99 protein-coding genes (1 of these 99 running past the window's edge) are annotated in these 115,343 nt (G+C 63.1%); 61 read left to right on the top strand and 38 right to left on the bottom strand.

Features of this window, described 5'->3' with window-relative positions; translation table 11 throughout:
* A protein-coding gene (gene rffA / locus UP10_RS35380; protein WP_044591811.1) for a dTDP-4-amino-4,6-dideoxygalactose transaminase crosses the window boundary here: on the bottom strand, positions 1–27 show its 5' end (the start). It extends 1,116 nt beyond the left edge of the window; only the first 27 of its 1,143 coding nucleotides appear in the window; it begins with the start codon at positions 25–27; its stop codon lies off the left edge, out of view.
* Between the two features lie 114 nt (positions 28–141).
* On the opposite strand from rffA, the gene UP10_RS42370 reads away from it, so the two are divergent.
* From UP10_RS42370 to UP10_RS35315, 11 genes are all read left to right on the top strand, one after another.
* Positions 142–2,064, top strand: a complete 1,923-nt coding sequence (locus UP10_RS42370; protein ID WP_050043959.1) for a hypothetical protein — start codon at positions 142–144, stop codon at positions 2,062–2,064.
* Positions 2,065–2,813: 749 nt separating this feature from the next.
* Positions 2,814–4,367, top strand: coding sequence for a lipopolysaccharide biosynthesis protein (locus UP10_RS35360; protein ID WP_044591807.1), 1,554 nt, complete (start codon positions 2,814–2,816; stop codon positions 4,365–4,367).
* A gap of 2 nt (positions 4,368–4,369) precedes the next feature.
* Positions 4,370–6,214: an asparagine synthase (glutamine-hydrolyzing) gene (gene asnB, locus UP10_RS35355; protein WP_044591806.1), complete on the top strand. Its 1,845-nt coding sequence runs from the start codon at positions 4,370–4,372 to the stop codon at positions 6,212–6,214.
* Between the two features lie 70 nt (positions 6,215–6,284).
* Positions 6,285–7,016 carry a class I SAM-dependent methyltransferase gene (locus UP10_RS35350; RefSeq protein ID WP_044591805.1) on the top strand — a complete coding sequence of 244 codons (732 nt, stop codon included), beginning with the start codon at positions 6,285–6,287 and terminating at the stop codon, positions 7,014–7,016.
* Positions 7,017–7,029: 13 nt separating this feature from the next.
* Positions 7,030–7,689, top strand: coding sequence for an SGNH/GDSL hydrolase family protein (locus tag UP10_RS35345; RefSeq protein WP_044591804.1), 660 nt, complete (start codon positions 7,030–7,032; stop codon positions 7,687–7,689).
* A gap of 127 nt (positions 7,690–7,816) precedes the next feature.
* Positions 7,817–8,914: a glycosyltransferase family protein gene (locus UP10_RS35340; RefSeq protein WP_044591803.1), complete on the top strand. Its 1,098-nt coding sequence runs from the start codon at positions 7,817–7,819 to the stop codon at positions 8,912–8,914.
* 46 nt (positions 8,915–8,960) lie between these two features.
* Complete coding sequence (locus UP10_RS35335) at positions 8,961–9,800, top strand: methyltransferase domain-containing protein (protein WP_050043958.1); 840 nt, start codon at positions 8,961–8,963, stop codon at positions 9,798–9,800.
* Positions 9,797–10,366: an acyltransferase gene (locus UP10_RS35330; RefSeq protein ID WP_044591802.1), complete on the top strand. Its 570-nt coding sequence runs from the start codon at positions 9,797–9,799 to the stop codon at positions 10,364–10,366. Before UP10_RS35335 ends, UP10_RS35330 begins: the two co-directional genes overlap by 4 nt.
* Complete coding sequence (locus UP10_RS35325) at positions 10,356–11,207, top strand: class I SAM-dependent methyltransferase (RefSeq protein ID WP_044591801.1); 852 nt, start codon at positions 10,356–10,358, stop codon at positions 11,205–11,207. The genes UP10_RS35330 and UP10_RS35325 overlap by 11 nt, the downstream gene beginning before the upstream one ends.
* A gap of 3 nt (positions 11,208–11,210) precedes the next feature.
* Positions 11,211–12,140: an NAD-dependent epimerase/dehydratase family protein gene (locus UP10_RS35320; protein WP_044591800.1), complete on the top strand. Its 930-nt coding sequence runs from the start codon at positions 11,211–11,213 to the stop codon at positions 12,138–12,140.
* Positions 12,137–13,324 carry a glycosyltransferase family 4 protein gene (locus UP10_RS35315; protein ID WP_044591799.1) on the top strand — a complete coding sequence of 396 codons (1,188 nt, stop codon included), beginning with the start codon at positions 12,137–12,139 and terminating at the stop codon, positions 13,322–13,324. The genes UP10_RS35320 and UP10_RS35315 overlap by 4 nt, the downstream gene beginning before the upstream one ends.
* Here UP10_RS35315 and UP10_RS35310 read toward each other — a convergent pair.
* A complete protein-coding gene (locus UP10_RS35310; RefSeq protein ID WP_245322095.1) occupies positions 13,291–14,631 on the bottom strand; it encodes a hypothetical protein in 1,341 nt (446 codons plus the stop codon). The genes UP10_RS35315 and UP10_RS35310 overlap by 34 nt on opposite strands.
* Before the next feature lie 510 nt (positions 14,632–15,141).
* Between UP10_RS35310 and UP10_RS35305 the strand changes: the two genes are divergently transcribed.
* The 3 genes from UP10_RS35305 (at position 15,142) to UP10_RS35295 (ending at position 18,748) form a co-directional block, all read left to right on the top strand.
* On the top strand, positions 15,142–16,140 hold the full coding sequence (locus UP10_RS35305) for an NAD-dependent 4,6-dehydratase LegB (RefSeq protein ID WP_044591797.1): 999 nt from the start codon (positions 15,142–15,144) through the stop codon (positions 16,138–16,140).
* A gap of 5 nt (positions 16,141–16,145) precedes the next feature.
* Positions 16,146–17,375 (top strand): LegC family aminotransferase, encoded by a 1,230-nt coding sequence (locus tag UP10_RS35300; RefSeq protein WP_044591872.1) that lies wholly within the window; start codon positions 16,146–16,148, stop codon positions 17,373–17,375.
* Between the two features lie 86 nt (positions 17,376–17,461).
* Complete coding sequence (locus UP10_RS35295; protein ID WP_156180576.1) at positions 17,462–18,748, top strand: hypothetical protein; 1,287 nt, start codon at positions 17,462–17,464, stop codon at positions 18,746–18,748.
* Positions 18,749–18,761: 13 nt separating this feature from the next.
* Here the strand turns inward: UP10_RS35295 and UP10_RS35290 are convergent, their stop codons facing one another.
* The 5 genes from UP10_RS35290 to UP10_RS44855 are packed head-to-tail and all read right to left on the bottom strand — an operon-like array spanning position 18,762 to position 24,256.
* Positions 18,762–19,751 (bottom strand): polysaccharide deacetylase family protein, encoded by a 990-nt coding sequence (locus tag UP10_RS35290; protein WP_044591795.1) that lies wholly within the window; start codon positions 19,749–19,751, stop codon positions 18,762–18,764.
* Between the two features lie 12 nt (positions 19,752–19,763).
* Positions 19,764–21,161 (bottom strand): SDR family NAD(P)-dependent oxidoreductase, encoded by a 1,398-nt coding sequence (locus UP10_RS35285; RefSeq protein ID WP_044591794.1) that lies wholly within the window; start codon positions 21,159–21,161, stop codon positions 19,764–19,766.
* A gap of 9 nt (positions 21,162–21,170) precedes the next feature.
* A complete protein-coding gene (locus tag UP10_RS35280) occupies positions 21,171–22,202 on the bottom strand; it encodes a hypothetical protein (RefSeq protein ID WP_156180574.1) in 1,032 nt (343 codons plus the stop codon).
* A gap of 3 nt (positions 22,203–22,205) precedes the next feature.
* Entirely contained in the window at positions 22,206–23,903 is a 1,698-nt protein-coding gene (locus UP10_RS35275) for an HAD-IIIC family phosphatase (protein ID WP_050043957.1), read from the bottom strand.
* Positions 23,900–24,256 (bottom strand): hypothetical protein, encoded by a 357-nt coding sequence (locus UP10_RS44855; protein ID WP_156180572.1) that lies wholly within the window; start codon positions 24,254–24,256, stop codon positions 23,900–23,902. The genes UP10_RS35275 and UP10_RS44855 overlap by 4 nt, the downstream gene beginning before the upstream one ends.
* 159 nt (positions 24,257–24,415) lie before the next feature.
* Between UP10_RS44855 and UP10_RS35265 the strand changes: the two genes are divergently transcribed.
* Positions 24,416–25,744 (top strand): lipopolysaccharide biosynthesis protein, encoded by a 1,329-nt coding sequence (locus UP10_RS35265; RefSeq protein ID WP_044591791.1) that lies wholly within the window; start codon positions 24,416–24,418, stop codon positions 25,742–25,744.
* An 83-nt stretch (positions 25,745–25,827) separates the two neighbouring features.
* Complete coding sequence (locus UP10_RS35260) at positions 25,828–27,807, top strand: hypothetical protein (RefSeq protein ID WP_156180570.1); 1,980 nt, start codon at positions 25,828–25,830, stop codon at positions 27,805–27,807.
* A gap of 85 nt (positions 27,808–27,892) precedes the next feature.
* Here UP10_RS35260 and UP10_RS35255 read toward each other — a convergent pair whose 3' ends face one another.
* On the bottom strand, positions 27,893–28,912 hold the full coding sequence (locus UP10_RS35255) for an NAD-dependent epimerase/dehydratase family protein (RefSeq protein WP_156180568.1): 1,020 nt from the start codon (positions 28,910–28,912) through the stop codon (positions 27,893–27,895).
* Between the two features lie 102 nt (positions 28,913–29,014).
* Between UP10_RS35255 and UP10_RS35250 the strand changes: the two genes are divergently transcribed.
* The gene (locus tag UP10_RS35250; RefSeq protein ID WP_082077434.1) at positions 29,015–29,815 is read left to right on the top strand and encodes an FkbM family methyltransferase; all 801 of its coding nucleotides are present in this window, start codon (positions 29,015–29,017) and stop codon (positions 29,813–29,815) included.
* 129 nt (positions 29,816–29,944) lie between these two features.
* Positions 29,945–30,616, top strand: coding sequence for a TylF/MycF/NovP-related O-methyltransferase (locus UP10_RS42365; RefSeq protein ID WP_156180566.1), 672 nt, complete (start codon positions 29,945–29,947; stop codon positions 30,614–30,616).
* On the opposite strand, the gene UP10_RS35240 is transcribed toward UP10_RS42365, so the two are convergent.
* The 4 genes from UP10_RS35240 to UP10_RS35225 all read right to left on the bottom strand — a co-directional run bounded on the left by UP10_RS35240 (position 30,609) and on the right by UP10_RS35225 (position 35,245).
* Entirely contained in the window at positions 30,609–31,964 is a 1,356-nt protein-coding gene (locus UP10_RS35240; RefSeq protein ID WP_044591787.1) for an MBL fold metallo-hydrolase, read from the bottom strand. The two genes, UP10_RS42365 and UP10_RS35240, sit on opposite strands and share 8 nt — an antisense overlap.
* A 100-nt stretch (positions 31,965–32,064) precedes the next feature.
* Complete coding sequence (locus tag UP10_RS44850; RefSeq protein WP_197086978.1) at positions 32,065–33,219, bottom strand: phytanoyl-CoA dioxygenase family protein; 1,155 nt, start codon at positions 33,217–33,219, stop codon at positions 32,065–32,067.
* A gap of 86 nt (positions 33,220–33,305) precedes the next feature.
* A complete protein-coding gene (gene neuC / locus UP10_RS35230) occupies positions 33,306–34,517 on the bottom strand; it encodes a UDP-N-acetylglucosamine 2-epimerase (protein WP_197086977.1) in 1,212 nt (403 codons plus the stop codon).
* Positions 34,499–35,245 carry an acylneuraminate cytidylyltransferase family protein gene (locus UP10_RS35225; RefSeq protein WP_044591785.1) on the bottom strand — a complete coding sequence of 249 codons (747 nt, stop codon included), beginning with the start codon at positions 35,243–35,245 and terminating at the stop codon, positions 34,499–34,501. Before UP10_RS35225 ends, neuC begins: the two co-directional genes overlap by 19 nt.
* A 183-nt stretch (positions 35,246–35,428) precedes the next feature.
* Here UP10_RS35225 and neuB point away from each other — a divergent pair, with 183 nt between their 5' ends.
* The 8 genes from neuB (at position 35,429) to UP10_RS35185 (ending at position 42,366) form a co-directional block, all read left to right on the top strand.
* Complete coding sequence (gene neuB / locus UP10_RS35220; protein ID WP_044591784.1) at positions 35,429–36,511, top strand: N-acetylneuraminate synthase; 1,083 nt, start codon at positions 35,429–35,431, stop codon at positions 36,509–36,511.
* The gene (locus tag UP10_RS35215) at positions 36,508–37,140 is read left to right on the top strand and encodes an acetyltransferase (RefSeq protein WP_044591783.1); all 633 of its coding nucleotides are present in this window, start codon (positions 36,508–36,510) and stop codon (positions 37,138–37,140) included. The genes neuB and UP10_RS35215 overlap by 4 nt, the downstream gene beginning before the upstream one ends.
* A 3-nt stretch (positions 37,141–37,143) precedes the next feature.
* Positions 37,144–38,184, top strand: coding sequence for a nucleotidyltransferase family protein (locus UP10_RS35210; RefSeq protein ID WP_044591782.1), 1,041 nt, complete (start codon positions 37,144–37,146; stop codon positions 38,182–38,184).
* Positions 38,181–38,993, top strand: a complete 813-nt coding sequence (locus UP10_RS35205) for an SDR family oxidoreductase (RefSeq protein ID WP_044591781.1) — start codon at positions 38,181–38,183, stop codon at positions 38,991–38,993. Before UP10_RS35210 ends, UP10_RS35205 begins: the two co-directional genes overlap by 4 nt.
* Positions 38,994–39,030: 37 nt before the next feature.
* Positions 39,031–40,209: an N-acetyl sugar amidotransferase gene (locus UP10_RS35200; protein WP_050043955.1), complete on the top strand. Its 1,179-nt coding sequence runs from the start codon at positions 39,031–39,033 to the stop codon at positions 40,207–40,209.
* A gap of 61 nt (positions 40,210–40,270) precedes the next feature.
* Positions 40,271–40,909, top strand: a complete 639-nt coding sequence (gene hisH / locus UP10_RS35195) for an imidazole glycerol phosphate synthase subunit HisH (protein WP_044591780.1) — start codon at positions 40,271–40,273, stop codon at positions 40,907–40,909.
* Between the two features lie 10 nt (positions 40,910–40,919).
* The gene (locus tag UP10_RS35190; RefSeq protein ID WP_044591779.1) at positions 40,920–41,696 is read left to right on the top strand and encodes an imidazole glycerol phosphate synthase cyclase subunit; all 777 of its coding nucleotides are present in this window, start codon (positions 40,920–40,922) and stop codon (positions 41,694–41,696) included.
* Positions 41,697–41,700: 4 nt separating this feature from the next.
* The gene (locus UP10_RS35185) at positions 41,701–42,366 is read left to right on the top strand and encodes an LbetaH domain-containing protein (protein WP_044591778.1); all 666 of its coding nucleotides are present in this window, start codon (positions 41,701–41,703) and stop codon (positions 42,364–42,366) included.
* 18 nt (positions 42,367–42,384) lie between these two features.
* Here the strand turns inward: UP10_RS35185 and UP10_RS35180 are convergent, their stop codons facing one another.
* Complete coding sequence (locus tag UP10_RS35180) at positions 42,385–43,698, bottom strand: aminotransferase class III-fold pyridoxal phosphate-dependent enzyme (RefSeq protein ID WP_044591777.1); 1,314 nt, start codon at positions 43,696–43,698, stop codon at positions 42,385–42,387.
* A gap of 49 nt (positions 43,699–43,747) precedes the next feature.
* Here UP10_RS35180 and UP10_RS35175 point away from each other — a divergent pair, with 49 nt between their 5' ends.
* The 4 genes from UP10_RS35175 (at position 43,748) to UP10_RS35160 (ending at position 48,437) form a co-directional block, all read left to right on the top strand.
* Positions 43,748–45,580 (top strand): hypothetical protein, encoded by a 1,833-nt coding sequence (locus tag UP10_RS35175; RefSeq protein ID WP_156180564.1) that lies wholly within the window; start codon positions 43,748–43,750, stop codon positions 45,578–45,580.
* A 222-nt stretch (positions 45,581–45,802) separates the two neighbouring features.
* Entirely contained in the window at positions 45,803–46,864 is a 1,062-nt protein-coding gene (locus tag UP10_RS35170; RefSeq protein ID WP_044591775.1) for a Gfo/Idh/MocA family protein, read from the top strand.
* Positions 46,861–47,328, top strand: a complete 468-nt coding sequence (locus UP10_RS35165) for an acyltransferase (protein WP_044591774.1) — start codon at positions 46,861–46,863, stop codon at positions 47,326–47,328. Before UP10_RS35170 ends, UP10_RS35165 begins: the two co-directional genes overlap by 4 nt.
* An 11-nt stretch (positions 47,329–47,339) precedes the next feature.
* Positions 47,340–48,437, top strand: coding sequence for a DegT/DnrJ/EryC1/StrS family aminotransferase (locus UP10_RS35160; protein ID WP_044591773.1), 1,098 nt, complete (start codon positions 47,340–47,342; stop codon positions 48,435–48,437).
* Here the strand turns inward: UP10_RS35160 and UP10_RS35155 are convergent.
* From UP10_RS35155 to UP10_RS35140, 4 genes are all read right to left on the bottom strand, one after another.
* The gene (locus UP10_RS35155) at positions 48,434–49,774 is read right to left on the bottom strand and encodes a glycosyltransferase family 4 protein (protein WP_197086976.1); all 1,341 of its coding nucleotides are present in this window, start codon (positions 49,772–49,774) and stop codon (positions 48,434–48,436) included. The two genes, UP10_RS35160 and UP10_RS35155, sit on opposite strands and share 4 nt — an antisense overlap.
* A gap of 63 nt (positions 49,775–49,837) precedes the next feature.
* A complete protein-coding gene (locus UP10_RS35150) occupies positions 49,838–50,368 on the bottom strand; it encodes a D-glycero-alpha-D-manno-heptose-1,7-bisphosphate 7-phosphatase (protein ID WP_044591771.1) in 531 nt (176 codons plus the stop codon).
* A 148-nt stretch (positions 50,369–50,516) separates the two neighbouring features.
* Positions 50,517–51,383: a tetratricopeptide repeat protein gene (locus UP10_RS35145; RefSeq protein ID WP_197086975.1), complete on the bottom strand. Its 867-nt coding sequence runs from the start codon at positions 51,381–51,383 to the stop codon at positions 50,517–50,519.
* A gap of 28 nt (positions 51,384–51,411) precedes the next feature.
* On the bottom strand, positions 51,412–51,669 hold the full coding sequence (locus tag UP10_RS35140) for a hypothetical protein (protein ID WP_044591769.1): 258 nt from the start codon (positions 51,667–51,669) through the stop codon (positions 51,412–51,414).
* A 143-nt stretch (positions 51,670–51,812) separates the two neighbouring features.
* On the opposite strand from UP10_RS35140, the gene UP10_RS35135 reads away from it, so the two are divergent.
* On the top strand, positions 51,813–52,262 hold the full coding sequence (locus UP10_RS35135) for a hypothetical protein (protein ID WP_156180562.1): 450 nt from the start codon (positions 51,813–51,815) through the stop codon (positions 52,260–52,262).
* Positions 52,263–52,835: 573 nt separating this feature from the next.
* On the opposite strand, the gene UP10_RS43545 is transcribed toward UP10_RS35135, so the two are convergent.
* Both UP10_RS43545 and UP10_RS35120 read right to left on the bottom strand, forming a co-directional pair.
* Complete coding sequence (locus tag UP10_RS43545) at positions 52,836–53,483, bottom strand: acyltransferase family protein (protein WP_082077423.1); 648 nt, start codon at positions 53,481–53,483, stop codon at positions 52,836–52,838.
* 88 nt (positions 53,484–53,571) lie between these two features.
* Positions 53,572–54,795 (bottom strand): phenylacetate--CoA ligase family protein, encoded by a 1,224-nt coding sequence (locus UP10_RS35120; protein WP_044591765.1) that lies wholly within the window; start codon positions 54,793–54,795, stop codon positions 53,572–53,574.
* Between the two features lie 95 nt (positions 54,796–54,890).
* On the opposite strand from UP10_RS35120, the gene UP10_RS35115 reads away from it, so the two are divergent.
* Positions 54,891–56,042, top strand: coding sequence for an AGE family epimerase/isomerase (locus UP10_RS35115; RefSeq protein ID WP_044591764.1), 1,152 nt, complete (start codon positions 54,891–54,893; stop codon positions 56,040–56,042).
* Positions 56,043–56,115: 73 nt separating this feature from the next.
* On the opposite strand, the gene UP10_RS35110 is transcribed toward UP10_RS35115, so the two are convergent.
* From UP10_RS35110 to UP10_RS35085, 6 genes are all read right to left on the bottom strand, one after another.
* Positions 56,116–56,955, bottom strand: a complete 840-nt coding sequence (locus UP10_RS35110; protein WP_044541702.1) for an ABC transporter ATP-binding protein — start codon at positions 56,953–56,955, stop codon at positions 56,116–56,118.
* 160 nt (positions 56,956–57,115) lie between these two features.
* Positions 57,116–58,399, bottom strand: a complete 1,284-nt coding sequence (locus UP10_RS35105) for an ABC transporter substrate-binding protein (RefSeq protein WP_044591763.1) — start codon at positions 58,397–58,399, stop codon at positions 57,116–57,118.
* A 58-nt stretch (positions 58,400–58,457) separates the two neighbouring features.
* Positions 58,458–59,531, bottom strand: coding sequence for a branched-chain amino acid ABC transporter permease (locus tag UP10_RS35100; RefSeq protein WP_044591762.1), 1,074 nt, complete (start codon positions 59,529–59,531; stop codon positions 58,458–58,460).
* 3 nt (positions 59,532–59,534) lie between these two features.
* Positions 59,535–60,428: a branched-chain amino acid ABC transporter permease gene (locus tag UP10_RS35095; RefSeq protein WP_044591761.1), complete on the bottom strand. Its 894-nt coding sequence runs from the start codon at positions 60,426–60,428 to the stop codon at positions 59,535–59,537.
* The gene (locus UP10_RS35090; RefSeq protein WP_044591760.1) at positions 60,425–62,353 is read right to left on the bottom strand and encodes a long-chain fatty acid--CoA ligase; all 1,929 of its coding nucleotides are present in this window, start codon (positions 62,351–62,353) and stop codon (positions 60,425–60,427) included. The genes UP10_RS35095 and UP10_RS35090 overlap by 4 nt, the downstream gene beginning before the upstream one ends.
* Positions 62,350–63,171: an ABC transporter ATP-binding protein gene (locus tag UP10_RS35085; RefSeq protein ID WP_044591759.1), complete on the bottom strand. Its 822-nt coding sequence runs from the start codon at positions 63,169–63,171 to the stop codon at positions 62,350–62,352. Before UP10_RS35085 ends, UP10_RS35090 begins: the two co-directional genes overlap by 4 nt.
* A gap of 387 nt (positions 63,172–63,558) precedes the next feature.
* Here UP10_RS35085 and UP10_RS35080 point away from each other — a divergent pair, with 387 nt between their 5' ends.
* From UP10_RS35080 to fcl, 3 genes are all read left to right on the top strand, one after another.
* Positions 63,559–64,233 (top strand): Crp/Fnr family transcriptional regulator, encoded by a 675-nt coding sequence (locus UP10_RS35080; RefSeq protein ID WP_044591758.1) that lies wholly within the window; start codon positions 63,559–63,561, stop codon positions 64,231–64,233.
* 142 nt (positions 64,234–64,375) lie between these two features.
* Entirely contained in the window at positions 64,376–65,461 is a 1,086-nt protein-coding gene (gene gmd / locus UP10_RS35075; RefSeq protein ID WP_044591757.1) for a GDP-mannose 4,6-dehydratase, read from the top strand.
* The gene (gene fcl, locus UP10_RS35070; protein ID WP_044591756.1) at positions 65,442–66,398 is read left to right on the top strand and encodes a GDP-L-fucose synthase; all 957 of its coding nucleotides are present in this window, start codon (positions 65,442–65,444) and stop codon (positions 66,396–66,398) included. The genes gmd and fcl overlap by 20 nt, the downstream gene beginning before the upstream one ends.
* A 64-nt stretch (positions 66,399–66,462) precedes the next feature.
* On the opposite strand, the gene UP10_RS35065 is transcribed toward fcl, so the two are convergent.
* Positions 66,463–67,305: a uroporphyrinogen-III synthase gene (locus tag UP10_RS35065; RefSeq protein WP_044591755.1), complete on the bottom strand. Its 843-nt coding sequence runs from the start codon at positions 67,303–67,305 to the stop codon at positions 66,463–66,465.
* 136 nt (positions 67,306–67,441) lie between these two features.
* On the opposite strand from UP10_RS35065, the gene purU reads away from it, so the two are divergent.
* Positions 67,442–68,305, top strand: coding sequence for a formyltetrahydrofolate deformylase (gene purU, locus UP10_RS35060; RefSeq protein WP_044591754.1), 864 nt, complete (start codon positions 67,442–67,444; stop codon positions 68,303–68,305).
* Between the two features lie 2 nt (positions 68,306–68,307).
* On the opposite strand, the gene UP10_RS35055 is transcribed toward purU, so the two are convergent.
* Positions 68,308–68,961, bottom strand: coding sequence for a TetR/AcrR family transcriptional regulator (locus tag UP10_RS35055; protein WP_044591753.1), 654 nt, complete (start codon positions 68,959–68,961; stop codon positions 68,308–68,310).
* 198 nt (positions 68,962–69,159) lie between these two features.
* On the opposite strand from UP10_RS35055, the gene UP10_RS35050 reads away from it, so the two are divergent.
* From UP10_RS35050 to UP10_RS35040, 3 genes are read left to right on the top strand one after another with little or no spacing between them, the layout of a single operon-like run.
* On the top strand, positions 69,160–70,722 hold the full coding sequence (locus UP10_RS35050; protein ID WP_044591752.1) for an efflux transporter outer membrane subunit: 1,563 nt from the start codon (positions 69,160–69,162) through the stop codon (positions 70,720–70,722).
* Positions 70,723–70,739: 17 nt separating this feature from the next.
* Positions 70,740–71,864 (top strand): efflux RND transporter periplasmic adaptor subunit, encoded by a 1,125-nt coding sequence (locus UP10_RS35045; RefSeq protein ID WP_044591751.1) that lies wholly within the window; start codon positions 70,740–70,742, stop codon positions 71,862–71,864.
* An 11-nt stretch (positions 71,865–71,875) separates the two neighbouring features.
* Positions 71,876–74,989 (top strand): efflux RND transporter permease subunit, encoded by a 3,114-nt coding sequence (locus UP10_RS35040; protein ID WP_044591750.1) that lies wholly within the window; start codon positions 71,876–71,878, stop codon positions 74,987–74,989.
* Between the two features lie 173 nt (positions 74,990–75,162).
* Here UP10_RS35040 and UP10_RS35035 read toward each other — a convergent pair whose 3' ends face one another.
* Positions 75,163–75,471, bottom strand: a complete 309-nt coding sequence (locus tag UP10_RS35035; RefSeq protein WP_044591749.1) for a hypothetical protein — start codon at positions 75,469–75,471, stop codon at positions 75,163–75,165.
* Between the two features lie 379 nt (positions 75,472–75,850).
* Here UP10_RS35035 and UP10_RS35030 point away from each other — a divergent pair, with 379 nt between their 5' ends.
* The 7 genes from UP10_RS35030 (at position 75,851) to UP10_RS35000 (ending at position 83,697) form a co-directional block, all read left to right on the top strand.
* A complete protein-coding gene (locus UP10_RS35030; protein ID WP_044591748.1) occupies positions 75,851–77,020 on the top strand; it encodes an ABC transporter substrate-binding protein in 1,170 nt (389 codons plus the stop codon).
* 162 nt (positions 77,021–77,182) lie between these two features.
* The gene (locus tag UP10_RS35025; protein WP_044591747.1) at positions 77,183–78,052 is read left to right on the top strand and encodes a branched-chain amino acid ABC transporter permease; all 870 of its coding nucleotides are present in this window, start codon (positions 77,183–77,185) and stop codon (positions 78,050–78,052) included.
* 7 nt (positions 78,053–78,059) lie between these two features.
* On the top strand, positions 78,060–79,091 hold the full coding sequence (locus tag UP10_RS35020) for a branched-chain amino acid ABC transporter permease (protein ID WP_044591746.1): 1,032 nt from the start codon (positions 78,060–78,062) through the stop codon (positions 79,089–79,091).
* Positions 79,088–79,840: an ABC transporter ATP-binding protein gene (locus tag UP10_RS35015; RefSeq protein WP_044591745.1), complete on the top strand. Its 753-nt coding sequence runs from the start codon at positions 79,088–79,090 to the stop codon at positions 79,838–79,840. The genes UP10_RS35020 and UP10_RS35015 overlap by 4 nt, the downstream gene beginning before the upstream one ends.
* Positions 79,833–80,549 carry an ABC transporter ATP-binding protein gene (locus UP10_RS35010; protein WP_044591744.1) on the top strand — a complete coding sequence of 239 codons (717 nt, stop codon included), beginning with the start codon at positions 79,833–79,835 and terminating at the stop codon, positions 80,547–80,549. Before UP10_RS35015 ends, UP10_RS35010 begins: the two co-directional genes overlap by 8 nt.
* A 30-nt stretch (positions 80,550–80,579) precedes the next feature.
* Positions 80,580–81,698, top strand: a complete 1,119-nt coding sequence (locus UP10_RS35005) for a cobalamin-independent methionine synthase II family protein (RefSeq protein WP_044591743.1) — start codon at positions 80,580–80,582, stop codon at positions 81,696–81,698.
* 262 nt (positions 81,699–81,960) lie between these two features.
* Positions 81,961–83,697 carry a serine hydrolase gene (locus tag UP10_RS35000; protein ID WP_044591742.1) on the top strand — a complete coding sequence of 579 codons (1,737 nt, stop codon included), beginning with the start codon at positions 81,961–81,963 and terminating at the stop codon, positions 83,695–83,697.
* 50 nt (positions 83,698–83,747) lie between these two features.
* Here the strand turns inward: UP10_RS35000 and UP10_RS34995 are convergent, their stop codons facing one another.
* Positions 83,748–85,478 carry a caspase family protein gene (locus UP10_RS34995; protein ID WP_044591741.1) on the bottom strand — a complete coding sequence of 577 codons (1,731 nt, stop codon included), beginning with the start codon at positions 85,476–85,478 and terminating at the stop codon, positions 83,748–83,750.
* Between the two features lie 144 nt (positions 85,479–85,622).
* Between UP10_RS34995 and UP10_RS34990 the strand changes: the two genes are divergently transcribed.
* From UP10_RS34990 to UP10_RS45545, 4 genes are all read left to right on the top strand, one after another.
* On the top strand, positions 85,623–86,978 hold the full coding sequence (locus UP10_RS34990; protein ID WP_044591740.1) for a hypothetical protein: 1,356 nt from the start codon (positions 85,623–85,625) through the stop codon (positions 86,976–86,978).
* Between the two features lie 63 nt (positions 86,979–87,041).
* Positions 87,042–88,238, top strand: a complete 1,197-nt coding sequence (gene metK / locus UP10_RS34985; RefSeq protein WP_044591739.1) for a methionine adenosyltransferase — start codon at positions 87,042–87,044, stop codon at positions 88,236–88,238.
* A gap of 75 nt (positions 88,239–88,313) precedes the next feature.
* Positions 88,314–89,741, top strand: a complete 1,428-nt coding sequence (gene ahcY / locus UP10_RS34980) for an adenosylhomocysteinase (RefSeq protein WP_044591738.1) — start codon at positions 88,314–88,316, stop codon at positions 89,739–89,741.
* A gap of 231 nt (positions 89,742–89,972) precedes the next feature.
* Positions 89,973–90,125: a hypothetical protein gene (locus UP10_RS45545; protein WP_197082603.1), complete on the top strand. Its 153-nt coding sequence runs from the start codon at positions 89,973–89,975 to the stop codon at positions 90,123–90,125.
* A 697-nt stretch (positions 90,126–90,822) separates the two neighbouring features.
* On the opposite strand, the gene UP10_RS34975 is transcribed toward UP10_RS45545, so the two are convergent.
* Together UP10_RS34975 and UP10_RS34970 are read right to left on the bottom strand one after the other, a co-directional pair.
* Positions 90,823–91,122 (bottom strand): HigA family addiction module antitoxin, encoded by a 300-nt coding sequence (locus UP10_RS34975; RefSeq protein WP_044591737.1) that lies wholly within the window; start codon positions 91,120–91,122, stop codon positions 90,823–90,825.
* Between the two features lie 44 nt (positions 91,123–91,166).
* Entirely contained in the window at positions 91,167–91,451 is a 285-nt protein-coding gene (locus UP10_RS34970; protein WP_044591736.1) for a type II toxin-antitoxin system RelE/ParE family toxin, read from the bottom strand.
* 279 nt (positions 91,452–91,730) lie between these two features.
* On the opposite strand from UP10_RS34970, the gene UP10_RS34965 reads away from it, so the two are divergent.
* Positions 91,731–93,434, top strand: coding sequence for an NAD-dependent malic enzyme (locus UP10_RS34965; protein ID WP_044591735.1), 1,704 nt, complete (start codon positions 91,731–91,733; stop codon positions 93,432–93,434).
* A gap of 150 nt (positions 93,435–93,584) precedes the next feature.
* Positions 93,585–96,860 carry an autotransporter family protein gene (locus UP10_RS42360; RefSeq protein WP_050043953.1) on the top strand — a complete coding sequence of 1,092 codons (3,276 nt, stop codon included), beginning with the start codon at positions 93,585–93,587 and terminating at the stop codon, positions 96,858–96,860.
* Between the two features lie 6 nt (positions 96,861–96,866).
* Here UP10_RS42360 and UP10_RS34955 read toward each other — a convergent pair whose 3' ends face one another.
* A complete protein-coding gene (locus UP10_RS34955) occupies positions 96,867–97,139 on the bottom strand; it encodes a hypothetical protein (protein WP_245322093.1) in 273 nt (90 codons plus the stop codon).
* Positions 97,140–97,352: 213 nt separating this feature from the next.
* Between UP10_RS34955 and UP10_RS34950 the strand changes: the two genes are divergently transcribed.
* On the top strand, positions 97,353–97,562 hold the full coding sequence (locus UP10_RS34950; protein ID WP_044591734.1) for a hypothetical protein: 210 nt from the start codon (positions 97,353–97,355) through the stop codon (positions 97,560–97,562).
* A 94-nt stretch (positions 97,563–97,656) separates the two neighbouring features.
* Here the strand turns inward: UP10_RS34950 and UP10_RS34945 are convergent, their stop codons facing one another.
* From UP10_RS34945 to galE, 3 genes are all read right to left on the bottom strand, one after another.
* Positions 97,657–98,358: a fumarylacetoacetate hydrolase family protein gene (locus UP10_RS34945; RefSeq protein WP_044591733.1), complete on the bottom strand. Its 702-nt coding sequence runs from the start codon at positions 98,356–98,358 to the stop codon at positions 97,657–97,659.
* A 37-nt stretch (positions 98,359–98,395) separates the two neighbouring features.
* Positions 98,396–100,207 (bottom strand): ABC transporter ATP-binding protein, encoded by a 1,812-nt coding sequence (locus UP10_RS34940; RefSeq protein WP_044591732.1) that lies wholly within the window; start codon positions 100,205–100,207, stop codon positions 98,396–98,398.
* Positions 100,208–100,303: 96 nt separating this feature from the next.
* A complete protein-coding gene (gene galE / locus UP10_RS34935) occupies positions 100,304–101,317 on the bottom strand; it encodes a UDP-glucose 4-epimerase GalE (protein WP_044536903.1) in 1,014 nt (337 codons plus the stop codon).
* Positions 101,318–101,403: 86 nt separating this feature from the next.
* On the opposite strand from galE, the gene UP10_RS34930 reads away from it, so the two are divergent.
* Positions 101,404–102,495, top strand: a complete 1,092-nt coding sequence (locus UP10_RS34930) for a glycosyltransferase family 4 protein (RefSeq protein WP_156180592.1) — start codon at positions 101,404–101,406, stop codon at positions 102,493–102,495.
* On the opposite strand, the gene waaF is transcribed toward UP10_RS34930, so the two are convergent.
* The gene (gene waaF, locus UP10_RS34925) at positions 102,477–103,541 is read right to left on the bottom strand and encodes a lipopolysaccharide heptosyltransferase II (RefSeq protein WP_044591731.1); all 1,065 of its coding nucleotides are present in this window, start codon (positions 103,539–103,541) and stop codon (positions 102,477–102,479) included. The genes UP10_RS34930 and waaF overlap by 19 nt on opposite strands.
* Before the next feature lie 136 nt (positions 103,542–103,677).
* Between waaF and rfaD the strand changes: the two genes are divergently transcribed.
* From rfaD to UP10_RS34895, 6 genes are all read left to right on the top strand, one after another.
* Positions 103,678–104,658, top strand: coding sequence for an ADP-glyceromanno-heptose 6-epimerase (gene rfaD / locus UP10_RS34920; protein WP_044591730.1), 981 nt, complete (start codon positions 103,678–103,680; stop codon positions 104,656–104,658).
* Positions 104,659–104,665: 7 nt separating this feature from the next.
* Positions 104,666–106,138 (top strand): D-glycero-beta-D-manno-heptose-7-phosphate kinase, encoded by a 1,473-nt coding sequence (gene rfaE1, locus UP10_RS34915; RefSeq protein ID WP_044591729.1) that lies wholly within the window; start codon positions 104,666–104,668, stop codon positions 106,136–106,138.
* An 8-nt stretch (positions 106,139–106,146) separates the two neighbouring features.
* A complete protein-coding gene (locus tag UP10_RS34910) occupies positions 106,147–107,427 on the top strand; it encodes an O-antigen ligase family protein (RefSeq protein ID WP_044591728.1) in 1,281 nt (426 codons plus the stop codon).
* A gap of 94 nt (positions 107,428–107,521) precedes the next feature.
* Positions 107,522–109,435, top strand: coding sequence for a nucleoside-diphosphate sugar epimerase/dehydratase (locus tag UP10_RS34905; RefSeq protein WP_044591727.1), 1,914 nt, complete (start codon positions 107,522–107,524; stop codon positions 109,433–109,435).
* 46 nt (positions 109,436–109,481) lie between these two features.
* On the top strand, positions 109,482–110,696 hold the full coding sequence (locus UP10_RS34900; RefSeq protein WP_044591726.1) for a glycosyltransferase family 4 protein: 1,215 nt from the start codon (positions 109,482–109,484) through the stop codon (positions 110,694–110,696).
* Positions 110,693–111,634, top strand: coding sequence for an NAD-dependent epimerase/dehydratase family protein (locus UP10_RS34895; protein ID WP_044591725.1), 942 nt, complete (start codon positions 110,693–110,695; stop codon positions 111,632–111,634). Before UP10_RS34900 ends, UP10_RS34895 begins: the two co-directional genes overlap by 4 nt.
* A 19-nt stretch (positions 111,635–111,653) precedes the next feature.
* Here the strand turns inward: UP10_RS34895 and UP10_RS34890 are convergent, their stop codons facing one another.
* Positions 111,654–112,670 (bottom strand): MraY family glycosyltransferase, encoded by a 1,017-nt coding sequence (locus UP10_RS34890; protein ID WP_044591724.1) that lies wholly within the window; start codon positions 112,668–112,670, stop codon positions 111,654–111,656.
* A 13-nt stretch (positions 112,671–112,683) separates the two neighbouring features.
* Complete coding sequence (locus tag UP10_RS34885) at positions 112,684–113,661, bottom strand: lysylphosphatidylglycerol synthase transmembrane domain-containing protein (RefSeq protein ID WP_044591723.1); 978 nt, start codon at positions 113,659–113,661, stop codon at positions 112,684–112,686.
* 275 nt (positions 113,662–113,936) lie between these two features.
* On the opposite strand from UP10_RS34885, the gene UP10_RS34880 reads away from it, so the two are divergent.
* A partial coding sequence (locus UP10_RS34880; RefSeq protein WP_044585597.1) for a mannose-1-phosphate guanylyltransferase/mannose-6-phosphate isomerase occupies positions 113,937–115,343 on the top strand: 1,407 nt, incomplete at its 3' end.

Raw genomic sequence — 115,343 nt, 5'->3', positions numbered from 1 at the left:
GTTGAAGGGAATGAAATCCGATGTCATGATGTCGCTATCGCTCCGTTCCGCGAAGGCCGGTGCGGCCGGTCTGGGCTCTGCCAAATTCGCAGTTTGGATTGCCGGAATCAATGGCGCGTTGCCGCTCGCCTGTTGGCATAAATGACGGTCCTTGCGGGCCAGGATTCGAGTCTTGATTTGAGCAACGCCACGCCTGTTCCATCCCTGGTTGCCGCCGAGGCGAAGGGCTTCGTTATCCGAATTGAGCAGTTAGCGCTCGGCGCGTGCGTTTTGGCGGCGCTTTCGCTTCTCCTATGGGTCCTCTCGCGTTGCGAATCCGGCCTCGATGTCACCGATGAGGGGTTCTATTTGAACTGGATCTCGTCTCCACGCGATTATCATGTCTCCGTAAGCCAATTTGGATTTGTTTATCATCCTCTCTACGAACTGGTGCGCGGCGATCTCGTCCGGCTCAGGCAGGCCAATGTCCTGATCATCTTCGGCGCCGCATTCATGCTTTGCGTGGCCATTCTGCATGGGAGCACCGCGGAAGGCGGCTATGCAGGTTTGACTCCCCGCCTAACCAGGATGGCACTGGCGTTCGTTACGGCTGCAGCCTCGACCGCATTTTTCGATCTGTGGTTGCCGACCCCAAGCTACAATTCTCTCACCTTCACGTCCCTCTTGCTCGTGGCGACCGGAGTTACGTTGATCATCGACGAACGCGCCAACCTCGACATGGCAGGATGGATATTGATCGGGGCCGGCGGAGTTCTTGCTTTTTTGGGCAAGCCGACATCTGCCGCGCTACTCGGATGCGCCTTTGTTGTCTATCTCTGGGCTGCTGGCAAGCTCACTGGACGAAACCTGCTGGGTCCTCTTGCCGCGGCCGCGCTATCGTTACTGATCGCAGCGTTCGTCATCGATGGGTCGCCTTTAGCTCTCGTCGATCGGCTTCGTGGTGGGCTTCAATACGCCGGCCGCCTCGTTCCCGAGCACGTGGGTTCCGAGATATTCCGTCTCGATGGGTACACTCTCAGCGTCAAGCAGGAGCGGAAATTCGAGTGGCTCGCGGGAATCACGCTCGTGGCCGCCGCACTCGGCTCGTTGGCGATTCCCGCGGCAAGACTTGGTGTGGCCGCTCTTGTGATCGTCATCTCCGGGGTCAGCGTTGCAATCAGCACCGAGACCATGGTGCCTCGAATCCCGTATGAGCCGTTTCAGCCAATGCTTTTTTGGGCAATTTCGATAGCGGTCATCGTGGTCGCCGTGTCGATGTCGGCAAGACGTGGTTTCGCCTATGCGTCCCGGCACCGGCTTGCGCTTGCGGGACTCTTTTTCACGCTGCCTCACATCTATGCATTTGGAACGAGCAACAATTACTGGGAGCAAGCCGCCCGGGCCGGAATTTTCTGGCTGTTGGGTTCGTTTGTCATTGCTGTCGATCTTGCCGGGCGAAGGGCAGCGGTGTGGGTCGAACTCGTCCCTGTTGCCGCGGTGGCCTTGCTCGTTCCGACCGTGGTCCTCTCGGCGGCGATGGACCATCCATACCGGCAAGAGCAGGCTCTTCGTCTCCAGACGACAAAAGTTCCAGTCGGAGGCGAAACTTCCGAGATTCGCCTTGATGAGGACGCCGCAACCTATGTTCGCGGCCTGCGGAGCATCGCGGCAAGCAACGGCTTTCAGGCAAACGCTCCGATCATTGACATGAGCGGAGTCAGTCCGGCGGCGGTTTTCATCATCGGCGGCCGCGCGCCCGGTGCTGCCTGGCTGAATGCCGGATATTCGGGAAGCGACGAGTATTTCAAGTCGATGCTTGACTTGGTCGACTGCAATACAATCGCCTCATCCTGGCTGCTCGTGGAGCCCGGGTCGCCTTATGCGCATTCCACCGACTTGTTGAAAAGGTATGGAGTTGACGTATCGAGTGACTACCGGGAGGTCGGGCGGGTTCGCTCTGTTCGTTCCGCCTTCCCTCAAAACGCGGAGCAGGTCTTGCTCAAGCCGGTCCGGGCCCAGGCCGACGCCCGCCGCGATTGCGAGCGTGCCAAGGAGCTTTTGCTCGGTCGGCACCTGGAAGACTAGACCCTGGCGGGCCAGATAGGCGGTTTCGGTGCGCGGAATCAACGGCCAATTCGCACAAGCGGCGCCGGGTCTACCCGGGGAGGTCAGTTTGAAGTTCTGCGATCAACGGCAATGAACGCCGCGACCGCGAGCAATATAAGCGGGACAATAATGCCAAGCGGCCGACCCGCAATTCCGTATCGCGTGTAGAGACCCCACTGATGGGCAACGCCACTAGCCTCTCTCTCTACGAAAAAAATGTGGATTGGCGTTCCCTCCTGCCATCCGTCGTGCCAGTCCAGCATGAGGACTGAGAGGCCTGCTGCGGCGATGACCAGTGTGACGACGATGAGCAGTCTTTGCCTTCCTCTCAAAGTCGCGTCCCTTGCACTCTACCCGCCTGTGGCGTTTGCCCAAAAGTACCGGAAATCACAGGTTTGCGGCGGTTTTGGCGCGCAGAATCGCCGGCCGATTTGCAGACCGGACAGGGTCTGAGCCGGCTGGATCGACCCTCGACAATCACCGCGCCGGCTGCTAGCTCGATGCCGATGCCGAAGGGGTTTTGCCTTGATCAAAGAGGCACTTGAGGCGCATCGAGGCGATGGCCCTGGAGCCGTTTGCGTTCCGATGGAATCGGAACGGGCTCCAGATTCCTGTTTTGACGCGTCTTCCCAGCGCGAACCGGTATCCACGGAGCCTGTCATCGGGCGCGCATTCGCGCGACCCGTTGGCTCGAAGCGCTCTAAAGCTGGCATGGTATTGAGAACAGGATGGCGTTGAGAAAAGGTCCATCGGATCTGCTCGGTAACTCGGCATGGAATGCGATTGCCTTCGCGGTCGCGGTGCTGCTCAATTTGGCGATCCTGCCGTTCGTGATCTTCCGTCTCGGTCTTGCCGCGTTCGGCGTCGCGGGCCTGGTGACCGCCTGCGTCGCCCCGGCCCTGATGTTCAGCAATGCGCTTGGCCTGTCGACGGCGCGCGAGCTTGCGCAAAGGTTGGCGCCGTCCGACCGAGGCGAGGCGAGGCGTTACTTCGCGACCGCGCTTGCGCTCGCCCTCGTCGGGGGCAGCCTGATCGCGGCGCTGCTTTGCCTCGCCGGAGCGCCGCTCGCGCGACTGGGATTTCACTTGGGCGGGGCAGCCGCCGCCGATTTGGGGCTTGCGTTCGCGCTGGCCGGTGTCGGCTGGCTGTTCCAGTGCGTGTTCGCGGTCTTCCTGTCGTTGTTCACGGCGCGCCAGGATTACCGGCGGATCGCCTCGATCAGCGTTGTTGGTACAGTGGTGACGACGATGTCGATGCTGCTGCTGATCCCGCATGCGCCGCGTGCCTCGACGTTCCTCGGCTGCCAGGCGCTGGGTTTTGCAACGAATCTTTTGGTAGCCGTCGGCTGGTCACGACGCATGATCGGTGAGTGGGTGGCTCGGCCTGCGTTCGATCGCAACGCGCTCGCCGCGCTGGTCAAGCTTGGCGGCTGGCAACTGGCGGCGCAAAGTGGCGGATTGTTTGCCGGGCAGGCGGACCGCTATCTGCTCGGCGCGCTGCTGCAGCCGCAATTCGTCGGATTCTACAGTGTCGCGCAGCGGCTGGAGGAGGCGGTCTATATCGGCGTGCTGAAGATCGGCGAGATCTTGTTCCCGTTCTTCAGCACGCTGCAGAAAGAGGCCGACGATCGCAAGGTCGACCTTCTGCTTCGCTCCTCCTGGATCCTCAACGTGCTCGCCGCAAGCGCCCTGGGCGGCCTGATCCCGGTCGCCGGAGCGCTGCTGTACCGATGGACCGGTGCCGAGGTCGCCGCCGAGGCGCAACTGGTGCTGGTGGTGCTCTCGCTCAGCGGAATACTGGGGTCCAGCGCCAATGTGTTCGCATTCTATTTGCTGTCGCAGGGACGGTCCCGTTTCAACGCGCTGATCTCGCTGCTTACGGGCATCTTCACGCTGGCGACCAGCGCCGTCGCGTTGCCATATTTCGGCTGGCCGGCGGCCGGTTGGAGCACCTGTGCCGGCATGATCGCGCAGCTGGTCACCACGGTGGTCCTGTTGCGGCGGACCTTCAAGGTGCCTGGCATATGGTCGCGCGTCGTCCATTTCGTCCTGACACCGCTCGGTGTCGGGATCGCCACCGCGCTGGTGCTGTATTCCCGGCTCGGTCACGCGTCATTCGACCACGCGCCGTCATGGTGGTATGTGGTGTCGCTGTACATGGTGTCGGCGGCGGCGATCTTTGTCGCCACCGTCACCGCGTCGCAACTCGGCCCCTATCGCGCGGTTTGCTGGCGGGACCTCCGCGCCATCGCTAATCGCTTTTTGCCCTTCAAGGTCGCTTAGTCATGTGCGGTATCGCAGGCATCGTCAATCTTCGCGGCAACCCCGTGGAGCCGGCCGAGATCTCACGGCTGACCTCCCTAGTGGCGCATCGCGGTCCGTTTGGTGAAGGCACCTGGTTCAACGCCAAGCGAAACCTGGCCTTCGGCCATCGCCGGCTCGCGATCATTGATCCCACCGATGGCGGCTATCAGCCGATGGCATCAGGCGATGGCCGCCATGTGATTCTTTATAACGGCGAGATCTACAACTTCCTCGAATTGCGCCGCGAGCTCGAGGCGAAGGGTGCGGTGTTCCGCAGCCAGTCCGATACCGAAGTGATTCTTGCCGCCTGGCAGGCCTGGGGCGAAGACATGCTGCCGCGCTTCAACGGCATGTGGGCGCTGGCGATCTATGACACGGTCACCGACGACCTGTTCCTCGCGCGCGATCGTTTTGGCATCAAGCCGATGCTGTATGCGCTGTCGTCCGAGCGCTTCGTGTTTGCATCCGAACAGCGGGCGCTGGCGCGCAGCGGTCTCATCGAGGCGACGGTCGATACCGACGTGGCGCGGCGGTTGCTGCTCGACCCGTTCGGGATCGAAGGCAGCGAGCGGACCTTGTTCCGGCAGGTGCGGCGCCTGCAGGGCGGTCACTCCATGTGGCTCCGGCAGGGCCGCGTCGAGGTGCGGCGCTGGTGGCGGACGGTGGATCACCTGCCTGACATCCCGAACACCGAAGCCGGCCGCGTGGCGCGCTTTCGCGAGCTGTTCGAGGATTCCGTGGCCTTGCGCATGCGCAGCGACGTTCCGATCGGCACCTGCCTGTCCGGTGGCTTCGATTCGTCTGCGGTGATCTGCGCCATGTCGGCGCACGAGAAGGCGGGGATGGGGCCGCGTGACAGCACCGCCTGGCGCCATGCCTTTGTCGCGACGTTTCCGGGCGTATGGTTTGATGAGCGTCCAATGGCGGAGGAAGCGGTTGCTTGGGCGAACGTGACTCCGACTTTTGTGACAATTGACCAGGACGACGCGCTGTCGAACATTGACCAGGTCCTCGACGATAATGATGACGTCTATATCGGCCTGGAAAGCGCGGTGTGGCAGACCTATCGAGAGCTGAGGCGGCAAAACGTGACCGTGTCGCTCGACGGCCACGGCGCCGACGAGTTGATGGGAGCCTACCGTCAGGAAGGTCAGTCGGCAATGTTCCTGGTGCGCAATGTGCTCGCGGGAATTTCGTCGAGGTCTGCGGCGGGCGGACGTGGCGTCGATATGTTGCGGACATTGATCATCAAGCGTCAGGGCCAGTATTTCTTGCACGGCGGACTGCGACACGTGCCGGCTCCCTTGTCGCTGGTCGGCGATCAAGACGAGTTGCCACGCGAGTGGGGCTCGTTGAACCGGCGCCTCTATGGCATGTTTCACGGCACTATCTTGCCGACTATCTTGCGAAACTTCGATCGTCTCTCTATGGCTCACGGCATCGAGGTACGGATGCCCTTCATGGATTGGCGCCTGGTTACCTACACAATGGCGCTTCCGGACGCGAGCAAGTCCTCGGACGGCTACAGCAAGATGATCGCGCGGCGTGCAATGGCCAATCACATGCCCGAGTCAATCCGCATGGGCCGCCGCAAGATCGGTTTCGGTTCGCCGATGCCGCAATGGTTGAACGGACCGCTCTCCAGCTGGACCGCCGCGTTGCTCGACAAGAAAGTCCCGGCCTTTACCGAATTGGTGAACGAAGTTGCCTTGCGAGAGGCGGTCAACCGGCTGACCGCCTCAAAGGCTTGGGATTGGGGTTCTGCTCAGCGAATCTGGCCCTATCTCAGCATGAAATTGTTGTTGAGCCGGCTTGCCTCAGCTTGATTGGACGGAGAAAACGACCCGGTCGGGCCGCTAGGATTGGCGCTACAGCGTAGGAAGGTCGGAGATTTCAATGCCGCTTCTCAATGAGGGGTACCAGCAGCTGTATTCTGACTACTATCGTCCGAACAGCTCGCTTGAACACAAACGCAATCTGTCGGCCGATTCGACCGTTGAGCATATCAAATCGGTAACACGGGGCCGTAAATGGAAGAGCCTGTTGGATGTCGGCGCAGGAAACGGCTCGGTGCTCGCCAAGATCGATAGCCTTGGCCTGGCCGATGAACTGTATGCCGTCGAGATATCGGAAAGCGGCGTCAGCTCGATTCGTGATCTGGGCTTGTCCGGGCTCAAGGAAGCGCGAGTGTTCGATGGCTATGCCATACCCTACCCCGACAAGTTTTTCGAGTTAGCCATTTCCATCCACGTGTTGGAGCATGTCGAGCATGAGCGTATTTTTCTCCGGGAACTCGCCAGAGTTGCGAAGGAAATTGTGATCGAGGTTCCTCTCGAAGGCGGCCTGACGCTTTCGAAAAGCATCAAGCAAACTGCCAGGTTCGGTCATTTGAACCACTATACCGTGCCAGGATTTCTCTATTTGCTGCGCACCGTGGGAATCGAGCCTGTTGAGCACATGGTTACCACGTCTTCAGCGGCATATGAGCGACATCTCTATGGCGGCCTGAAGGGCACAATCAAGAGCGCTGTGAGACGTGGCGCGTTGAAGATCGCTCCCAACATTGCACCTTGGGTCTTGTCCTATTTGCTGACAGTTCGCTGCGTGCCATCGCATCCAACGGAATGAATCGGGCGGCGAAATGATCCGGAAGCTCGTCAGAAAGCTGACGTCGATCGGATGGCGAGGCCACCTGCACCTTGACATCCGGCGGCAAATGATCGGTTTTCACCTTGACCAAGCGGGAGATCAATCGATCCTCCTCTGTGGAGACAGTCGGGTTGAGGCGGCGTTCCTGCCATCAAGTATCGCAGGTTTGCCGGTCGTGAACGCTGGAATTGGAGGCGCGACCATTTCTCTGGTCGGTGATGAACTGGCCGGGATCATCGGAGCTCGGAGGGTTCGCCTCCTGGTCGTGTCTGCCGGTGTAAACGATGCGAAGATGAAAAACCGCGCAACAAGCAGCGCTTCCGATTTTCGGACCAACCTGCAAGCCACTGTCGAGAAGCTTGCCCGGAGTGCCGAGCGGATTTTGCTGACAACCATCCCACCGGTTGAGAATGGAAAGCCACTCGGACCTCGATTCTATGACGGAGCCCTCATTTGCGAGTTCAATGGCGAAATCGCATCTTGTGCCGAAGAGAGTGGGGTGGATTTCCTCGATCTGGCGGCGCCTATGTCCAATGAAAATCGAGAACTAATAGCGGGCATGTCGACTGATGGGGTTCATCTTAGTCGGATCGGATACGAGACTTGGCGACCAGTTCTCGTAGCGGCAATTGAGCGATTGCTGGACAAATAGGTTGTTGCCGGACTCCCGCTGTCGGGCTTTTCCTGCCGGCGTGCTTCAGCCCTGCTGGCTGAGCCGTCCGACGAGAGCCCGGTTTTGCACCGGCACTGGAAGTGGTTCCTTCACCGCAAGGTTAGCAATGCGTCTGTTCCAGAATAGCGGCCTCTATCCATCCTATCTGCCGCGGCTGAACCAGCTCGCCGCGAACGCGTCGCGGTTCGAGGCGCGGCGCGACGTGTTCCTGCACGATCGGTTTGGTGCGGCTCATTTTCTGCAGCCTGTGCTCGACGGCGCGCAGGAGGCTTTCTTCACCAATGGCGATGATGAGGTGCTGCAGGGGCAATGGGCGCGCGCGCAGGGCATGCCGGGGACGCAGACATCAGAAGCCATCCTGCTGGCGCAGATCGAGCACCACGCAACCGAGGTGTTCTACAATCTCGATCCTGTGCGCTATCCGAGCACGTTCGTCGCCAAGCTTCCGGGCTGCGTGAAGACAACGCTGTGCTGGCGCGCCGCGCCTTCGGGCAATGCCGACCTGACCGCCTATGGCGCGGTGCTAGGGAATTTTCCTTCGATCCTGGAGTCCTGGCGCAACAAGGGCTGCCGGGCCGAGTTGTTCTTTCCCGCGATCGACCCGGTGATGGAGGAGTACGGCCATGGCGAGCGGCCGATCGACGTGGCGTTCGTCGGCGGCTATTCGCGGCATCACAGCGCGCGGGGCAGGACGCTCGAACAGGTGGCGGCGCTCGCCTCCGGTCATCAGATCGTGTTCTGTCTCGACGCATCGCGGCTGACGCGGCTGGCCGAAAGCGCGATCGGCCGGTTGCTGCCGCTCGCCAGGCACCGGCGCCCCGACGCTATCGCCAGCATCGCGCGGCCGCCGGTGTTCGGTCGGGACCTCTATGAGCTGTTTGGGTCGGCGAAGATCGTGCTGAACGGCGCAATCGACATGGCGGGGAACGATCGCGGCAACATGCGCTGCTTCGAGGCGATGGGCTGCGGGGCGCTGCTCGTATCCGACACCGGCAGCTATCCGGAGGGGATGGTCGACGGCGTCACCATGCGCACCTACGAAACCCCCGAGCAGGCCACCGAGGCGATCTTTCGCAGCCTGCAGGACTGGCCGCAATCGGCCGGCATTGCCGCGTCCGGCAGAAAGCGTCTCCTAGAGACCTACAGCAAGGCCTCGCAATGGGCGCATTTCATCGATCTCGTCGCACGGATTAAGCCGTGCTAGAGGGGGCCCATGGCCGGCCAATGGGGCGGGCAAACGGGAATTGATGATGTCTGCGGGTGACTTGATCCATCAGCTGAAATGGGCGGCCGACGGGCTGGCCGTGCCGCTGTTCAGGCTGCGACCGCGGCCGTTCGGCCCGGGCTACCAGACCGTCAAGCGCGACACCATCACCGCGGCGATCGATGCGGGCCTGCTTAAGGCGGGACGCGAGCTGCCGCACGGCTACGGCATCGCGATGGACGAACGGGTCGTGGAGTATCCGTGGGTGTATGCCCGACTGAACAAGGTCGGCAAGATGCTCGACGCGGGATCGACCTTCAACCACGACTTCCTGCTACAGCGCGCGCCGTTGCGCGGCGCGGACCTCACCATCATGACCCTGGCACCCGAGCGAAGGTGCTACTGGCGCGATGGCTATTCCTATGTGTTCGGCGATCTCAGGAAGACGATGTTCGGCGATCACGTCTTCGACACGATCGCCAGCATGTCGACGATCGAGCACATCGGCCTCGACAATCAGATGCTCTACACCGGCGATCCCCAGGACGCGGAGACTGACCGCGAGGGCTTTGTTCCGGCGGTGAAGGAGTTCAGGCGCATTCTCAAGCCCGGGGGCGTTTGCTTCATCTCGGTGCCATTCGGCAAGCGTGACAATCTCGGCTGGTATCAGGTGTTCGATCTTGCCTTGGTCGAACGGATCATCGAGGCGTTCGGGCCGACATCGTCGCATGTCGACTATTTCGGCTATACGCGGAACGGCTGGTCGCGCCAGAGCGCAGCCGCACTTGCCGATGCCAGCGTCCACGACATCCATAGCGGGAAGGGACGGGGCGATGACCTCGCGGCGTCCTCACGCGCCGTGGCCTGCCTGCAGTTGACGGCATGAATCTCGATTACCTGATCCAGCGCCTGATCGGCCGCGCGACCTGCCGCCTGGAGGCAGACGCGGCGCTCGGCCGCCATGCCCGGATCAGGAATATCCGTGGCGATGCGGACAAGATCGTCGTCGGCCGCAACAGCCGCATCCTGGGTGAGCTGCTGACATTTGCGCATGGCGGCGAGATCAGGATCGGCGAATGGTGCTATGTCGGCGAGGGGACCCGGATCTGGTCGGCGGCCTCGATCGAGATCGGAAACCGCGTCCTGATCTCGCATTCGGCGAATGTGTTCGACAATCTGACGCATCCGCTGCGCGCCGCGGAACGGCACCGGCAAGTCCGGGAGATCTTCGCGCGCGGTCATCCGTCCGACATCTCGCTTGACGAGAGCCCGGTCCGAATCTGTGATGATGCCTGGATCGGCGCAGGCGCGATGGTGCTGCGCGGCGTGACGGTCGGGCAGGGCGCCATCGTTGCGGCCGGCGCGGTGGTGACCAAGGACGTCCCGGCCTTTTCGATCGTGGCGGGCAATCCGGCCGTGCTGGTGAGGGAGCTCGCGCCCGATGAACGATGAGCGCAAGTTCACGAGCTGGGAGGATGCCGTGGTTTGGCTGCGCCATCAGCCGGACCAGCATCAGCTCGTGCTCGACGCGTTCTACGACGATCCGCTGATCGGGGCCGCTGAGCGCTATTTTCAGAGCACCGAATGGCAGGCGGTCACGTCGCTGCTCGCCGGGCGGTCCGGCACGGCGCTCGACGTCGGCGCCGGGCGCGGCATTGCCAGCTACGCGCTCGCCCGGAGCGGCTTTGCTGTGACCGCGCTCGAGCCGGACGCAAGCGCAATCGTGGGAGCGGCGGCGATCCGCGAGCTGGCGGCGCAGGTGCAGCTGCCGATCCAGGTGGTCGAGGAATTTTCCGAGCGGTTGCCATTTGCCGACGCTGCGTTCGATGTCGTCTTTGCCCGCGCCGTGCTGCATCACACGCGCGACCTCGAAAGCGCGTGCCTTGAGATGTTCCGCGTGCTGCGACCCGGCGGCGTGCTGATCGCGGCGCGCGAGCACGTCATCAGCAAGGAAGCCGATCTGCCGCAATTCCTCGCGCAGCATCCACTGCATCACCTTTACGGCGGCGAACACGCCTTCCTGCTCGATCGCTACACCGGCGCGCTGACGGCCGCCGGGTTTTCCGCGATCGACACACTGGCGCCGCTGCAAAGTCCGATCAATTTGTTCCCCTATACGCCGGAGACGCTGCGCACCGCTTTGGTGGCGAAGCTGTCACGGCGGATTCCGGCCGGTCCGCTGTGGCGGGTCGCATTCGCGTCGCGCGCGTTGTTTGCCTCACTGCTGTCGATTGCCGAACGGTACGACCATCGGCCGGGCCGGCTCTATTCGTTCGTCTGTCACAAGGCTTGAGCCATGGCGATCTGGGTCACCGGTGCGAACGGGTTCATTGGCCGACATCTCGTCCGTGAATTGGCCGGTGCGGGCCACGCGGTCCATGGCGTCGGCCACGGGGCGCTCGATGACGCCGAAGCGCGTCGTCTCGGGTTGCAGAGCTGGATCAACGGCGAGATCGACGCAGCCAATCTGAATGCGCTTGCGGCCGCGCATGGGCTGCCGTCGCTGGTGTTCCATCTGGCCGGCGGGTCGTCGGTGGGCCTGTCGATCGAGCGGCCGTTCGAGGATTTCTCCCGCACCGTCGCGAGCACCGCCCGGCTGCTCGAATGGTTGCGCGGGTTCGCGCCGAACTGCTCGCTCGTCGCAGCGTCTAGCGCGGCGGTCTACGGGGCCGACCATTCCGGTTCGATCCCGGAGAGTGCGGTGCCGGCTCCGATGTCGCCCTATGGCCAGCACAAGCTCATGATGGAGCAATTGTGCCTGAGCTACGCCCACTCGTTCGGCATCCGGTGCACTGTCGTGCGGCTGTTCTCGGTCTACGGACCCAACCTTCGCAAACAGCTGCTGTGGGACATCTGCTCGCGGCTGAAGGCGCAGGTGCCGTCGCTGAATCTCGGCGGAACAGGGCGGGAGATCCGGGATTGGACCGATGTTCGTGATGTCGCAAGATTGCTTGCCGGCGTCGCGGAACCAGCGTCGCAGGACGCATTCCGTGTCATCAATGGTGGTTCAGGTCGAGGAACGAGCGTCGCCGACGTCGCGGACGGTCTGATCAGGCAGTGGGGCGGCGACACTGTCGTGCGATACTCCGGGATCGGCAGGGCTGGAGATCCGGTGAGCCTGTTGGCCGACGACGAGAGCCTGCGCCGCATCGGGTTCGATTGGAGGATTCCCCTCGACAGTGGCCTTGTCGACTATGTGGCGTGGTTCAAGCAGCAGGCCTTATGACACCACAAGCTCCGATGCGCATCGCGTTCAACTACATCTCGCGCACCCTTTGGGCCGGCGGGTACAATTATCAGAGCAATCTGTTCGCGGCGCTGGCCCGGTTCCGGCCCGGCGAGTTCGCTCCTGTCGTGTTTGCCGGCAACGGCGGCGACGCGCGTGAACTCGCCGAGCTTGCCGCGATTCCCGGCGTTGAGATCGTTCGATCGGATGCCTTCGAAGGCCAGCCCGAACTAGCTAAGGCACTCACCCTCGGCCTGGCGCGCGAAGCCAACGCGACGTTTCGGGCCGCGCGGATCGATGCGGTCGTCGAGTCGGCGCGTTTCTTCGGCTGGCGGCTGCCGATCCCGGCGATCGCCTGGATCCCCGATCTACAACATCGATCTTTGCCTCATCTGTTTCCAAGAGCGGCGCGCTGGCGGCGCGAGTTCGGCTTCCGCATGCAGATCGCAGGACGCCGGACCATCATGCTGAGCAGCGAAAGCGCACTCGACGATTTCAGGACCTATTATCCACGGGTCAAAAACGACGTCAGCGTGGTCCGCTTCGCAACCCAGCCGCAACTCGCCTTCCTGAACGCGGATCCGGCGCAAGTCATTGCTGGCTATGGCCTGCCGCAAAACTATTTTTATCTGCCCAATCAGTTCTATCGCCACAAGAACCACCAGTTGGTCGTCGACGCCCTGGCGATCCTAAAAGACCGCGGCGTCGACGTTGTGGTCTGCGCATCCGGCAGCACGGAGGATCGGCGCGAGCCAGGCTATTACGATCAGATCAATGCCGATATATGCAAGCGCGGTCTCGAGACGCATTTCCGCCATGTAGGCATCATTCCCTTTCCCCATGTCTACGCGCTGTTGCGGGCCGCAACCGCAATGGTCAACCCGTCGCGCTTCGAGGGATGGAGCTCGACCGTGGAGGAGGCAAAATCGTTCGGTGTTCCGATGATCCTGTCTGATATCGGCGTGCACCGTGAGCAGACCGCGGGAGCTGCGCGGTATTTCGGCGTTGATGATCCGGTCGCGCTGGCGGACCATCTTGTGCAGATGTCACAGCAGACCGGCACGCCTGTCGTTCGCAATATTGTCCCGCATCAGGACGACAATGTCAGCGCATTCGCGGCCAGCTTTGCGGCCACCATGCAGCGGGCCGTTCAGCGGGATGTTGGCAGGCCCGGGGCGGGATAGCCCTCGTCGGACGAACGCTCCGCTGTGGTGAGCGGCGTTATGTACCAGAGCAGGAACAAGAGGATCGCGCCGTGGGTCAGCAGCACGGTCGTGAAGGGGACGTTGAGCAGCAGCTGGACCAGCACGGCTCCGGAGACCATGACAAAGCGGGGCGGGAGGTTTGCCGATGCCCGGTTCGCCAAACCGATGACTAGTCCGCAGGCGAGCGCCGCGACGGGAGCGAACAGCGCCCCGATCGACGCAACGCCCTCGGTCGCGAACAGCGATGCATTGAAGTAGCCGCCGATTCCAAATGCCTTGTAGATGACGACCGAGAGCGGCTCGTCATACGGGCAGGACATCAGCGGCTTGAACAGCCCGATCTGACAGTAATAAGTCAGGTCATGCTTGAAGAAAAAGTCGTTGTAGTAGTCCATAGCCAGCGACGGGATCGCAATCATCCTGAAATTGACCAATCCGAAATAGGGGATCGCTATCTGGTACGAGGCCCACCCGAACTCGAACAGTGCGAACAGCAACAGCCCAACCGTGAGCGGCGCGAGCAGCGAGACGACGACGGCAATCCTGAGTTCGAAGACCCTTGAAAGGATGGTCATCACGACTAGCCACGCGGACGTCAGGAGTGCCAACTTGCTCACCGTGACCGGATAGAAAGCGAGAAGGAGCAGGAGCGCGACCATCGCTCGCCTATTCTTCTTGAGCTCGACGCAGCATGCAAAGGCGAAGGGCAGCAGGGCCCCGCTCATGATCCCCATAAGATAGTTCAGGGCCCTGGGGGAGCGGAGCGACTCGCGGTAGTCGTAGATGTGCTCGACGGAAACCAGCTGGAAGTCATACGTTGCACCGACGGATACCACCACCGCGCCGAGCACAAGAATGACGTCAACGAGGCGGTCGAGCGCCTTTGGCGAGAGGGTCCAGTATTGCGGCAGACGCGATCGAATGAACAGCGCAGGCAGGAGAAATGCGACGGCCGACGCCGCCGCGGAGAGTCCGCTCAATGCATGATTGTAGATGGACTCCGAGAACTGATTGAGCCAGAGATAGCCAGCAATCATCGTAAAGAGATAAAATCCTGCGAAGTAACCGAAGCTGAATTCGGCATAGACGAAGAGACTCGCAACCGTCGAGAAGGCCGCGGCGACGACGATCGCGGATAACAGGCCATCGCGCCGGAAGAAGATATGATAATCCGAGTAAAGATACGCGACGCAGGCAAGCGACAGGCAGATCGTCGCGACATGAAGGTAAATCAGGACCGGTAGTCTGTAACGTTCCGGCATCCGGTCGAGACCGATCCAACCCACTTAACGTCTCCAGCAAGGCTTGGCAGTAACGCGTCGTCCGATACCCCATTCAAATGGCCCGTACAACTTCTGTTGCTGTTGCTCGTGAATGCGCGCCACTGGGGTGCGTGCCAGGATCCGTTGTTCCATCAGGCTTTAAGCCCCCGAGGCTGTTCCATATGCCCCGAACAGGCGCTCCCGCAAACCGGTCGTCGCTCCGTTATGGCGCTCCGGAGAGAACGGGCGAGCACGGGGTATGTACGAAGCCAATTGCCTCGACAAATTAGACTGGCCGGAACGGCAGCTTGATCCGGGATTCTGCTGCCATCAAGATTACTAAAGTAATTCAATGCCTTATTCGAATTTCGTGCAACCATAAAGCGAGGCCAAACAGCCTGTCGCAGGGTTCGGTCGCCCTTCGGCACTTTCCATCTAGTCTCGCGGCACCGGAGTGTTTAGAAGCGGCGGGAGTGCCGGTGGGTGTCGGCGTTCTAGGAGACGGCTCTAGGAGACGGCTCAAGGAGATTCGGCTTGCAAAAGGTATTGCTGACGGGCGCGGGTGGCTTCATCGGTTCTCATCTTGCTGAAGAATTGGTCCGCAGACAGTTCAGCGTGCGCGCCTTCGTGCACTACAATAGCATGGGATCGTACGGTTGGCTGGATTCCGTGTCCAGCGACGTGCTCGACAAGATTGAGGTATTTGCGGGCAACATTTGTGACCCAAATGGGTTACGAACCGCAATGAAGGGGTGCGATGCCGTCCTTCACCTCGCGGCGCTCATTGCCATACCCTACTCATACCACTCGCCGGATACGTATCTCGATACGAATATTCGCGGTACGCTGAATGTGCTGCAGGCGGCGCGCGATCTCGATGTCGGCCATGTCGTGCACACCTCGACCAGCGAAGTCTATGGCACCGCGCAGTTCGTTCCGATCACCGAGGAGCATCCACTGCAAGGGCAATCGCCTTATTCGGCGACCAAGATCGGCGCGGACCAGCTGGCGCTGTCATTCGAGCGGTCTTTCGGCACGCCGGTGACGGTCATACGGCCGTTTAACACCTATGGTCCTCGGCAGTCCGCCCGTGCGGTGATTCCGACCATTATCACCCAGATCGCGGCCGGCCAGCGCCGCATCAAGCTTGGTAGCGTCCACCCGACCCGCGATTTCAACTATGTCGCCGACACGGCCGGCGGCTTCCTGGCTGCGCTGGAGACCAGGGCCGGTATCGGCGAGGTCATCAATATCGGCAGCGGCTTCGAGATATCGATCGGCGACACTGCGCGCCTGATCGCCGAGCTGATGGGGGCCGAGATCGAGATCGAGCAGGACGACGTCCGCGTCCGCCCCGACCGAAGCGAGGTGGAACGGCTGTGGGCCGATAACGCCAAGGCGGCGAGGTTGCTCGGCTGGTCGCCGCGCTTTGGCGGCCTTGAAGGGCTGCGCAAGGGCCTCGAACAGACCATCGCCTGGTTCACCAGGCAGGAGAACCTGTCGCGCTATCGCGCCAACGCTTACACGTTGTGACCCTGATGAGTATTTTGTCCGCGCAAGCCAGCCATGTCGGCGCAGCACTCGACCTGCAGTCGGTTCTCGATGCCGTCGATGCCGTTCTCGGCGCGCAGCCGCGCCCGGTAGAGCTGCATGAGCCGAGGTTCGGCGAGCGCGAGCGTCAGTTTGTGCTCGATTGTATCGATACCAACTGGGTGTCCTCCGCCGGCCAGTATGTGACCCGCTTCGAGCAAATGGTCGCGGAGGCGACGGGCGCCCGACATGCGGTGGCGATCGTCAACGGCACCGCCGCTCTTCACGCCGCGCTGGTGCTCGAGGGCGTGCAGCCCAACGATGAGGTGCTGCTGCCTGCGATCACCTTCGTCGCGACGGCGAATGCCGTCAGCCACACCGGTGCCATCCCGCATTTCGTCGATTCGACCTGGGATACGCTTGGAATCGATCCCGCGGCCCTCGACAGGCACCTTGCGGAGATCACGGAGCACCGAAATGGCGGCTGGATCAACAAGCAGACCGGCCGCCGGCTTCGCGCGGTGGTTCCCGTCCATATCTTCGGCCACCCGGTCGACATGGCGGCGCTGGGAGCGGTGGCCGCGAAATACGATTTGGTGGTCGTCGAGGACGCCACCGAATCGCTCGGCTCAACCTTGAACGGGCAGGGCTGTGGCACCTTCGGTCACTCCGCCGTGCTCAGCTTCAACGGCAACAAGATCGTCACCACCGGCGGTGGCGGCATGATCCTGACCAACGACGACAATCATGCCCGTCACGCGCGACACTTCACCTCGACTGCGAAGAAGACGCATGCCTGGGCGTTCGATCATGACGAGGTGGCCTATAACTACCGCCTGCCCAATATCAACGCGGCGCTGGGCTGCGGGCAGATGGAGCGGCTGCCCGCGATGGTCGCTGCCAAGCGGGAGCTTGCCGAGCGTTACCTGCAGGCCTTCAGCCAGTTTCCTGGCGCGCGCGCCTATCGCGAGCCGAAGGGCGCGCAGAGCAATTACTGGCTGAATACGCTGGTGCTCGACCGTGAATGTGCCGGCGACCGCGACGGGCTGCTGTCGGCGCTGCATGGCAACGGCATCAAGGCGCGGCCGCTGTGGACGCCGATGCACATGCTTCCGATGTACCGGGATTGTCCGCGTTCGCCGCTTGACGTCGCTGAGGACATGTATACGCGCTGCATCAACCTGCCGAGCAGTCCATTCCTTGCCGCCGGCGGCGAAGAAAGCGCGAACAAGATCTGATGCCCCGGATCGTCTTTTTCACGATTCACCGCACCACGGCATGGTGGAGGTTTCTGGCGTCGCGGATCGATTTCGCTGATGTCACGGTGCTGAGCGATTTGCGCGGCGAGGGTGATTATTCCCTCGTCGATGACTTCTATCGTTTCCTGCGGGCCGGCGATCCAGCCGAGGTTGCACTTGAGCGATTTGGCGAAGCCGGCTGCGCCGACATCATTCTGCGCTGCCGATCGCTTCGCAGCCTGAAGCGCGATCTCGCCCTGAGAATGATTGGCGGGATGACGCAGGCCGTCGAACTCGCCTTCGACCGTCTCGATCCGCGGCTGGTACTGACCTTCACGATGGACCGGTACGTGATGGACGTGATGGATCGTGTCGGGCGCGCGCGCGGCATCGATTTTATCGAGATGACGGCCTCGATCATCCCGGATCAGATTTTCTTTCACCGCCGAGGTCGTCTTGTTCCGCTCAAGGAGCCCTCTGCGGAAGAGCTGAGCCAGGCAACGGACGCCCTGTGTTCGGGAGACTTTGCTCCAGTCTATGTCAAGAATGCCAGAGACTTCTCCAAGAAAAGGTTCTGGAAGGTTTTTGGGTATTTTGCGCTGCGCGGAGCTTTTTTCAACGTGTGGCGCTACGTCCGGCGCGATCGGTACAATGTTCATTACATCGATGCGCTGAAGCGCCTGAAGCATAAGGTCAGACCGCGTGACGTCGTCGTGCTGGATCTGCTGCGCAAGGATTGGCGGGAACGGCTGGATGCGGTGCCGAAGGAGCGCCGTGTGTTTTGTGGTTTGCAACTCTTCCCGGAAGCGTCGCTGGACTATTGGCTGAAATCCTACGACATGCTGCGGCATGATGATGTGATCGTCCGCTACTGCGAGGTCTTGGGCGAGGCCGGCTATCACATCTTCGTCAAGGATCATCCGCTCCAATTCGGCTTCCGCCAGCGTGAGCTGTTCGAGCGGCTGTCAAAGCTTTCCTACGTGACCTGCGTGCCGTATGACGTGTCGGCGAACTTCCTGCTCGATCAGTGCGAAGTGTCCGTCACCTTCACCGGCACCATCGGTTTCCAGGCAGCGCTGACGGGGCTTTGTTCGATCGTCACCGAACCCTATTACGCAACTGACGAGTATTTTCTCCAGGTGCGCGAGTTTGACGAGATCGACGGCATTGTCGATCGCATAGCGCAGTGGCGGCGGCCGGACGATCTTGATGCGGCGCGACGCCAGATCGTCAGGAAATTGGCGAGCGCCGGCGCTGCCGGGAACTACTTCACCTGGAAGGATTTCGATCCCAATGACGAGTTGGCGTGGGAGAGCACGAATTCGCTGGTTCGAGCCTTCAATCGCTATCTGCCCCAGTTCATGAAGCGTTGATCTCGGCTCCGGATCATGATTCGGCCGCCAAGGTCCATTGATTTGCTGGTGCACACGCCTGCTTAGGCAGGTGATTGGTGTCGAGACGCGGAAGGTGGAAGCGGGCCGCCGCGCTCGTCTCCGAAAGCGCGACCTCGGTCGTGAGCGCAAGCTTGAATCCCCTCGACGAGATCGCGCTGACGGTATCGGCATTGTAGCTGCCGTAGGGATAGCACATGCTGCGATAGGCAGGAGCGGTGCCGACCGCGTCGAGCAGCGCCAGCGAGCCGTCGATGTCCATCTCCTGCTCCTCCCTGGACAGATGGCCCAGCCATTGGTGCAAATTGCCGTGCGAACCGATGTGCATTCCGCAGCTTCGCATCAGACGCAACTGCTCCACCGTGGCGTAGAGCTCGCTTGCGAACGCCGGCTCGTCGGATGTGACGTAGCGCCGAAACAGCTGATCGATAAGCTCGCGACGCAGCGCGAGCGGCAGCGCGTGCTGTAACATCAGCTTGACGTAGTTGACGCCGGCCGGATCGAGAAAATTCCCGACCATGTAATTCTCGCGGTAATGCTCAAGTGCGTGCAGGCCAAATTCCCGGGCGCGTTCCTGGCAGGTCTTTTCGATCATGGCGACAAGATCGTCAGGGTCGACGTCCGAGGCCAAGGTAAAATGGATCTTGTTGACGTCCAGCACCTTGCCGTCGATCGCGGAGCATGCCGGCGGAAAGAACGAGCCCTGGAATTTGCGCTCCGCAAGCTTGGGGAACACGTAGGTGTAGTGATCGAGGTAACCGTCATCGAAGGTCAGCAGCGCGGACCGGGGCGGAAGCTCTCCGACGCCGTCAATAGCGTCGATGAGTTGCTCCATCGTGATCAGCGAATAGTATCGCTCAAGATAGCCGAGTTGCTCCTCGAACAGATCGAGATCAAGGCCCTTGATTCCGGGGAAGCGCGTGCGTTTGAGCGGGCGCACATAGTGGTACATGACAATTGTCAGCTTCGCTGCCGGCCCGTCCATCTTCCCCCCCACTCACGCCGATTGCACTGCCCGAACGAGTGGCAGCATGACGGATTCCGCCGCTTCCGCCTTCACCTTCAGGAACGTTTCGGTCTGCCTGGTCGTGATCCGCGGGAGCCGCGCGACGATGATCTTCAGGCGTGGATTGTTCTTTTCCATCCGGGCGCAGAGCTGCTCACCCATTGCTTTCGCACAGGAATACTCAAGCAGGTCCGACGCCGCCTCGTCGATCGCGACCGTCGACGGATAGAAGACCGTCAACTTGCCGCGTGTCCCGGCGGGGAGCTGGCGGACGATGTCATAGAAGCCATCGACAAAAACCGCCACGAAATCACGGAAGTCTCCAGCCTGGTAGAGTTCGATACGACGGCGGAAAATACGCGGCGCGGCGAAATAATACAGCTGGCCGCCGTCCCAACCCGAGGCAGCCAGCTCGGCCAGCCCGGAGGACGGCGAGGTCGCGTCGAGCTTTACGGCCCGGCCGCTGGCACCGAGCTCGCGAACGCCTCGCAGCGTCTCGTCGAGGTTCGATGCATGCCAGGTCAACACGGGGTCGGCGCCACCGGCCGCAAGTAACCTTGCCGTCGCAGCGCCAAGTCCGCTTGCCGCGCCGATCACAAGCGGCCGCTGTCCACTGAACTCGGTCGGCGCAACCATGTTGCGCAGGATTTCGTCCGTGGCCGCGGCAGGCGGTTCGCGTCCCGCAAAAGCCGACACGGTTCCACTGATTCCCAGGCCCCGAACGTCGATTTCGACGAGACTCATGGCGTCGTGGAACTTGTTGACTCCGAAAGCGAGCACTCCGGTTTGCGGCGGCACGCCCTTGATGGAAACTTTCGACAGCATGCTGCGAAGACCAGGGATCTCCATTCCGACCAGGGTCGAGATTGCTGTAAGGCCAATCAGGCGGTCGACGCCGAGTGCGGATCCCAGCGCGCCGAAGCGTGCAGGGAGAGAGGCCGCACTCCCGGGAAGCTCGATGACTCCGGCCAGGCCCGAGAACTCTGCAGGCGCATGTGCGCGGGGCGCGGTCAGCGCGGGGCCGGCCTGAAAACGCGACGTGCGGGCAACGGTGATCTCGCCGAGCTCGATACGAGCCACCATGGCGATTTCGTGCCGCACCGTGACGCGTATCAGCTTGCCGTCATCGGAAGCGGTTGCCACGACCTCGTCGCCAACCACGATCGGCTTGACGAATGTCGCGTCGATCGCGGCAAACGGTATGCCCGGCCGTTTCGAAGCAAAGTCGTCCAGCGCCCAAAGCAGGACGTGCATGCCGTGCACGACCAGCGCTCCGGGAAAATGCGTCGCCGCCCACTGTGGATCGACATGGATTGGATTGTGGTCGCCGGAGGCGGCCGCAAACCAGCGCTGGTCGTCGATCTCGAACCTTCGTGTGGAGGCCGCCATGGCTTGATCCTACAGCAGGTTGGGGCGGTCTTGGTCGGCGTCGCCCTTGCAGACGATGCGCAGATCCCCCGGACCGCGCAACGAAAAGGCGAGTTCGACATTCGAGCGCTCGAAGGGCTCGAAATAGCCCGGCAGCACGATCTTTGCGTCCTTGGCGGGCGGCAGCGTCAGAAATCCCGCCGCGGCGAGTTCGGGCTGGAGCCCGCTACAGAAGAAATCGATATATTCGGCGCCGCTGCTGCGCAGGAGGTCCTGAAAGCCCGAGCCGGCTCTGCGCAAGGCTGCACCGGAGCCAAGGAAATCCACCATCCGGAATGCGCTCGCGCCTTCGGCTTCGCACGTCCGCAATATGCAGATCGCGGCATCCGGTCCATCGACCACCAGGAGTGCGCGATAGTGATAGAACGGATGCGAGAGGTAGCGGCCGTGGATAAAGGCACGAGTCTTTCGCGGGACTTGAGGGCTCGCATCGAGACTGAGATCCTCGGTCGCAGCCCAATAATTGCTCGGATCCAGCGAGGTGAACGCCGCACCCGAGCTGAAATCCGCGTTGCCAGCCGATTCCGCTGGAACTGTAGCCAGTCTGTAGTTGTCGATGGCGCTGTTCAGCATGTAGTGCCGCGACAGCATGTCGACGTGATATCCCAGCGCCTGGTAGATGCCTTTGGTTGCGAGGTTAAGGCCGACGGTGCCGATCCATTTGGGTGCCATCAGGCTGTCGAGCTTGCGCAGCAGCAGCAGCCCGAGGCCGTGGGCGAAATCCGGACGAACTTTCCACGTCGTCAGCCACAATGTATCGGCATCGCCTGCCAGCGCGGGGTCGTAGCGGCTCGCCAGGATGAATCCGAGAATGCCGACAATTCGTTTTTCATCGTCGCGTGCGGCGATGAAATTATAGCGCCGGTTTGCCTCGTCCCGGTGCTGCCAGTCCATCAGCGCTTCGCTGCGCGCCAGCACGTGGTTTGCGCTCCAGTGGTCGCGGATGAAGTCCATCAGATCTTGTCGATCTTCAAGCCTGCACAGGTCGAGAGCAATACCCATCGGTCAGATCGCCGGGGCCAATTGCCCGGCCTGCTCGACGTCCCGCTCCAGCGCGATGAAGGGAGGCTTCGGATAGTCGATCGCGGTCTTCCACAGGAAGATGTTGTCCCCGGCATCCGTAAAGCCGGAGTTTTGCCAGAACTCCAGGCACGGGCGGTTCTTTGCGGTCGGAACGAAACGTGCGATCACGGTATCGCAGGCGGCGTGCGAAGCGGCCTGCACCGCAAGATGAACCATGAGTTCCTCGATCTGCCGGCCCATGGCGCGGCAACTCAGGACATAGTCCACGATTTCGATTGCCGCGCCGGCCTGTTCCCAACTGACGATTCCAGTCAGTCCCAGGTCGCCGAATCGATCGGAGACGGTGACTGCCACAAGGTTGCGGTTCTTTCCGTCTCCGAGCCACTGAACCAGCTCCTTTTCCGTCGTACGTCGCGTGCGAAGGTTGAGCTGATTGGTCTTGTTCATCAATTGGACGATGCGCTTCACATTCGACGCGGAGACCGGGCTTGCGTGGACACGAACCTCCAGGGAGGCGTGCCAGTCGGCGAGTGAGGAGGCGACGTTGAGGTGTTCGCGCCTTTCACGCTCCTGAACGTACATTCGCGTGCGCTCGCGATCCTCGGATGTGATCGACGATCGATCGAAGCAATCGAGTTGACGCAGTGCATCGGCATATTTCGACGGATCGGTCGGCCATTCCGGTACCAGGACCTCCGGCAGGGCCTCGCACACCCGGCCGCGCTCGACCGGGTTGTCATCGATGAACACGACGGATTGCAGGCCGAGATTGAGCTCCTGAACGAGCTCGGCGATGTTCTGGGCCTTGTCCTTCCAGTTGATGCGCCAGCCTGCAAGGTCATCCTTGCGAATAATCATTTCGGGATGCCTGGCGATCGCCTCAAGCGCCACCGCCTCGTCATTCTTGCTGACAATCGCGACGGCGATGCCACGGTTGACGAGCGTCTTGAGCACGCTCTGGAATTCGGAATAGGCCTCGCCGATATGGTCATGGCCGCCGAGCCGCAAGCTTTCCCAGCCGTCGTCACCGACGATGCCGCCCCACATCGTGTCATCGAGGTCGACGACGACGAGTTTGCGATTCTGGCCCGAAGCCGTGCGCAGCGCGGACTTCACATCTGCGGCCGCGGCCTTGAAGACCTTTTCCGTGAATGGCGCCTTGGTCAGAAACCACGACTTGCGATCGCGCGGACTGTCGGATGCGTCGATCCATCTCTGGCTATCGAGCATAAAAACATCGGCAGCCTCACCGAGCTGCTCGGCCAGCCGCAGGTTCATGCGCGCGAGCTGGCGCGCCGCGCCTTGCTTGCCCCAATTCAACAATCCCATGCCGCGATCAAGGAAGGTCGGCACCCAGCTCGCGACAAAGACATATCTGCAGCGCGTTGCAAACTGCTTGATCATCGCGGCGAAGGCATCGACCTCCGCATCGAGGCGATCGATCTGGCTCTGATGCCCCGCCAGCAGTTTGGCGTATTCCGGGATGACGCCTTCGGGACGGGTCCAGATCAGGGCAACGCTATCGGGGGCCGCGCTCTCATTCGAAAGAATCTGGAAGACCTGGCCGTACGGAGCGCTGGCCGCGGCGCATGCCGGCAGTGTGCGGTCGGCGGAGATGTATCTGCTGACCAACTCGGCATTGAAGTCGGACACCACCAATACGTTGCAGGATTTGCTCATGTGCCGACCGCCTCGCCAACCAGCTCGGCGAGCGCGGCAGGCGTCGAAAACCGCGCCAGATTGTCATCCAGCTCCCGCCCGTCGAGCAGGCTGATCTCCTTGCCGGACATTTTGGAGGCCTGGCGCTCGAGGTTGAGAATCAGCATCGTGAGCGCAAGCGAATCGAGGCTGCCGCCTTCGCCAACCAACACTACGTCGGGGCGCTTTTCGATGGCTTCTTCCGGGGGCCTGAGGTCGTTGATCTCGTCGAGGCAACCATAGACCAGAGCGAGTATTTGTCCCGTATTGGGGGGCATTTGCCAGTGTTCCCTAAGTGTCCGGATAGGTGGGTATTTTAGGATTTCGCGCGCCATTTGTCACGCGCGCCGAAACACGGTAAAGGCGCACTTCCTGAATGATCCGCCCGAGCTGGCGCTCGGGGATGAATCGATGCACGCGCAACTGATCGACTTTGCAAGACGGCCGGCGGTCGTGGCGGCCGTCTCCGTCCTGCCGTCGCGCGGGCTGACAGCATGAAGCGGTCCCGTCTGGTTGACCTGCTGATGCGGCCCGCGGTCGCCGGAACCATGTCGGCCCTGATCCTGCGCGTGCTGACGCTCGCAAGCCGCTTTTTGCTCTCGCTCTTGCTGGCGCGGATGCTGACGCCGGCCGAGATGGGCGAATACGGCCTCCTGACCGCGGTGCTGGCTTTCGCGCTGCTTGCGATCGGGCTCGAATTCTATTCCTACACATTGCGTGAAATGGTGCCGGCGACGCCCGAGCGGCGAATCCGGATCATCGTCGACCAGATCGCGCTCTGCATCGGGGCGCTGCTGGCAATCGGCGTTGTCGTTGGCGGCGCAACCTTCGCTGGCGTCTTTCCAGCCCGACTGGCGCCTTGGTTCCTCCTGCTTCTGGTCACCGAGCACGTGTCACTCGAGGCGACGCGAATCCTGATCATCACGTCGCGGCCGGTGCGCGCCTATGTCGGTGTGTTCCTGCGCGGCGGCATCTGGGTCTATGCGATCGCGCTGTTGATGTTTACAACACCTTCGACCCGCACGCTGGAAACGGTGCTGGCTTGGTGGGCGCTCGGCGGCGTGGCGGCAGTTGGCTTTTCAGCCGTCTCGCTCTCCGACCTGCCCTGGCGGGGGCTCGGTGAATGTCGCCCCGACTGGCGGGCGATTCGCCAGGGCTTGCGGACCGCGCGACCGTTCATGTTGACCGCGGGCGGCGCACTGGTGATTTCCTATGTCGACCGCTTTGTGATCAATGAATTCGTCGGGCGTGATGCGCTCGGCATCTATACGTTCTATTCGACCATCCTGATCGGCATGTTGTCGCTCGGCGCATCTGTCTCGCACCAGTTCCTGCCCAAGGTCATTGCCGGACACGCGGCCGGCGCTCAGGCCTATCGCGCTGCACTGCGCTCGTTCTTCTGGTCGATGCTGGCGCTGGCGTCCGGCGCCATGATCTTTTCCGGCCTCGTCATGAGGCCGATGCTCGCGGCGCTCGGATTGTCCGTCTATGCATCGAGTATCTGGGTTTTTCACGCGATGTTGCCGGGAATCTTCCTGCGCATGATGGCCGACGTTCCTTCCTATGCGCTCTACGCCGCACGATCGGACAAATACCTCCTGCTTTGCAATCTCGGTTCCGCGGTCGTGTCGACCGTGCTCAATCTGCTGCTGGTTCCGCGGATCGGAATCTATGGTGCGGCGCTGGCCGGCGGTGTTGCAAGCACCGTGCTGTTCGTCTCGTTGATGGCCTTGGCCTTCCGCAAGGTGAGTGGGAATGGTGGGGAACGCAGTGCAGCTGACGCTGTCGGCCTTCCCACCGATCCGGACATGCTCTACCCCTGAGTTCGCACGGTGCGTCATTGTGGTGTCGGAATGACCTTGCTACATAGCCCTCGCTTGTCGGCGCTATTTTTGAACGGGGCAACATGCAGCGTTTCATTCGGCTAGCTCGTGGCACCTCGTCGCCCGCTACTCTCATTTTGATGGTCTGGTGTGCGGCGCTTGCCCTCGTTGCCGTTGGACCGATCGATTATCCGGCACAGCCGTCGCTGGTCGTGCTGGCGGTGGTCGGTACCGGTCTGTTGTTGTTCCTCGTGGCGTATCGTGGCGGCGGCTTCCTGTTCGAACACTGGTTCGCGCGCCAAGAGCAAATGCGTGCGCCGTCCTCGATGACGCTGAATCGCGTCGTCGTCGCGGCCTCGCTGATCGGCATCACCGGAATCGGCTTCATCGCACTTGATCGTATCGTGCTGAGCGGGGTGAGCAACAGCGGCTATTCCGAGCTGCTGCGCTGTGCGCCGGGACTCGTCGATGCCGTTGCGATCAAGCGGACGCCGCTCTTGTATCTCGGCTACGTGATGTTCTCGTTTGGCTTCGTCTCGATGGTTCTGTTCTTGCTCAGAGGCGAAGTCATCAGGGGCTGGGCGGCGGCGCTTGCGCAGTTGTCGGTCGTCTCTCCGGTAGGGTACGCGCTGCTCTATTCGGGTCGGATGCCGATCCTGCTGGTCCTGGTCCTGCTCGTCGCTGCGATGCTGATCCGCATCAGCGAGGGACGGCAGCCCTTGCCGGCTGGGCACCACCTGGTTCTCAAGACGATCGTGGTGGTCGGATTGTTCGTGATCTATTCCAGTTCGATCTGGTCGAGCCGGCAGAATTTCTGCGCCCAGGTTTCGCCGCTGATCCGCGCATTGGAGGAGAAACAGAAAGAACGTGAGGCTGCTGCGGCGCCGGCTGAGGCTTCGGACAAGGTTGCCCCGGCCCCGGTTGAGACTCCCGTAGTTTCGGCTCAACCCTCAACCGAAGAAGCCAGTCCGGCCCCCCGGCCGACAACGGCTGAGGTGATCACCGCGCCCCATTCAGGCGAGCAGGGGGCTGAGGCCCCGGCCAAGGTCGCCCAGGCCCCGGTCGAAGCTCCTGCGGTTCCGGCCCCCCGGCCGACAACGGCCGAGGTGATCACGGCGCCTCATTCAAGCGAGCAGGGGGCTGAGGCCCCGGCCAAGGTCGCCCAGACCCCGGTCGAGGCTCCTGCGGTTCCGGCCCAACCCTTAACCGAAGAAGCCAGTCCGGCCCCTCGGCCGACGTCGACTGAGGTGATCACAGCGCCCCATTCAAGCGAGCAGCGGGCCGAGGCCCCGGCCAGGGCCGCCCCGGTCGAGGCTCCGGCGGCGCCGGCTGCCCCTTCAACCGAAGCCGGTGCGGCCACCACCCCGCCGAAGTCTACGGAGGTGATTACCGCGACTGATTTCAGCAAGCGGATGGCCGAGGCTACGGCCGCGCCGCCAGAGGCGTCGCAAGTGAGCTCTGCCGATGCCGTGCTTGCGATCATGCTGGAAGCCTGGAACGTGAAGCCGCGCAGCTACGTCACGTCAGCGCTCGAATCCAGCCATCTGTCAGCGCGCGCTGCGATGATCGGCCTCAGCACCTACTTCTATCTGACCCACGGCGTGCGGATGATCGATATCGGCTGGCACGCGCGCGACAAATTCTCCAGGCACTGGGGTGCCTATGAAGTCGGCGTGCTGTCACCGATGCTGCGGGTGTTTGCCCCGGAGAACCTGCATGTGGCCACCATGGAGACGGAGCAGCGATCCGCCGGCACTTACGGCTTCTTCCCGACGGTCTGGCTTGCCGCTTTCATCGATTTTGGAATCGGAGGCGCTGTCGTCTACATCCTGGTCTGGGGATGCGTGGCGGGCTGGAGCGCGGCGGGAGCGAGACGGTCCCGCCTGATGACGCCGCAGCTGCTTTTGGTCTTTGTTCTCGCGAGCATCCTTCTCAGCCCGGTTCAGGGTCCGCTCGGCATCGCCAATTCGGCATTGGTGCTCGGCTCAATGCTCCTCGTCGGGCTAGTCGTCGACGTTTTGACCGGATTCTCGAAGCAAGGCGATCAAGGGAACTATAGTTAGGGATTAGTCGGCAGCGATCATTCGCTGCGAGCGAGCCGCTGTGACGAACTTGCGAGTCCGGACCACCGCGCGGCAATGGCTCTGGCTACGACAGATTACTAAACCATTCGACCGTTTCGTCGACGCTCTGCTGGAACGTGCTGGGAAGCGGCCCGCAGATCGCTTCCGTTGCCGTCAGATCGAATTGGTATTCGGTCAGAATGTTCTTGAGCCTGCGCGAGGTCAGGGGAAACTGCTTGAGCCCAAGCGCAATTGCCGCGTCGCCGGAATGAGCCATTGCCCGCGCGAGAAGGACGGGAATCCTGGGAATCGGCCGGGCTCGCAAGCCGCGTTGAAATGCATCGCCCCAGGCGACCAGATCGAGCGGTTCATAGTCGGCGAGATAGAACGTCTTGCGGTGCATCTGTTCCGGGCTGGCTTTCAGCAATTGCCGATACTGATAGGTAATATTTCCGACGTAGCTGAACGACTTCAGCAACGGCTCGCGTCCGATGTGAAAATAATAACCACGCTGAATCATGCGCAGAAAGCGTCGATAATGCGCGCTCATCCCCGGTCCCCAAACCGTGGTGGGGCGTACGAGGCACCACTGGGTTCCTCCGCCGTCCTGCTCGCGGACGATCTGCTCGGTCAGAACCTTGCTGCGCCCGTAGGATGAGTCCGGATTGTAGTCGGTGTCGCTCTTTGGGGCGTAATCGACGCGACAGACCAGCTGCGACGAGGTCCAGGCGGTCCGTTTGATCGAGGGGGTGCGGCGCACTGCGTCGATGACATTTCGAACGCCTTCGACATTGGCGGGATAGTCCGAGACATCTGCTGTCTCGTCGATATCGATCCGGGCCGCCAAGTGGACCAGCGCATCGGGCGCGCAGGCTTGAACGGTCTCCTGCAATTGTCTGGCATCGAGGATGTCGCAGACAAAATCCGTCGACGGACCGGGGAGCTTGTCGAGACCCTGGACCTCCCAACCTTCGGCTTTCAATCGTTGCGCGAGCGCCTGCCCGATAAAGCCGGAGCTGCCGGTGACAAGAACTTTCATGCGGATTTGGCTGTTTTTGAGCAGGAAGCGGGATCGCTTGACTGGCTTGCCGGGCTGATTTACCAAGCCAAACAGTCGATTGCAAACTGCGGCGAAATCTTCGGAAGCAAGGCTGCATTGCGATCGGCGATTTCCGTCACCCGCTCAGACTCAACCGGCGCTCGCTTCATGAAGGCATTCGTTTCTGCCGTGTTCCAGGCCCTCAACAGCGTCCTGGAGCTGATCGGGCTGCGCCTGATACGCACCAATGCGCCGGTGCGGAACTTCCGTCTGTTCTTTCAGCACTTGAAGTCGCTCGGCTTCGACGTGAAGACCGTGATCGATGTCGGCATCGCCTTCGGCACGCCGCCGATCTACCGGGCGTTTCCCCGCGCTCGCTATTTCCTGATCGAGCCGGTCGCGGAATGCCTCCCGGTCCTCGAGCGCCTGAAGCAGCGGCTCAACGCCGAATATTTCCAGGTCGCGGCCGGCGCCGAGAACGGCGAGGTCACCTTCAACGTGCACGACGACGTCTCGGGATCGAGCTTGTACGCGCAGGTCGAGGGCAAGGTGCTCGACGGCGAGGCGCGGCCGACGCCGATGCGGCGGCTGGATTCGCTGTTGCCGGAGAAGCTCGAGCATCCGGTGTTCCTCAAGGTCGATACCCAGGGCGCCGAACTCGAAGTGCTGAAGGGGCTGGGCTCGCGCATCGTCGAGATCGACGTGATGATCCTGGAAACCACGATGATGCAGGTGCGCCACGGTATCCCCGAATTCGCCGAGATCGTACGTTTCTGCGATGAGGCGGGCTTTGTGGTCTATGACGTGCTGGAAGGCCACATGCGTTCGATGGACGGCGCGCTGGCGCAAATCGATCTGGCCTTCGTCCGCAAGGACTCGCTCCTGCGCAGCAAGACCGGTACTTTCACGCCGGAGCAGATGACGGACTATCTCAAGACGTCGCGCAGGCTTCCGCGGCGCGATGCCTGACCTCGGTTGATCCGCCAGACGGCCGCGCCCGAACCGGACGAAGGACGAAATGGCGAGGCAGCGTTTCCCGGAAGCATTGATCTAGAGCAGGTTACGAGCTAAATCGCAGCGTTGCACTGGGGGATTGCCTTGCCAACCAAGATAAGCCCGAAGCGAATTCTCGCGAACGCTCTTTATCCGAGATATTCAGCGTTTGTAGACAAGCTCAATCGGAACCCGCTGTTCGTCAAGTTCATAAAGGAAAACGAATCGGCGCCCTGTTTTGAAGATCGCTTTATGATGTACGACCACGTCATCGGGCACATCGGCAATGGTGCCGTCAACTATCTCGAATTCGGTGTGTGGAAAGGCGCGAGCATCAAATATTGGGCGGAGCAAAACCGGCATCCTGAGAGCCGTTTTGCGGGATTCGATACCTTCACTGGGCTTCCAGAGGCCTGGGATTTCAGGCCGGCGGGAACATTCGATGTCCAGGGCAAGACCCCGGAGATCACCGATCCGCGGGTCCAGTTCGTCGCCGGACTATTTCAGCAAACTTTGCCGCAGTTCCTCAGCGGATTCTCCCCGCGGAACAGGCTCGTACTTCACCTCGATGCCGACCTCTACTCGGCTACGCTGTATGTCCTGGCTCGGCTGCATCATTTGATCGTACCCGGAACAATCCTGATATTCGACGAGTTCGGCGATGTGCAGCATGAATTCAGGGCCTACAACGACTACATATCGTCGCACATGCGCGAGTGTAAGGTTCTGTGCGGGTCGTTCCAGTACTACACGCTGGCGCTGGAGATATCTAAGTGACGTTGCCTGATTTGGCCGTGGCTGCCCTAACCGATGCGAGATGAACGTAGGAGTACATCACGAGGTAGGACATAATATCGCGATTGTATTGATCTGACGGGTTGCGCTTAAACTCCGCATTGTATCCCGTATAGAGGTTCTCAAACAGGGACTCTCCGTCCAGAACGGCCTTCATCAGTTCTGAGCTGACATAGATTTCCTTGTTGCTCTGCTGAGAATTGACGAGGCCGGTGCCGAATTCCACGGAATGCCTGTCGGTCTCATCGAGCACGATCGAAAGCGTCTTGCCGAGGATCGTAGGGGCAAATTTCGATCGATCGACTTTCGATCGGACGAAGGTGTCGAATTTCACCAGGAAATTATCCACCGCGTCCGAAATGTCGGACTTGTCATGGTCCGAGCTGCGGTAGGTATCGCACGCGTCGATCTTGCCGTAGAGTTCGTAGAACAGTGTCGATGCCGATTTGATGGCGTCGTCATCGTAGGCACGGCCGAGGAATGACTGGCGAATGCCGTCGAAATCGAACGTGTCGCCCGGGTACAGGTCCAGCACTTTCACGGTCTCCGGGATGTCCTGACGAAAGCCTTGTGTGACAAGCGCTGGCGTGGGGAAAATCGAGTCCTGCAGATATTCCGGCTTACCCTTGACGAAAACCGACGCGAAGCCCGCATAGGTGATGAAATTGGAGATACCGAGCTCCGCCGCGTTCTTCGTGCCCACGCGGATCATGCCGCGGACCTTCGACAGCAGCAGGGACTTTTTCTCCGTTGCATCGAAGTTTCGATAGTTCAAGGGAAAGCCGGATGCCGAGTTGGTTTGTGACATGTACACCGCTCGCTTCGGTCCATGCACGGCGACTTCCGCCTGCAGCGCGGTCTTGGTGTGAGGCGTCAGCGCATTCCAGTTGTCGTTGCAGTGGATGACAAGGGCATCCGGGGTGCGAATGGAATAGGTGGCGTCGTCGAGCGAAACCTGGTCATTGCGGAAGCTCTTGATCATGAACGGACCGATTGTGACACCGGCCTCGTCAGCCACCATGTAATTGGTGAGCCCGATCCTTTTGACGCGGTTTGAAACGCTTGGCGACGCGTAATCGGACGATACGATCGCAGTGTTTCTGTCGAACAGGCGCAACAGGTCATCGTCGCAATGATCATCGTGACCATGAGAGATCAGCAGTGAGAGCTTGTCCTTGAGCGCGGCAAGATAGGCCGGATGGACCACCATGGGAAATGTCGGCAGCCAGCTTCCGAAGGCCGGCTTCTCGAACCATGGGTCCGTGAGCAGAAACGAGTCCTTGTACCGGATTAGAACCGACGAGTGATTGATGAAAGTGAGGTCTGTCATCTGTGGGCTGTCCAGACGGTTGGCGGACCGAGCGGCCGTCTGCCGGCAACTGTTTTCGTGTATTTCGTGTATTGAGCCACGCCAGGACGGCAGCAGGCCGTCAGATCTCAGCGAGTACGATAAACAGGCAGCGCCGCTCGCCCTTGTTGACCATGCCGCCGCGATGGATGCCGTTTCCGTCGAATAGGATGCAGTTGCCGTAATTCGACGTGGCGCTGAAATGCCCCTCGCGCAGGCGCGGCACCTCCGGCGAGTCGTCTGGCAGATCGCCGCCGAAATCGGCCTTCTTGCGCAGGAACGCCGGCAGCGCCATGAATTTCTTGCGCGCCTCGGGCTTGCGGCCGGAGAAGCCGGAGAAATCGTTGGTCCGGCGCACCATGCCTTCGAACCAGCCGACCTTGGCGTTCTGGCTGCCGCGGATGTAGCAGAACGGGCCGCCGTCGGGGCCGATGTCATGGACATAGATTGCGCATTTGAGCATGCCGTAGGTGGCATCGACGTGCAGGTAACTGGCCCAGGGATCGGCGAGCTGGGTGTCGGGAAATACGCGCCGCCAGAACGCGAGATCCTGGTCGTTGATCTGTGCATTGACATGCTTCACGCCGACCGGGCGGCCGAGATAGGCGCTCGCGGCCTCGGCGATGCCGTAGCGCTTGAAGATGCCGTCGACGATCGCAAACGCGTTCTGGTCGGCCGAGCGCGTGCACCAGTAGACGTTGTCGTCGAACTTGCGCTTCTCCGGCGGAAGGTGGACGCGGCGTTCGTCGAGCTTGTCGAAGGCCGGCTTGGTCGCGGTGCGGATCTGATCGAGCTCGTCGGGCGTCAGCGTCAGGCAAACGATTCCGTCGGATTTGATCTGGTTCAACAGCGTCGGGTTCGCCGGAATTGCCGGACGCCGCGCGCCGGTCAGTGAACCGAGGATGCGGCTGGCGCGGATCCGTGTGTACATCGTGATGTAGCGCAGCGCGGTCGAGGCATTGAGGCCGCTGAAGCCGGCTTCCTTGCTCAGCAGGGGCATGTTCTCGTAGTCGACGATGCGGCGGATGGTGACGAAGGCGAAGGTGCGTACGAACACCTTTAGCGCCTGGAGCCGTTCGGCCAATGTCGGCTTCTGCAGCATGCGGCCATAGGCGGGATGGGCGTCATAGTCGATCTCGGGCAGGGTGGTGCCACGGTAGGGCGGAATCGGCAGCTCGCGGATATCGGCGGCACGCGCGGTCGGCGCCACTTCTGAAAGCGAGTCGATTGTCGTCATGACGGTCTCCAGCGGCGCGCGGATCATTTGCAAGGCCGCCCGATCTATACAACCTGTGGCGTTGTGCAAGCAACCGCGCCGGAGTGTTATGAGACCGGATCTGGCCCGCTGAGCGGAGCTTCTAAGTCGTGGAAATGCTTAGGGAAAGCTTGGCGAAGGTCGATCTTTTGAAGGGTTCCAGCAATTCGCTCCGACGCACCCCCGAGGCCATAGGGCGGCACAAGCGACGGGTCGGGATGGAACCGGCCCGCAAAGATGTTTTCGAGGGCAGCTAGGATTGCCGCGGAGTCGGCCGGGCAATCGATGATCGAGGCGGCGCGCAACCGGCCGAGTTGGCGGTCGCCGATATTGATCGAGGGCACGCCGACGGCTGGTGCCTCCAGGATGCCGCTCGAGGAATTACCGACCACGGCATCGGCAAGCCGCAGCGCTGCCCAGTAGCGCTCGCTGCCGAGCGACGTGAACAAATGCGCCCGATCGGGCCGCGACGCCACGAAGGCGCGGATCGCATCGTCGATCGCGCGATAGCCGGGATCGGCATTGACGCCGGTGAAGACAAAGCTGCGATCTTCGATTTCGACCAGCGCGCCGAGCAGCGCCGCGGCGTTGGCCGCGTCGGCTTCCGGCTGCGCCGTTGTCGGATGCAGCGTCACCAGCAGGAAGCGTTCCGGGCCGGTGATGCCCAGTTGCGCGAATAGCTCGGCGCGGCTGAGCACGGGCGCGGTGCTCGCCATATCGAGGCCCGGCGCGCCGACGTTGAAGACGAAGTCGGGGTTCTCGCCCATCTGGATGACGCGTCGCCGATACGGCTCGGCCGCGACAAAATGCAGGCAGGCCATCTTGGTGATGGCATGGCGGATGGCGTCGTCGAAGGCGCCGGCGGTGACTTCCCCGCCATGGATATGCGCGATCGGGATGTTCAGAAGGGTCGCTGCGACCGCGGCCGCCAGGATCTCGTAGCGGTCGCCCAGCACGACAAGGAGATCGGGTGCGAGCTTCGGCAGCACGTCTGCAAAGCCGGAGACGGCGATGCCGGTGCCGCGGGCCACCGTCGCGGCGCGATCGTCGTCGAGCTCGAGATCGATCTTCGCGGCGATCGGAAATCCGTCGGTTTCGATGATCCGCCAGGTCTCGCCGAATCTCGGTACCAGATGCATGCCGCAGGCGATGACGCTGAGATCGACGTCGTCCATTTTCTGCAGCCGCGTCAAAATACCTCGCAGCAAGCCGTAGTCCGCCCGTGCCCCGGTGACAACGGCGATGCGGCGGGGCGCGGCTTTCATGGTGATGTCAGCCACGGCGAGGCGTCGAGCATGCCGTGCTCGATGACGTAGGATGCATAGGCAAGATCGGCTGCGCTCTCGATCTCGATCGAGTGCATCCGGTCCATCATGATTCCGTAGCTCGCGGCCGGATCGGCGTAGATCTTGCGGTGTTTGCGCATGGCGTCCCAGCCGACCAGATAGAGCGCGCCGTTCATGGTCACCTCGATCGGCTGATCCTGGCGGCGCTGCGCCGGTGTCTTGAGCATCCTGTCGACGATGCCGCCGATCGAGCCGTCCGCGCCGAGCGTGCCAACGAAGATCGACGAGACCTCGGTCTCGCGCATGCCGACCACGAGGCTGGCCTTGCGCACCAGGAACAGTTCGATCGCCTCGTCGAAATGTTCGGGGCGCGCGAACGGCGACGACGGTTCCAGCAGCATGATAGCGTCGTAGCGCCGTCCTTCATGCGCCTCGATCCAGTCCATGGCATGCAACACCACGTCGTTGGACGAGGCGGTGTCGGTCGCAAGCTCGGCCGGCCGCTCGAACAGCATTTCGGCACCGTGGCGCACCGCCTCGTTGCGGATCTCAGCACTGTCGCTGGAGACGATCAGCCGCGAGCAATAGCGGGACTGCAGCGCCGACTTCGCCTTGTAGCCGATCAGGCTGAGCCCGCCGATTTCGCGCAAATTCTTGCCCGGCAGTCCCTTCGATCCGCCGCGCCCCACCAACAGGAACAATATCTGTGCCGTCTCAGCCATGCGCTTTCGATGAGTCCTGCCGCTGGCATCCCCGCGAGGGATGCGCAAGTTCTTACCATTGCACGGCTTTCAGTTGTGCCAGCCGCAACCCGCTTGCGTTGCTTTTACCAGTGTACTCGACTAAGACAACCGCTTGATTGGAGGGTGATTTCGGTTGCCCACCGCGTCCCGCGACGAAACCGCATGCATCGCCGAACCCTGATCATTGCCGAGGCTGGCGTTAACCACAATGGCGACCCTGCGCGGGCTCTCGCGCTGGTCGACGCGGCCGCGCGCGCGGGCGCCGACGTCGTCAAGTTTCAATCGTTTCGCGCCGACAAATTGGCGACCAGCGACGCTGCCAAGGCGAGTTATCAGAAGGTCACGACCGGAAGCGAACAGTCTCAGCTCGAGATGCTGCGCGCGCTCGAGCTGAGCGAGGACGACGAGGTGCGCATCGCGGCCGCCTGCACCGCCGCCGATATCACCTACATGTCGACGCCGTTCGACGCCGACAGCGCAACCCACCTCGTCCGACGCATCGGCGTCGCCACGCTGAAGGTCGGCTCCGGCGATCTCACCAACGCACCGCTGTTGTTGCATCTTGCGCGCTTCAAGCTGCCGATCATCCTGTCGACCGGCATGGCGACGCTCGCCGAAGTCGAGCAGGCGCTCGGCGTCATCGCGTTCGGCTATCTCGGCGATGCCCGTACGCGGCCGACGCCGGCCGACCTCGCAAACGTCCTGCTTGACCGTGCGGCCTGGACCGAGCTGCGCACCAAGGTCACGCTCCTGCACTGCACGACCGAATATCCCGCCGATCCGCAGTCGATCAATCTGCGCGCGATGGCGACGTTGCGCGATGCGTTCGGGCTTCCGGTCGGCTTCTCCGATCACAGCCGCGGCATTCACATCGCCGCCGCCGCCGTGGCGCTCGGCGCCACCGTGATCGAGAAGCACCTGACGCTCGACCGCAATCTGCCCGGCCCCGATCACCGCGCCTCGATCGAACCGGACGAGCTGGCCGCGATGATCGCTTCGATCCGCGATATCGAGGCCGCGCTCGGCGATGGCCGCAAGGTGCCGGCTCCGGAAGAACTGCCGAACCGGACGGTGGCGCGCAGGAGCCTCGTCGCCATCCGTGCGATCAAAAGCGGCGAGCGCTTCACCGAGGACAATCTCGGCGTCAAGCGGCCCGGCAATGGCATTCCGCCGATCGAGTACTGGACCTATCTCGGCAGGCCCGCGCCGCGCGACTACGCGGCCAACGAGGCGCTGGAACCATGAGCCTGATCGTGCTCTGCGCCGGCGGCCATGCTCGCGTTGTCATCGAAGCATTGCTCAGCCGTGGCATACGGCCGACGGCCGTGACAGACCGCGACCCCACGCGCATCGGCGAGGCCGTTGGCGGCGTTCCGATCACCGGACCGGACGAAGATATCCTGAAGATGGACGCCAATGCAGTCGAACTCGCCAACGGTCTCGGCAACCAAGCCTCGCGTTCGGATTCCGGGTTGGCGGGCCGGCGGGCGCTGTTTGGCCGTTTTGCCGGCCTGGGCTACAGGTTTCCGGTCATATCGCATCTATCAGCCGTGATCGCGTCAGACGCGGCGCTCGGCGACGGTGCGCAGGTGATGGCCGGTGCCGTGATCCAGCCGGCCGCGCGGATCGGCCGCAATGTCCTGGTGAACACGCGTGCGGTGGTGGAGCATGACTGCCTTGTCGGCGATCACGCCCATATTGCTCCGGGGGCAATACTTTGCGGCGGCGTGTCGGTCGGCGAGGGCGCGCATATCGGTGCGGGAGCCGTGGTTTTGGGGGGCGTCAGCGTCGGAGCGGGATCGATCGTTGCCGCCGGCGCCGTGGTCGCAAGAAATGTCGAGGCCGGCGCATTCGCCGGCGGCGGCCGGGATTAAGTCATGAACGAAGTGTGCTTTGTCAGTGAAGATACGCCTTTGATCGAGACGCTGCGGCGGATCGATCAGGGCCATTTGCAGCTTGCCGTCGTCGAGCGCGACGGCAAGATCGTCGGGACCGTGACCGACGGCGACGTGCGGCGCGGGCTGCTCGGCGGTATCGGCCTCGATGCGTCCGTCGACCACGTCATGAACCGCACTCCGATCACCGCGCACGTCGGCATTTCCAATCCCGCGGCCCTCAATCTGATGCGCAAGCATTCGATCCACCAGCTGCCGGTCGTCGATCCCGAAGGCCGGGTGGTCGAGGTCAAGCTGATCGACGATCTCGCGCTCGGGCAGCAGTCCGACCACTGGGTGGTGTTGATGGCCGGCGGCCTCGGCTCGCGGCTGAAGCCATTGACCGACGACGTTCCGAAGCCCCTGATCCGCGTCGGCGACAAGCCGATCCTGGAAACCGTGCTCGGCGGCTTCGTCAAGGCCGGCTTCGGCAAGTTCTTCATCTCGGTCAACTACAAGGCGGAGATGATCCGCGACTATTTCGGCGACGGCTCGGCCTGGGGCGTCGAGATCGAGTACCTCCAGGAGAATGAGCGCCTCGGCACCGCCGGTGCGCTCTCGCTCCTGCCGGAGCGCCCGAAGCAGCCTTTCTTCGTCATGAACGGCGACCTGCTCACGACCGTGAATTTCGAACAGATGCTGAAATATCATCGCGAGCACCAGGCGTTCTCCACCGTTGGCATCCGCGAGCATGCGGTGACGGTGCCGTTCGGCGTGATCGATTTCGAAGATCATCGCCTGCTCGGGATTCGCGAGAAGCCGACCCAGAAATTCTTCGTCAACGCCGGCGTCTATCTGCTCGATCCGGGCGTGCTGGATCATCTTCAGGCCAACGAGACCGTCGACATGCCGACGCTGATCGAGCGGACGATTGCGGACGGCAAGCAATCGGTGGTGTTCCCGTTGCGGGAATACTGGATCGATGTCGGTCGTCTCGACGACCTGCAGCGCGCCTCCGACGAATTCCAGAGGATCTTCGGATGAGCACCGAGCGCTCGCTCCGCGAAATGATGTCGCTCAGTGGGCGCGTGGCGCTCGTCACCGGCGGTGCCGGCCATATCGGTCGGGCGATTGCCAACGGCCTGGCCGAACTCGGCGCCAGTATCGCGCTTGTCGATATCGCGGAGTCCACTGGTGCCGATGTCGCTGCGAAGCTGACCGAAAGCTGGTCGGTCAGTGCCGAGACCTTCGCGTGCGATTTCGAGCAATCCGCCGCCGTGCAGGAGCTGCCGCGTCGGGTGCGCGAAAAGTTCGGCCGCATCGACATCATCGTGAATTGTGCCGCCTTTGTCGGCACCAGCGGGCTCGAGGGCTGGGCGGTGCCGTTCGCGCAGCAGTCGGATACGACCTGGCGGCGGGCGATCGAGGTCAACCTGACCGCTCCGTTCATCCTGATCCAGGCCGCCGCGGAAGACCTGTCGGCGTCAGGTCATGGCAGCGTGATCAATATTTCCTCGATTTACGGGCTCGCCGGGCCGGATTGGCGGCTCTACGAGGGGACCAGCCTCGGCAATCCGGCGGCCTATGCGGCCAGCAAGGGCGGCCTGCTGCAGATGACCCGATGGCTCGCCACCACCATGGCGCCGCGGGTCCGGGTCAATGCGGTGGCGCCGGGTGGTGTATTCCGGGCCACGCCGGAGCCGTTCCTGAGCCGATACGTGGACCGCACGCCGCTTGCGCGCATGGCGCGCGAGGACGATATGAAGGGCGCCGTGGCCTATCTGGCGAGCGATTTGTCGGCCTACGTGACCGGGCAGTGCATTGCGGTCGACGGAGGGTGGACGGCGTGGTAAGCCCGCGGCAAATCATGCAATTGCGAGAATCTTGGAAATGTTGAGCTGTAGCAAATGCTTGTTGCCGGAAACGGCTGAGGCGACATCGTTCGATGATGCGGGTTCCTGCAGCGTCTGCGCGCAGATCGAAGTTCGCGACACCCTGATCAATTGGGACGAGCGCCACGGCCAGATGATGGAACTGGTTGCGCAATACCGCGACAAGGGCCTTTACGACTGCATCGTGCCCTATTCAGGCGGCAAGGACAGCGTTTTCCAGCTCTGGTACGTGGTGAAGAAACTCGGCCTGAAGCCGCTGGTGGTGCGTTTCGACCACTGGTTCTACCGGCCGCTGATCGAAGAGAACAACACCTCTGTCTTCAAGCAGCTTGGCGTCGATGTGCTGAACTTCACGCCGAACTGGCATGTGGTGCGCGAACTGATGCTGGAATCGCTGAAGCGCCGCGGCGACTTCTGCTGGCACTGCCATACCGGCATCTATGCCCACACCATGCAGATCGCGATCCGCTACGAGACGCCGCTATTGTTCTGGGGCGAGAGCCTGGCCGAATACCAGTCGTTCTATTCCTACGACGAGATGGAAGAGGTCGACGAGAAGCGCTTCAACCGTGCGATGAATCTCGGCATCACCGCCGACGACATGTACGAATTTTTGGGCGGCCGCGTCGCCAAGCGCGACCTCTATCCGTTCGTTTATCCGCCGCGCAAGGAGCTGATGCGGATCAAGTGCCGCTCGATCTGCCTTGGCAGCTACATCAAGTGGGACACCAAGAAGCACGTCGAGATCATCAAGCGCGAGCTCGGCTGGAAGGGCCAGGAAGTCGAGGGCATTCCGCCGGAATACGATTACGAGAAGATCGAGTGCTTCTTCCAGGGCGTGCGCGACTATCTGAAATTCATCAAGCGCGGCATGGGCCGGACCAACCACCTCTCCAATATCGACATCCGCAACAAGCGCATGACCCGCGAGCAGGGCGAGGCGCTGGTCCGCGAGTTCGACGGCAAGCGGCCGCCGAGCCTTGATCTGTTCCTCGACTATCTGCAGCTCACGGAGGAACAGTTCCTCGGCATCGCGATCAAGCACGAGGTCAGCCCGTGGCAGTTCTCGCCGAACGATGTCGAGCCGGGTCGGCGGATGCCCGATATGGACAAGTGGAACAACACAAATGTGCCGTGGCCGAATCATCCGGGTGTCGAAATCGGCGGCAAGGGATAGTTTAAGGGATAATCGAGGTTTGACTGGACGGCGCCTTGGAGGCGCCGCAGGGAGCGGGGCGATGTCAGGCGTTGCGATCGTCGATTACGGCATCAACAATGTGCGGTCGGTGCGCAACGCCGTCGAATATTGCGGCTTCGACCCCGTCGTGACCCATGACGCGGACGCCATCGCGGACGCCTCGCACGTGATCCTGCCGGGTGTCGGCGCGTTCGGCGACGCCATGGCCAACATCCGCGCCCGCGGCATCGACGAAATGCTCGAGCGCCACGTCCGAGAGAAGGGCAAGCCGTTTCTCGCCGTGTGCCTTGGGATGCAGCTCCTCGCCAAGACCTCCGAGGAGCACGCCGATGACGCCGTCCCGCATCGCGGGCTCGGCTGGTTCGATGCCGACGTCTTGCGCCTGACGCCCAACGACCCCGCGTTGAAGATCCCGCATATGGGCTGGAACATGGTGGCGAAGGAGCGCAGCCATCCGATCCTCGCCAACATCCGCGAGAGCAATCTGGCATTCTATTTCGTGCACAGCTTCGCCATGCGCTGCAACGCGCCCACCGACGTGGTGGGCTACGCCCAGTACGGCCAGCCGGTCACCGCGATCATCGCGCGCGACAATATCGCAGCCACCCAGTTCCATCCCGAGAAGAGCCAGGACTCCGGGATCGAGCTGGTGAGCAATTTCCTGCGCTGGAATCCTTGAAAAGCCCGCGATGCTGAAGAAGCGCCTGATCCCGAAATTCCTGCTGCGTGACGGCCGGCTCGTGAAATACGTCCGCTTCTTCGAGAACGAGCGCATCGCCGGCAATCCGGTGACCACCGCGAAGGTCTACAACGACTACGGCGTCGACGAGCTGATCGTGCTCGACATCGTGCCTAGCGCCGCCTCGCGCGGCCGCGTCGTCGAGATCATCGAGCGGATGTCGGAAGAAATCTTCATGCCGTTCACGGTCGGCGGCGGCGTCAAGACGCTTGACGACGTCAACATGCTGCTGCGCGCCGGCGCCGACAAGGTGTCGGTCAATTCGGAGGCGGTGCGGCGGCCTGAATTCCTGCGCGAAGCGGCGCGCACCTTCGGCGACCAGTGCATGACGGTGTCGATCGACTACAAAAGGATCAGCCCGGACCGTGCCAGCGTGTTCATTGACGGTGGCCGCGAACATGTCGCGCTCGATCCGATCGAATGGGCGCGGCGCTGCGAGGACCTGCATTGCGGCGAGGTGCTGCTTGGCTCGATCGACCGCGACGGCACCATGAGCGGTTATGACCTCGACATCATCCACGCGGCATCCCGCGTGCTGAGCGTCCCCTTGATTGTCTCCGGCGGCTGCGGCTCGCTGCAGCATGCGATCGATGCGCTGGAGGCCGGCGCGTCCGCGGTGGCGATCTCCTCGATGTTCCTGTTCACCGACCACAGCCCGATCAAGCTGCGCAGCCATCTCGCTTCGCGCGGTCTCGACGTGCGTTCAAGCTCCTCAAGCAGGAATTAGCACCGTGCAGCTCTCGCTCGGCCGCAATGAACTCGCCCTCTATGTGCGCAAGCAGTTCGAGAACCTGTTCCCTGACGCCACCGATCTCTCCGATCTGCCGAAATTTGTCGATTCTGCGCTCGGACGGATCGAGCATTGCTTCTCCCGCGTCAGGCTGAAGGGGTTCTTCGCCAACGGTGAGGCGCGGTTCTCGCATTGGCACTCCGACCAGTACGCGATCTTCCTGTATTATCTCGCCAATAGCGCATTCCGCGAGAAGCCCGGCCATCCGATTGCCGACAAGGCCTATGCGCTCAACAAGGCGCTGCACGCGCTCGACGCGTTCTACGAGGTGGAGCTGCCCGACGTGTTCGCGGTTCAGCATCCGGTCGGCACCGTGCTCGGCCGCGGCAGCTACGCCGACTATTTCATCTGCTATCACAATTGCACGGTCGGGGCGAACCTCGAGAACGACTATCCGTCGTTCGGCCGCGGCGTCGTGATGTATGGCGGCAGCCGGGTGATCGGCAAGACCGCGGTCGGCGACAACAGTTTCGTGTCGACGGGGGCGATCTTCATCGACGGCGGTGCGCTCGCCGCCGACAGCGTGCTGCATGGAATCTATCCCAATGCGCGCCGTTCGGCCACGACACGCAACGTGGTGCACGATATTTTCGGGATCACAAGCTGATCAGAGCTCGCGAGTTGGTCAAGTCAGCCGCTTGAACCCGGAATGGGCGACCGGGCCGCGCAGCAATTGCCTGACGGCCTTCTGGTCGATCGCGATGCGCAGGTCGCGGAACACCTCGTTCACCGCCTCCAGATAGCGGTCGACATGGGCATCGGTGTGCGCAAACATCGCATAGAACGAGCCGGTGGCGAAGATACCCCGGTCGAGCATCATCTGGGTGAAGAGCGTGCGCACCTCCTGCGCCTCCGGCAGGTCGAACGCGAAATGGCCCAGCGGCGAGATACCGGAGACGTGCAACGGCAGGCCGGTGGCCTGCGCCGCTTCCGCCCAGCCCTTCTGCACGCGCCCACCGATCCGCATTAGGTGCCTTGCGACGTTCTGCTCGCGATGCTTGCGCAAGGTGGCGAGGGCTGCGACCGGGCCGACGCGCTCGGTCCAGGCCGTCGAACTGACGAAGGTCTCCTGCGCGGCATCCATCACCGACGCACGGCCAACGATGGCCGACATCGGAAAGCCGTTGGCGATCGCCTTTGCGAACACGGCGATATCCGGGTCGACGCCGTAGGCGAGATGCGCACCGCCCGAGTTGATGCGGAATCCCGAGGTCACCTCGTCGAAGATCAGGACCGCGCCGCAGCGGTCGGCGAGCGCGCGAATGCCCTTGATGAAGGCAGGCTCCGGTTCGCTCGAGCGCACCGGCTCCATCACGATCGCAGCGAGCCGCTCGCCATGCTCAGCGACGATGGCCTCGATCTCGTCGAGCTTGTTGAAGTGGAACGGCTGCATTAGCCCGGCGAGGCCGCGCGGCACGCCCTTGGTATCGAGGCCGGGCAGCAGGTGACCATCTAGCGCGGTGGTGGCGCCGAGATTGGCGCTCAGATACCAGTCATGCCAACCGTGGTAGCCGCAGAACGCCACCATGTCGCGGCCGGTCGCAGCGCGCGCGATCCGGACCGCGATCGCCATCGCTTCGCCACCGGCGCGGCTAAAGCGCACCATGTCCGACCACGGATGCAACTCGACCAGCAGCTCGGCGAGTTCGACATCCTCGGCGCAATTCAGCGTCGACATCGAGCCCAAGTCGATCGCAGCCTTGACCGCCGCATCGACGTCAGGATCAGCGAACCCCAAAATGGTGGCCCCGATCCCGCAATAGCTCATATCGAGATAGGTCTTGCCGTCGAGGTCGGTGACCTCCGCGCCCTTGGCCGACTTGAAATAGCTCGGCCATTGCTCGGGAAGGAACATTTCCGGCCGCTTCGAGAGCAGTTGCGTGCCGCCGGGCATGACCTTGCGCGCGCGCCGGTAAAGTATCTGTCCTGTTCCCGACATCAAATCCTCCAGCCTTCCGACGCCGGATTCCCCGGCGGAAAGCGCTCGGGTGAATACCCCATGGCTTGGCCTCGGGCAAGGCGACCCGCCCGTTCACCTTAGCTTGAATTCGTCGCGCAGGACTGCAAGAAAACCGCGGGATGAGCGGGCAGGGGCGACCGAGGTTATGCATATTTCACCAGGCGACAGGCGTTTTCAGGCAGCAGGCATTGCTGCCCTCGGCTGCGTCGTCCTTTTGTGGCTGATCCTTTCAGCAATCGCGGTACCCCGCCAAGGGACCTGGGCGGACGAAACCGGGTACATCCTGAAGTCGTGGTGGTACATCACGGGAGTTGTCCGCCCTTACTCCGCTGAGGATGCGACATGGTATCAGCCCCTGATCTTCTATGTGATCGGGATTTGGCAGTGGATCGTCGGCCACGACGTAGCTGGATCGCGGTCGATCACCGTGTTGATTACAGCGATCAACATCGGCCTGCTGGCGGAGCTCCTGCGTCGGCTCAATTGCGGCGTCTGGCCGATCGTCTTTGCGATCGTCGTCTTCGCGCTGACGGAGGACAGCATATTCTATTTCAGCAGCGCGACCCCGTTTGCGCTCTCGATCTGCCTCCAGCTCATTGCTACGCACTTGATGCTGACGATGCGACGCAGCGCCGACTACGCCGTCGTCGTTGCACTCGCTGTCGTTTTGACCATGATCTATTTTGTCAGGATCAATCTGGTTTCGTTCATTGCTGTGAGCCTGGCAATCGTCTGGGTCAGGGCCGGTCGCGATCGTTGGCGCGTGTATTTCGTTTCCGCGGCGGCCTTCGTCCTCATCTGGTCGGCGCTGGCCTGGGTCTGGGGTCGCCGCTTCATATACGTTTCGTTGTGGTTTCCGAACGTCACGGACTGGCTGTTTCGCACCGGAGGTCTCCCGCCGCTTTTCCCACATGCGGTGAGCCTCAGCCACCAGATGCTGCTGGTCGACAGTCCGTCGCGTTCCCTGGCCGAGCAATTCGCCTACGTATTCGGTTCGGACATGATGGTGAACTGGTTCCTGGCGCATCATGTGCTGCCCGTCGCAGCAACCATCCTTGCGCTTGGAGCCTTGGTGGTTCGTCGGATGCCGAACCGCGGATGGATCGCGACATTTGTCGCGGTCTACATCTTCCTGCTGCTATTCCACCATCTGGGCGCACAGGCGTATTGTCCGGTTTGTATCCAGGGTTACGCCAACTATTTTGACTACCTCGCGGCCCTTGCGGGCGCACTCGCACTGAACGGATTGTCCGAGCCGGCCGTGAGAAAGACGGCCAGCCGCATGATCTCGGTCGCGGCGATCGTGCTGTCGCTTGTGCTGGCTTCGTTGCAGTCGTGGTACCTCGTGGGGAGCAACAGGCTGCCTTCGATCCGCAATCAGGAAACTTCCGTTTCCGGAGAGCTCCACCAGGTTAGCGATGGTCTGAGGACGCTGCTTCCGGCGAACTCGGTGGTGGGGTTTATCGGTTCAGATTCAAGAATTCCGCTCGCGCTGTATTACGCAGGCATTCGGGTCCCTCCTGTCACCTTGACCCTGACATCGTCCTACCGCCGCCTGAACGACAATCTGACGGCCGGGCAAAGGGTGTCGACGATTGCGGAGATTGACGATCTATCGCTTTGGACCGACCAAACCGCCGAAAACTGGATGCGCAACGATTTCGAGATTGTTGTGGTGCAGCGGCGACCGGACAGATTTCCGTCCTGGCTGGTCTGGGCCCCGGAGGCGCCGCTCGTCAAGCGCGGGCTGGCGAAGTGTTTCGAAAGGATAGACGCTCGATCATTCGACGATCTCAAGCCTCCCCTGTCGATCGAGCTCTACCGTCGCACGAACCACGGCGAAACCTGCGTTCATGATTGAGGCGGAGAGTGTCCTCGAAAGCGACGGGATCAGGGTTGCGTATTTTGCAGGCGCCGACGCACCCCGAGCCTTGTTTTGCCGGGGCGACCGGCGCATATGCCTTGCCTTGTTCCAAGTTTTCCGAGTAATGGACGTTATCGAACGGCCGGCAAGGCCGCTTGTTCCCTCGGCTCTCTTCGGCCGGTTGCAATGGCTGGCGATTAGACAAAATTGGGCCTGTGCATGATCAGATTTGGCCTGCTCGGTTGCGGGCGTATCGCCAAGCGTCACTCGGACCTGCTCGGCGGCAATCACATCCAGGGAGCGAGCCTCGTTGCGGTTTGCGACGCGGTTCGCGCGCGTGCCGATGCGGTCGCCGCGAAGTTCGCAGTTCCCGCCCATTACGACCTGGACGAATTCCTGGGCCGCAAGGACATCGATGCCGTCGCGGTGCTGACGCCGAGCGGGATGCATCCCGCGCACGTGATCGCCTGCGCCAAGGCGGGCAAGCATGTCGTGGTCGAGAAGCCGATGGCGCTGCGGCTGCAGGACGCCGACGACATGATCCGGGCCTGCGACGAGGCCGGCGTCAAGATGTTCATCGTCAAGCAGAACCGCTTCAACGTGCCTGTCGTCAAGGCGCGCGAGGCGCTCGATGCCGGCCGCTTCGGCAAGCTCATCCTCGGCACCGTGCGCGTGCGCTGGTGCCGGGATCAGGCCTATTACGACCAGGATAGTTGGCGCGGCACCTGGGCCTATGACGGCGGTGTGCTGACCAACCAGGCGAGCCACCACGTCGACATGCTGGAGTGGTTCTTCGGGGATGTCGTGACCGTCCACGCGCGCGCGAGCACAGCGCTGGCCAGGATCGAGACCGAGGACACCGCCGTCGCAACGCTGAAATTCCGCAATGGCGCGCTCGGGATCATCGAAGCGACCACCGCCGCGCGCCCGACCGATCTCGAGGGATCGCTCTCGATCCTGGGCGAGGGGGGAACGGTCGAAATCTCCGGCTTCGCCGTCAACCAGATCCGGCACTGGCGCTTTGTCGATGAGTTGCCGTCGGACAAGGACGTCGTCGAGAAATTCTCGGTCAACCCGCCCAATGTCTACGGCTTTGGCCATCAGGCGTACTATCACCATGTGGTCGACTGCCTTGTGAACCAGCGCGCTGCGCTGGTCGACGGGCTCGAGGGGCGCCGGAGCCTGGAGCTGATTTCCGCGCTCTATGAATCGATCGAGACCGGTGCGGAAGTAGCCTTGCGCTTCACGCCGCGGCTGAGCCGGCTGGGTGTCGTGTCGTGAACCAGCCCGAGGTGCACCAGGTGGGAATCCGTGACGTCGAATTCGGCGTCGGGGTCAGCATCGTCGAGCCGTGCAACCTGTACGGCTGCAAGATCGGCAACGACTGCTTCGTCGGTCCGTTCACCGAAATCCAGCAGGGCGTCGTCATCGGGGCGCGCAGCCGCGTGCAGTCGCATGCATTTGTCTGCGAACTGGTGACGATCGGGGAGGACTGCTTCGTCGGCCATGGCGTGATGTTCGTCAACGATACGTTCTCGACCGGAGGGCCGGCGCGCGGGCGCAAGGAACTGTGGCGCGAGACCGTGATCGGCAACCGGGTTTCGATCGGTTCAAACGCCACCATCATGCCGGTCAGGATCGCCGACGACGTCGTCATCGGCGCCGGATCGGTGGTGACCAAGGATATCGTGACGCCGGGCACCTATGCCGGCAATCCGGCGCGCCGGCTGCTGGCGGGTCAATAAGGGGACGATCGATGCCGGTGCCTTTTGCCGACCTGCAGTTGCAGTACCAGACCATCAAGGGCGAGATCGATAGTGCGATCGCCGGCGTCATCCGCGACAACGCCTTCATTCGCGGCAGCTATGTCGATGCCTTCGAACGCGAGTTTGCCGCGGCCGCCGAGGTCGCGCATTGCGTCTCGTGCGCCAACGGCACCGACGCGCTTTATCTCGCCATGGCGGCGCTGAAGGTGAAGCCGGGCGACGAGGTGATCACCACCGCGCATTCCTGGATCTCGACCTCGGCGATGATCACCCATTCCGGCGCCACCGTCGTGTTCTGCGACACCGACGGTGAGACGTTCACGATCGATCCGGCGGCGATCGAGGCCGCGATCACGCCGCGTACCGTCGGCATCATTCCAGTGCATCTCTACGGCCAGCCCGCCGATATGGACGCGATCATGGCGATCGCAAGGAAGCACAAGTTCTGGGTGATCGAGGATTGCGCCCAGGCGCACCTCGCGCGCTACAAGGGCCGCATGGTCGGGACGTTCGGCGAGGCTGCGACCTATTCGTTCTATCCCGGCAAGAATCTCGGTGCGATGGGCGACGCCGGCGCGGTCGTCACCGACGATGCTGATCTTGCCGAGCACATGACCATGCTGGCGCGCCATGGCGGACTGGTGAAGCACCAGCACCATATCGAAGGCGTCAACAGCCGGCTCGACGGCATGCAGGCCGCAATCCTGTCGGCCAAGCTGCCGCATCTCGCCGGCTGGACCGAGGCGCGGCAGGATGCCGCGAAAGTCTATGACGTCGGGCTCAACCAGATCGAGGACGTGGTGGTGCCGGAAGTCGCGCCCGCGCGCAGCCACGTTTATCATCTCTACACGATCAGGCATCCGCGTCGCGACGCCTTGGCGGCGCACCTCAATGCCAACGGCGTACAGATCGCGATCAACTATCCGACCGCGCTGCCGTTCCTCGCGGCCTATGCGCGCTTCGGCCATCGCCCGGAGCAGTTCCCGAATGCGCATCGCGATCAGGGACAGATTCTCTCGCTGCCGATGTTTGCGGAGATCACGCGCGAGCAGCAGAACGAGGTCATCGAGCTGGTTCGAAGATTTTAGCTGGCAGCCCTGATTTGCGCGACGACGTCGCGGTAGCGGGCCAACGCCCTTTCTTCGGTGAATTTCCGGGCGGCAACCGCCGCCATCCGGCCCATCTGCGAGACCTCGCTCAGGTCGGCTGCGGCAACGCGGATCGCCTCAGCGAGGCGTGCAGGATCCTCAGGGGGGACCACCCAGCCGATTTTTTCGCCGAGAACTTCGATCGCGGCTTCGGAATGGTCTTCCGTGCTTGTGACGACGGCGCGTCCCACCGCCAGCAGATTGTAGAGACGGCTGGGAATCGATACGCCGGCCATATTGCGGCGATACGGGATGGTCCAGACATCGGCGGCAGACAGGAAGTCGACGAGATGCTCAGCCGGTACGGGGTCGAGCAGCGTGACGTTGGGTAGTTTTTCCATTGCCTGAAGATCCCTAAGCTGTTTCCAGCCGACGCCCCAGCCCGATAGCAGGAAGTGAATGCCCGGTTCGCTCCGGAGCATCCTGGCCGCTTCGAAAACCGTGCCAGGATCGTGGGTAAACCCGAGATTGCCCGACAATCCGACGATCAGATGCGCGCTGTCGCGTGGCCTGAATGGGTTTGTTGGAGCCAGGTCTCGATAGCCGATCGGCAGAAACGTCCAGTTCGGGATGAAGTGAATCTTCTCCGGGCCGACGCCGCGGTATTTCGTGAGAAGCGGAGGGACGTCACGGCCGACGACCACGATGCTATCAAGCGCCCTGAACATGATGCCATTCAGCAGGCGCAAGAGCTTGTTGAGCGGTGATTTCGAACTGATGAAGCCGGCTGCTTCGAGCGCCTCCGGGTACAGGTCGTAGATCAGCAGGGCAGTTGCGGCGCCCCGCAATTTGGCAGCGAGCACGACTGCATAAGGCAACGTAAATGGCGTCGTCACGCAGAATACGAGGTCGTCCTTGCGGGCCTTACTCAGCACGGAATAGAACATGGAGGCGGCGAGGAAGACGACGGCCAGGGCGCGCCAGATGACGGCGTGCTTTCCCGCCTGAAGGCCGTTCAGCTCGATCACGAACGGATTCGCCCGTGCGCCATTTGCCGGGGACGCAGAGTGCTTGGTGGCGGACAGGACAACAACCTCCGCATCATCAGCGAGGGCGCCGGCGATCTTGCCCAGATACGTTGCCGTCGTGCTAGAGTCCGGCGGATAGAGCTGGGTGGCGAAAAGGACCCTTTTGAACGTCTTCCGATGGGTTGGCGCTTCTTGCCTGGGCTCGGACGGCATCGCGGTAAAATGCTTTCGTTGGGCTATGACCTGAAGACCCGCTCTGTATGTGATCGCGATACCGTCCTCAAGCGCCTTGCTCGAACGCTTGCTCAAACGTCCTGGCATCCCATCGAGCGTGGTGACGGCTCCGACGGTCTCCTGCAGTATTGACCGACTTCAGCTGATCGGCAGCAGAGGTTTCAGAAATCGCTCCAGATTATGCCCTGAAAACAGATAGGCTTTCAAACCGGCCGCTTGTGCTGCCTCAAGGTCGGTCGGCTGATCGCCAATCAGAAAGCTTTTTTGGATATCGACCGGAAAGCGTTCCAGGAGGTCGTTGATCATGCCCGGCGAGGGTTTGCGTCGATGACTCGCCTGCCGATACCGCTCGATGGTTCCTTCCGGGTGGAACGGGCAGTACTCGAAGGCGTCGATACGCGCGCCGATCCTGGCAAGCTCATCAGCCATCCAGCGGTGAAGTTCCTGGACCTGCGCCTCCTCGTAGAGGCCTCTCGCTACCCCTGACTGGTTGGTCACGACAAACGCAAAGTAACCAATATCGTTGACGGCCTTGACCGCCTCGCGCGCACCGTCGATCCAAACCAGCTTGCTGCTTTCAAAGACATAGCCGACGTCTTTGTTGAGAACGCCATCTCGATCGAAGAAGACGGCCGGTCTCTTTGCCTGGTCAATGAGAGAACTGGTCATGAGAGCATCGTGCGTTTGTTCGCGTGAAGGCGGCTTCTGCCGCCATTCAATAGCACAACGCAATACGCCGCAAAGCTGTCGCCATTTCCCGAACACCGGTGTGAGCTGTTTGCGAGACGGGGACCCCGCGTGCTCCCAGCCGGTCGTGCTACCCGTCAGGGGATCGGGTGGAAATGCTCGATCTCCAGATCTTCAAGCATGATCGAAGGAGCTTTCTGATGTTCCAGTCGAGCATATCGCTTTGCGCGCCAACCAATCCCGGCGGAAGACGATCGCGCGCAAGCCTATACCAATAATAGGCCTTTGCGGGATCCGTGTCGCTCAATCGCCGTGCCAGCTCGTGCATTGCGTGAGCATGACCGTGCTCCGCCGCGTACTGAAACAGCGAGATCGCCTTCGCCTCGTTCCGTTCGGCGCCGATGCCATGGCTATACGCCAAGCCCAACATATAGCTAGCTTCCGGGATGACGACCGTCGATTCCGTCTCCATGAGTTGAACGGCCTTCGATTGGTCCCTGGGAACGCCGAGCCCATAGAGATAGAGCTTCGCCAGTTCGAGCCGCGCCTCGGGCAGCGAGGTGGCCTTCTGCAGACAGTCGGCCGCCCCATGATAGTCTTGGGCGCCGCCCAACCCCAATGCCAGGATGTGGCCGAGTTCAAAATTGACCCCGGGGTCATCGCTCGGCATCAGCCGTTCGAGGTGCCATCGCGCCTCGTCCCATTTCTGTTGCGCGATCAGCGGAATGATGCCGATCATCTGCACGCGACGTGCGGGCTCCAGGGTGCGGAGCGATATGCTGCTGATCTCGATCTTCCCGCTGGGCGGATCGGTTGCGTTGGTGGCGACAATCGCAAGATGCAGGCTCCCGACGCTGTCGTTCAGCACCTTCTCGAGTGGATATTCCACATATCGGTTGCCCCAGTCGCCGAGGTGCATGAGGTTTGTGCCGGCGTAAGTCCAGTGAGACGGATCTTTGTCCATCTTCACGGTAATGGCGTCGATCGTCCCCGGCAACGTCATCTGCACGCCGTCCGGCGTCCGTTCAACCGGCATCCAGGACGCCCAGCCCGTTCTTCATGTCGAAGACATAGCTGACTCTGCGCGCGCGGACATTGTCGTCAGCGCAAAGGCCGAAGCGAACAGCAGGCGTTTCATTGCTCAACTCAGTCGCGTGATCGAGGTGGAAAGCCAGTAGGACGCAAGCGGGAATTCGGTAGCTGAAGCCATGGAACCGGTGGCAGTATTTCGCTGCCGCATGAATGTCGAGCGGCTGGTCGTTGGAGGGCTGAGGCGTTGTCAAGCCCGATGAAGCGGCCGCTGCGAGCGCCGCTGGTGGCATCCGCTCGGACGTCGGCCCTTAACGAAACGCGCTTGGCCATGCTAGCATTCCGGAACCGAAATTTCTGGAAACTGAGGCGCCTCGCCGGTGGAAGCACTGAACGAATGTGGTCAAACTATGGTCCCGCGTCGATGACCCGGCTTGGTGTTGCTATTGTTGCGTTGTTTGTCCTCTACTTCCCTGCCGCAGCGTGGGTGAAGCAGAGATACATTGACGTTATCCCCAAGGGCAAGATCGTGGTCCAACTGGTCAAGCCGTTTGAGGTCTATCAACACGCGACGATCAGTCATCAGCCGGCGCTGGATCGCCTCTCGAATTGGGCCGACCCCGAGACGGCAAAACCACAGCACTCTCCGATTGTGATCTACGAAGATACCGTTCCGCTCGGACCTGGCCACAATACGTTCGACGCGATTTCGAAGCTGGGAGCCGGGCGATATTCGCACTGGCGCGGTGGTGTGGTGTTCTCCGCCAGCGATAACAGTGACCCAAATTCGAACAGCCGGACCTACTGGGCGGTATTGCCCAATGACCCAACCGACCAATCTCAGTAGGCCTGCGACACATTGACCGAGGCAGGTCGTTGGCTCTCGTGAATCAATTCCGCTCCGATTCCATCGGAACGGAAGCGGCTCTAGCGTCTCTGTACTGCGATTGAGTCGGAATCTTGCGCATTTGAATTGTAGCTGAATGTCCGGCCACGGAGCTGAGCAGGTCGTTCGACGAACCGGTAAAGTCCCGTGCAGCAGACAATGGCCACGGCGGCCGAGACGGCCATGAGCAGCGCATCGGACATTGTCTGCAATCGTTCGGGTACGCCATAGAACACGTAGAAGACAAGGCCCTTGGCCACGGGGTGAAACAGGTAAAGCGAATAGCTGATTAGTCCAAAGGACTTCAGGACATCGGAGCGTAGAACTGATTTCGTTGCGCTATCTCCAGGGCCTGTCACCACGATGAGAATGAGGCCGTACATCAAAGCCAGATAGAAGTGGCCGACATAGTAGAGTACCTGATGGCCGGATGCAGATCAAAGCGACCACGCATAGAAGGGCGCGATCGACAGCAACAGCAAGCACGCCGATCGAGTCGTTTTGATATGGGCGAAAATCCCCGCCCGGATCGCGTCATTCCTGTAGGCAACGGCGATCGCCCCTCCGATGGCAAGACCGTCGAGCCGCAGCGGCGTCATGACATAGGGCCCATAGAAATCCGTCGGAAACGACCAGAAATAGACCGCCCGCGCACAAGCGGAGGCCAAGCAGATCGCCAGCAGATATCGACGTGGAACGCACCAAACGAGTGCAGGGATGACGAGGTAGAACTGCTCTTCGATGGCCAGCGACCACGTGCCGGGCCGCCGGCTCGGTTCCCTGGGTCGACACGAAGAACCAGTTCTGAATGAACGTCAGCAAGGCCCATAGTGGAACTCGCGCGCCGATGTAATAGCCGGTGCCAAGGAGCCTTGTGAGCAGGTAGAAGCCAATGATCAGGATGAGGTAGGGCGGCAGGATACGGAGGGCTCGACGGGTATAGAACGTGGAAAAGTAGGCCTCGCTCTCTTTGTGATCGCTGAGAATCCCGACGATCAGGAATCCTGACAGGACGAAGAAAAGGTCAACGCCGGATTGACCGAAGATTGACAATCTCCAAATCCAGTAGCTGATCGCTCCGTTTGCAGGATCGATCAACATCACCGAGTGCCAGACAGTGACTAGGAGAATCGCGCAGCCGCGCAGTCCGTCGAGTTCTGATATTCGTTTTTCTGCGTTCATGCCGCCCGAGCTCGAGACGCGCGGAGGTTACTCTGCCGCATTCCGATGGATCAAGATGAATAAGCAGAAGCTCTACAGGTCACATCGCTCACCGCTCGTCCGCGATGACCTTGCCGTCGTTCGGCAGCGCGCCTGTGCCAACCAGCTCGACATTGCCGCCAAGCTTAGTCACCGCGCGCAGGCTCGCCGCGACGGTGTCGCGTAGCGGATCGCCGGCCGACGCGGCTTCGGCCTTCAGCGTCATCAGATCGGTCTCGCCCGCGCGCGTGACGACGAGGCGCAGCCGCCCGAGCTCGGGATGCCGCTTGCCGATCTCGGCGATCTGTTCGGGACGGACGAACATGCCCTTGACCTTCGTGGTCTGGTCGGCGCGACCCATCCAGCCCTTGATGCGCATGTTGGTGCGGCCGCATGGGCTGTTGCCCGGCAGCGCCGCGGTGAGGTCGCCGAGCGCCAGGCGGATCCAGGGATGATGCGGATCGAGCGAGGTCACGACGATCTCGCCGACGTCGCCCGCAGCGACCGGATCGCCGGTGCCGGGTTTGACGATTTCCATGATCAGATCCTCGTTGACCGTCATGCCCTCGCGTGAGGCGGTCTCGAATGCGATCATGCCGAGATCGGCGGTGCCGAAGGCCTGATAGGCCTCGATGCCGCGTGACTTCATCTCCTCCTGCAGCGATTTCGGGAACGCGGCACCCGACACCAGCGCGCGCTTGATCGAGGAGACGTCGCGCCCGGCATTCGCTGCGGTGTCGAGCAGGATCTTCAGGAAATCCGGTGTGCCGCTATAGCCGATCGGGCGATAGGCCTCGATCAGCTCGAATTGCTGCTCGGTATTGCCCGGGCCGGCCGGGATCACGGCGCAGCCGAGCGCACGCGCCGAGGCGTCGAAAATGAAGCCTCCGGGCGTGAGGTGATAGCTGAACGTGTTCAGCACCACGTCGCCGGGGCGAAAGCCCGCCGCAAACAGCGCCCGCGCCCCCCGCCAGGGATCGGCCTGGCGGCCCTCGGGCTCGAAGATCGGCCCGGGCGAGGTGAACAGGCGGGCGAACGAACCCGGCCGTTCGGTCACGAAGCCGCCAAAGGGCGGGGCGGCCTTGTGCAGGGCGGGGAGTTCCGACTTGCGCAGCACCGGCAGGCGGGCCAGCGCGGCCCGGCTGGTGACGGAGGCAGGATCGGTGCCCTTCAACCGCTCGGCATAGGCCGGCGCTTCCATGGCCTTGTGCAGCAGCTCCGGCAGACGGGCGAACAGCGCGGCTTCGCGGTCGGCCGGATCGCGCGTTTCAAGGGCGTCGTAATGCTCGGTCATGGCGGATCCTTAGGAAGATTTGCGCGGGTTACGCGCCGCCTCGCGCGTGCTATCAGACGGCGAGCACCGGTATCGGGACTGTTCCAGGGAATAAAATGGCTGAAGCACACAACGTCGCGGCGGATGAAGCCGCCGACGTCGTCGCAAGATTGAAGCGCCGCATGATCGATCATGCGCTGCCGCTGTGGTCTACCGTCGGCTGGGACGGCTCGGCCGGCGGTTTCATCGAACGGCTGCATCAGGACGGCAGTCCGGATCATGCCGCCCCGCGCCGCGTGCGTGTGCAGGCGCGCCAGATCTACTGCTACGCCAAGGCGGCGCAGCTGGGTTGGTACCCGGAAGGCCGCGAGATCGCGCTGAAGGGGCTGGAGTACCTGCTTGCGAAGGCGAAAGCGCCCGACGGCCGGCCGGGCTACGTCCATCAGCTGACGCCTGAAGGCGGCGTGCTCGACCCGCTTCGCGACACCTACGACCATGCCTTCGTGCTGCTGGCGCTGGCGACCGTCCATGGGCTCGACCACGACGCCCAAATTCGCGCCGAGATCGACGCGTTGTTGGCGTTCCTCGACACGCAGCTGCGCTCGCCGCATGGCGGCTTCCAGGAAGGGTTGCCGCCTTCGATGCCGCGCCGGCAGAACCCGCAGATGCATCTGTTCGAGGCGATGATCGCGTGTTTCGACGCCACCCACGATCAGTCGTTCCAGAACCGCGCCGGAGAGTTCTTCGCGCTGTTCCTGGCCAATCTCTTCGACAAGCAGACGCGCGTGCTCGGTGAATATTTCGAGGAGGACTGGTCGAGGATTCTGCCGGTCAGCGTCGAGGCAGGCCACCAGGCGGAATGGGTCTGGCTGCTGAAGGGATTTGAACGCATCACGGGATGCCCAACCGGGCGTCAGCGCGGCGAACTCCTGGCATCCGCCCTGCGCTATCGCGACGAGGCCACCGGCTGCCTGGTCGACGAGGGCGACGCCGAGGGCAACATCCGGCGTCACTCGCGGCGGCTGTGGCCGCAGACCGAGATCGCAAAGGCCTGGATCGCGCAGGCCGAAGCGGGCGAAAGCGACGCCGCGGACGAGGCGCGCGCGGCGCTGGTGCGCATGGAGCGGCATTATCTCAGCCATCCCGTAGCCGGCGGCTGGTACGACCAGTTCGACCGCGACGGCAAGTCGCTTGTCGCCACGATCCCTGCGTCCTCGTTCTATCATGTTCTCTGCGCGGTCGCGGAAGCCGAGCAGGTGCTCGGCTGAAGCCGCCGCGGTGTTGTGATGCGCTGTCGTCACGCGAACCGCTCTCCACTTCGCCCGAAAACGCCATCCAGCTTCACAGCCAACGCTTGCGCCGCTTGAAGCTCTTCAGGTTCTTGAAACTCTTGCGTTGATCGCCGGCGCCGCCGAGATAGAATTCCTTGACGTCCTCGTTGTCGCGCAGCTCGTCGGCCGAGCCGTCGAGCACGACCTTGCCCTGTTCCATGATGTAGCCATGGCTCGCAACCGAGAGCGCGGCGCGCGCATTCTGTTCGACCAAGAGGATCGTCACGCCGAGATCGCGGTTGATCTCCTTGATGATCGCGAACACTTCCTTGACCAGCAGTGGCGACAACCCCATCGAAGGCTCGTCCATCAGGATCATCTTCGGGCGCGCCATCAGCGCGCGGCCGATCGCCAGCATCTGCTGCTCGCCGCCGGAGAGATAACCGGCCAGTCCCGTCCGCTCCTTCAGGCGCGGGAAATATTTGAAGACCATGTCGATGTCGCTGGCGACCCCATTGTCGCGGCGGGTGAAGGCGCCGAGCCGCAGATTCTCCAGCGAGGTCATGTCGGAGACGATGCGGCGGCCCTCCATCACCTGAAAGATGCCGCGGCGGACGATCTTGTCCGGATCGATGCCGTTGATGCGTTGGCCCTCGAACAGGATCTCGCCGCGGGTGACCTCGCCATCCTCGGTCTTGAGCAGGCCGGAGATCGCCTTCAGCGTCGTCGACTTGCCGGCGCCATTGGCGCCGAGCAACGCCACGATCGCGCCCTTCGGCACCTCGAGGCTGAGGCCGCGCAGCACCAGGATGACGTCGTCATAGACGACCTCGATGTTGTTGACGCTGAGCAGCGCCGGCGGCGGGACCGCCGTTGGTACGGTGCGCGGGGCAGTTGCGGTTTCAGTCATTGCTTCGATCACCTTCAACTGTCGTCACCCGCGAAGGCGGGTGACCCAGTATCCCAGAGACGCCGGCGATTAATCGAGAGGCCGCGGCGTACTGGATCCCCCGCTTTCGCGGGGGATGACGATTTAGGTTGAGGCTGCACTGGTTGGCAGCCTCACCACCTCACCAGCCAAACCATTCCGGCTTGCGCGGCAGTTCGACGGTCTTCGCCTTCTCGAGCTTGATCGTGCCCTTGGCCATCAGATCGTTGATGTCGCCATCGGTCGCGCCCGAGATCTTGGAGCGATAGAGGTCGACCTTCATCGTCGGGCGATGGTCTTTCTCGGTCCAGGTCGAGGGATTGCAGACGCCCTCCATACCCACCGGCACCCAGTCCTTTTTCTGGTAGAAGCCCTTGGCGACGTTCTCGCCGGTGGCGCCGCCGTTCTTGGCGGCCCAGTCCAGCGCTTCCTTCATGTAGAGCGCGCTGCAGATGCCGGCGATGTAGTGCACCGGGCGGTAGACCTTGCCTGTGGGGTCCGACATCTTGGAGATATCCATCACCGTCTTCATGCCGGGTGCGTCGCCGCCCCAGCCGACCGCCGTGCGCAGCGGGAAGATCACGCCGTCGGCCGCATCGCCCGCGGTCTTGGCGGCGTTCTCATCCATGCCCCAGACGTTGCTGAGGAACTGGATCTCGACGCCGGCGGTCTTGCAGGCCTTCATGACCGAAATGTTGGAGGCGGCGGTGTTGCCGAGATAGGCGTAGTTGGCGCCGGAGCTCTTCAGGCTCAGGCACTGCGCCGAGTAGTCACCGGGAGAGAGCGCAAACACCAGCGGCGGCAGCACCTCGAAGCCGAGCTCGGTGGCGAGCGCTTCGCCCGCGGCCTTCGGCGCGTTCGGGTAGGGATGGTTGGCGCCCATGTGAACGAATTTCGGCTTGCCGGACTTGCCCTTGGCCTTCCAGTCCTCGGCCGCCCAGGTCAGCTCGGCGCGCAGCGCGTCCGAGTAGCTCGGGCCATAGAAGAAATTGTACGGCGCAGGCTTGGCCTTGCCGCTGGTGCCTTCCGGATCGGTCAGCGCGGCCGCGTAGGAGCCGGAGATATCCGGGATCTTGTCCTGGGCGAGGAAGCCGGTCAGCGCCTCGGTATCAGCGGTGCCCCAGCCCATGATCGCCGCGACCTTGCTGTCGGGTGCCGACCACTTCTTGTACAGCGCGATCGCGCGCGGCACCTGGTAGCCGTAGTCGTTGCTGTCGACGTTGAGCTGCTTGCCGCCGACGCCGCCATTCTTGTTGACCCAGGCGAGAGTGTCGGCGACGCCCTGGCCGTAGGGGGTGCCGACGTCGGACGTGCCGCCTGAGAGGTCTTCGAGATGGCCGATCGCGATCTGCGCCTGCGCAACGCCGGCTGCGCTGCCGATCAGCAGCGCGAGAGAGACCGAGCTCAAAAGGGATCTAATCGTCATTTTTGGTTTCCTCCTGTTATTCGTTGAACTGTTCTTTTGATTGCGTCCCGTTCCTGCTTCAATGCGAGAACGGGTAGAGTTTCCAATAGGTCTTGATCTGCCGCCAGCGATGCGCGAGCCCGTCGGGCTCGAACATCAGGAAGCCGATGATGATCAGGCCGATCGCGATCTCGCGCAGGAAGGTGATGTTGTTGTTGAGCTGCAGCGCCTTGTCGATGGCGCTGCCTTTGAGCCCCGCGCTCAGCCACTCCATCGATTCCGGCAGCAGCACGACGAACGCCGTGCCCATCAGCGTGCCCATCACCGAGCCGGTGCCGCCGATGATGACCATCGCGAGGAACAGCACCGAGCGCTCGATGCCAAAGCCTTCCTGCGAGACGATGAGCTGGTAGTGCGCATAGAGCGCGCCGGCGATGCCGGCAAAGAAGGCGGCAAGCCCGAACGACAACGTGCGGTACTTGGTGAGGTTGATGCCCATGATCTCGGCGGAGAGATAATGGTCGCGGATCGCGACCAGCGCACGGCCGTCGCGCGTACGCATCAAATTGGTGACGAGGAGATAGCAGGCCACCACATAGGCCAGCACGACATAGAAATATTGCTTATCGCCACGGAAGGTGTAGCCGAAGATCGAGAACGGGTTGGCGCTGGCCGGCACCGAGCCGCCCGTGAACCATTCAGCGCGCGAGAAAAAGTCGAGCAGGATGTATTGCGCGGCGAGCGTCGCGATGACGAGGTAGAGGCCTTTCAACCGTGCCGCCGGCACGCCGAAGATCAGGCCGACCAGCGCGGTGATGACGCCGGCAAGCGGGATCGCGAAGAACACCGGGATCGGCGCGTTGTTGGAGATGTAGGCCGACGTAAAGGCGCCGAACAGGAAGAACGCGGCGTGACCGATCGAGATCTGTCCGGTGAAGCCGACCAGGATGTTGAGGCCGAGGGCCGCGATCGCGAAGATGCCGATCTGGATCGAGACGCTGAGCCAGTAATTGGTCAGCACGACAGGCGCGAAGCAGGCGAGGGCGATGCCCGCAATTGCAAAATTCCGGCTGGTCGATGTCGGGAAGATGGTGGTGTCGGCGGCATAGCTGGTGCGGAAGTCGCCGGACGGAATGAGTGTGCTTGTTGTCATCGATCAGATCCGCTCAATGTCCTTGGTGCCGAACAGGCCGTACGGCTTGATCATCAGGATGATGATCAGGACGTAGAACGGGGCGATCTCGTAGAGATTGCCCCAGTGCAGATACTCGCTGTCGACATATTGGGCGACGTTCTCCAGGAGCCCGATGATGATGCCGCCGAGGACGGCGCCGCCGACCGAGTCGAGTCCGCCGAGGATCGCCGCCGGGAACACCTTGATGCCGTAGGTGGAGAGGCCGGACGATACGCCGTTGACTACGGCCACGACGACGCCGGCAACCGCCGAAACCGTCGCAGAGATCGCCCAGGCCATCGCGAACACGCTCTTCACGGAAATGCCGAGCGACTGCGCGACCTGCTGGTTGAAGGCGGTGGCGCGCATCGCGAGGCCGTATTTCGAGGCGCGGAAGAACCAGGCCATGCCGACCATCATGGCGAGCGAGACCACGAGGCTCATGACATAGACGGTCTGGATCTGCAGCCCGAACAGGCTGACCGACTGGCTCTCGAACACCCGTGGGAACGGCTGCGGGTTGACGCCGAAGATCCACTTCAGCGCCGCCTGGAACACCGTCGACAGGCCGATCGTCACCATGATGACCGAGATGATCGGCTCTCCAATCATCGGGCGCAGGATCACGACCTGAATCGCAATGCCGAAAACGAACATGAATACGAGCGTGATCGGCATGCCGACCCAGAATGGCAGCTGGTATTTCGTCAGCAGCGTCCAGCACACCCAGGCACCGATCAGCAGCAGCTCGCCTTGCGCGAAATTCACCACCTGCGTCGCCTTGTAGATCAGCACGAACGACATCGCGACCACGCCATAGAGCGTGCCGACCACGAGGCCGTTGACGATGAGTTGGATCAGGAACTGGATGTTCATTCCGCGGCCTCCGAGGTCACCGCGCGGCCGAGATCGACGACCTGCAGCGTGGTGCGGATGCGCTGGGTGGTGCCGTCCTGGAAGCGGATCACGGTGTCGACGGGGATGTCACGCTTTCCGCCGTAGATCCCATTGATGATGTCGGCGTATTTCTCGTTGATGACGCTGCGGCGAACTTTTCGGGTGCGGGTCAGCTCGCCGTCGTCGGCGTCGAGTTCCTTGTAGAGCAGCAGGAAGCGCGAGATGCGCTGCGCCGGCGGCAGCGTGGCGTTGACGGTCTCGACCTCCTTCTTGAGCAGCGCATAGACCTCGGGGCGCGAGGCCAGGTCGGTATAGGTCGTGAACGAGATCCGCTTCTTCTCGGCCCATTTCGAGATGATCGAGTAGCGGATGCAGATCATCGCGGCGAGCGCCTCGCGGCCGGCGCCGAGCACGACGGCCTCGGCGACATAGGGCGAGAATTTCAGCTTGTTCTCGATATATTGCGGCGAGAAGCGGTCGCCGCGCGCGGTCTCGGCGAGATCCTTGATGCGGTCGATCACGACCAGCTGCCGGTTGTCGTTGTAGTAGCCCGCGTCACCGGAAAGCATCCAGCCGTCCTTGATGTCGGCCATCGACGCTTCGGGATTCTTGTAGTAGCCGAGGAACATGTTCGGATGGCGCACCACGATCTCGCCGACGCCGTTGATGTCGGGGTTGTCGATCCGAATCTCGACCTCGTCGGCCATCGGGATGCCGGTGGTATCAGGGTCAACCTTGCCTTCGGGATGCAACGTGTAGGCGCCGAGCAGTTCGGTCTGGCCGTACAGCGTGCGCAGCGGCACGCCCATGGCCTGGAAGAACTTGAAGGTGTCGGGACCGAGCGCCGCTCCGCCGGTCGCGGCCGAGCGCAACCGCGAGAATCCGAGCCGGTCGCGCAGCGCGCGGAACAGCAGCTTGTCTGATAAGATCGAGTGCTTGCCCTGGCTGAGCGCGGCGAGGCCGCTCTTCATGCCGATGTCGTAGAGCTTCTGCTTGAGCGGGGAGGCGTCCATCACGCCGGCGCGGACGTCGGCGGCGATCGATTCCCAGACCCGCGGCGCGAACAGCACGAAGGTCGGCGCGATCTCACGGAAATCGTTCATCATGGTGTCGGGCTCTTCGACGAAGTTAACCTTCATCCGGCATAGCAGCCCTTTGCCGAGCACGTAGACCTGTTCCATGATCCAGGGCAGCGGCAGCACCGAGACGTATTCGTCGTCAGGGCCCTTGGGGTCGAAGGCGAGGTAGATCGCGCAATGCCGCAACACGCGGCCAGCCGCGAGCATCGCAAGCTTCGGGTTGGCGGTCGTCCCCGAGGTGGTGCAGAGGATGGCGACGTCCTCGCCCTTGGTCGCGTCGACCAGCGCGTCGTAGATCCCGGGCTCGCGCGTGGCGCGGTCGCGGCCCAGCGCGACGAGCTTGCTCGCCTCCATCAGCCGCGGATCATCATACTTCCGCATGCCGCGCGGATCGGAATAGACGATGTGATTGAGGTGGGGCACGCGATCAGCCAGCGTGAGCAGCTTGTCGACCTGTTCCTCGTCCTCGGCAAAGACGAGCTTGGCCTCGCCGTAATTCAGCAGGTAAGCGGCTTCCTCGTCCAGCACGTCGCGATAGAGGCCGAGGCTCATCGCGCCGATCGCGTGGCTGGCGATCTCGGCGGCGACCCAGTCCGGCCGGTTGTCGCCGATGATGCCGATCACGTCACCGCGGCCGAGCCCGAGCTCGACCATGCCGAGCGCGAAATCACGCGTGCGCGTCTGATAATCGTTCCAGGTGAATTCGCGCCACAGCCCGAGATCCTTTTCGCGCAGTGCGATCTCGTTGCCATGCTCTATGGCGTTGAGGCGCAGCAGCTTCGGATAGGTGTCGGCCTGCGCGGCGCGTCCAGCGTAGTCCATCATGCGGCGCTCTCCGTCACCGCCGGCTTGTCGTCGGGATCGACCAGCACCTCGTCCTCTTCGCCGAGATAGGCGCGCTTCACATGCGGATCGGCGAGCACGGTCGCCGGGTCGCCCTCGGCGATCTTGCGGCCGAAATCCAGCACCATGACGCGGTGGGAGATGTCCATCACGACACCCATGTCGTGCTCGATCATCATGACGGTCATGCCGAACTCTTCGTTGAGGTCGACGATGTAGCGCGCCATGTCTTCCTTCTCCTCGAAGTTCATGCCGGCCATCGGCTCGTCGAGCAGGATCAGTTGCGGCTCAAGCGCCATCGCACGCGCGAGTTCGACGCGCTTGCGCAGGCCGTAGGGCAGGGTGCCGGCGGTTGCCTTGCGGACCGACTGCAGGTCGAGGAAGTCGATGATCTCCTCGACCTTGCGGCGATGCTCCAGCTCCTCGCGGCGCGCGCCGGTCAGCCAGTACAGCGGCCCGGTGATGAAATTGTTCTTCAGGAGGTGATGGCGGCCGACCATGATGTTGTCGAGCACGCTCATATGGTGGAACAGGGCGAGATTCTGGAAGGTGCGGCCGATGCCAAGCGCGGGCCGCGCATTCGGATTGAGGCCGGTGATGTCGCGGCCGTGATAGAACAGCTGGCCTTCGGTCGGCTTGTAGCGGCCGGAAATGCAGTTGACGATCGAGGTCTTGCCGGCGCCGTTCGGGCCGATGATGGAGAACAGCTCGCCGTCATTGACGCCGAAGCTCACTTCGGTCAGCGCGCGGACGCCACCAAAGCGCAATGAGACCCCGCGCACCTCCAGACCGTAAGCCACCCTGTTCCCTCCAGATCAGGCGCCTGGCGCGCTCTTTATCTATCGCTTGAACCACACCGCCGATCTTACATGGGCGGCTGTCGGAAACCATCCGACTAATGATGCCAGGTGTCCGAGAGCTTGCTCGCCCCCATCACCAGCGTCATGTGCGGTAACGCCGCACCCGCCCTCTTAGTCCGACCCTCGCGTCATCCACCGTCGGCGATCCATTAAGGGTTGCACGCGGCGTCAGGCGAGGTGGCTCTCAATACGGGAAAGCGATAGGTTGAATTGTCATGTGCCCGACAATTGGTCAGGAAATTTTTGCGGGCATTCCGCGCCTTGAGTTCCTGACCGAAACGGTGTTGTTGCGGTGCAATATGTCTGGGTGGGGATGTCGTCGCTCGCATGATTGCTGCTGATTACCTCAAGCGCATCGCGGCCTGGTCGCGCGAACTGACCGAGCAGGAGATCGAGATCGCTCGCGCCGGCGTCTCCGAGAAATCGTATGGCGCCAACGAATTCATCTTCATGCGCGGCGACAATTTCCAGTACTGGACCGGCATCGTCGCCGGGCTGGCGCGCATGGGCATCGTGTCGCGCGGCGGCAAGGCGGCGAGCTTCGCCGGCCTCACCGCCGGCGCGTGGTTCGGCGAAGGCACGGTGCTCAAGAATGAGCCGCGGCGCTACGACGTGGTCGCGCTGCGCGATACGCGATTGGCGATGATGGATCGCCGGACCTTCGTCTGGCTGTTCGAGAACAGCGTCGGCTTCAACCGTTTCCTGGTCGGACAGCTCAACGAGCGGCTCGGCCAGTTCATCGCACTGCTCGAATATGGCCGCACGCTGGATGCGACCGCGCGGCTGGCGCGTTCGATCGCCTCGCTGTTCAATCCAATTCTCTATCCGGACCTCACGCTGCACCTGGAGATCACCCAGGAGGAGATCGGCGCGTTGTCGGGAATCTCCCGGCAGAACGCCAACCAGTGCCTGAAACGGCTGGAGCGGGAGGGACTGCTCCGGCTCGAATATGGCGGGGTGACGATCATCGACCTCGATCGGCTGCGTCGCTACGGCGAGTGACGGAAGGCCGGCCCGGGAAGGACCATTTTATCGGCTCCAGGCCCCCGATTCCGGACGGCCGGGCCATTAGACTTGGGCCGGGTCGGATGCTACAGACCGGCCCGATTGGGGCCGCGCGGGGTTCGCGCCCTCTGGAGACGACATGACAGCTCAGGATACGAAGCGGCGCGTTGCATTGATCACCGGTGTCACCGGGCAGGACGGCGCGTATCTCGCCGAATATCTGCTCGGCCTCGGCTACACCGTGCACGGGGTCAAGCGCCGGTCGTCCTCGTTCAACACCGCGCGTGTCGATCACCTCTACCAGGACCCGCACGCCGGAAACGTGCCGTTCCTGATGCACTACGGCGATATGACCGATTCCACCAATCTGATCCGGCTGATGCAGCAGATCCGGCCGACCGAGGTCTACAATCTGGCGGCGCAGAGCCACGTTGCGGTCAGCTTCGAGAGCCCGGAATACACCGCCAACGCTGATGGCATCGGCGTGCTGCGCCTGCTGGAAGCGATCCGGATCCTCGGCATGGAGAAGGAAACGCGGTTCTACCAGGCTTCGACCTCGGAACTTTACGGCCTGGTGCAGGAAGTGCCGCAAAAGGAGACGACGCCGTTCTATCCGCGCTCGCCCTACGGCGTAGCCAAGCTCTACGGCTACTGGATCACGGTGAACTACCGCGAGGCCTACGGCATGTTCGCCTCCAACGGCATCCTGTTCAACCATGAGAGCCCGATCCGCGGCGAAACCTTCGTGACGCGCAAGATCACGCGGAGTGTCGCTCGGATCGAACTCGGCCTGGAGAACACGGTCTATCTCGGCAACCTCGAGGCCAAGCGCGACTGGGGGCATGCGCGCGACTATGTCGAGGGCATGCACAAAATCCTGCAGGCGGATGCGCCCGACGATTTCGTGCTGGCGACCGGCGAGACGCGGTCGGTGCGCGAATTCGTCGAACTGGCATTTGCCGAGGTCGGCCGCAGCATCGAATGGCGCGGCAAGGGCGTCGAGGAAACCGGCGTCGACAAGGCGTCCGGCAAGACGGTGGTACGCATCGACCCGACCTATTTCCGCCCGACCGAGGTCGATCTCCTGATCGGCGACGCCAGCAAGGCGCGCGCCAAACTCGGCTGGGCGCCGAAGACGCCGTTCGCGCAGCTGGTGAAGGAAATGGTCGCCAGCGATCTTGCGGACGCCAGACAGGACGCCGGCAATGGCAAGCACTCCGTTTGAGCTGAAGGGCAAGACCGCCTTCGTCGCCGGCCATCGCGGCATGGTCGGCTCGGCGCTGATGCGCCGGCTGGCCGGCGAGGGCGCCGAACTCCTGACCATCTCGCGCAGCGAGGTTGATCTGTGCAACCAGGCCGCCGTGAACGCCTGGTTCGCCGCGAAGCGGCCGCAGGCGGTGTTCCTTGCCGCGGCCAAGGTCGGCGGCATCGTCGCCAACAACACGCTGCGCGCCGAGTTCCTCTACGACAACCTCGCGATATCAACCAATATGATCCAGGCCGCCCATGCCAATGGGTGCGAGAAGCTGATGTTCTTCGGCTCGTCCTGCATCTATCCCCGCCTGGCGCTGCAGCCGCTGCGCGAGGATTCGATGCTGACCGGCCCGCTGGAGCCGACCAACGAGCCCTATGCGATTGCGAAAATCGCCGGCATCAAGATGGCGGAGGCCTATCGCAGCCAGTACGGCTCCGACTTCATCAGCGTGATGCCGACCAATCTCTACGGTCCCGGCGACAATTATCATCCCGAATACAGCCATGTCGTCGCCGCACTGATCCGTCGCTTCCACGAGGCCAAGCTGGCGGACGCGGCTGATGTCGTGGTGTGGGGCACAGGCACGCCGCGCCGCGAATTCCTCTATGTCGACGATCTCGCCGACGCCTGCATCCATCTGATGAAGACCTATTCCTCGCCCGAACTGGTCAATATCGGCACCGGCGAGGACATCACCATCGCCGAGTTCGCCCGCGTGGTCGCCGCCACCGTCGGCTATCGCGGCGAGATCAGCTTCGACACCTCGCGGCCCGACGGCACGCCGCGCAAGCTGCTCGACGTCAGCCGCTTGGCCAAGCTCGGCTGGCGCGCGACCACCTCGCTTAAGGACGGTATCAAGCGCGCGTATCAGGCTTATCTGAGCGAGACGAAGCAGGCGGCGGAGTAAGGTATCGCTTCGCTCACCCGGGCTACGCGGCTGTTGCTTCCATCGTCGATGACGGCCGCGAAATTTATCGCTCCGCCGCCCGCGGCGGATTCTTCGTTAGCGCGGTCGCCATTGCCGAGATTAGCGGCTTCATGAAGAACGCGTCGTTGGCAGGATAGATGTCCGTGCGCAGGCCGCAGGCCTTCAACTCGTCCGACACCACGGGCCCGACCGAGGCGATCGGCGTGTTGGTCAATCCATCGCGCAACTGCGCTTCGCAATTATGCGCCTTGGCCACGTCGATCAGGCGGCGAACCTGGCCCGAACTCGTCAGCGCGATTGCATCGATACGGCCCTGCGCCATCTCCTCGATTGCGGTGACGATGTTGGCGTCGGCCGCCCGGGCGTCGTAGACGTAGGGCAGCACCGGATCGACCTCGGCGCCCTGCGTGGTGATGGCGCCGATTAGCCGGCCGTGGTCCTTGTCCGGATAGAGCTGCAAGCCGAGGCGGTGACCTCTGAGGTCGAGTTTCGACAGCATCTCGGCAACGCCTTCCGACGTCGGCTTCTCGGTCGTCACTTGCGGCTCCAGCCCGATCTCGCGCAGGGCGCGGCCTGGTTTGGGGCCGCGGGCGAATTTGCGCGCTTGGGCGAGGCTGCCCACAAATTCCGCTTCGACGCCGATCCGGCGCACGACGGTCATCAGGCGGCGCAGGCCTTCGCCGGTCATCAGCACGAGATCGTCGAGTGGCCGTTCGATCGCGCGGCGAATCCAGGCCTCGATCGGCGCCGGGTCGGGCGCATCGTGGATGGTGAACATCGGGCATTGCAGCACGTCCGCGCCCTGCTCGGCGAGCAGGCGGGAGAATTGCGCCTCCTCGCGCGTCTCCAGGATCAGGATGCGGTAGCCGTTCAGCCGGTCAGCCATGAGAGTGCCCTAACAGATATTGCAGTCATGTGTTCGATTTGAACCCGCGGCAGGATTGGCGCAAGAGCGCGGGCGGTGATAGACGAGGGCCGCAATTCGCCGTTCCACGCTCCTGCCCAAGTCTTGGTCAATTTGCATGCCCGACCATCAGTTCGTTCTGACCCTGTCCTGCCCGGATCGCCCGGGCATCGTCTCGGCGGTGTCGACCTTTCTGGCCCATAATGGGCAGAACATCCTCGACGCCCAGCAGTTCAACGACATCGAGACCCAGAGGTTCTTCATGCGCGTGGTGTTCACCGCGGCCGACCTCGCGGTCGAGCTGGCGGCGCTGAAGACCGGCTTTGCCGCGATCGCCGAGCGCTTCGGCATGGCATGGCAGATGCGCGACCGCGCCAGCCGCCGCCGTGTGATGCTGCTGGTGTCCAAGTCCGACCATTGCCTGGTCGATATTCTCTATCGCTGGCGCACCGGCGAGCTCGAGATGATCCCGACCGCGATCGTTTCCAACCATCCGCGCGAGGCCTATGGGTCGCTCGATTTCGGCGATATTCCGTTCCACCATCTGCCGGTGACGAAGGAGACCAAGCGGGCGCAGGAAGACGCGGTGTGGCAGCTGGTGCAGGACACAAAGACCGATCTCGTGGTGCTGGCGCGCTACATGCAGATCCTCTCGGACGAGATGTCGGCGCGGCTGTCCGGCCGCTGCATCAACATCCACCATTCGTTCCTGCCGGGCTTCAAGGGTGCCAAGCCCTACCACCAAGCGCATGAGCGGGGCGTCAAGCTGATCGGCGCCACGGCGCATTACGTCACCAGCGCTCTCGACGAGGGGCCGATCATCGACCAGGACGTCGAGCGCATCAGCCATCGCGATATGCCCGACGATCTCGTCCGCAAGGGCCGCGACATCGAGCGCCGCGTGCTCGCGCGGGCGATTCGTTACCATCTCGCCGACCGCGTCATCCTCAACGGTCGCAAGACGGTGGTGTTTGTCGATTAGCGTTATGCCGAGCGTGTGAGCGAGGCGGGTTGGCACGCTTTGAGGAAAAACGTCACTCCGGCCTCGATTTCCCGCTCGATCGTCTCCTCGGTAAAATCGTTGAGGCCGAGCACAATACGCAGCGGGAGTTCTCCGCGGACGAGCGAGAGGAACTGCTTGGCGGCTTCCATTGAGTCATCAAATTCCAGGAGATGATCTACCTTGGCGTTTTCGAGGAATTGAGCAAGCCGCCGGATCGTCGCCTGTGGGCCGCTTTCATAGAACAGGCGGGCGAGTGCAGGAAACCGGCCGCTTTCGTTGGCGATGATACGGACAAAGGCGACGTCCTTTCGATTGATAAAGGTCCGAAAATATTGCCTGGCGAACTCCCGCAGCGCCTCGCGCAACCCGCCGGACAGCTTGGGCATCGGCAAGTCGCGTTGCAGGCTCTCGCATTCCGTTACGATCAGTGAGGCGAACAAGGCCTCCTTGCTGGGAAAATACGCATAGAGCGTAGCCTTTGACACGCCGGCAGCTTTCGCGACGGCGTCCATGCTGGTTGCGGAAAAGCCCTGGTCGAGAAATAGCTGCCACGCCGCGCGGATGACAATGTCCATCTTGCGGCCCGCCGGCGCGCTCGGCTGCTCGTGAGCAGGATGGGCGATCGTCTCGATCAATGATGGCTCCGTCGGCTTGCGAATCGGTCGTCGGTGTCAACGTGCACGATGACCGCGCATCAACAACTGCGAAGAATGAAGAATCTGGCCTGGTTTGGGCATCAGGCTGCTTAGCAACAAAACTGAACAGTTCAGTACTATTGACATCCTCTGTCGGGCAGTCAAGTACTGAACCGTTCAGTTCAGTGCGAGCGTCTGATGTCGTTGAAGACATTTCTCCATAAAAGTGCCCTGATACCTCTGGTTCAAGCTACTCTCTCTCTAGGCGGCTGCGCGGTTGGCCCGGATTTCGAGCCGCTCGCCGCACCGGCGGTGAACGGCTACACCGCAGGTGGATTGCCAGCGACCCAGGCCGCGGACGGGCCCAGCGGCACGGCGCAGCGGTTTGTGAACGGCGCGGACGTGTCGGCGGACTGGTGGCAGGTGTTTCGCTCGCGCCAGATCGGGGCTTTCGTCCGCGAAGCGATCGATAACCATCCGGACCTCGTCGCGGCGCAGGCTGCGCTGCGCCAGGCCCGCGAGGTTGCGGCGGCAGACACCAGTGCGCTGCTGCCGTCGATCACCGGAGACGCCAGCGTGACGCGCAATCAGGTGTCGCCGGCGCAGTCCGGGCTCACCGGACCGGCATCCCTGTACACCCTCTACAACACCTCGGTCCCGGTTTCATTCACGCCGGACATCTTCGGCGGCAAGAGGCGCGGGATCGAGGCAGATCTCGCCAATGCCGACTATCAGCGCTTCCAGCTCGAAGCGACCTACCTGACATTGACGGCAAACGTCGTCGCGGCCGCGATCAGCGATGCGTCCTACGCGGCGCAGATCCGCGTGACCCAGGAGCAGATCGACGGTCAGCGCCAACTGGTTACGCTGCTCGAAAAGCAGTTCGCGCTCGGCGCCGTCTCCAACAGCGACGTCCTGACCCAAAAGGCGCAACTTGCGCAGACGGTCGCAACCCTCCCGCCGCTGCAGAAGTCGCGTGCGCAGAACCGCAACCAGCTGATGGCCTATCTCGGCCGGCTGCCGAGCCAGGATCGTGGCGAGGCGGTACGGCTGGAGAACCTGCGCCTGCCGCGCGACCTGCCGGTGAGCGTGCCGTCGCTCTTGGTGCAGCAGCGGCCGGACATCCGCGCCGCCGAGAGCCAGGTGCACCAGGCCAGCGCCAATGTCGGCGTCGCCACTGCCAACATGCTGCCCAACGTGACGCTGTCGGCGTCGGGCGGAAGTTCGGCGCTGGCGCTGTCTGCGCTGTACGGCCCGCAGACCGCGGCCTGGAGCATCGCCGCGAGCGTTACGGGGCCGATCTTCGACGCCGGCTCTCTTTTCCATACCAAGGAGTCCAAGGTCGCCGCGTTGGCGCAAATTAGCGCACAGTATCGCTCGACCGTGATCACCGCGTTCCAGAATGTTGCCGACTCGCTACGCGCGATCCAGTCGGATGCCGCGCTGCTGAAGGCGCAGGTCGAAGCGGAAAACACAGCGGCCGAAAGCCTGGCGATGTCGCAGGCGCAGTTCAAGGCCGGCTCCACCACGTTCATCTCGGTCATCAATGCCGAGCAGACGCTGCTGACGGCGCGGATCAACCGCGTGAAGGCGCAGGCCTCGCGCTATGCCGACAGCGTGGCGCTGTACCAGTCGCTCGGAGGCGGCTGGTGGAATCGTGTCGATGAAACCCCCGCGGCCGCGGCAAAGTCGGCAGGCATTGCGGGGATATTCGTTCCTGCAGGGGCCTTGCCGGAACGGCCGACCCCGCCATCCAACTGATGCGAGAGTCTGAAGCCATGTTGAAGCGCATGATTGTCATGCTGTGTGTCGTCGGTGCGGTGTTCGCCGCGCTCGCCTGGTTCGTCAATTTCCGTGCTGGCATGATCAGGCAGGCGATGGCCTCGCTCGCCGATCCGCCGCAGACGGTGTCGACGACCGCCGCGGTGCTCAGCGACTGGCAGTCGGGATTGACCGCCATCGGCACGTTTCGCGCGGTGAACGGCGCCGATCTCTCGCTCCAGCAATCCGGTATCGTAGACAGCATCCATTTCGAATCGGGCAAGGATGTCGCCGCCGGTGACGTGCTGGTCGATCTGCGCAAGGAGGACGATGTCGCCAAGCTGCAGTCTTTGCAGGCCACCGCCGACGGCTTTGCCATCACGTTGCGGCGCGATCAGGGCCAGCTGAAGATCAATGCGGTCAGCCAGGCGACGGTCGACAATGACGTCGTGAATCAGCGCAACGCGCTTGCGCTGGTCGCCCAACAGCAGGCGCTGGTAGATCAGAAGACGCTGAAGGCACCGTTTGCCGGGCGTCTCGGTGTGCGTCAGGTCGATGTCGGCCAGTATCTGACCGCAGGCACCACCATCGTCACGCTGCAGGCGCTCGACCGTCTCTATGTCGACTTCACGCTGCCGCAGCAGGCGGTCGACCAGGTCAAGGTTGGACAGGAGGTCGCCGCCCGGATTGACGCGTTTCCGGGACGCACCTTCAAGGGCATCGTGCAGGCGTTCAATTCCAAGGTCGATCAAACCAGCCGCAACGTTCAGATCCGCGCGCTCTTCGACAATGCGGATCGCAAACTCTTGCCCGGCATGTTCGCACGGATCGATGTCACTATCGGCCATGCCACCAGCTACGTCACGCTGCCGCAGACCGCCATCGTCTACAACACCTATGGAGATTCGGTTTTCCTCGCCGTCAAGAGCGACGCGCCCGGTAAGGAGGGGATGGTGGCCCGCCAGACCTTCGTCAAGACCGGCGCCACCCGCGGCGATCAGGTGGCGGTGGTCTCGGGTCTCGATCGGGGCGCGACCGTCGTCACCGCCGGCCAGATCAAGCTGCGCAACGGCAGCCTTCTGAAGGTCGACAACTCGATTCCCGTGGCGAACGATCCAAATCCGGTACCGGCCGATCAGTGAGGGAGGCGAACATGTCCTTTACCGATATCTTTATTCGTCGGCCGGTGCTTGCGATCGTCGTCAGCCTGATGATCCTGGTGCTGGGTATCAAGTCGATGGCTTCGCTGCCAATCTTGCAATATCCGCGTACCCAGAACGCGATCGTCACCGTGACGACAACGTATTACGGCGCCGATCTGGCGATCGTCGCCGGCTTCATCACCACGCCGCTGGAAAACGCCATCGCTCAGGCCAATGGCATCGACTACATGACGTCGACCAGTCAATCCGGCACTTCCACCATCACCGTCAACCTGCGGCTGAACTACGATTCCGGCAAGGCGTTGACCGAGATAAATACCAAGGTGAACTCGGTGCTCAACCAGCTGCCGAGTGGCGTGCAGCAGCCGGTGCTTACGGTCAAGGTCGGTCAGACCATCGATGCCATGTATCTCGGCTTCAGCAGCGACGTGCTGGCGCCAAACCAGATCACCGACTATCTGATCCGTGTGGTGCAGCCGAAACTGCAGGCCGTGTCGGGCGTGCAGACAGCGGAACTGCTCGGCAACAAGACCTTCGCGCTGCGCGCCTGGCTCGATCCGATTAAACTTGCGGCGTATGGCCTGACCGCGTCCGATGTGTCCACCGCGCTGTCCAGCAACGACTACATTGCCGGGCTAGGCACCACCAAGGGCCAGATGGTGCAGGTCAATCTGACGGCCGCGACCAACCTGAAGTCGCTACAGGAGTTTCGTGACCTTGTCGTCAAGCAGGCGGGCGCGTCCAACGTCAAGCTGTCCGATGTGGCCAACGTCACCCTGGGCTCTGAGGATTATGACTCATCGGTCGGCTTCAACGGTAAGCGCGCGGTCTATATTGGCATCCAGGTGGCGCCGAACGCCAACCTGCTCGACGTCATCAAGGGCATCCGCGCAGTCTATCCCGACATCAGGGCGCAGCAGCCGGACGGACTGAATTCCGAGATCATCTATGACTCGACTGAATTCGTAAACAGCTCGATCGACGAGGTGATCCATACCCTGGTCGAAGCTCTTCTCATCGTCACCGTGGTGGTATTCCTGTTCCTTGGCTCGTGGCGTTCGGTGCTGATTCCGGTGATCGCGATACCGCTCTCGCTGGTCGGCACCTTCACCCTGCTGCTGGCGCTCGGCTTCTCGATCAATCTCTTGACGCTGTTGGCGCTGGTGCTCGCGATCGGCCTCGTTGTCGATGACGCCATCATCGTGGTCGAGAACGTCAACCGGCACCTGGCGGCGGGCGCAAGGCCGTTGCAGGCCGCGATCGCCGCCGCGCGCGAGCTTGCGGGTCCTATCGTCGCCATGACCGTCGTGCTGATCGCGGTCTACGTGCCGATCGGCTTCCAGGGCGGCTTGACCGGAGCGCTGTTTACCGAATTCGCTTTTACCCTTGCCGGTGCCGTTACGGTGTCGGCCGTCGTCGCATTGACGCTGACGCCGATGTGCTGCGCCTTCATCTTCAAGCCGCCGAACACCGGCAACCCAACACTCGACGATCGCATCGTTGCGTTCATCGATACGCGGATGGAGGCGTTGCAACATCAATATCGACGCTTGCTCGCCGCCAGCCTGAAAACGATTCCGGTCACAGTTGTGTTTGCGGCTTTGATCTTGAGCAGCATCTATTGGCTCTATACGAACTCCAAGAACGAACTGGCGCCGCAGGAGGATCAGGGTGCGATCCTGATGCAATCTACCGTCGCGCCGAACGCGACGCTGCAGCAGAAGCTGCTGTACTCGGCTGAGGTGTACCGGCGCATCTCCGCGCATCCTGAAACCGCGGGCGTATTCCAGCTCGATCTCATCGGCAGCTCGATCGCGGGCTGGGTGCTCAAGCCCTGGGACAAGCGCGACAAGACCGCGGCGGAGCTGCAGCCGGCCCTTCAGCAGGAGATGGCGGGCATTGCCGGCGCCAAGATCGTGGCTTTCCAGTTGCCGCCGCTGCCCGGGGCGAGTGGCCTTCCGATCCAGTTTGTGATCCAGACCACGGATCCGTTCGACCGGCTCGATGGCATCGCGAAGGCGTTCACTGCGGAGGCGGTGAAGAGTGGCAAGTTCATCTTCCTCGACAACGACCTGAAGGTGGACCAGCCGCAAACCTCGGTCATCATCGATCGCGAAAAGACCGCGCAGCTTGGACTGAAGCTCAGCGATGTCGGCGGTTCGCTCGGCAGCATGCTGGGCGGCGGCTACGTCAATTACTTCGGCCTGGACGGTCGCTCCTATAAGGTCATTCCTCAGGTCGAGCAGCGCCAGCGGCTCAACGCCGATCAGGTGCTTAACTACTTCATCAAGACTTCGGACGGTACGGCTGTTCCGCTGTCGACGATCGCGTCGCTGAAAACAACCACGGTTCCGGAATCGTTGAACCATTTCCAGCAGGTCAATGCCGCCACGATTTCCGGGGTAGCTATGCCCGGCGTGATCACCGGCGAAGCGCTCGCGACGCTGAAGGAGATCGCGGACCGGACCCTGCCCAAGGGCTATACCATCGACTATGGCGGACAGTCGCGGCAATTCATCCAGGAGTCATCCGGTTTCGCCGCCACCTTCGGCTTCGCCTTGATCATCATCTTCCTGGCGTTGTCGGCGCAGTTCGAAAGTTTCCGCGACCCCCTGATCATCCTGGTCTCGGTGCCGCTGTCGATCGCAGGCGCACTGATTTTCATCATGTTGGGCATCAAGGGCGCGAGTCTGAATATCTACACCGAGGTCGGTCTCGTGACGCTGATGGGGCTGATCAGCAAGCACGGCATTCTCATCGTCGAGTTCGCCAACGAGCTGCAGCATGCCGGCCGCTCCAAGCGCGATGCGGTGATCGAAGCCACCGCGATCCGGCTGCGCCCGATCCTGATGACGACGGCGGCCATGGTGATCGGCGTGGTGCCGCTGATCACCGCGTCCGGCGCCGGCGCCGCCTCGCGCTTCAACATGGGGCTGGTGATCGCTTCGGGACTTTCGATTGGCACGCTGTTCACGCTCTTCGTGGTGCCGGCGTTCTACATTCTGTTGGCGGCCGACCATTCCAAGGCTGCTACAGGCGATGACACGGTCGAACTCGAGGCGATCGGACTAGGGGCAACCGCCCAGCCGCGCGCCGCCGAATGAGAGATGCAGGCGTCGAAACACGATCATGACCACGCGATGCTGCTGACCTCAGCGCATTGAGCCAGCGGCCGGTCTCGAGAGATTGTTTGGTGGAATTGGACCGTCATGCTGACCGCTATCTGGCCACAAGGGCGCGATCCGCTGAGCGGAATTTCATGAGTCTTGTTGAGACACTAGTGAACCGCGTCCTGTGATGTGGACGTCGGCGCCGGCTTGGTCGCGTCCTTGGTTAATTCCTTCGGGTCATCGCCGCGTTCGGCCGCGGGTATCAGGCGCTTGCGCTCCCGCTCCTTCATGAACGCGTCGTATTCGGGTGTCCCCTGGCGCGGTGGGACGTCCCGAGGCAGCCCACCGGCCCAGACCGGGAGGATATCGCCGGCACCGTTCGCCAACTTCTCGTTGATCGTTCCGCATCCGCTGAGCGCGGAGGCCGCGAGCACGAGGGCGGTGATGACAAGGATATGGCGGAGGCGGTTCGGCATATGGTGAGGATACAAGTCTTGTCTTTAAGGATGATGGATTTGGGGCGCGACGCTTGGTCCGTAATTGTGCTGCTTTGTTGACAGCGTCATTCCACTTGTACAATCGTACAAATAAGATGGGTCAGCTTCCGCAGCGACCGGCGCTGCGTGGTGCCCTGTAACGGTTGATTTTGATGCGGAGATATTGGTATTTAAATACCATTAGTCGCGAGGTGGGTTAGCTGCGTTGGGACGTAACACTCGCCCATCGTCCGATTGACAACGAGGCGGCCAAAGACGCCTTGTCGCGTTGCGGCTCGGCCGCAAAGCAAGTGGGTTAACGTGAGGCAGAGCCGGGGGACTCGGTTCGAAAAGATTGCAAGGGGGGGAGAGGACGTCCATGTTCAATCGTCGCGAGATGTTGCTTTGGGCTGCCATGTCGGCGCTGTGCACCGCCGCGCCCGCGCGCGCGGAAGATTCCGTTAAGATCGGACTGATCCTGCCGATGACTGGCGGCCAGGCATCGACCGGCAAGCAGATCGACAATGCCATCAAGCTTTACATGCAGCAGAAGGGCGACACCGTCGCCGGCAAGAAGATCGAAATCATCCTGAAGGATGACGCCGCGATCCCCGACAACACCAAGCGCCTCGCGCAGGAGTTGATCGTCAACGACAAGGTCAATTTCATCGCCGGTTTCGGCGTGACGCCGGCGGCACTGGCCGCGGCGCCGCTGGCAACGCAGGCCAAGATCCCGGAAGTCGTGATGGCGGCCGGCACCTCCATCATCACCGAGCGTTCGCCCTATATCGTGCGCACCAGCTTCACGCTAGCGCAGTCGTCCACCATCATCGGCGATTGGGCGGTCAAGAACGGCATCAAGAAGGTGGCGACGCTGACCTCGGACTACGCGCCGGGCAACGACGCGTTGGCGTCTTTCAAGCAGCATTTTACCGCCGGTGGCGGCGAGATCGTCGAAGAGGTCAAGGTGCCGCTGGCCAATCCGGATTTCGCGCCGTTCCTGCAGCGGATGAAGGATGCCAAGCCCGATGCGATGTTCGTGTTCGTGCCGGCGGGGCAGGGCGGCAATTTTATGAAGCAGTATGCCGAGCGCGGCCTCGACAAGAGCGGGATCAAGGTGATCGGGCCGGGCGACGTCATGGACGACGATCTGCTCAACGGCATGGGCGATGCCGCGCTCGGCGCAGTGACCGCGCACCTCTATTCCGCGGCCCATCCCTCGCAGATGAACAAGGATTTCGTCGCCGCCTATAAGAAGGCATTCGGCACCCGTCCAGGCTTCATGGCGGTGAGCGGCTATGACGGCATCCATTTGATCTACGAGGCGCTGAAGAAGACCGCCGGCAACACCGACGGCGACAGACTGATCGAGGCGATGAAGGGCATGAAATGGGAAAGCCCGCGCGGCCCGATCTCGATCGATCCCGAAACCCGCGACATCGTGCAGAACATCTACATCCGCAAGGTCGAGAAGGTCGACGGCGAGCTCTACAACGTCGAGTTCGAGACATTCGAGGCCGTGAAGGATTCCGGCAAGACCAAGAAGTGAGCGAGGGTGCTCTCCAGTTCTGAACTCAGCTCTTTCCACGTCATGCCCGGGCTTGACCCGGGCATCCACGTCGTGTCCCTCGGCGAGGAAGACGTGGATGGCCGGGACGAGCCCGGCCATGACGGTCTTCGCGTCGTGGCGTTCTCTCGGTAAGCTGGTCCAATGGCTTCTGTCCTCACCAACCTGTTCGACGGTGTCGCCTACGGCATGCTGCTGTTCGTGCTCGCCTGCGGGCTTGCGGTGACGCTGGGACTGATGAACTTCGTCAATCTCGCGCACGGTGCCTTCGCGATGGCCGGCGGCTATGTCTGCGCCGTGCTGGTGAACAATTCCGGCTGGCCGTTCTTTGCGGCGCTGCCGCTCGCCTTCGTGGCCAGCGCCGCGATCGGCATATTGCTTGAGCGCTTGCTGTACCGCCATCTCTACGCCCGCAGCCATCTCGACCAGGTGCTGTTCTCGATCGGCCTTGTCTTCATGTCGGTGGCGGGGGTCGACTTCATCATGGGATCGTCACGGGTCTTCATGAAGCTGCCGGCGGCGCTGGAAGGGCAGATCGATCTGTTCGGCGTCGGCATCGGGCGCTACCGGCTGATGATCGTGGTGATCTGCGGCCTGCTGACGGTGGCGCTGCAGCTGATCCTGGCCAAGACGCGGTTCGGCAGCCGGTTGCGGGCCGCCGTCGACGATCCGCGCGCCGCGATCGGCCTCGGCATCAACGTGCCGCAGGTGTTCGCCTTCACCTTTGCTTTTGGTTGCGGGCTCGCCGGCCTCGGCGGCGCGTTGAGCGCGGAAATCCTCGGGCTCGATCCGTATTTCCCGCTGAAGTTCATGATCTACTTCCTGATCGTCGTGACGGTCGGCGGCTCCTCCAGCATCACCGGGCCGTTCCTGGCCTCGCTGCTGCTTGGCATCGCCGACGTCGCCGGGAAGTATTACTTCCCGAAGGTGGGTCCCTTCGTGATCTACACCGTGATGATCGTAATCCTGATCTGGCGCCCGAACGGTCTGTTCGGCCGCACCGCTGCGCGTTGAGCCCGCCATGACCGCGCAGTCCGATGTCTCCTCTCACGCAATGGCCAGCGCGCGCTGGCGGATCAGCGAGGCCGTGTTCTGGGCCCTCGGGCTGGCCTGCGCCTTCCTGTTCCCGTCGCGCTATCTGATCATGACCGACATCGTGCGGCTCGCGCTGTTCGCGCTGTCGCTCGACCTGATCCTCGGCTATGCCGGCATCGTCTCACTTGGTCATGCGGCCTTCTTCGGCGTCGGCGCCTATTCGGCCGGCTTGCTGGCGCTGCACGGCATCATCAATGAGCCCGTCGTCGCGCTGGTGGCGGCCGGTCTCGTCGCGGCCGTGGTCGGCTTCCTGACGAGTTTCCTGGTGATCCGCGGCGTCGACCTGACGCGGCTCATGGTGACACTCGGGATCGCGCTGCTGCTGGAAGCGCTCGCCGAACGGTTCTCCGATATCACCGGCGGCACCGACGGCCTGCAGGGCATCGAGATGCAGCCGATCCTCGGGTTGTTCACCTTCGACATGTTCGGCAAGACCGGCTTCTTCTATTCGCTGATCGTGCTGTTCGTCCTGTTCCTGCTTGCGCGTCGCATCGTGCATTCGCCGTTCGGCCTGTCGCTGCGCGCGATCAGGAACAATCCGCTGCGGGCGGCTGCGATCGGCATGCCGGTCAATCGCCGCCTGATCGCGGTCTATACGCTCGCCGCCTTCTATGCCGGCATTGCGGGAGCGCTGTTCACCCAGACCACCGCGCTGGCCTCGCTCGACGTCTTCGCCTTCGAGCGCTCGGCCGACCTGATGCTGGTGCTTGTGATCGGCGGCACCGGTTATCTCTACGGCGGCCTGATCGGCGCTGTCGTGTTCAAGATGCTGCAGGAACTGTTTCAGAACCTCACCCCACAATACTGGCTGTTCTGGATCGGCCTCGTGCTGGTCGTGATCGTGCTGGTCGGTCGCGCGCGCCTCCATCGTTGGGTGCTGTTCGTGCCGAATTTGATCATCCGCCAGTTCGCCGGACGCAAGGCGGTCGTCGCCGTTCCCGAGAGTGACGCGTCATGACGATCGCGCTCGAAACTCAAGGACTGGAAAAGGCGTTCGGTGGCCTCCGCGTCACCCGCGATCTCTCGCTGAAGGTGGCGCAGGGCGCCCGCCACGCGCTGATCGGACCGAACGGCGCCGGCAAGACCACCGTCATCAATCAGCTCACCGGCGTGCTGAAGCCAAACAGCGGACGCATCCTGCTCGAGGGCAATGACATCACTGATCTGCCCGTGCACAAGCGGGTGCTGCGCGGACTGTCGCGCACATTCCAGATCAACCAGCTCTATGCCGAGCTGACCCCGCTCGAAACCATCGGACTCGCGGTGTCGGAGCGGATGGGCCGCGGCGGCGACTGGTGGCGGCGGATGGGAACTCGCGACGACGTCAACACCGAGATCACCGAGATTCTGTCGCGCTTCCATCTGCTTGATGTGATGACCGAGCTCACCTCGACGCTGCCCTATGGCAAGCAGCGCCTGCTCGAGATCGCGGTCGCGATCGCTGCCAAGCCGCGCGTGTTATTGCTCGACGAGCCGGCCGCCGGCGTGCCCGAAAGCGAGCGCCACGACATCCTGGCCGCGGTCGCGGCGCTGCCGCGCGACGTCACCGTGCTGCTGATCGAGCACGACATGGATCTGGTGTTCTCTTTCGCGGACCGCATCTCGGTGCTGGTCAATGGCGGGCTGCTCACGGAAGGCGCGCCCGACGAGGTCGCGCGTGATCCGCAGGTCAAGGCGGTCTATCTCGGCGAGGCGTTCGATGCCTGATCTCTTGTCCATCCAGGGCCTGCGTGCCGGATATGGCGAGGCGGTGGTGCTGCCTGGCATGTCGTTGGTGCTCGCCGAGGGGCAGGTGCTGGCGCTGCTCGGCCGCAACGGCACCGGCAAGACCACGCTGATCAATTCGATCGTCGGCATCACCCGCCGCTTCGGCGGCAGCGTCGCGCTCGCAGGCCTCGACATCACCGGGATGCGGCCGGACCAGCGCGCCCGCGCCGGGATCGGCTGGGTGCCGCAGGAGCGCAACATCTTCCGGTCGTTGACTGTCGAGGAGAATATGACCGCGGTGGCCCAGCCCGGGCCGTGGACGGTCGAGCGGGTGTACGAGATGTTTCCGCGGCTGAGGGAACGACGCAGCAATTTCGGCAACCAGCTCTCCGGCGGCGAGCAGCAGATGCTGGCGATCGGCCGCGCGCTGACGCTGAACCCGAAGGTACTGTTGCTGGACGAGCCGACCGAGGGGCTTGCGCCGATCATCGTTGAGGAATTGTTAAAGGCGATCGGAACCATCACGCGCTCCGGCGGCATCTGTTCTGTTATCGTCGAGCAGAATGCACAAAAGATTCTGGGGCTCGCCGACCGCGTTGTGATATTGGAGCGCGGCACGATCGTGCACGACGCCGCGAGCAGCGCGCTGAAGGCCGATCCCTCCGTCCTCGAGCGCCACCTCGGCGTGTCCGGGGCCAAAGCACATTAGAAGCACATTGACGAGATCAGGGAGTTGACCATGCAGCGAACCAAGCCTCCATTCCGCGCCGATGAGGTCGGCAGCCTGTTGCGGCCGCCAAAGATCAAGGAGGCCCGCGCCAGGCTGGAGAAGGGCGAGATTTCGGCCGACGATCTGCGCAAGGTCGAGGACATGGAAATCGAGAAGGTCGTGCACAAGCAGGCCTCGATCGGCCTGAAGCTCGCGACCGATGGCGAGTTTCGCCGTTCCTGGTGGCACTTCGATTTTCTCAGCCATCTGACGGGTTGCGAGCTGTTCCACCCCGACATGGGCATCCAGTTCGCGGGCGTGCAGACCCGCCATGATGCGATCAGGGTGACCGGCAAGCTCGATTTTTCCGATCATCACCCGATGCTGGATCACTTCAGGTTCCTGAAGAAATACGCCGATCAGGCGCATGTCACGCCGAAGATGACGATCCCGTCGCCGGCGGTGCTGCACTTCCGCGGCGGCCGCAAGCTGATCTCGAAGGAGGTTTATCCTGACCTCGAGGAGTTCTTCCAGGATCTCGGCAAGACCTACCGCAAGGCGGTAAAGGCCTTCTACGACGCCGGTTGTCGCTATCTGCAGTTCGACGACACGGTGTGGGCCTATCTCTGCTCGCAGGAGGAACTGCAGAAGGCGCGCGAGCGCGGCGACAATCCCGATGGCCTGCAGGAGCTCTATGCCCGCGTCATCAACTACGCGATCGCCGACCGTCCGTCCGACATGGTTGTTACCACGCATGTTTGTCGCGGCAATTTCCGCTCGACCTGGATTTCGTCGGGCGGCTACGAGCCGGTGGCCGAGACCATGCTGGCCGGCACCAATTACGACGGCTACTTCCTCGAATATGATTCCGACCGCGCCGGTGGCTTCGAGCCGCTGCGCTTCCTGCCGAAGGGCAACAAGGTCGTGGTGGTCGGCGTGATCACCTCGAAGTTCGGCGAGCTCGAGAACAAGGACGACGTCAAGCGTCGGCTGGACGAGGCGGCGAAGTTCGCCCCGATCGAGCAACTCGCGGTGTCGCCGCAATGCGGTTTTGCTTCGACCGAGGAGGGCAACGTCCTCTCCGAGGAGGAGCAGTGGGCCAAGCTTCGCCTCGCTGTCGAGGTCGCCAACGAGGTGTGGGGCAAGTAGCCTTCGCCCGTCATTCCGGGTTCGCATCTTCGATGCACCCGGAATGACGGCGCATACCGCGTCAGTCTGTGCGGCTGGACAGACGTCTTTGCCGCATGATATCTTTGGACTATTGAGGATGGTCCAAAGATGTTGATCGCTTCCTTCGAGCTTATTCAGCCCTGATGAACGGTTAGCCGGTCGAACGACCGAGTTGCCGTTACGCCGCTACGCCCCACTCCGGTGAGGCGCCGCCTGTTGCTGTTGAAGCCGAGAAGCCCTCATGCCCCAATCACCCGATGCGCCCCGTTCGCAAATTGCGTCCTATATCCCCGAACTCGATCGTCTGGCCGCCGATGTCATGGCTGACTGGAGAGTGCCAGGCGCCGCGCTTGCCGTGGTGCAGGACGACAAGGTCGTGCTCGCACGCGCCTACGGCCAGCGCGATGTCGAGGCGGATTTGCCCGTCACGCCTGCGACCCAGTTCGCGATCTGCTCGATCACCAAATCCTTCACCGCGACTGCGATCGCGCTGCTGCACGATGAGGGGCGGCTCGACTGGGCCAAACCGGTGCGCGATTTTATCCCCGAGTTTCGTCTCAACGATCCGGTGGCGACGGAGCGCGTCACCGTGCTCGATTTGTTGTGTCATCGCACCGGGCTGCCGCGCCATGACTGGGTGCACGAGCCCGGCGATCTCGCGCCCGCCGACATGCTCGGCCTGATGCGGCATCTGGAATTGAGCCGCGATATCCGCAGCGCATTTCAATACAACAACCTCTGCTACAATGTTGCGGGCTTGCTGATCGAGCGCCTGAGCGGGCAAAGCTATCAGGCGTTCATCCGCGCCCGCCTGACCGACCAGCTCGGCATGAATGTCGGCTTCAACATTGATGATCTCGAAGCCTCGAGCGAGCCGGCACGGCCGTACAAGATGTACGAAGACACGCGGCTGCCCGCGTTCCGTCTGCCGATCACGACCACCGCGTCCGGCGCGATGACCACCTCGGTCGTGGATTTCGCGAACTGGATGCGGCTGCATCTCGGTCAGGGCGCGTTCGACGGCGAGCGCATATTGCCCGCAGCGCTGATCGGTGAGCTGCATGCGCCGCGTGTCTACAACACGTTGCCGGGCTATGCCGAGTTCGGCCCGGCGCATTACGGCCTCGGCTTCCAGTGCAACAGCTACCGCGGCGACCGACTGGTCGAGCACGGTGGCGGCTGGATTGGCTGGAATACGCAGATGACCTTGTTGCCGGATTTTGGCATCGGCATTGCCGTCTTCACCAACCGCAGTCCCAACCAGGTGCCGTGGACGCTGACCTTGCACGTCATCGACCGGCTGCGCGGCCGCGAGCCGATCGAATGGCGCGAGCGTTTCCGCAAGCGGCGGGACGAATTCCTCGCCCATCTTCAGCTCGACAAGGATGCGCGGGCGAAGGCCCGCCACAACGACACGCGGCCGGCGCACGGACTCGCGGCCTATGCCGGTGACTACGCGCATCCGGCCTACGGCGTGATGTCGATCAAAGAGCAGGACGGTGCTCTGCACTGGTCGTGGCGCGGCCTGTTTGCGACCTTGGTGCACCGTCACTTTGAGACGTTCGAAACGCCTGAGGTGCTGGACCGCTACGTGCCGGACTCGCTTCCGATCACCTTCCTGACCAATCGCGACGGCAACATCGTCAGCCTCTCCGCGCCGCTCGAACCGGCAGTCGCGGATATCGTGTTCGTTCGCCTTGCGGCCGGCGACTGCACCGACGCCGCGTTCCGTGCGCGCTGCGTCGGCAGCTTCAAGTGGGGCGCGATCACGCACCGCGTCGCGCTGGATCGCGAGGGGGCGCTCGAATTGAAGTCCGACCACCAGCCGGTCTATCGTCTCGCTCCTGAGCAGGGAAGGAGGTTTCGCATCGTCGGGCTGGCGAGCCTCGTCGAGTTTTGCGGTGACGGGACGACCGTGGACGAGATGATCTTTCATCACCCGGGTGGCACGTTCGTAGCGCGGCGAACAGACGAGTAGGGTGTCTTGGGCGCCGACGCTCCTCGATGATGGTTCTGGCGGGCGTCGTCTCACTTCTCCGCCAGATAGACCTCGCCGAGCAGCGAGGAGTTCGACCACGGCACCTGCTTGCCCTTGGTGGAGGCTACGACCTCGGCGCGGACCCGTGTCAGCATCTGCTGAACTTCGAGGCCGGGGGTGCCGAGGTGGCGCGACAGCGCCGCGGAGAACGGGCTGTTGGCGCCTTCGCCGTCGAGTGCGACCTGGCCCGGCGCGGTTGCAAACGCGATCAGCGTGCCGGCGCCGAGTGTCGAGCCGGATCCAAGCGAGGCCGGCGCGGCAAGACCAGATCCGCCCTCGATGCCGCGACTGGCACCGGTGGACGCGACCTGCGGCGCCATCGGATTGTTGCGACAGGCATCGAGGATCAGGATGTTGGTGCGGATCTGGTCGTCGAGGCCGGCCATGATGGTGTCCATGTCGACCATCGCATCGGTCATGCGGTGGCCTGCCTGGAACTGGATGTCGACCGGCACCAGATAGTTGCGGCCATCGACCTGCACGCCATGGCCGGCATAGTAGACCACCGCGATCTGCGACCGCGCCGCCTCGCGCAGGAAGTCGTCGATCGTCGTCTGCATCGCGTCGCGACCGAGATCGAGGCCCTCGGACACGGTGAAGCCGATGTCGCGCAGGCTTTTTGCGATCGCGCGCGCGTCGTTGGGCGGGTTGGGCAGCGCCCTCACATGCGCATAGGCGCCGTTGCCGATCACCAGCGCGACCCGCCGGCCGGTTGCTGCGGCCTGCGCACGGGCTGCGGGCGGGGCCGGTGCAACGGCGGGAGCAGCCGGTGCGGCGCCGGGACTCGCCTCGGCTGCCGGCGTTATGGCCGCGGCCTTACGCGGCACTGCGTCTGCCTCCTTGAGCAGCGCGAGCCGCACCTTGGCGGTGGCCTGGTTGGCCCTGCTGCCGACATCGGACGCCTGGCCTTCGAGGACCGCGGCATAATCCGCCCTGGCATGCGTGTCATCGCCCTTGGCCTCGTAGGCGAGGCCGCGCTGGGTATAGGCCGAAATCAAGACGCTGCCGGGCGGCGTCATGATGTTGGCGGGCGCTTTCGCCTTCGCCAGCCGGATCGCCTCCGTGGTGTCCGTGATTGCGTGGTCGATATCGCCCTTGGCGCGCCAGATCACGGCGCGGCTGATCAAGGGCTGGGGCAGCGAGGGGTCGATCCGGACAGCCTCGTTGATGTCGGCCAGCGCGCCGTCGAGGTCGCCGAGGGCCTGTTTGGAGATGCCGCGGTTCTGATAGGAAAAGGCCGATCTCGGGCCGGCCTTGATCGCGGCTTCATAGTCGGTGATCGCCTTGGCGTAGTCACCCTTGGCGCGCCAGGCGTTACCACGATTGTGGAAGATGATGCCGCTCGGCGGCCCCATGCGCAGTGCGTCGTTGAAATCGGCGATCGCGATGTCGTACTCGCCCTTGTCGTAATTGGCCGAGCCGCGCAAATTGTAGACGGCAGTGCTGGGCTGTAGCCGGATCGCCTCGGTGGCATCAGCGATCACCTGCGGATAATTGCCCTTCTTGTTCCAGCCGACGGCGCGCCAGAAATAAATGGTCGCGAGCTTCTCGCCGGAAAACACTTTCAGCGCGACGATCTTGCTGCAGGCATCGATCATCTGGTCGGCCGGCGTGGTGTCAGTGGTGCAGAGCGGCCCGAGTTGTGACCTGGCCTGGGCGGAGCAGGGCGCCGACCACAGTGCGGCGGCGAGCAGGGCAGCAATCAGGAGCAGGCGGCGCATCGGTCGTCCATTGGAGCCTCCACGGGTTTGTTGCCTGCCGCAAGGCATGGGTTCATTTCCCTGGTGGGCAGATGATGATAGGACATCGGCGCGCCCCTCCGCTGCCCACCTCCTTCCCAAGCGTCGCCTCAAGCCCCTGGCCTCATGAAGAACGACGACATCCTCAGCCAGATCTCGGACTTCTGCCGGCGCTCCGACATGGCGGAGACGACGTTCGGCCGCCGCGCCGTCAACGACGGCAAGCTGGTGCACCGGCTGCGCGAGGGCAAGCGCATCACCATCGACACGCTCGACCGCATCAACGCCTTCATCGCAACATCCACGCCCGGCGGCGTGCCGCCGCCGCGTGGTCTCGTGGTGCCGCCGGAGAAGCGCGACCCGAAGGCTAATTTCCGCTTCTTCGAGAACCGCCAGAGATACCTGCTGTTCGTCCACACCTGCAGCGAAAAGCGGGTCATTGCCGACAGGGTCGCGCTGGAATTGTCCGCGATCCATCCGCGGCCGCCGGCGCTGCGGGTGTTCGACGCGGGCATGGGCGATGGCACGGTGCTGGCGCGGGTGCTGCGGGCGATGCATGGCCGCTTCCCCAGCATGCCGTTCTATGTCGCCGGCAAGGAGCTGAGCCTCGAGGACGTCCGCCTGACCCTCGACAAGGTGCCGGACCGGCTGTTCGAACATCCGGCCAGCGTTTTCGTGTTCACCAACATGTATTACGCCGAGGCGCCGTGGCTGACGCCGAAGGCGGCCACGGCGGCCTCCAGCATGATCTGGCACGAGGTGGCGCTGCGCGGGGCCTCCTCGGGCGAATTCGAGGCCCAGATCGCGGAACTCGGCCCGTTTCTGGAGCAGAACTGGCGGGCCAATATCAGCCCCCGGACCGCGATGCCGATCTATGAGCGGCCGGTGGCGCTGGTCCTGTACCGGGACGACCACCGGTTCCTGCTTGATTCGATCATCCCCCGGGCGGGCCGGACCGAGGCCAATTTCGACCTTGTGATCGCTTCCCAGCCATATCGGGCCAAATCCTCTGTGAATTTCCGCGCCAAGCGGATTATCGCGCCGCTGGCCCGGGCGCTGCGGGCCGGGGGGCGACTGATAGGAATCCACTCCCATGGGCACGATCCGGGGCTTGAAATCATTCAAGCTGTCTGGCCCGGAGAAAATCCTTTCGCGGTCAGCCGTCATGAGCTATTGCGCGCGGTGAAATACGAGCTGGGGTCGGCGGGGCGGGAGCTTAACTTTAATGCGTATGCCGATAACCGTTCGATCTTCCGATATGATATGGAAGCGCTGCCCAACGAGGTGACCGGCTCGATCGGAACCTCCACGGCCTTTGCAGCGTGGAATGCGGCGGTGTATGTCGCCCAGATTGAAGATGACCGGTTGACGGAAATGACTGAAAGCGGGCGGACCCTCGATGCCACCAGAGAGGTTCTGCGCAAGCACAATGGGCTCTGGTTTTACGACGAATCCTACGTCATCTCGCGTCGTCGGGACTGACATTCCATGACACTCCATGACAAGAGCCGCCGGGATGGCGGCAACTAATAAGAGGTTTTGCTGATGCGCGCGTCCTACCTGTTCACCAGCGAGTCGGTTTCCGAAGGCCATCCGGACAAGGTCTGCGACCGCATCTCGGACGAGATCGTCGACCTGTTCTATCGCGAGGGCCCAAAGGCGGGCATCGACCCCTGGGCGATCCGCGCAGCCTGCGAGACGCTCGCGACCACCAACAAGGTGGTGATCGCCGGCGAGACCCGCGGTCCGAGCTCGGTCACCAACGACCATATCGAGAGCGTCGTCCGCGCCGCGATCAAGGACATCGGCTACGAGCAGGACGGCTTCCACTGGGAGAAGGCCGACATCGAGATCCTCTTGCATCCGCAGTCGGCCGACATCGCGCAGGGCGTCGATGCGCTGCAGCCGGGCGAGGTCAAGGAAGAGGGCGCCGGCGACCAGGGCATCATGTTCGGTTACGCCACCAACGAGACGCCGGACCTGATGCCGGCGCCGATCTTCTATGCCCACAAGATCCTGCGGCTGATCTCCGAAGCGCGCCACTCCGGCAAGGAGAAGGTGCTGGGACCGGACTCCAAGAGCCAGGTCACCGTGCAGTACGAGAACGGCAAGCCGGTCGGCGTGCGTGAGATCGTGGTCTCGCACCAGCATCTGGTCGAGGATATCTCGTCCAGCCAGATCCGCGACATCGTCGAACCCTATGTGCGCGAGGCGCTGCCGAAGGACTGGATCAACGGCAAGACCATCTGGCACATCAATCCGACCGGCAAGTTTTACATCGGCGGTCCCGACGGCGATTCCGGCCTCACCGGGCGCAAGATCATCGTCGACACCTATGGCGGCGCGGCCCCGCATGGCGGCGGCGCGTTCTCCGGCAAGGACCCGACCAAGGTCGACCGCTCCGCGGCCTATGCCGCGCGCTATGTCGCCAAGAACATCGTTGCGGCCGGCCTCGCTGACCGCTGCACGCTGCAGCTCGCCTACGCCATCGGCGTGGCGCGGCCGCTGTCGATCTACATCGACACCCACGGCACCGGGAAGGTACCGGAGGATGTGCTTGAGCAGGCGGCGGCCAAGGCCATGGACCTGACGCCGCGCGGCATCCGCAGCCATCTCGACCTCAACCGCCCGATCTACGCGCGCACCTCGGCCTACGGCCATTTCGGCCGCACGCCGGACAATGAAGGCGGCTTCTCCTGGGAGAAGACCGATCTGGTCGAACCGCTGAAGCGCGCGGTCTGACTTTCTCCGTAATCGTCTTGCGTGTTCCGGAAAGCTGAACGCTTTTCGGAATACGCTTTTTAAGGGATCAATCGCATGAACGCCCCCACGAAGCCCGGCTTCACCGACTACATCGTCAAGGACATTTCGCTCGCCGAGTTTGGCCGCAAGGAAATCTCGCTGGCCGAGACCGAGATGCCCGGCCTGATCGCGACCCGCGAGGAGTACGGCCCGAAGCAGCCGCTGAAGGGCGCGCGCATCGCGGGCTCGCTGCACATGACGATCCAGACCGCGGTGCTGATCGAGACGCTGGCAGCCCTCGGCGCCGACATCCGCTGGGTCTCCTGCAACATCTATTCGACGCAGGACCACGCCGCGGCGGCGATCGCCGCCGCCGGCATTCCGGTGTTCGCGGTCAAGGGCGAGAGCCTTTCCGAATACTGGGACTACACCGCCAAGCTGTTCGACTGGCACGGCGGCGGTCACCCGAACATGATTCTCGACGACGGTGGCGATGCCACCATGTACGTCCATCTCGGTCTGCGCGCCGAGAACGGCGACACCCAGTTCCTGGACAAGCCGAGTTCGGAAGAAGAGGAGGTCTTCTTCGCGCTTTTGAAGAAGCAGCTCAAGGAAAAGCCGAAGGGCTACTTCGCCGAGATCGCCAAGAGCATCAAGGGCGTTTCCGAAGAGACCACCACGGGCGTGCATCGTCTCTATGACATGCAGAAGGCCGGAACGCTGCTGTGGCCGGCTATCAACGTCAACGACAGCGTCACCAAGTCGAAATTCGACAATCTCTATGGCTGCCGTGAATCGCTGGTCGACGGCATTCGCCGCGGCACCGACGTGATGATGTCGGGCAAGCTCGCGATGGTCGCGGGCTTCGGCGACGTCGGCAAAGGCTCGGCCGCCTCGCTGCGCCAGGCCGGCTGCCGTGTCATGGTCTCCGAGGTCGATCCGATCTGCGCCTTGCAGGCGATGATGGAAGGCTATGAGGTCGTGACCATGGAAGAGGCGGCGCCGCGCGCCGATATCTTCGTCACCGCCACCGGCAACAAGGACATCATCACCATCGAGCACATGCGCGCGATGAAGGATCGAGCCATCGTCTGCAATATCGGCCACTTCGACAACGAGATCCAGATCTCGGCGCTGCGTAATCTGAAGTGGAACAACATCAAGCCGCAGGTCGACGAGATCGAATTCCCCGACAAGCATCGCATCATCATGCTGTCGGAAGGCCGTCTCGTGAACCTCGGCAACGCGATGGGCCATCCGTCCTTCGTGATGTCGGCGTCCTTCACCAACCAGACGTTGGCGCAGATCGAGCTTTGGGCCAACAACAAGGACGGCAAGTACAAGAAGGAAGTCTACGTGCTGCCGAAATCGCTGGACGAGAAGGTCGCCCGCCTGCATCTCGCCAAGCTCGGCGCCAAGCTGACCGAGCTGCGCAAGGACCAGGCCGACTATATCGGCGTTAAGCAGGAAGGCCCCTACAAGTCGGATCACTACCGCTACTGATCTGTGCTCATCGCGAGCCATCAGGTGAAAAGCCCCGGCATCGTCCGGGGCTTTTTGCTGTGGCGGCCGGTCCCGCCGGTGCGTCGGTCGAGCCAATGCGTTGTTTCGCGTATACGCATCGGGGAGTGAATCGGCGATCTTTGAGTGGATCTTGGGGCGAAGGGTTAACGCCGGATTAACCGGCGGCGTATAGGCTTCCGGGTTCGAGGCTGCAGCGGAGGACTTGGTCCCATGGAAGCCCAGAGGATTGCGGTCGACGCCGTTGTTGCGCTGACCGATTGCGACCGTGACGCCGTTATCGCCTTCATCCGCAAGCTCTATCTCGCCGGCGTGCGCGACCCCAAGCGCCTGACCTTCAAGGGCCTGCAGGCACTGCGGGCGTGATCGCTTCGCTGATGCTGGCATTGAAGCTGCGGCCTCATTGACGGTGTCATCACCCGCGAATGCGGTGATCCAGTATTCCCGAGACGCCAGTGCGTGAACCGAGAGGCCGCGGCGTACTGGGTCGCCCGGTTAAGCCGGGCGATGACATCTGTGGATGGAGACGCAGCTTCGCATTCTCGCGACATGATTTGCCCGAGCTTTGCATTTCGTTCCGCCCTCTTCAAACAAGGGCGCAGGGAAAGTCGGGTGCCGATTGCACCCATGGGCCCGGTGCAACAAAAAGCACCGGGGTAGGACCACAGGTGTAACCGGAAACAACCCGGCTTTCCCTGCGCGATGGGTTACGGCTTATACGTGCTCCCCGGCGAAGACCGGGCTTGTTTGTCACCGTCGTCCACGAGACGCGTATGCGTCTTGCGGACTTTTGCCTGCCACTGGGGCGTCGGGACCACACGATTTCACCGTCCGCCTCTGCCACGCTCGTCAGTCGTGACTTGAGCGTCCACCGCATCCCACCGCGCGTTCGTGACGTGCGCTCGCCCCTCAATCGGGTGAGACGGGCATATCTATACACTGAGCTTAACTTCGGATAAAGCGAAATATTTTCATCGCGAGGGCTTGCGCCGTCGGGCAACTCAGTGCCAAGGGGAGCGGCGTTATGAATATGCGGGGGCAGGGGCCGGCGCTGCTTGTTCGTCTAGGCCGCCCGCACCACCGGTCTGATCTTGCCGAGTTCGTTGCCAAGTGCGGTTTCCGCCACGCGAACATCATAGGCGTTCTGCAGGTTCAGCCAAAGCTGGGCAGACGTGTTCAGCGCCTTGGACAGGCGCAGTGCGGTATCCGCCGTAATCGCAGTCTCCTCATTCGCGATCCGCTCGATCCTGGTGCGCGGAACGCCGCAAGCCTTAGCAAGCGCGCCGGCAGACAGCGCGAGCGGGACGAGGAACTCTTCCCGGAGCACCTCGCCGGGGTGCATCGGGGGTAGTTTCTTTGCCATATGCGACCCCTTCTGTGGTCTGGGGGACGGCCCCCTCCGTGTGGCTAGGAGTGGTAGTCGGTAAACTCGACGCCGGTTGGACTCTCCTCGGTCCAGATGAAGCAGATGCGGAACTGATCGTTCACGCGGATAGAGTGCTGGCCCCTGCGGTCGCCTTGGAGGGCCTCCAATCGATTGCCCGGAGGGGAGCTGAGATCCTGCAACGCCACGGCCACTTGGAGGTACTGAAGCTTTCGGCGCGTGACCTTGAGCAGATCGGCTGGAAAGCCCTTTTGGGCTTCGCCTTCGAAGGCAGCTTCAGCCTTCGCGTCTTTAAAGCTCCTGATCACAAGGCTGTATGTATCATGTTATGATACGGGATACAACCCCGTATCATAACATGATACAGTTACTGAAGTCTGGAAGTCTGCCTCGATGGCGAATATGCCGCGCTGAAATGTAAGTCCCGGAGCGCGCTAGGGGTGCTTGTCACACTGAGTTTACCGAGGCTGTGCAACGGTCGACTTGGCTGCTGGTGACGTAAGAATCTTGCCGAGCGCGGTGCCTCTGATCCCTCGGGTCGAGGTGATAGGATCCTACCCGGCATTCTGCATTGAAAGGAAATCGTCATGTCCGACACGTCAGGATCTTTCGCCACAACCGCGCTGAGCGGATATGAGTTGCTGGCCGATCCGCAGTTCAACAAGGGCACGGCGTTCTCCGAGGCCGAGCGCGACGCGTTCGACCTGCACGGGCTGCTGCCGCCCAACGTCGCGACGCTGGATGAGCAGGTCTCGCGCCGCCTGCAGGCGCTGCGCGGCTACGAGACCGATATCGAACGCTATGCCGTGCTGCGCGAGCTGCAGGACACCAACGAGACCCTGTTCTACGCGCTCCTGGTCGGAAACCTGGAGGAGCTGCTACCGATCGTCTACACGCCCACCGTCGGCGCCGGCTGCCAGCAGTTCAGCCGTCTGTTTCGCAAGCCGCGCGGCCTGTTCCTCAGTATCCCGCACAAGGCCCGGATCGATCGCATCCTGGCGCAACCGCGTTTCGACAAGGTCGAGGCGATTGTGGTGACTGACGGCGAGCGGATTCTTGGCCTCGGCGACCAGGGTGCCGGCGGCATGGGCATCCCGATCGGCAAGCTGTCGCTCTATACCGGCTGCGGCGGCCTGCATCCCGCGACGACACTGCCGATCTTGCTCGATGTTGGCACCGACAATCCCGACTGCCTGGCCGATCCGCTCTATGTCGGCTGGCGCAACGAGCGCGTCCGCGGCCAGGCGTATGACGACTTCATCGAGGCCTTCGTCTCGGCGGTGGTGAAGCGCTGGCCGCGCGTCCTGCTGCAATGGGAGGATTTCGCAAAGAACAACGCGACGCGGATGCTCGAGCGTTATCGCGACCGGCTCCTGACCTTCAATGACGACGTCCAGGGCACCGCGGCGGTGGCGACCGGCGCCTTGCTTTCGGCCATCAATGTCACGGGCGTGCCGCTCACCGAGCAGCGCGTGGCCGTGCTCGGCGCAGGCTCGGCCGGCTGCGGCATCGCCGGCCTGATCCGCGCCGCGATGCGCGATGCCGGCCTGTCCGACAGAGAGGCGGCGACACGCTTCTTCATGGTCGACCGTGACGGGCTCTTGGTCGAGGGCATGACCGGGTTGGCTCCGTTCCAGCTTCCCTTCCTCCAGAACAAGCAGGCGCTCGGGGACTGGAAGCTCAATCATCCCGACAAGATCGGGCTGCTCGACGTCGTGCGCAACGCCCACCCGACCGTGCTGATCGGGGTGTCCGGCCAGGCCGGCGCATTCTCCGAACCGATCGTGCGCGCGATGGCCGAGTGCAACAAACGGCCGGTGATCTTTCCGCTGTCGAATCCGACCTCGCGCGAGGAGGCGACGCCCGCGGACATCGAGGCCTGGACCGAGGGACGGGCGCTGATCGGCGTCGGCAGCCCGTTTCCGCCGATCGTGCGCGACGGCGTCAGGTTCAAGGTCGACCAGACCAACAACTCCTACATCTTCCCGGGCGTCGGTCTCGGCGCGCTGGCGGTCGGCGCCGGCCGCATCAGCGACGGGATGTTCATGGCCGCGGCCAAGGCGCTGGCCAGTTCCTCGCCGGCCCGCAACAATCCGAAACACAATCTGCTGCCTCCGGTCAGCGCGCTGCGCGAGGTCGCGCTGACCGTTGCGCTTGCGGTGGCGATCCAGGCGCACAAGGAAGGGCTGGTCACCGATATTCCGATCGACCAGATCGAGCAGCGCATCATCGCCAGGATGTGGACACCCCGCTACGTCCCTTATCGCCGCACGGCGGCGGCTACCGTTTGATCGAAGCGGCGGCCAGAATTGCAGCGCGCGTGAGACGCTCGGCACATCGGAGCTGGAACCGGCGTGGTAAGGCTGGTTGCCTGGATTGTGCTCCCCGGTTTGCCGGATAGGACCTGCGCCGGGCGGTTGTGTTGCCGGCTGAGGAAAGTGATGAAACGCGTTTGTATCGTTGCGTATGCGGCGCTCGGGGTGAGCGTCGGCCTGTCCTCGACATTTGCATTGGCGCAGTCGGTAGAGATTCCACTCAACTATGCCGTGAATACCGGCTACAATTTCGGCGGCAAGCTCTCCAACCCCGTTCTCATTCTGACGATCAATGTCGGCGTCAACGGAGGGGTGGCGCAACCCTACGCCTTCGATACGGGCTCCGCGGTCTTCCTGGCCCCAGGCAGTGTTTTCGCGGGCACGACGTCACCCGTCCTGGCGTCAGGCAACATCGATACCTACGGGGGCACCAACACGTTCGCCGGCAACGTCTATCAGGTGACGGCTCAGTCGCTTCAATTTTACGCCACGCCGGGAGCGACGTCCGGCGGAATCTCGCTGGGCACGTCGGGCAATTACAACGTCGCCTCGTACGCGACGCTCAATGGCAAGACCTCGGTCGCGCAGCCGTTCGGGACCGCAGCCGTCGGTGCTTTCGGTGCCGACGCGCAGGCCTTCACCCTGTCGGGCACGAATGTCGGTCTCGGCAGCGTCCTTGGGCAAGCCGTCGTGGCAAACACCACGGCGGGCTATGTAGTCTCGGCGAACGGCCAGAGTCTGGCGGCACTGAATTCGCTGCTGGGGACCAGCATTCCCGGTGGTCCGGCGACGACAGCGCAGCAGTCCGTCCAGAGCGTTCCGCAATCCGTGACGAGCTGCAACCCCTGCGTCACGCTGGGTCTCACGCCGGCGCTGCTCGCCCAATTCCTGCCGATGAACACCGTCAATGCGGCTCCGAGTAGCGCGATGACGCTGTTTCCGAATTCCAATGTGGCTGGAATCGACAAATTCGTGCCGTTCAATTTTACGCTGAGCTCCGGCTCGAGCAGCGCCAGCGAGCAGTTCACGCGATCGGTCTCGCTGGATTCGGGCTGGACCGACTTCAAGCTGCAATTTGCCGGCAGCCTGTCGAATTTCCCAAATCCCCAGCTCACGATCTCCGCGCAAGCCGGCGGCACCCAGCAGACGTTCAACATCGCCTCTGCGACCGGCGTGCCGTCTCCCTTCAATCTCGCGAACTCGACGCCTTCCGAGAATTACCTGGGCATCGGGTTCTTCGAGGCGAATTCGGTGCTGTTCGATCTGACGGGTCAGCAGGTCGGATACTCCCCGAATTTCGTCACCGCCGCGAACATTTCCACGACGCAGACGCTCGTGATCGACTCCAGCTCCGTGCCGCTCGGTCTGGCTGGCGTGATCTCTGGCCCCGGCGGCGTGTCGGTGGAAGCGGGAGGCTCGGCGACCCTGAGCGGCACCAACACCTACACGGGGGCGACGTCGATTTCGGGGGCTGGCTCCTATCTTGCGCTGGTCGGTCCCGGCACCATCGCCGCGTCCAGCGGCGTCACGGTGTCCGCGGGAGGATTGTTCGATGTTTCGAACGCGAGTGCGATGGCCACGATCAAGTCGCTGGCGGGCGATGCCAATGGATTTGTCTGGCTCGGCTCCAACGCCCTGGCGCTGTCGGCCGCGAGTGGACAGTTCGGCGGCACGATCGCCGGCAGCGGCGGGTTCGCGCTGATGTCAGGGAGCGAGACGCTCTCGGGTACAAACGCCTACACGGGGATGACGTTAGTCGGCGGCGGGACCTTAACCGTCAACGGATCGATTGCGAATTCCGCGCTGACGGTCGTTGGTCCCGGCGCGGCGCTGATCGGCACGGGCACGGTCGGCTCTCTGGCCGTGATGAGTGGAGGCACATTCGCGCCGGCATGGGGCGTGCATGGCGGCGCGATGACCATCGCCGGCGATCTGTCGCTGGCGACTGGCGCTGGTTACGGCGTGCAGTTGACCTCTGGAGGCTCCACGCACGCCGACATCGGCGGCAATGCGTTCCTTGCCGGCATCGTCGAGGCGGCGTTCGCGCCGGGGGCATCTGCCTCGAAGTCGTACGACATCCTGCATGCGGCTGGTCTCAGCGGCACCACGTTCGACGGAGTGGCGGCGCTGCCGAACTTTGCCGCGAGCCTGAGCTACAGCAGCACCGAAGTGGTCCTGAATCTGACGGCGCAGCTTGGCCGGTCGTCGACCCTCAATGCCAATCAGCAAAATGTGGCCGCCGCGATCGATGGTTACTTCAACAACGGCGGAACGCTGCCGCCGGCTTTCGTGACGCTGTTCGGCCTCACCGGCAGCAACCTCGGCAACGGGGTGAGCCAGGCCTTGGGTGAATTGGGCACGGGCTCGCAGCAGACTACGTTCAATGCCATGGGCCAGTTCATGGGGGTGATGACCGATCCCTTCAAGAACCGGAACGGCTCCGCCGATCCGACGCCAAATGCGGCCGGCTACGCCGATGAAGCGCTGGGTTACGCGGCCGCCAAGCGCGATGCCTATGCGATGTTTACCAAGGCGCCGCCGGCCGCCTTCGTGCAGCGCTGGAGCGTGTGGGCGTCAGGCTTCGGCGGTTCGCAGACCACCGACAGCAATGCGGCGGTGGGATCGAACAACACGACCAGCAGCATCTCAGGTACCGCCGTCGGCGCCGACTATCTGTTCTCGCCGAACACCATTGCCGGCTTCGCGCTCGCGGGCGGCGGCACCAATTTCAGCGTCGACGGGATGGGCTCGGGCCGATCCGACCTGTTCCAGGCCGGTGCCTATGTTCGCCACACCGAAGGCGCGGCCTATGTCTCGGCGGCGCTGGCCTATGGCTGGCAGGACATCACCACCAACCGCACCGTCACGATTGCCGGCACCGACCAGCTCCGTGCCGAGTTCAACGCGAACGCGTATTCGGGACGCATCGAAGGCGGCTATCGCTTCGTGGCGCCCTGGGCCGGCGGCCTCGGCATCACGCCCTACGCCGCGGGCCAGTTCACGACGTTCGATCTGCCTGGCTATGCCGAGCAGGCCGTGGTCGGCTCACCGGCCTTCGCGCTCGCCTATGGTGCGAAGAGCGTGACCGATGCCCGCAGCGAACTGGGCATCCGCACCGACAGGTCCTTTGCCGTGGCGAACGGCATCCTGACCCTGCGCAGCCGCTTCGCCTGGGCGCATGACTACGACCCGGATCGGTCGATCGCGGCGACCTTCCAGGCGCTGCCCGGTGCGAGCTTCGTCGTTGGCGGCGCGGCGCAGGCTGCCGACTCCGCGCTGACCACAGCATCTATCGAGATGAAATGGGTGAACGGCTGGTCGGCCGGGGCCACCTTCGAAGGCGAGTTCTCCAACGTCACGAGTTCCTACGCCGGCAAGGGGGTTGTGAGATACGCCTGGTAGGAATCCTCAGCACCCTCGGCAAATGCCTCTGATCTTTCGATCGACGAGCGCCTCCTCCTGATCGATGATCTGCTGAGACGCGGATATCGATGCGGGAAGATCGATCGCACGCGGCTGGCGGTGGCCGACCGGTGCCGACCACGGCCGGGTCGTCATTTCGTTTGACGCATATGCGCTCGGCGCCTGGATCGTCGTTTGTGCGAGGACCGCGGCTACGATTGCCGCCGACCGAATTGCAACCAGGCCAAATCGTTCAAGATTCCGTTCGAGATTGATCACCGAAGCCTCCGTGAAGGATTCACGGCGCATGAGTGCGCCTCTGATGGACCTATTCGCGTCAGAGCTGTGATATTCCCGGATCGTGCGTTCTTGCTCGCAGGCCGAAGTGCTCGCGCTTTGGTGATCGCAGATGATGAAATAATTCCGGGCGTTCACCGCACTTGGTTTCAGGAGCCGGGCGTGCCTGGCTTCAACCAACGTGTGGAGAGAACCATGACCAAATTGATTTTCGTGGCGGCTGCCCTGGTCGCGGCTGCCGCATACACCACCGAGGCCTCTGCCGCCCGCAAGGTCGCGTCGCGGGCCACCCAGGCCACGACAACGGCCAAGACCGACGTCGATTGTGTGCGCGCTCCGAACGTCGGATCGTACGCCACCGCGCCCTATGCGATGCCGCCTTGCATGCCCGGGACGATGCGCTGACGATGTCGGCCGGCCTGATCTTCGACGGACGAACTCAATAACAAAAAGCCCCGGACGCGATGTCCGGGGCTTGGTCTCATCTGTGATGATCAGCCTATTCCGGCTTGCCGATCGAGACCTTCAGCGTGCCGACGCCGTCGACGCCGCATTCCAGCTTGTCGCCGGGCTGCAACTGCGACACGCCGGCGGGCGTTCCCGTCATGATGATGTCGCCGGCGGCAAGCTTCACCTGCTGGGAGAGCTGCCAGATGATTTCGGGCACGCTCCAGATCAGCTCCGTGAGGTCGCCCTTCTGGGCTTCCTTGCCGTTGACGGTGAGCCAGATCTTGCCCTGCGAGGGATGGCCGATCTTCGATGCCGGCTCGATCGCGGAGCAGGGCGCGGAATAGTCGAACGACTTGCCGACTTCCCACGGACGCTCCTTCTTGCGCGAGGCGATCTGCAGGTCGCGGCGGGTCAGGTCGATGCCGACGGCATAGCCGTAGACATGCTCGAGCGCTTTGTCGGCGGGGATGTTCAGGCCGCCACTCTTCATCGCGACGACCAGCTCGACCTCGTGATGCAAATCCTTGGTCAGCGGCGGGTAGGGAATGGTGGTGCCATCAGGCACCAGCATGTCGGCATGCTTGGCGAAGAAGAACGGCGGCGCGCGCTCGTCATTGCCCATCTCGCGGATGTGCTCGAGATAGTTGCGGCCGACGCACCAGATGCGGCGCACCGGATAGACGCCGGACTCGCCAACGACGGGGAGCGAGGGCTGCGGCGGGAGCGGGATGACAGTGGATGCGGCGTTCATGAGAGGATCTCGCTGCTCGTGAGGTGATGAACTGGATTTAGCCGGTCGCGCTGATCGGCGCCAGCGCCGGCGGCGACACGTCGTGGTGATGCTGCAGGCGGAAGAACGAGGCGTAGCGGCCGCCGCGACGCAGCAGCTCCTCGTGCCGGCCACGCTCGACGATCTCGCCGCCCTCGACCACCAGGATGGCGTCGGCATGCATGATGGTGTGCAGGCGGTGCGCGATCACGATCGTGGTGCGGTTCTGGCAGAGATGCTCGATCGCTTCCTGCACCTGCTTCTCGGATTCGGAATCGAGAGCGGCGGTGGCCTCGTCGAGCAGGATGATCGGGGCGTTCTTGATCAGCGCGCGGGCGACCGCGATGCGCTGGCGCTGCCCGCCGGAGAGCTGGGTGCCGTGCTCGCCGACCGGCGTGTCGTAGCCGAGCGGAAAGCTCGTGATGAAGTCGTGGGCGCAGGCGGCCTTCGCCGCATCGACGATCTGCGCGTCGGTCGCGCCTTCCGTGCCGAAAGCGATGTTGTTGCGGATGCTGTCGCGGAACAGATAGACGTCCTGGCCGACATAGGCGGTCTGCCGACGCAGCGACTTGCGCGACACCGCCGAGATCGACTGCCCGTCGATCAGGATCTCGCCCTGGGTCGCCTCGTAGAAGCGGAGCAACAGGGCCAGCACCGTCGACTTGCCGCCGCCGGAGGGGCCGACCAGCGCGGTGACCTTGCCGGGCTCGGCCATGAAGCTCATGCGGTTCAGCACCGGCTCACTGGGCCGATAGGCGAAGCTGACGTCGCGCAGCTCGATCCGCGCGTCGGTCAGTTTCAGCGCCGGCTTGTCGTTATCGGCGTGTTCGGTTGCCGGACTGTCGACGACCTCGAGCAGCATCCGCGCGCCGACCAGCTGGCTGTTGAGGTCGATGTTGAGCCGGGACAGCCGCTTGGCCGGTTCGGTCGCCAGCAGGAAGGCGGTCATGAAGGAGAAGAACTGGCCCGGCGTCGCACCGAGCGCGACCACGCTGTAGCCGCCATAGAGCAGGCAGCCCGCGACCGCGAAGCCGCCCAGGGTCTCCATCAGCGGATTGGCGCGGTTGGCAACGCGCGCCATCTTGTTGGCATTCTGCTCGACTGCGGCGATATTCTCGTCGATGCGCCGCTGCATGGTCTCTTCCAGCGTGAACGCCTTGACGGTGCGGATGCCCTGCAGCGATTCCTGCATCGTCTCCATGATGTCGGCGGTGCCGGTGAACTGATTGTAGGCGAGCCCCTTGATCCGCTTCACCAGCTTGCGCAGCATCAGCATCGCCGGCGGCACCACCACGAGGCCGATCAGCGACAGGATCGGATCCTGAAACACCATCACGCCGACCAGGCTGATCAGCATCATCAAGTCGCGCCCGACCGCGTTGACCAGCATGCTCAGCACATCGGTGATCGATTTGGCGCCGGCGGTCATCCGCGCCAGGAATTCGGAGGAGTGACGCGCCGAGAAGAAGCCGATGCTCTCGCTCATCAGCTTGGCAAACAGCTGCCGCTGGTTGTTGGCGAGGATGGCGTTGGAGATCTTGTTGAGGATCACGGTGTGGCCGTAGGTCGCCACGCCCTTGATGAACAGCAACAGCACGGTGACGCCCGACAGCACCGCGATGCCGACGACGTTCTTGTCGATATAGGCCTGGTTGATCACCTGGCCGAGGATATAGGCCGAGCCCGCGGTCGCGCCCGCCGCGATCCCCATCAGCACGAACGCGACGAGATAGCGGCGCCAGAAGGCGACCCCCTGTTCCATGACCAGGCGGCGAATCAGGACCGCCGCGCCATAAGGATCGTCGGTGATTTTCTTAGGAGATTGAGCCATCCGCGTTCCATTGACGGCAAGCGCTGCTTGCCGTCAAGTTCGGAGACTCCTTGCCCGCTTGGCGGGGCTTTTTCAAGCCCAATAACGGCTTGATTTTTAGGCCGATTCTGCCTGCTGCGGGAGGCCGCCGCGCTCCCGGAACAGCTTCTCCTCCCAGGCCAGCGCGTGGCTCGCGATGGTCTCGAGATCGTCATAGCGCGGCGTCCAGTCCAGAGCCGAACGCAGCCGGCCGGTGTCGGCGACCATGGCCGTGATGTCGCCCGGCCGGCGCGCGGCGTAGGCGACGGCGAAATTACGCATCGAGACCCGGCGCACCGCTTCGATCGTCTCCAGCACCGAATAGCCGCGGCCGTAGCCGCAGTTCAGCGTTATCGACTGGCCGCCGGCGCGCAAATACGACAGCGCCGAGCGATGTGCCTCGGCGAGATCGCTGACATGGATGAAGTCCCTGACACAGCTGCCGTCCGGCGTCGGATAATCGGTGCCGAACACGTCGACCTTGGCGCGCTGGCCGGTCGCCGCCTCGACCGCGATCTTCAGGAGATGCGTGGCGCCGAGGGTGGCGAGCCCGACGCGGCCTTTCGGATCGGCGCCGGCGACGTTGAAATAGCGCAGCACGACATAGCTCATGCCATGCGCGGAGGCCACATCATGCAGCATGATCTCGGTCATCAGCTTCGATGAGCCGTAGGGCGACAGCGGCCGCGTCGGCGCGATCTCGGGCACCGGGACCTGGTCCGGGTTGCCGTAGACCGCCGCGGTCGAGGAGAAGATGAAGCGGCTGACGCCGCCCTTCACCGCCGCATTGAGCAGGCTGCGCGTCGTCATGGTGTTGTTGCGGTAGTAGCCGAGCGGATCGCGCATCGAGTCCGGGACCACGACCGAGCCGGCGAAATGGATGATGCTCTCGATTCCGTGCTGGGCGATCACGCCCTCGACCAGGTTCTCGTCGCCGGCATCACCGATGAACAGCGGCACGCCCTCCGGCAGGAAGGCGGAGAAGCCTGTGGACAGATTGTCGATCACGACGACGCTCTCGCCGGCATCGACCAGCGCATGAACCATGTGACTTCCGATATAGCCGGCGCCGCCGGTCACAAGCACGGTCATGGATGCAATTCTCCCGATCTCGTTTGGCGGTAATGCTAGCGGGAGCGCGGTGAAGAGTGGGTTTCGTCGCGGCCGAACTGGCCACTATGCTTAATGTTGCGTATAGGAACTGGCGCGAAACGGAGATCTGCGTGCCGATCGAGAACACATCTGCCGACGAGTTGCAGCTGATCGTGCCGAATCTGCACAGACGCTATTCGGGCGTCACCGCAACCAACCGCATGGTCGCGCCGAAGCTCGCAGCGATGTTCCGTGCAGCCTGGTTCGGCTCGCATCGGCCCGACGGCATTGCCGCGATCGGACCAACCGATCTGATGCGGCTATGGCGCCGCGCGCGGCCCGTGATCTGGCATGCGCGGCGCAACGACGAGATGATCGCGGGGCTCATGCTGCGCGGGCTCGGCTGGCCGCTGAAATTGCTGTTCACCTCGGCGGCGCAGCGTCATCACACCTGGCTGACGCGCTGGCTGATCGGCAAGATGGACGCGGTTATCGCGACCAGCCCACTATCGGCATCCTATCTGAAGCGCGAGGCCACGGTGGTGATGCATGGCGTCGACACCATCAGCTACGCGCCGCCGGCCGATCGTGCCGCCGCCTTTGCCGAGAGCGGATTGCCGGGGCGCTACGCGATCGGATGTTTCGGACGGGTGCGCGCGCAGAAGGGCAGCGATGTGTTCGTCGATGCGATGTGCCGATTGCTGCCGCGCTATCCCGATTTCACCGCTGTCATCGTCGGCGCCGTGGTGCCGGAGCAGCAGGCCTTTGCCAATGACCTGAAAAGGCGCATCGAGGCCGCGGGGCTGCAATCACGCATCGTCATCACCGGCGAGCTGCCGATCGAGGACGTCGCGCGCTGGTACCAGCGGCTGACGATCTATGCCTTCACCTCGCGCAACGAAGGTTTTGGCCTGACCTTGATCGAGGCGATGTCGGCCGGCGCGGCGCTGGTGGCGTCGCGCGCGGGTGCGGCCGAATTCGTCGTCGAGGACGGCGTCACCGGCGTGCTGACGCCGCCCGGCGACGTCGATGCGCTGGTGGCGGCGCTGGAGCCGTTGATGCGCGATCCGACTTCTGCGGCCGCGATCGGCGCGCGGGCGCGAGCGCGCGTTGTGGACAAGTTCAGCCTCGATGCCGAAGCGAACGCGATTGCCGCGGTCTACCGCACGCTGATCTGAGCCAGCACCCGCTGCGCGATGTCGACGACCTCTTCGGCGGCAATGTCGCGCATGCAGCGGTGATCGTTCATCGTGCAAATTGTGCGTTGACAGGGCTGGCACGACAGCTTGGACTTGGTCTGCCGCACCGTCGCGGCGAGGCCGTTGAGCGGGGCCCAGAGATAGGGGTCGGTCGGGCCGAAGATGCCCATGGTCGGCGTGCCGATTGCCGCCGCGATGTGCATTAGCCCGGAATCGTTGGTGACGGCGACGCTGGCTGCGGCCATCGCCAGCGCGCCGTTGCGCAGATCGGTGCCGGTGAGGTCGCGAACCCGCGCGCCGCCGACGGCTGTGATCTCCTGGGCGAGCGCCTTTTCGCCGGGGCCGCCGACCACCCAGACGTCGAAACCGCGTTCGGCGAACAGCCGCGCGGCTTCCGGATAATAAGTCCAGCGCTTCGAGGCGCCGACCGATCCGGGCCCGAGCGCAATAGAAGGACCCGTGCCGAGCCCATTGGCCTGGCGCCAGCTGATGACCTCGTCGGCGGAGACCCGCAGCTGCGGCACCGGCCATTCCGGGGGGAGCTTGGCGCCATCGGGCAGCGCCAGCGCGGCATTCTTGTCGATGAAGCGCGGCAGGGCCTTCTCGCCCCAGCGCATCTTGTTGATAAGTCCGAACCGCGCTTCGCCGAAGAAACCCACCCGTTCCGGGATCCCGGCCAGCGCAGGGGCGATGGCGGCTTTCCAGGTGCGCGGCAGCACCAGGGCGGTTCCGTAGCCGCGGGAGCGCAGTTCCGCCGCCAGCGCCCGTTGCCTGGCCACCGCAAGCCGGCCGCGCGGCAGGTCCCAGACGATGCCGGAGCGGACGCCCGGCATATAATCGACCAGCGGCGCACATTGCGAGGTCACCAGCAGGTCAACCGGCCGGTTCGGCCAGCGCTGGTTCAACACCCGGACCACCGTGTGGCCGCGAACGAAATCGCCAATCCACATATAGGGGACGACCAGGATCGGGCGGCTATCCGCCGCATCCTCGGTCTCGATCCCTAATATTGAATCATAATTCATATCTACAAGTGCGCCGGATGGGGTCAATCGCGGCCACGTCGGTATCTGGTCCGCGTCGGGAGGTAAAGCGCCGTTGCCTGTGGCGCGGGAGTGGGGCAAAGCTGGCGGCCACAATGGGTTTGGGCAGGATTTCGGTATGTTTCTGGTAACCGGGGGTGCCGGTTTTATCGGATCGAACGTCGTGGCCGCGTTGAACGACGCCGGCCACAGCAACGTTGCGGTCTGCGATATCCTTGGGCACGACGGCAAATGGCGGAACCTGGCCAAGCGCCAGCTCGCCGATTTCGTGCCGCCGGCGGAACTCATGGAGTGGCTACGTGGCCGCCGGCTGGACGCCATCATCCACCTCGGTGCGATCTCCTCTACAACAGCGACCGACGGCGATCTCGTCATGGAGGCCAATTTCAAGACTCCGCTGCGGCTGCTCGACTGGTGCACGGCCAACACCACGCCGTTGATCTATGCCTCGTCGGCGGCGACCTATGGTGACGGCGAGCAGGGATTTGCCGACGATGGGTCGGTCGCGGCGCTGAAGCGGCTGCGTCCGATGAACCTCTACGGCTGGAGCAAAAATCTGTTCGATCTCGCGGTCGCGGAGCGCGCGGCAAAGGGCGAACGACTGCCGCCGCAATGGGCCGGGCTGAAGTTCTTCAACGTGTTCGGCCCCAATGAATATCACAAGGGCACGATGATGAGCGTGCTGGCCCGCCGCTTCGACGACATCAAACAAGGCCGCGCCGTGCAATTGTTCAAGTCGCATCGCGACGGGATTGCCGACGGCGACCAGCGCCGCGACTTCATCTATGTCGACGACGTCGTGCGGGTGATGATGTGGCTGCTCGCGACGCCACAGGTCTCGGGGCTGTTCAATGTCGGAACCGGCAAGGCGCGCAGCTTCAAGGATATGATCGTCGCGGCCTACAGTGCGCTCGGCGCGCCGCCGAATATCCAGTATGTGGACATGCCTGAGCAGATTCGCGGCAGTTACCAATATTTCACCCAGAGCGAGGTCGATCGTCTCGCCCGCGCAGGATACAACGGCGGCTTCACTGCGCTGGAAGACGCGGTCGACGCCTATGTGAAGGGTTTCCTCAACCGCACCGATCGCTATCGCTGAGACACCGATGTTCGATTTTGAAGCCCTCTCGCATGCGATCTCCGGCCAGACCGTGCTCTGCATCGGCGACCTCATGCTCGACGAGTTCGTCTACGGCGACGTGTCGCGGATCTCGCCGGAGGCGCCGGCGCCTGTCATCGCGGTCCGGCGCAGCGAGACCAATATCGGCGGCGCCGGCAACGTCGCGCGCAACATCGCCTCGCTCGGCGGACGCTGCATCTTCGTCGGCCTGATCGGCGAGGATGCCGCCGGCGCGACGTTGGCCGCGGCGCTGGCCAAGGAGACCGGCATCGAAAGCGTGCTGGTGCGCGATCCCGCCCGCCCCACCACGCGCAAGGTGCGTTTCGTTTCCGAGCATTTTTCCACCCACATGCTGCGCTCCGATTGGGAGCTTGCCGCCCCGGCAGCGCCTGACATCGAGCAGCAGCTGATCGATGCGATCCTGCCGCAGCTTGCGCGCGCCGACATCGTGCTGCTGTCCGATTACGCCAAGGGCGTGCTGACCGCGCGCGTAATCCGCAACGTGATCGATGCCGCGCGCAAGGCCGGCAAGCGCGTGATCGTCGATCCGAAGAGCGCCAATCTCGCGATCTACCGCGGCGCCACCGTGCTGACGCCGAATCGCAAGGAGTTTGCCGAGGCGACCCGCAGCCGCGCCGATAGCCATGAGAGCATCGCACAGGCCGCGCCGGACGCGATGGTCCTCGCGGATTGCGAGGCGATGCTGGTGACGCAGGGCGAGCACGGCATGACGCTGGTGACGCGTGCGGGCGAGGCGGTTCATGTTCCGGCGCTGCCGGTCAAGGTGCGTGACGTCTCGGGCGCCGGCGACACCGTGGCTGCGATGCTGGCGCTGGCGTTGGCCGGCGGAGCCGACTGGGAAAGCGCGTTGCGGATGGCGAGCGCCGCGGCCGCGGTCGCGGTCGGCAAGACCGGCACCGCAATTGTGACGCCGGACGAACTGCGGCGAAAGATTCTGCCACATGCCTCGCTCGCGGCCGAAGACAAGATCGTCGCGGCCGGCGGCGACATCGAAGCGAATCTGGCGGATTGGCGGGCGCAGGATCTGCGCATCGGCTTCACCAATGGTTGCTTCGATATCCTGCATCCCGGTCACGTCAAGGTGCTGACGGCGGCACGCCGCGCCTGCGACCGCCTCGTCGTCGGCCTCAACAGCGACGCCTCGGTGAAGCGGCTGAAGGGCGAGGGGCGTCCGGTGCAGGACGAACGCGCCCGCGCCGAGGTGCTGGCAGCGCTCGAAGCCGTCGATCTCGTCGCGATCTTCGAGGATGACACTCCGATCGATCTGATCACCCAGGTGCGGCCGAGCGTGCTGGTCAAGGGCGGCGACTACACCCGCGAGCAGGTGGTCGGATATGAGATCGTCGAAGCTGAAGGCGGCGAGGTGGTGCTGGTCGACATCCTGCCCGGCCACAGCACGACGTCGCTGGTCGATCGCGCCCGCGGAGGCAAGGCGTGAGCGCGAGCATGACCACCTCGGCGGCAGCCCCGGCGTTGCCGGCCTGGCGCGATCCGGAGTGCTGGCAGACGAGCGCCGACGTGGTCGCGGTCCTGCTCGCGCTGTCGTTGCCGTGGTCGACCTCGCTGGTCGGCATCTTTGGCGTGGTGCTGCTGATCGCGGTGGCACCGACGCTCGACCTGAAGGCGTATTGGGCGCTGCTGAAGCAGCCGATCTGCGTGGCGCCGATCGCGCTGTTCATGCTGGCACTCGCCGGCACGCTGTGGTCGGACGCCGCCTGGGGTGCCAGATTGTACGCGGTCGGGCCGACGGCGAAGCTGCTGGTGCTTCCGGTCCTGTTTTATCACTTTCAGCGCTCGACGCGTGGGATGTGGGTGTTCGCGGCCTTCCTCGTCTCCTGCACGCTGCTGATGCTGATGTCCTGGCTGGTGCTGCTGCATCCCGAGTTCGTGCTGAAGCATCCGGAGGCCGCCGAGCGCGGCATCTTCGTCAAGAACTACATCGACCAAAGCCAGGAGTTCGCGCTGTGCGCGGTCGCGCTGGCTTATCCGATCGGCACGCTGCTGCGGGAAAAACGGATCGCGCTGGCCGCACTGCTGATCGCGATCGCCCTGGGCTTGTTCGCCAACATGGCCTTCGTGGTGGTGTCGCGGACCGTGCTGGTCACCGTTCCGATCATGTTCGCGGCGGTCGCGCTGTTCCATCTGCGCTGGCGCAGCATCGTGCTGATCCTGTGCGCGGCGGCCGCGCTCGTCGTGGTGGCCTGGTATTCCTCGCCGCAACTACGATGGACCGTCGAGACGTTCAGCCGCGACTACGAGATCTACAAGGAGCGCAACGCTCCGACCTCGATCGGGCTCCGGCTCGAGTTCTGGCGAAAGTCGCTCGGCTTCTTTGCCGAGGCGCCGGTGGTCGGCCACGGCACCGGAGCGACCCGTGGCCTGTTCGAGCGCGTCGCGACGCCCGTCAAGAACCTGGCCTCGAGCGAGGTGATCGGCAATCCGCACAATCAGACGCTGAACGTCGCGGTGCAGTGGGGCATTGTCGGCGTCGTCGTGCTGTATGCGATGTGGATCCTGCACCTGCTGCTGTTCCGCGGCGACGGGCTCGTCAACTGGATCGGGCTGCTTGTCGTGGTGCAGAACATCTTCACCTCGCTGTTCAACTCGCACATCTTCGATTTCCACGAAGGCTGGATGTACGTGCTGGGCGTCGGGGTCGCCGGCGGCATGATGCTGAGAGCGCGATCGGCGGAGGTCGGGGAACCTGAACGCCCAATCTGTCCATGATCGCTGGCATGCGCACGGCAGATACGCTATCAGCCTTGCCAGCCTTGTAATGTCTCGTCGCGAAACCCCCAGTTGCGGATAACCCTCTCGTCACATGATGCGCCTGCCACACTTTACTCAGCGCAACGTCCTGATACTGACCCATGACGCATTCGCGACGGCGGCTGCGTTGCTCGGGAGCTTTTATCTGCGTTTCGAGGGCAACCTGCTCACCGAGCGGTTGCCGCTGCTGCTGCAACTCCTGCCCTGGTTCGTCCTGTTCAGCGTGGCGGTCTGCTATCTCTTCAACCTGACGACGGCGAAATGGCGCTTTACGTCGCTGCCGGATGCGCTGAACATCCTGCGGGTCGCGGCGCTGCTGACGCTGGCGCTCGTGGTGCTGGATTACGTCTTCATCTTCACCGGGATGAATTCGCACGGCTTTGTCTTCCTTGGCCGCATCACGATCGTCCTGTTCTTCTTCCTCGAAGTGTTCGCCCTGAGCGCGCTGCGGCTGGGCTATCGTTATTTCCGCTATTCGCGGACGCGCCATCACGCCCGCACCGACGACGCGGCGCCCGCGCTGCTGGTCGGACGCACCGCCGACGCGGAGGTCGTGCTGCGTGGCATCGAGAACGGCGCCATCAAGCGGATCTGGCCGGTCGGCATATTGTCGCCATCGCAGTCCGACCGCGGTCAGAAGATCCGCAACATTCCCGTGCTCGGCGGGGTCGACGACATCGAGACCGTGATTCGCGACTTCGAAACCCGCCAGCGGCCGATCAAGCGCGTGGTCATGACACCGTCGGCGTTCGAGCCGGAGGCCCATCCGGACAGCGTGCTGATGCGCGCCAAGCGGCTTGGCGTGATGGTCAGCCGCCTGCCGTCGCTGGAGGGCGGCGATGCGCCGCGGCTGACCAATGTCGCGGTCGAGGACCTGCTACTGCGCCCGAGCGAGAAGATCGACTACGCGCGGCTCGAGACGCTGGTGAAGGGCAAGTCCGTCATCGTGACCGGCGGCGGCGGCTCGATCGGCGCGGAAATCTGCGACCGGGTTGCGACCTTCGGCGCGGCCCGCCTGCTGGTGATCGAGAATTCGGAGCCGGCGCTCTATGCGGTCACCGAAGCTCTCGCAGCCCGCGACACCGGCGCGGTGGTCGAGGGCCGGATCGCCGATATCAGGGACCGCGAGCGCATCACGCGGCTGATGAGCGAGTTCAAGCCGGACATCGTGTTCCATGCAGCCGCGCTCAAGCATGTGCCGATCCTGGAGCGCGACTGGAGCGAAGGCGTCAAGACCAACATCTTCGGCTCGGTCAACGTCGCCGATGCCGCGCTCGCCGCCGGCGCCACCGCCATGGTGATGATCTCGACCGACAAGGCGATCGAACCGGTGTCGATGCTCGGCCTGACCAAGCGCTTCGCCGAAATGTATTGCCAGGCGCTCGACCACGACCTGATGGCGCAGGCGGTCGGCAAGCCGCATATGCGCCTGATCTCGGTGCGGTTCGGCAACGTGCTGGCGTCCAACGGCTCGGTGGTGCCGAAGTTCAAGGCCCAGATCGAGGCTGGCGGCCCGATCACGGTCACGCATCCGGACATGGTCCGCTACTTCATGACGATCCGCGAAGCCTGCGACCTCGTGATCACGGCGGCGACGCACGCGATGACGCCGGCGCGGCCCGACGTCTCGGTCTACGTGCTCAACATGGGACAACCGGTCAAGATCGTCGATCTCGCCGAGCGGATGATCCGCCTGTCGGGCTTGCAGCCCGGCGTCGATATCGAGGTCGTGTTCAGCGGCATGCGCCCGGGCGAGCGGCTGAACGAGATCCTGTTCGCGAGCCAGGAGCCGACGATCGAGATCGGCGTCGCCGGTATCATGGCGGCCAAACCGAATCAGCCGCCAATGTCGACGCTGCGCAAATGGCTGGCAGCGCTGGAGGAGGCAATCGCCAGGGATGACCGTGTAACCATCCGCGCCGTCCTGCAGGATGCCGTGCCTGAATTCGGATCGAACGCCGCCTGATCGAGCTGTCGCGCGATCGGCGTGGCGAGACCTTCGAAAGCCATTGATGCGCAAACCCCACAAAGTCGTCGTCGTCAGCCAGCATTATCCGCCGGATCACTCTACGACCGCCGCGATCATGGCGGCGATCGCCGAGCGGATCGCGCAGGACGCCGACGTTGTGGTCGTCTCCGGCATGCCGGGCTCCGCGCGAGCGCCTGCGCCGGGGCAGCCGACCGTGGTCGAGATCAGGAATTGGCTGCCGGGCAAGGCGGCGCTGATCAAACGTGCCTTGGCCGAGACCCTGTTCACCGGCCGGATCTTCTTCGCGCTGTTGACGCGGCTGCAGCGCGGCGACGTGGCGCTGACGGTGACCGCGCCGTTCGTGCTTCCTTACGCGGTGGCGACTGCCGCGCGGCTGAAGCGGGCGAAGTCGGCGCTGATCCTGCATGATTTGTTTCCCGACGTGCTTGTGATGTCCGGACTGCTGCGGCCGTCTTCCCTCGTCGCGCGGGCGATGCGCGGGATCAATGCGCTGATGTTCCACGCGCTGAACGCCGTCATCGTGATCGGACGCGACACCGAGAAGCTGTTGCTGCGCTATGGTGGGATGACGCCCGACAAGATCAGGTTCATTCCGAACTGGACCACGCTGACGCCCGCGATCCGCCCCGTGAGCCCGGACAACCCGTTTCGCAAGGCGATCGCGGCCCGCTTCGTGGTCGGGCTATCAGGCAATCTCGGCTTCACCCACGATCCGGACATCGTATTCGAGGCGGCGCGGCTGTTGCGGGGCGAGAGCGAAATCCATTTCCTGCTCTCGGGCTGGGGCATCGGCTTCGAGCGGTTGAAGGATATGCAAGCCGCTGCGAGCCTTGCCAATGTCACGCTGGTCGATCGCGTTGCGGATGAGGAACTCGACGCGTTACTCTCCAGCGCCGACGTCTGGCTTATTCCCTATCGCAAGGACGTTGCCGGCTTGTCGGTTCCGAGCCGGTTCTACAATCTGCTCGCCGCAGGCCGACCCGTGATTCTCGTTTCTGAACCCGAGGCCGAGGCAGCGCTGACCGTGAAGGAAAACAGACTTGGCTGGGTCGTGACACCAGGCCGATCCGATCAACTCGCTGATGCCGTCAGGCAGGCGTCGCAGGCCCAGGATCCCGCGATGGCCGAGCGCGCGGTTGCGGCAGCGCAGACCTTCAGCCCTGAACGGGCCTTGGGCAGCTACGCTGCGCTGGTTCGGGAATTGCTGTGCAATCGCGATGCGGAGCAGGCGGCATGAAGGACGGCCAACCGACGGTCCTGGTGACGGGCGCCAACGGCTTTGTCGGCCGCCATTTGGTGCCCATGCTTACCCGCAGCGGCTGGGCGGTGCGGCGCGCCGTGCGGACCCCCGCTCGGGATGCCAACGACGTGGTGATCGACGCACTCGGGCCGACGACCGACTGGCGCGACGCGCTCGCCGGCGTGGACGCCGTGGTTCATCTCGCCGCGCGCGTTCATCACCAGAACGAAGAGCATGCGATCGAGCTCTACCGCAACGTCAATATCGAGGGCACGCTGCATCTGGCACGCGGCGCGATCGCGGCCGGCGTAAAGGACTTCATCTTCGTCAGCACGATCCTGGTGCACGGGCGCAGCAATGGCGGGCGTCCACCGTTTCGCGAGGACGATGTTCTGACGCCCCGTGGCCTCTACGGAATGTCGAAGGCGGCCGCGGAAACCGGCCTGAAGGAGTTGGTGCCGGATAGCGGCATGAGGGCGACCGTCATCCGGCCGCCCCTGATCTACGGCGCCGGGGCAAAGGGGAACTTCGCGCTGCTCGAAAAGGCGGTGAGGCGCGGTGTCCCGCTTCCTCTTGCCAATGTCGACAACCGCCGCGCATTCCTCTCGGCGCAGAACCTGGCCTCGTTCGTCCTCTACCGTTTGGCGCACCCGGCAGGGGCATTCGATGTGTTTCTGGTCGCCGACAGCGAGCAGGTCTCGACGGGGGAGTTCATCGAGCGCCTCGCCCGCGCGGCACGGACGTCACCGCGCCTGTTCTGGTTGCCGACACCGCTGCTGAGCACATTGCTGAAGGCCAGCGGTCGCAAGGAAGCCAATGACAGCCTGCTCGGGTCGCTCGAGCTCGATCTCTCGAAGGCCGCCGGCATCGGATGGCGGCCGGCGATCAGCCTCGATGAAGGGTTGAGGCTCGCGTTGAATCAGGCAACATTCTGATCCGGTCTGTCGTCTCGGATCACGGCGTTCGCCGGCGCGAGAACCGGCGCAGCAGCACAGCGACCGCAAGCGCGCCGGCCAGCAGCAGGACGACATCAGCTGCAAGGGAGTTCAGGACGACCGAGGCGATCGCGAGCAGCGCCAGCGCAACATTGAGTGCGAAGACCTCGCTGACGACGCGCCACACCGCAAATCCGTTGTCGGTCGCGCGCTGATAGAAGTGCGAACGATGCGCGGCCCAGAATGGCTCGTGTCTCGCCATGCGGCGAAGCAGCGTCACCGTCGCGTCGGTGAGATAATACAGCGGCAGCAGCAGGGCTGCGGCAAATTGCTGATGCAGCGCGAGCTCCAGCAGGCACCAGCCGAGCAAGAGGCCGATCGGCAAGCTGCCGACGTCGCCCAGGAAGATCTTTGCGACCGGCCGGTTGAACGGCGAGAAGCCGAGCAACGCGCCGCACAGCGCGGCTGCGATGATCGTCGTCGCTGCCGGGACCTGGCCGAAGATGCCGAGCAGGGCGACCGCAACTGTAACAGGCACGGCCTCGGCTACCGTCATCAGGTCCAGCCCGTCCATGAAGTTGACGAGATTGACGAACCAGAGGCCGGCGACCAGCAGAAGAGCGCGCTCGAGCCATAGCGGGCAGGCGGGAACGATCCGGAGATCGCCTGACGCCGCGAACACTACGGCTGCGACGGCCAAGGCCTGCAGCAGCAGCCGCGGAACGACCGGCAACGACCGGATGTCATCGGCGAAACCGACCACGGCGATGAACAGGCAGGCCGCGAACACCGCTGATGGAATCGACAGGTTCGGCGAGCCTGCGAGCGTGATGACGATCCCGCCGGCGAGCAGCGTTGCCGCCGTCACCGCGATGCCGGCGCCCTGCGGCGTCGGTATCCGGTGCGAGGACCGCGCGTTCGGCTTCGCCAGCGCCACGCGAAGCAGCAGCGGCCGCGTCGCCTGGATCACGACAGCCGAGACCGATGCGGCCAGAACAGCTGCTATGAACGACAGGAGGATTTCAAAACTGGTCATTCTGGTCGACGGCCTATTCCGAACCTGACATTTCTCCTGGCACTTCGATCGGCTCGGTGCCCTTGGCGGCTTTTTCCGGGCTCAGGATCCATACCAGACCGCCGAAGATGCCGACCACGAACGACACCGCGCCGAACAGCAGCGAGACGTTGACGCCTTCATTGGCGATCAATCCGGCATATCCGAAGGCCAGCCCCATGGTGGCTTCGCGTACGCCCCAGCCCGCGATCGAGATCGGCATCATCGTGATCAGCATCACCGGCGGCAGGAGCTGGAAGATCTCGCCGAACGTCACCGGCGCGGTGATCGACTGCACCACGCACCAGCCGATCACGACCGCCATCACGTGAATCAGCAGGGACAGCACCGTCACCTTCAGCCCGCGGTCGCGGCTGAACAGCACCCGGTTTGCGATCACGGCACAGGCGTGCACATGATGCGTCGCCCACCAGCTCTTCAGCCAGGGCCACGGCAATAGGCCGATCAGCAGGAAACCGAACCCGGCCGCGAGCGCGGCGAGATCCAGCAGCAGCAATGCCGACCGGCCGTTGGGATCGGAAATCAACCGGTAGCTCCACGGCAGGGTTGCCGCGATGAGGACGGCAAGCGCGATAAGTCCGATCGCGCGATCGACGAAAATCGAGTAGGTCGCCGCGCGCCAGCCTGCGCCGCCACGCGCGACGAGCCACAGCCGCACCGCGTCGCCGCCAATCGAGGATGGCAGCGTCTGGTTGAAAAAGGTGCCGATCACGTTGAAGCGCATCGCCTGCCCGGTCTGCAGCGGCGCGCCGCATTCGACGCTGATCTCCCGCCAGCGCAGCACGCCGAGAAAGATCTGCAGGAAGGTGATCGCGATCGCCAGCGCGAGCCAGCCCAGGCTGCCGACCTGGATTCGCGCGGCGAGGTCATACAGATTGATCTTGCGCAGCGACAAATAGAGCAACGCGGCCGAGATCAGTATCTTGACGATAGAAAGCAGGATCCCGCGCATTTCGCCCGCGCTTGCCAGGTTGCAGAATGTGTCAAAAACAGCGCAAAACGGCTTCGCGCGCCCAAATTCGCCGCCTTGGTATGGTTTCCGCACCGATCTGGCAATAGCCGTACGGTCGGCACTTGCGACCGGCTTGACGGGGCGGTTAAAGAGACCGGAACGGGGACAGCCAACCGCTTACCGGGGTTATGATGCCGGTAAAATCCGGCTGGACGCGTGGATTCGCGTGATACTGCTCCGTGTCGGCCGCGGACACGACAGGATTTGAGGCATCGATGGATCGACGAATAATCCCCCTGATCATGTGCGGCGGCGCCGGCACGCGGCTGTGGCCGGCCTCGCGCGAGGTGCATCCGAAGCAGTTCCTGTCGCTGTTCGGGACGCGCTCGACCTTCCAGGAGACGCTGCTGCGGGTTTCGGACGCGGCGGTGTTCGAGTGCCCGATCGTGATCACCAACGAGGCCTACCGCTTCATGGTGCTGGAGCAACTGGCCGAGATCGGCCGCGAGGCCGATGTGCTGCTGGAGCCGATGCGGCGCGATTCAGGTCCGGCGATTGCGGCCAGTGCGGTATTCGCGCAAAGCCGCGACAAGGATGCGATCGTGCTGGCGCTCGCCGCCGATCATCTGCTGCGCGACACCGATGCCTTCGTGGCGGCCTGCCGCGCGGGACTGGTGGCCGCGGAAACGGGCCGCATCGTGACCTTCGGCGTCAAGCCGGAGCGGCCTGCCACCGAATATGGCTATATCAATCCCGGCGAGGTTGTCGCCGGCGAGGTGCGTGCGGTCGCAAAATTCGTCGAGAAGCCGGATGCGGCGACTGCGGCCAGTTATATCGATGCCGGCTATCTCTGGAACAGCGGCAACTTCATGTTCCGCGCCGCGATGCTGCTTGACGAATACCGCAACGTTGATGCGGACAGCATTGCCTCTGTCGAGGAGTCGGTTGCGAAGGCCGGACACGATCTCGGCTTCGTCAAGCTCGATGCACAGGCCTTTGCTGCGGCGAAAGCGATCTCGATCGACTATGCCGTCATGGAGAAGACGGCGCATGCGGCGGTGGTGCCGGTGGCGTGCGGCTGGTCGGACATCGGCTCGTGGCGCCAGGTCTGGGAGCTCTCCGACAAGGACAGCCAGGGCAACGCGGCGCGCGGGGCTGCCGTGTTCGAGGATTCCCGCAATTGCAACGTCACGACCGACCGCGCGCTGGTCGCGCTCGAAGGCGTCGACGATCTTGTCGTCGTCGCAACCCAGGATGCCGTGCTGGTGTCGCGGCAGCAGAACGCCAACGGGCTGAAGCGGCTGGTCGCCAAACTGAGGGTGACGGCGCCCGAGGTGACTGAGAACCACATCAAGGTGCATCGTCCCTGGGGCTCCTATCAGGCGGTCGACAATGGCGACCGCCACCAGGTCAAGCGCATCATTGTCAAGCCGGGCGGACGGCTGTCGCTGCAGAAGCATCACCACCGCTCCGAGCACTGGATCGTGGTGCGCGGTACGGCGCAGGTGACCGTCAACGAGCTGGTCAAGACCGTGCACGAGAACGAATCGATCTACATCCCGATCGGCGCAGTGCACCGGCTGGAGAACCCCGGCAAGATCCAGCTCGAGCTGATCGAGGTGCAGACCGGCAGTTACTTTGGCGAGGACGATATCATCCGCATCGAGGACGATTATCAGCGC

The organism is Bradyrhizobium sp. LTSPM299, from assembly GCF_000938235.1.
GTDB lineage: Bacteria > Pseudomonadota > Alphaproteobacteria > Rhizobiales > Xanthobacteraceae > Bradyrhizobium.
The sequence above is the reverse complement of the archived record's forward strand: the minus strand, read 5'-3'. Positions and strand labels throughout refer to the sequence as shown.

Bases quoted from the DNA above. Each gene is read 5' to 3' on its own strand.
- UP10_RS42370 (WP_050043959.1), top strand. From the start codon at position 142: ATGACGGTCCTTGCGGGCCAGGATTCGAGTCTTGATTTGAGCAACGCC.
- UP10_RS35360 (WP_044591807.1), top strand. From the start codon at position 2,814: ATGGCGTTGAGAAAAGGTCCATCGGATCTGCTCGGTAACTCGGCATGG.
- asnB (WP_044591806.1), top strand. From the start codon at position 4,370: ATGTGCGGTATCGCAGGCATCGTCAATCTTCGCGGCAACCCCGTGGAG.
- UP10_RS35350 (WP_044591805.1), top strand. From the start codon at position 6,285: ATGCCGCTTCTCAATGAGGGGTACCAGCAGCTGTATTCTGACTACTAT.
- UP10_RS35345 (WP_044591804.1), top strand. From the start codon at position 7,030: ATGATCCGGAAGCTCGTCAGAAAGCTGACGTCGATCGGATGGCGAGGC.
- UP10_RS35340 (WP_044591803.1), top strand. From the start codon at position 7,817: ATGCGTCTGTTCCAGAATAGCGGCCTCTATCCATCCTATCTGCCGCGG.
- UP10_RS35335 (WP_050043958.1), top strand. From the start codon at position 8,961: ATGTCTGCGGGTGACTTGATCCATCAGCTGAAATGGGCGGCCGACGGG.
- UP10_RS35330 (WP_044591802.1), top strand. From the start codon at position 9,797: ATGAATCTCGATTACCTGATCCAGCGCCTGATCGGCCGCGCGACCTGC.
- UP10_RS35325 (WP_044591801.1), top strand. From the start codon at position 10,356: ATGAACGATGAGCGCAAGTTCACGAGCTGGGAGGATGCCGTGGTTTGG.
- UP10_RS35320 (WP_044591800.1), top strand. From the start codon at position 11,211: ATGGCGATCTGGGTCACCGGTGCGAACGGGTTCATTGGCCGACATCTC.
- UP10_RS35315 (WP_044591799.1), top strand. From the start codon at position 12,137: ATGACACCACAAGCTCCGATGCGCATCGCGTTCAACTACATCTCGCGC.
- UP10_RS35300 (WP_044591872.1), top strand. From the start codon at position 16,146: ATGAGTATTTTGTCCGCGCAAGCCAGCCATGTCGGCGCAGCACTCGAC.
- UP10_RS35290 (WP_044591795.1), bottom strand. From the start codon at position 19,751: ATGGACGGGCCGGCAGCGAAGCTGACAATTGTCATGTACCACTATGTG.
- UP10_RS35285 (WP_044591794.1), bottom strand. From the start codon at position 21,161: ATGGCGGCCTCCACACGAAGGTTCGAGATCGACGACCAGCGCTGGTTT.
- UP10_RS35280 (WP_156180574.1), bottom strand. From the start codon at position 22,202: ATGGGTATTGCTCTCGACCTGTGCAGGCTTGAAGATCGACAAGATCTG.
- UP10_RS35275 (WP_050043957.1), bottom strand. From the start codon at position 23,903: ATGAGCAAATCCTGCAACGTATTGGTGGTGTCCGACTTCAATGCCGAG.
- UP10_RS44855 (WP_156180572.1), bottom strand. From the start codon at position 24,256: ATGGCGCGCGAAATCCTAAAATACCCACCTATCCGGACACTTAGGGAA.
- UP10_RS35265 (WP_044591791.1), top strand. From the start codon at position 24,416: ATGAAGCGGTCCCGTCTGGTTGACCTGCTGATGCGGCCCGCGGTCGCC.
- UP10_RS35260 (WP_156180570.1), top strand. From the start codon at position 25,828: ATGCAGCGTTTCATTCGGCTAGCTCGTGGCACCTCGTCGCCCGCTACT.
- UP10_RS35250 (WP_082077434.1), top strand. From the start codon at position 29,015: ATGAAGGCATTCGTTTCTGCCGTGTTCCAGGCCCTCAACAGCGTCCTG.
- UP10_RS35240 (WP_044591787.1), bottom strand. From the start codon at position 31,964: ATGACAGACCTCACTTTCATCAATCACTCGTCGGTTCTAATCCGGTAC.
- UP10_RS44850 (WP_197086978.1), bottom strand. From the start codon at position 33,219: ATGACGACAATCGACTCGCTTTCAGAAGTGGCGCCGACCGCGCGTGCC.
- UP10_RS35225 (WP_044591785.1), bottom strand. From the start codon at position 35,245: ATGGCTGAGACGGCACAGATATTGTTCCTGTTGGTGGGGCGCGGCGGA.
- neuB (WP_044591784.1), top strand. From the start codon at position 35,429: ATGCATCGCCGAACCCTGATCATTGCCGAGGCTGGCGTTAACCACAAT.
- UP10_RS35215 (WP_044591783.1), top strand. From the start codon at position 36,508: ATGAGCCTGATCGTGCTCTGCGCCGGCGGCCATGCTCGCGTTGTCATC.
- UP10_RS35210 (WP_044591782.1), top strand. From the start codon at position 37,144: ATGAACGAAGTGTGCTTTGTCAGTGAAGATACGCCTTTGATCGAGACG.
- UP10_RS35205 (WP_044591781.1), top strand. From the start codon at position 38,181: ATGAGCACCGAGCGCTCGCTCCGCGAAATGATGTCGCTCAGTGGGCGC.
- UP10_RS35200 (WP_050043955.1), top strand. From the start codon at position 39,031: ATGTTGAGCTGTAGCAAATGCTTGTTGCCGGAAACGGCTGAGGCGACA.
- hisH (WP_044591780.1), top strand. From the start codon at position 40,271: ATGTCAGGCGTTGCGATCGTCGATTACGGCATCAACAATGTGCGGTCG.
- UP10_RS35190 (WP_044591779.1), top strand. From the start codon at position 40,920: ATGCTGAAGAAGCGCCTGATCCCGAAATTCCTGCTGCGTGACGGCCGG.
- UP10_RS35180 (WP_044591777.1), bottom strand. From the start codon at position 43,698: ATGTCGGGAACAGGACAGATACTTTACCGGCGCGCGCGCAAGGTCATG.
- UP10_RS35170 (WP_044591775.1), top strand. From the start codon at position 45,803: ATGATCAGATTTGGCCTGCTCGGTTGCGGGCGTATCGCCAAGCGTCAC.
- UP10_RS35160 (WP_044591773.1), top strand. From the start codon at position 47,340: ATGCCGGTGCCTTTTGCCGACCTGCAGTTGCAGTACCAGACCATCAAG.
- UP10_RS35150 (WP_044591771.1), bottom strand. From the start codon at position 50,368: ATGACCAGTTCTCTCATTGACCAGGCAAAGAGACCGGCCGTCTTCTTC.
- UP10_RS35135 (WP_156180562.1), top strand. From the start codon at position 51,813: ATGTGGTCAAACTATGGTCCCGCGTCGATGACCCGGCTTGGTGTTGCT.
- UP10_RS43545 (WP_082077423.1), bottom strand. From the start codon at position 53,483: ATGAACGCAGAAAAACGAATATCAGAACTCGACGGACTGCGCGGCTGC.
- UP10_RS35120 (WP_044591765.1), bottom strand. From the start codon at position 54,795: ATGACCGAGCATTACGACGCCCTTGAAACGCGCGATCCGGCCGACCGC.
- UP10_RS35115 (WP_044591764.1), top strand. From the start codon at position 54,891: ATGGCTGAAGCACACAACGTCGCGGCGGATGAAGCCGCCGACGTCGTC.
- UP10_RS35110 (WP_044541702.1), bottom strand. From the start codon at position 56,955: ATGACTGAAACCGCAACTGCCCCGCGCACCGTACCAACGGCGGTCCCG.
- UP10_RS35105 (WP_044591763.1), bottom strand. From the start codon at position 58,399: ATGACGATTAGATCCCTTTTGAGCTCGGTCTCTCTCGCGCTGCTGATC.
- UP10_RS35100 (WP_044591762.1), bottom strand. From the start codon at position 59,531: ATGACAACAAGCACACTCATTCCGTCCGGCGACTTCCGCACCAGCTAT.
- UP10_RS35095 (WP_044591761.1), bottom strand. From the start codon at position 60,428: ATGAACATCCAGTTCCTGATCCAACTCATCGTCAACGGCCTCGTGGTC.
- UP10_RS35090 (WP_044591760.1), bottom strand. From the start codon at position 62,353: ATGATGGACTACGCTGGACGCGCCGCGCAGGCCGACACCTATCCGAAG.
- UP10_RS35080 (WP_044591758.1), top strand. From the start codon at position 63,559: ATGATTGCTGCTGATTACCTCAAGCGCATCGCGGCCTGGTCGCGCGAA.
- gmd (WP_044591757.1), top strand. From the start codon at position 64,376: ATGACAGCTCAGGATACGAAGCGGCGCGTTGCATTGATCACCGGTGTC.
- fcl (WP_044591756.1), top strand. From the start codon at position 65,442: ATGGCAAGCACTCCGTTTGAGCTGAAGGGCAAGACCGCCTTCGTCGCC.
- UP10_RS35065 (WP_044591755.1), bottom strand. From the start codon at position 67,305: ATGGCTGACCGGCTGAACGGCTACCGCATCCTGATCCTGGAGACGCGC.
- purU (WP_044591754.1), top strand. From the start codon at position 67,442: ATGCCCGACCATCAGTTCGTTCTGACCCTGTCCTGCCCGGATCGCCCG.
- UP10_RS35050 (WP_044591752.1), top strand. From the start codon at position 69,160: ATGTCGTTGAAGACATTTCTCCATAAAAGTGCCCTGATACCTCTGGTT.
- UP10_RS35045 (WP_044591751.1), top strand. From the start codon at position 70,740: ATGTTGAAGCGCATGATTGTCATGCTGTGTGTCGTCGGTGCGGTGTTC.
- UP10_RS35040 (WP_044591750.1), top strand. From the start codon at position 71,876: ATGTCCTTTACCGATATCTTTATTCGTCGGCCGGTGCTTGCGATCGTC.
- UP10_RS35035 (WP_044591749.1), bottom strand. From the start codon at position 75,471: ATGCCGAACCGCCTCCGCCATATCCTTGTCATCACCGCCCTCGTGCTC.
- UP10_RS35030 (WP_044591748.1), top strand. From the start codon at position 75,851: ATGTTCAATCGTCGCGAGATGTTGCTTTGGGCTGCCATGTCGGCGCTG.
- UP10_RS35025 (WP_044591747.1), top strand. From the start codon at position 77,183: ATGGCTTCTGTCCTCACCAACCTGTTCGACGGTGTCGCCTACGGCATG.
- UP10_RS35020 (WP_044591746.1), top strand. From the start codon at position 78,060: ATGACCGCGCAGTCCGATGTCTCCTCTCACGCAATGGCCAGCGCGCGC.
- UP10_RS35015 (WP_044591745.1), top strand. From the start codon at position 79,088: ATGACGATCGCGCTCGAAACTCAAGGACTGGAAAAGGCGTTCGGTGGC.
- UP10_RS35010 (WP_044591744.1), top strand. From the start codon at position 79,833: ATGCCTGATCTCTTGTCCATCCAGGGCCTGCGTGCCGGATATGGCGAG.
- UP10_RS35005 (WP_044591743.1), top strand. From the start codon at position 80,580: ATGCAGCGAACCAAGCCTCCATTCCGCGCCGATGAGGTCGGCAGCCTG.
- UP10_RS35000 (WP_044591742.1), top strand. From the start codon at position 81,961: ATGCCCCAATCACCCGATGCGCCCCGTTCGCAAATTGCGTCCTATATC.
- UP10_RS34995 (WP_044591741.1), bottom strand. From the start codon at position 85,478: ATGCGCCGCCTGCTCCTGATTGCTGCCCTGCTCGCCGCCGCACTGTGG.
- UP10_RS34990 (WP_044591740.1), top strand. From the start codon at position 85,623: ATGAAGAACGACGACATCCTCAGCCAGATCTCGGACTTCTGCCGGCGC.
- metK (WP_044591739.1), top strand. From the start codon at position 87,042: ATGCGCGCGTCCTACCTGTTCACCAGCGAGTCGGTTTCCGAAGGCCAT.
- ahcY (WP_044591738.1), top strand. From the start codon at position 88,314: ATGAACGCCCCCACGAAGCCCGGCTTCACCGACTACATCGTCAAGGAC.
- UP10_RS45545 (WP_197082603.1), top strand. From the start codon at position 89,973: ATGGAAGCCCAGAGGATTGCGGTCGACGCCGTTGTTGCGCTGACCGAT.
- UP10_RS34975 (WP_044591737.1), bottom strand. From the start codon at position 91,122: ATGGCAAAGAAACTACCCCCGATGCACCCCGGCGAGGTGCTCCGGGAA.
- UP10_RS34965 (WP_044591735.1), top strand. From the start codon at position 91,731: ATGTCCGACACGTCAGGATCTTTCGCCACAACCGCGCTGAGCGGATAT.
- UP10_RS42360 (WP_050043953.1), top strand. From the start codon at position 93,585: ATGAAACGCGTTTGTATCGTTGCGTATGCGGCGCTCGGGGTGAGCGTC.
- UP10_RS34950 (WP_044591734.1), top strand. From the start codon at position 97,353: ATGACCAAATTGATTTTCGTGGCGGCTGCCCTGGTCGCGGCTGCCGCA.
- UP10_RS34945 (WP_044591733.1), bottom strand. From the start codon at position 98,358: ATGAACGCCGCATCCACTGTCATCCCGCTCCCGCCGCAGCCCTCGCTC.
- UP10_RS34940 (WP_044591732.1), bottom strand. From the start codon at position 100,207: ATGGCTCAATCTCCTAAGAAAATCACCGACGATCCTTATGGCGCGGCG.
- galE (WP_044536903.1), bottom strand. From the start codon at position 101,317: ATGACCGTGCTTGTGACCGGCGGCGCCGGCTATATCGGAAGTCACATG.
- UP10_RS34930 (WP_156180592.1), top strand. From the start codon at position 101,404: ATGCTTAATGTTGCGTATAGGAACTGGCGCGAAACGGAGATCTGCGTG.
- waaF (WP_044591731.1), bottom strand. From the start codon at position 103,541: ATGAATTATGATTCAATATTAGGGATCGAGACCGAGGATGCGGCGGAT.
- rfaD (WP_044591730.1), top strand. From the start codon at position 103,678: ATGTTTCTGGTAACCGGGGGTGCCGGTTTTATCGGATCGAACGTCGTG.
- rfaE1 (WP_044591729.1), top strand. From the start codon at position 104,666: ATGTTCGATTTTGAAGCCCTCTCGCATGCGATCTCCGGCCAGACCGTG.
- UP10_RS34910 (WP_044591728.1), top strand. From the start codon at position 106,147: ATGACCACCTCGGCGGCAGCCCCGGCGTTGCCGGCCTGGCGCGATCCG.
- UP10_RS34905 (WP_044591727.1), top strand. From the start codon at position 107,522: ATGATGCGCCTGCCACACTTTACTCAGCGCAACGTCCTGATACTGACC.
- UP10_RS34900 (WP_044591726.1), top strand. From the start codon at position 109,482: ATGCGCAAACCCCACAAAGTCGTCGTCGTCAGCCAGCATTATCCGCCG.
- UP10_RS34895 (WP_044591725.1), top strand. From the start codon at position 110,693: ATGAAGGACGGCCAACCGACGGTCCTGGTGACGGGCGCCAACGGCTTT.
- UP10_RS34890 (WP_044591724.1), bottom strand. From the start codon at position 112,670: ATGACCAGTTTTGAAATCCTCCTGTCGTTCATAGCAGCTGTTCTGGCC.
- UP10_RS34885 (WP_044591723.1), bottom strand. From the start codon at position 113,661: ATGCGCGGGATCCTGCTTTCTATCGTCAAGATACTGATCTCGGCCGCG.